Source organism: Anabaena sp. CA = ATCC 33047 (assembly GCF_963870205.1).
GTDB lineage: Bacteria > Cyanobacteriota > Cyanobacteriia > Cyanobacteriales > Nostocaceae > Trichormus.
In genome coordinates this window covers 1-85,086 of record NZ_CAWMSA010000068.1, presented here as the reverse complement: position 1 = coordinate 85,086, position 85,086 = coordinate 1, and the positions used below count along the sequence as shown (strand labels likewise).

At 41.9% G+C, this 85,086-nt stretch carries 73 protein-coding genes, 1 tRNA gene, 3 pseudogenes and 1 CRISPR repeat array; of the genes and pseudogenes, 41 read left to right on the top strand and 36 right to left on the bottom strand.

Annotated elements, in window-relative coordinates; all coding sequences use genetic code 11:
* Window positions 1-107: 107 nt before the first annotated feature.
* Window positions 108-845 carry a 16S rRNA (guanine(527)-N(7))-methyltransferase RsmG gene (gene rsmG / locus AACS98_RS20710; protein ID WP_066383486.1) on the top strand — a complete coding sequence of 246 codons (738 nt, stop codon included), beginning with the start codon at window positions 108-110 and terminating at the stop codon, window positions 843-845.
* Between the two features lie 82 nt (window positions 846-927).
* Here the strand turns inward: rsmG and AACS98_RS20705 are convergent, their stop codons facing one another.
* Complete coding sequence (locus AACS98_RS20705; protein ID WP_066383482.1) at window positions 928-1,503, bottom strand: Uma2 family endonuclease; 576 nt, start codon at window positions 1,501-1,503, stop codon at window positions 928-930.
* A gap of 334 nt (window positions 1,504-1,837) precedes the next feature.
* Here AACS98_RS20705 and AACS98_RS20700 point away from each other — a divergent pair, with 334 nt between their 5' ends.
* The 3 genes from AACS98_RS20700 to AACS98_RS20690 are packed head-to-tail and all read left to right on the top strand — an operon-like array spanning window position 1,838 to window position 4,874.
* Window positions 1,838-2,386 (top strand): COP23 domain-containing protein, encoded by a 549-nt coding sequence (locus AACS98_RS20700; protein ID WP_066383480.1) that lies wholly within the window; start codon window positions 1,838-1,840, stop codon window positions 2,384-2,386.
* A gap of 6 nt (window positions 2,387-2,392) precedes the next feature.
* Entirely contained in the window at window positions 2,393-3,223 is an 831-nt protein-coding gene (locus AACS98_RS20695) for a S1 family peptidase (protein WP_066383477.1), read from the top strand.
* Between the two features lie 4 nt (window positions 3,224-3,227).
* Window positions 3,228-4,874, top strand: a complete 1,647-nt coding sequence (locus AACS98_RS20690) for a serine protease (RefSeq protein WP_066383475.1) — start codon at window positions 3,228-3,230, stop codon at window positions 4,872-4,874.
* Window positions 4,875-5,113: 239 nt separating this feature from the next.
* Here the strand turns inward: AACS98_RS20690 and AACS98_RS20685 are convergent, their stop codons facing one another.
* Complete coding sequence (locus tag AACS98_RS20685; RefSeq protein ID WP_066383473.1) at window positions 5,114-6,472, bottom strand: serine/threonine-protein kinase; 1,359 nt, start codon at window positions 6,470-6,472, stop codon at window positions 5,114-5,116.
* A 339-nt stretch (window positions 6,473-6,811) separates the two neighbouring features.
* Here AACS98_RS20685 and AACS98_RS20680 point away from each other — a divergent pair, with 339 nt between their 5' ends.
* Entirely contained in the window at window positions 6,812-7,321 is a 510-nt protein-coding gene (locus AACS98_RS20680) for a DUF29 family protein (protein ID WP_066383471.1), read from the top strand.
* A 52-nt stretch (window positions 7,322-7,373) separates the two neighbouring features.
* Here the strand turns inward: AACS98_RS20680 and AACS98_RS20675 are convergent, their stop codons facing one another.
* Window positions 7,374-8,795 carry an NADP-dependent isocitrate dehydrogenase gene (locus tag AACS98_RS20675; RefSeq protein WP_066383469.1) on the bottom strand — a complete coding sequence of 474 codons (1,422 nt, stop codon included), beginning with the start codon at window positions 8,793-8,795 and terminating at the stop codon, window positions 7,374-7,376.
* A 418-nt stretch (window positions 8,796-9,213) separates the two neighbouring features.
* Between AACS98_RS20675 and AACS98_RS20670 the strand changes: the two genes are divergently transcribed.
* On the top strand, window positions 9,214-9,930 hold the full coding sequence (locus AACS98_RS20670) for a GUN4 domain-containing protein (protein WP_066383466.1): 717 nt from the start codon (window positions 9,214-9,216) through the stop codon (window positions 9,928-9,930).
* Between the two features lie 116 nt (window positions 9,931-10,046).
* Window positions 10,047-11,153: an ABC transporter ATP-binding protein gene (locus AACS98_RS20665; RefSeq protein ID WP_066383463.1), complete on the top strand. Its 1,107-nt coding sequence runs from the start codon at window positions 10,047-10,049 to the stop codon at window positions 11,151-11,153.
* 268 nt (window positions 11,154-11,421) lie between these two features.
* Here AACS98_RS20665 and AACS98_RS20660 read toward each other — a convergent pair whose 3' ends face one another.
* The 4 genes from AACS98_RS20660 to petN all read right to left on the bottom strand — a co-directional run bounded on the left by AACS98_RS20660 (window position 11,422) and on the right by petN (window position 14,319).
* The gene (locus tag AACS98_RS20660; RefSeq protein ID WP_066383456.1) at window positions 11,422-13,491 is read right to left on the bottom strand and encodes a GAF domain-containing sensor histidine kinase; all 2,070 of its coding nucleotides are present in this window, start codon (window positions 13,489-13,491) and stop codon (window positions 11,422-11,424) included.
* Between the two features lie 210 nt (window positions 13,492-13,701).
* Entirely contained in the window at window positions 13,702-13,854 is a 153-nt protein-coding gene (locus AACS98_RS20655) for a hypothetical protein (protein ID WP_156481669.1), read from the bottom strand.
* A 206-nt stretch (window positions 13,855-14,060) separates the two neighbouring features.
* Window positions 14,061-14,222, bottom strand: a complete 162-nt coding sequence (locus AACS98_RS20650; RefSeq protein WP_197480189.1) for a hypothetical protein — start codon at window positions 14,220-14,222, stop codon at window positions 14,061-14,063.
* Between the two features lie 7 nt (window positions 14,223-14,229).
* Window positions 14,230-14,319: a cytochrome b6-f complex subunit PetN gene (gene petN / locus AACS98_RS20645; protein WP_010998401.1), complete on the bottom strand. Its 90-nt coding sequence runs from the start codon at window positions 14,317-14,319 to the stop codon at window positions 14,230-14,232.
* A 161-nt stretch (window positions 14,320-14,480) separates the two neighbouring features.
* Between petN and AACS98_RS20640 the strand changes: the two genes are divergently transcribed.
* The 5 genes from AACS98_RS20640 to AACS98_RS20620 all read left to right on the top strand — a co-directional run bounded on the left by AACS98_RS20640 (window position 14,481) and on the right by AACS98_RS20620 (window position 18,133).
* Window positions 14,481-14,939, top strand: a complete 459-nt coding sequence (locus AACS98_RS20640) for a hypothetical protein (RefSeq protein ID WP_066383453.1) — start codon at window positions 14,481-14,483, stop codon at window positions 14,937-14,939.
* A 28-nt stretch (window positions 14,940-14,967) separates the two neighbouring features.
* Window positions 14,968-15,534, top strand: a complete 567-nt coding sequence (locus tag AACS98_RS20635; RefSeq protein ID WP_066383449.1) for a 3'-5' exonuclease — start codon at window positions 14,968-14,970, stop codon at window positions 15,532-15,534.
* A 95-nt stretch (window positions 15,535-15,629) separates the two neighbouring features.
* Complete coding sequence (locus AACS98_RS20630; protein WP_066383446.1) at window positions 15,630-15,968, top strand: carbon dioxide-concentrating mechanism protein CcmK; 339 nt, start codon at window positions 15,630-15,632, stop codon at window positions 15,966-15,968.
* Between the two features lie 118 nt (window positions 15,969-16,086).
* Complete coding sequence (locus AACS98_RS20625) at window positions 16,087-17,259, top strand: pyridoxal phosphate-dependent aminotransferase (RefSeq protein ID WP_066383439.1); 1,173 nt, start codon at window positions 16,087-16,089, stop codon at window positions 17,257-17,259.
* 196 nt (window positions 17,260-17,455) lie between these two features.
* The gene (locus AACS98_RS20620; RefSeq protein ID WP_066383438.1) at window positions 17,456-18,133 is read left to right on the top strand and encodes an SDR family oxidoreductase; all 678 of its coding nucleotides are present in this window, start codon (window positions 17,456-17,458) and stop codon (window positions 18,131-18,133) included.
* Between the two features lie 84 nt (window positions 18,134-18,217).
* Here the strand turns inward: AACS98_RS20620 and AACS98_RS20615 are convergent, their stop codons facing one another.
* From AACS98_RS20615 to AACS98_RS20600, 4 genes are all read right to left on the bottom strand, one after another.
* Complete coding sequence (locus tag AACS98_RS20615; RefSeq protein ID WP_066383428.1) at window positions 18,218-18,655, bottom strand: secondary thiamine-phosphate synthase enzyme YjbQ; 438 nt, start codon at window positions 18,653-18,655, stop codon at window positions 18,218-18,220.
* Between the two features lie 547 nt (window positions 18,656-19,202).
* Window positions 19,203-19,589, bottom strand: coding sequence for a helix-turn-helix domain-containing protein (locus AACS98_RS20610; protein WP_066383426.1), 387 nt, complete (start codon window positions 19,587-19,589; stop codon window positions 19,203-19,205).
* 151 nt (window positions 19,590-19,740) lie between these two features.
* The gene (locus AACS98_RS20605; RefSeq protein WP_066383424.1) at window positions 19,741-20,748 is read right to left on the bottom strand and encodes a sodium-dependent bicarbonate transport family permease; all 1,008 of its coding nucleotides are present in this window, start codon (window positions 20,746-20,748) and stop codon (window positions 19,741-19,743) included.
* Between the two features lie 803 nt (window positions 20,749-21,551).
* Window positions 21,552-21,794, bottom strand: coding sequence for a hypothetical protein (locus AACS98_RS20600; protein ID WP_066383421.1), 243 nt, complete (start codon window positions 21,792-21,794; stop codon window positions 21,552-21,554).
* A gap of 623 nt (window positions 21,795-22,417) precedes the next feature.
* Here AACS98_RS20600 and AACS98_RS20595 point away from each other — a divergent pair.
* A complete protein-coding gene (locus AACS98_RS20595) occupies window positions 22,418-22,732 on the top strand; it encodes a P-II family nitrogen regulator (protein ID WP_066383419.1) in 315 nt (104 codons plus the stop codon).
* Between the two features lie 547 nt (window positions 22,733-23,279).
* On the opposite strand, the pseudogene AACS98_RS20590 reads toward AACS98_RS20595, so the two are convergent.
* The 5 genes and pseudogenes from AACS98_RS20590 to sufB form a co-directional block, all read right to left on the bottom strand.
* Window positions 23,280-24,002: pseudogene (locus tag AACS98_RS20590) on the bottom strand (RNA-guided endonuclease InsQ/TnpB family protein); the annotation flags it as partial.
* Between the two features lie 188 nt (window positions 24,003-24,190).
* Entirely contained in the window at window positions 24,191-25,453 is a 1,263-nt protein-coding gene (locus AACS98_RS20585; RefSeq protein ID WP_066383417.1) for a cysteine desulfurase, read from the bottom strand.
* A gap of 130 nt (window positions 25,454-25,583) precedes the next feature.
* Window positions 25,584-26,942 (bottom strand): Fe-S cluster assembly protein SufD, encoded by a 1,359-nt coding sequence (gene sufD, locus AACS98_RS20580; RefSeq protein ID WP_066383402.1) that lies wholly within the window; start codon window positions 26,940-26,942, stop codon window positions 25,584-25,586.
* Window positions 26,942-27,730 (bottom strand): Fe-S cluster assembly ATPase SufC, encoded by a 789-nt coding sequence (gene sufC / locus AACS98_RS20575; RefSeq protein ID WP_066383399.1) that lies wholly within the window; start codon window positions 27,728-27,730, stop codon window positions 26,942-26,944. The genes sufD and sufC overlap by 1 nt, the downstream gene beginning before the upstream one ends.
* Before the next feature lie 96 nt (window positions 27,731-27,826).
* The gene (sufB, locus tag AACS98_RS20570) at window positions 27,827-29,266 is read right to left on the bottom strand and encodes a Fe-S cluster assembly protein SufB (protein ID WP_066383395.1); all 1,440 of its coding nucleotides are present in this window, start codon (window positions 29,264-29,266) and stop codon (window positions 27,827-27,829) included.
* Window positions 29,267-29,512: 246 nt separating this feature from the next.
* Between sufB and sufR the strand changes: the two genes are divergently transcribed.
* Complete coding sequence (sufR, locus tag AACS98_RS20565; protein ID WP_066383392.1) at window positions 29,513-30,178, top strand: iron-sulfur cluster biosynthesis transcriptional regulator SufR; 666 nt, start codon at window positions 29,513-29,515, stop codon at window positions 30,176-30,178.
* A gap of 297 nt (window positions 30,179-30,475) precedes the next feature.
* Window positions 30,476-30,736: a hypothetical protein gene (locus AACS98_RS20560; RefSeq protein ID WP_066383382.1), complete on the top strand. Its 261-nt coding sequence runs from the start codon at window positions 30,476-30,478 to the stop codon at window positions 30,734-30,736.
* 80 nt (window positions 30,737-30,816) lie between these two features.
* Here AACS98_RS20560 and AACS98_RS20555 read toward each other — a convergent pair whose 3' ends face one another.
* Together AACS98_RS20555 and AACS98_RS20550 are read right to left on the bottom strand one after the other, a co-directional pair.
* Window positions 30,817-31,455, bottom strand: a complete 639-nt coding sequence (locus AACS98_RS20555) for a hypothetical protein (protein ID WP_066383381.1) — start codon at window positions 31,453-31,455, stop codon at window positions 30,817-30,819.
* Window positions 31,456-31,861: 406 nt separating this feature from the next.
* Window positions 31,862-32,188, bottom strand: a complete 327-nt coding sequence (locus AACS98_RS20550) for a YbjQ family protein (RefSeq protein WP_066383380.1) — start codon at window positions 32,186-32,188, stop codon at window positions 31,862-31,864.
* Between the two features lie 626 nt (window positions 32,189-32,814).
* Here AACS98_RS20550 and AACS98_RS20545 point away from each other — a divergent pair.
* Complete coding sequence (locus AACS98_RS20545) at window positions 32,815-33,480, top strand: tetratricopeptide repeat protein (protein ID WP_369816001.1); 666 nt, start codon at window positions 32,815-32,817, stop codon at window positions 33,478-33,480.
* Window positions 33,481-33,483: 3 nt separating this feature from the next.
* Here AACS98_RS20545 and AACS98_RS20540 read toward each other — a convergent pair.
* From AACS98_RS20540 to AACS98_RS20515, 6 genes and pseudogenes are all read right to left on the bottom strand, one after another.
* Window positions 33,484-33,996, bottom strand: a pseudogene (locus AACS98_RS20540) (AAA family ATPase); the annotation flags it as partial.
* 454 nt (window positions 33,997-34,450) lie between these two features.
* Window positions 34,451-34,708 (bottom strand): annotated as a pseudogene (locus tag AACS98_RS20535) (ATP-binding cassette domain-containing protein); the annotation flags it as partial.
* A gap of 112 nt (window positions 34,709-34,820) precedes the next feature.
* Window positions 34,821-36,560, bottom strand: a complete 1,740-nt coding sequence (locus AACS98_RS20530) for an NAD+ synthase (RefSeq protein WP_066383377.1) — start codon at window positions 36,558-36,560, stop codon at window positions 34,821-34,823.
* Window positions 36,561-36,603: 43 nt separating this feature from the next.
* Window positions 36,604-37,350, bottom strand: a complete 747-nt coding sequence (locus AACS98_RS20525; protein WP_066383375.1) for an NUDIX hydrolase — start codon at window positions 37,348-37,350, stop codon at window positions 36,604-36,606.
* A complete protein-coding gene (locus tag AACS98_RS20520) occupies window positions 37,311-37,913 on the bottom strand; it encodes a nicotinate-nucleotide adenylyltransferase (RefSeq protein ID WP_066383576.1) in 603 nt (200 codons plus the stop codon). Before AACS98_RS20520 ends, AACS98_RS20525 begins: the two co-directional genes overlap by 40 nt.
* 57 nt (window positions 37,914-37,970) lie before the next feature.
* Window positions 37,971-39,341 carry a nicotinate phosphoribosyltransferase gene (locus tag AACS98_RS20515; RefSeq protein ID WP_066383373.1) on the bottom strand — a complete coding sequence of 457 codons (1,371 nt, stop codon included), beginning with the start codon at window positions 39,339-39,341 and terminating at the stop codon, window positions 37,971-37,973.
* 620 nt (window positions 39,342-39,961) lie between these two features.
* Between AACS98_RS20515 and AACS98_RS20510 the strand changes: the two genes are divergently transcribed.
* The 5 genes from AACS98_RS20510 to AACS98_RS20490 all read left to right on the top strand — a co-directional run bounded on the left by AACS98_RS20510 (window position 39,962) and on the right by AACS98_RS20490 (window position 46,599).
* A complete protein-coding gene (locus AACS98_RS20510) occupies window positions 39,962-42,847 on the top strand; it encodes a zinc-dependent metalloprotease (protein WP_066383371.1) in 2,886 nt (961 codons plus the stop codon).
* A gap of 432 nt (window positions 42,848-43,279) precedes the next feature.
* Complete coding sequence (locus tag AACS98_RS20505) at window positions 43,280-43,942, top strand: phosphoribosyltransferase (protein ID WP_066383369.1); 663 nt, start codon at window positions 43,280-43,282, stop codon at window positions 43,940-43,942.
* Window positions 43,943-43,957: 15 nt separating this feature from the next.
* The gene (locus tag AACS98_RS20500) at window positions 43,958-44,626 is read left to right on the top strand and encodes a dienelactone hydrolase family protein (protein ID WP_066383366.1); all 669 of its coding nucleotides are present in this window, start codon (window positions 43,958-43,960) and stop codon (window positions 44,624-44,626) included.
* A 332-nt stretch (window positions 44,627-44,958) separates the two neighbouring features.
* Window positions 44,959-45,813: a DUF72 domain-containing protein gene (locus AACS98_RS20495; protein WP_066383364.1), complete on the top strand. Its 855-nt coding sequence runs from the start codon at window positions 44,959-44,961 to the stop codon at window positions 45,811-45,813.
* Between the two features lie 345 nt (window positions 45,814-46,158).
* Window positions 46,159-46,599 (top strand): hypothetical protein, encoded by a 441-nt coding sequence (locus tag AACS98_RS20490; protein WP_066383362.1) that lies wholly within the window; start codon window positions 46,159-46,161, stop codon window positions 46,597-46,599.
* A gap of 69 nt (window positions 46,600-46,668) precedes the next feature.
* Here the strand turns inward: AACS98_RS20490 and mltA are convergent, their stop codons facing one another.
* From mltA to AACS98_RS20475, 3 genes are all read right to left on the bottom strand, one after another.
* A complete protein-coding gene (gene mltA, locus AACS98_RS20485; RefSeq protein ID WP_066383361.1) occupies window positions 46,669-47,886 on the bottom strand; it encodes a murein transglycosylase A in 1,218 nt (405 codons plus the stop codon).
* Window positions 47,887-48,345: 459 nt separating this feature from the next.
* Window positions 48,346-49,173, bottom strand: a complete 828-nt coding sequence (locus AACS98_RS20480; RefSeq protein WP_066383360.1) for an IS982 family transposase — start codon at window positions 49,171-49,173, stop codon at window positions 48,346-48,348.
* 153 nt (window positions 49,174-49,326) lie between these two features.
* A CRISPR array of direct repeats spans window positions 49,327-50,626; the repeat unit is 37 nt; unit sequence GTTTCAATCCCTAATAGGGATTAGTTAATGTTGCAAC.
* Window positions 50,627-50,870: 244 nt separating this feature from the next.
* The gene (locus AACS98_RS20475) at window positions 50,871-52,382 is read right to left on the bottom strand and encodes a hydroxysqualene dehydroxylase (RefSeq protein ID WP_066383357.1); all 1,512 of its coding nucleotides are present in this window, start codon (window positions 52,380-52,382) and stop codon (window positions 50,871-50,873) included.
* A 157-nt stretch (window positions 52,383-52,539) separates the two neighbouring features.
* Between AACS98_RS20475 and phnD the strand changes: the two genes are divergently transcribed.
* Both phnD and AACS98_RS20465 read left to right on the top strand, forming a co-directional pair.
* On the top strand, window positions 52,540-53,571 hold the full coding sequence (phnD, locus tag AACS98_RS20470) for a phosphate/phosphite/phosphonate ABC transporter substrate-binding protein (RefSeq protein WP_066383356.1): 1,032 nt from the start codon (window positions 52,540-52,542) through the stop codon (window positions 53,569-53,571).
* Window positions 53,568-55,322, top strand: a complete 1,755-nt coding sequence (locus AACS98_RS20465; protein ID WP_066383354.1) for a sensor histidine kinase — start codon at window positions 53,568-53,570, stop codon at window positions 55,320-55,322. Before phnD ends, AACS98_RS20465 begins: the two co-directional genes overlap by 4 nt.
* Before the next feature lie 28 nt (window positions 55,323-55,350).
* Here the strand turns inward: AACS98_RS20465 and AACS98_RS20460 are convergent, their stop codons facing one another.
* The 4 genes from AACS98_RS20460 to AACS98_RS20445 form a co-directional block, all read right to left on the bottom strand.
* Window positions 55,351-58,089, bottom strand: coding sequence for a cation-translocating P-type ATPase (locus AACS98_RS20460; protein WP_066383348.1), 2,739 nt, complete (start codon window positions 58,087-58,089; stop codon window positions 55,351-55,353).
* Window positions 58,090-58,185: 96 nt separating this feature from the next.
* The gene (locus AACS98_RS20455; protein WP_084386948.1) at window positions 58,186-60,339 is read right to left on the bottom strand and encodes an amylo-alpha-1,6-glucosidase; all 2,154 of its coding nucleotides are present in this window, start codon (window positions 60,337-60,339) and stop codon (window positions 58,186-58,188) included.
* A gap of 44 nt (window positions 60,340-60,383) precedes the next feature.
* The gene (locus AACS98_RS20450) at window positions 60,384-61,370 is read right to left on the bottom strand and encodes a TIGR03885 family FMN-dependent LLM class oxidoreductase (RefSeq protein ID WP_066383345.1); all 987 of its coding nucleotides are present in this window, start codon (window positions 61,368-61,370) and stop codon (window positions 60,384-60,386) included.
* Window positions 61,371-61,951: 581 nt separating this feature from the next.
* Window positions 61,952-62,024, bottom strand: a tRNA-His gene (locus AACS98_RS20445).
* A gap of 137 nt (window positions 62,025-62,161) precedes the next feature.
* Between AACS98_RS20445 and AACS98_RS20440 the strand changes: the two genes are divergently transcribed.
* The 5 genes from AACS98_RS20440 (at window position 62,162) to AACS98_RS20420 (ending at window position 66,273) form a co-directional block, all read left to right on the top strand.
* Window positions 62,162-62,545: a DUF4359 domain-containing protein gene (locus tag AACS98_RS20440; RefSeq protein WP_066383343.1), complete on the top strand. Its 384-nt coding sequence runs from the start codon at window positions 62,162-62,164 to the stop codon at window positions 62,543-62,545.
* A 31-nt stretch (window positions 62,546-62,576) separates the two neighbouring features.
* Window positions 62,577-63,950, top strand: a complete 1,374-nt coding sequence (locus AACS98_RS20435) for a serine/threonine-protein kinase (protein ID WP_339373730.1) — start codon at window positions 62,577-62,579, stop codon at window positions 63,948-63,950.
* Window positions 63,951-64,088: 138 nt separating this feature from the next.
* A complete protein-coding gene (locus tag AACS98_RS20430) occupies window positions 64,089-64,802 on the top strand; it encodes a sirohydrochlorin chelatase (RefSeq protein WP_066383342.1) in 714 nt (237 codons plus the stop codon).
* Window positions 64,799-65,578, top strand: a complete 780-nt coding sequence (gene cobA, locus AACS98_RS20425; RefSeq protein ID WP_066383341.1) for a uroporphyrinogen-III C-methyltransferase — start codon at window positions 64,799-64,801, stop codon at window positions 65,576-65,578. The genes AACS98_RS20430 and cobA overlap by 4 nt, the downstream gene beginning before the upstream one ends.
* 77 nt (window positions 65,579-65,655) lie before the next feature.
* Window positions 65,656-66,273, top strand: a complete 618-nt coding sequence (locus tag AACS98_RS20420; protein ID WP_066383573.1) for a class I SAM-dependent methyltransferase — start codon at window positions 65,656-65,658, stop codon at window positions 66,271-66,273.
* Between the two features lie 45 nt (window positions 66,274-66,318).
* Here the strand turns inward: AACS98_RS20420 and AACS98_RS20415 are convergent, their stop codons facing one another.
* Both AACS98_RS20415 and AACS98_RS20410 read right to left on the bottom strand, forming a co-directional pair.
* A complete protein-coding gene (locus tag AACS98_RS20415; protein ID WP_066383339.1) occupies window positions 66,319-66,723 on the bottom strand; it encodes a response regulator transcription factor in 405 nt (134 codons plus the stop codon).
* A 184-nt stretch (window positions 66,724-66,907) separates the two neighbouring features.
* Window positions 66,908-68,014, bottom strand: coding sequence for a response regulator (locus AACS98_RS20410; RefSeq protein ID WP_066383337.1), 1,107 nt, complete (start codon window positions 68,012-68,014; stop codon window positions 66,908-66,910).
* 598 nt (window positions 68,015-68,612) lie between these two features.
* On the opposite strand from AACS98_RS20410, the gene AACS98_RS20405 reads away from it, so the two are divergent.
* The 11 genes from AACS98_RS20405 (at window position 68,613) to AACS98_RS20355 (ending at window position 77,557) form a co-directional block, all read left to right on the top strand.
* Window positions 68,613-69,548: an RluA family pseudouridine synthase gene (locus AACS98_RS20405; protein WP_066383335.1), complete on the top strand. Its 936-nt coding sequence runs from the start codon at window positions 68,613-68,615 to the stop codon at window positions 69,546-69,548.
* 587 nt (window positions 69,549-70,135) lie between these two features.
* Window positions 70,136-70,657 carry a phycocyanin subunit beta gene (locus AACS98_RS20400; protein WP_066383333.1) on the top strand — a complete coding sequence of 174 codons (522 nt, stop codon included), beginning with the start codon at window positions 70,136-70,138 and terminating at the stop codon, window positions 70,655-70,657.
* An 86-nt stretch (window positions 70,658-70,743) separates the two neighbouring features.
* Complete coding sequence (gene cpcA / locus AACS98_RS20395; protein WP_066383327.1) at window positions 70,744-71,235, top strand: phycocyanin subunit alpha; 492 nt, start codon at window positions 70,744-70,746, stop codon at window positions 71,233-71,235.
* A 134-nt stretch (window positions 71,236-71,369) separates the two neighbouring features.
* Window positions 71,370-72,230: a phycobilisome linker polypeptide gene (locus AACS98_RS20390; RefSeq protein WP_066383326.1), complete on the top strand. Its 861-nt coding sequence runs from the start codon at window positions 71,370-71,372 to the stop codon at window positions 72,228-72,230.
* A 36-nt stretch (window positions 72,231-72,266) separates the two neighbouring features.
* Window positions 72,267-72,512 (top strand): phycobilisome linker polypeptide, encoded by a 246-nt coding sequence (locus tag AACS98_RS20385; RefSeq protein ID WP_066383323.1) that lies wholly within the window; start codon window positions 72,267-72,269, stop codon window positions 72,510-72,512.
* 10 nt (window positions 72,513-72,522) lie between these two features.
* On the top strand, window positions 72,523-73,353 hold the full coding sequence (locus AACS98_RS20380) for a HEAT repeat domain-containing protein (RefSeq protein ID WP_066383321.1): 831 nt from the start codon (window positions 72,523-72,525) through the stop codon (window positions 73,351-73,353).
* A 123-nt stretch (window positions 73,354-73,476) separates the two neighbouring features.
* A complete protein-coding gene (locus tag AACS98_RS20375) occupies window positions 73,477-74,079 on the top strand; it encodes a HEAT repeat domain-containing protein (RefSeq protein ID WP_066383318.1) in 603 nt (200 codons plus the stop codon).
* A gap of 123 nt (window positions 74,080-74,202) precedes the next feature.
* The gene (locus tag AACS98_RS20370; protein WP_066383317.1) at window positions 74,203-75,042 is read left to right on the top strand and encodes a phycobilisome rod-core linker polypeptide; all 840 of its coding nucleotides are present in this window, start codon (window positions 74,203-74,205) and stop codon (window positions 75,040-75,042) included.
* A gap of 139 nt (window positions 75,043-75,181) precedes the next feature.
* Window positions 75,182-75,925, top strand: coding sequence for a phycobilisome rod-core linker polypeptide (locus AACS98_RS20365; protein WP_066383316.1), 744 nt, complete (start codon window positions 75,182-75,184; stop codon window positions 75,923-75,925).
* A 35-nt stretch (window positions 75,926-75,960) separates the two neighbouring features.
* The gene (locus AACS98_RS20360) at window positions 75,961-76,677 is read left to right on the top strand and encodes a phycobilisome rod-core linker polypeptide (RefSeq protein WP_066383315.1); all 717 of its coding nucleotides are present in this window, start codon (window positions 75,961-75,963) and stop codon (window positions 76,675-76,677) included.
* A 118-nt stretch (window positions 76,678-76,795) separates the two neighbouring features.
* Window positions 76,796-77,557, top strand: coding sequence for a phycobilisome rod-core linker polypeptide (locus AACS98_RS20355; protein WP_066383313.1), 762 nt, complete (start codon window positions 76,796-76,798; stop codon window positions 77,555-77,557).
* A gap of 197 nt (window positions 77,558-77,754) precedes the next feature.
* Here the strand turns inward: AACS98_RS20355 and AACS98_RS20350 are convergent, their stop codons facing one another.
* Window positions 77,755-78,120 (bottom strand): hypothetical protein, encoded by a 366-nt coding sequence (locus AACS98_RS20350; protein ID WP_066383311.1) that lies wholly within the window; start codon window positions 78,118-78,120, stop codon window positions 77,755-77,757.
* A gap of 535 nt (window positions 78,121-78,655) precedes the next feature.
* Here AACS98_RS20350 and pruA point away from each other — a divergent pair.
* A complete protein-coding gene (gene pruA, locus AACS98_RS20345; protein WP_066383307.1) occupies window positions 78,656-81,733 on the top strand; it encodes an L-glutamate gamma-semialdehyde dehydrogenase in 3,078 nt (1,025 codons plus the stop codon).
* A gap of 307 nt (window positions 81,734-82,040) precedes the next feature.
* Window positions 82,041-83,441 carry a diguanylate cyclase domain-containing protein gene (locus AACS98_RS20340; RefSeq protein ID WP_066383302.1) on the top strand — a complete coding sequence of 467 codons (1,401 nt, stop codon included), beginning with the start codon at window positions 82,041-82,043 and terminating at the stop codon, window positions 83,439-83,441.
* Window positions 83,442-83,563: 122 nt separating this feature from the next.
* On the opposite strand, the gene AACS98_RS20335 is transcribed toward AACS98_RS20340, so the two are convergent.
* Window positions 83,564-84,451, bottom strand: coding sequence for a DNA-formamidopyrimidine glycosylase (locus tag AACS98_RS20335; protein WP_066383300.1), 888 nt, complete (start codon window positions 84,449-84,451; stop codon window positions 83,564-83,566).
* A 238-nt stretch (window positions 84,452-84,689) separates the two neighbouring features.
* Window positions 84,690-84,902 (bottom strand): photosystem I reaction center subunit IV, encoded by a 213-nt coding sequence (locus AACS98_RS20330; RefSeq protein ID WP_066383294.1) that lies wholly within the window; start codon window positions 84,900-84,902, stop codon window positions 84,690-84,692.
* Window positions 84,903-85,086: the final 184 nt, after the last annotated feature.

The following is an 85,086-nucleotide window of genomic DNA, read 5'->3' as shown; positions in this document are numbered from 1 at the left end:
GGGACTGGGGACTGGGGACTGGGGACTGGGGACTGGGGGGTAGAGGAGATTTTTACCCCACAATTCTTTAATTTTGAATTTTGAATTTTGAATTTTGAATTGATATAATGACTAACACATTGCCAGGAATGGCAGAAATTTGGCAAGAAACTCTTAATTGGCAACCTACCGAAGAACAGCAAGCGAAATTTCAACAGCTTTATGAATTAATTTTAGAAGGAAATCGCCAGTTAAACTTAACTCGTATCACTGAACCTCAAGAATTTTGGGAAAAACATCTATGGGATTCATTGCGGGGAATTGCACCACAGCAAAAACTTATTTCATCACTTGAAGAAGGTGCATCTGTAATTGATATTGGTACAGGTGCAGGTTTTCCTGGTGTACCCATTGCCATAGTTGCACCTAACTCTACAATTACCCTAGTAGATTCCACCCGCAAAAAGATTAACTTTATCGACACAATATTAGATAAACTTGCCCTAACTAACGCCAAAACTTTAGTTAGTAGAGCCGAAGAAATCGGACAACAAAACCAGCACCGCCAACAATATGATATAGCATTAATTCGCGCAGTTAGTAATGCGTCAGTTTGCGCCGAATACACACTACCATTACTCAAACAAGGTGGTTTAGCAATAATTTATCGTGGTACATGGACAGAAGAAGAAACTCAAACCTTGCAAAATGCAGTCATACAACTAGGTGGAGAAATAGAAGCAATTGAAAACTTCTCCACACCCCTCACCCATAGCATTCGCCACTGTCTTCACCTGCGAAAAATTGCCACCACACCAGCTAAATTTCCCCGCACTGTAGGAACACCCACCCAAAAACCCCTCTAATACATCATTCTCAAACAAACTCCGCGCTCCTTTGCGTTTACCTCCGCGCTCCTCCGCGTTTCAAAATCAACTCTTTCCAACCTCAATACAAAGGTATACTCAAACCAAATCCTGGTAATACATCTTCACCCGATAACGCTGTAGGCAAATTTCGCAATTCCACATCTTGTCCTAAACGATAAACTTCAACTTGCTGCTGTTGAGGATTTATCAACCATCCCAATTTTACCCCCGCATCCAGATATTCTTGCATTTTCTGACGCAGAGTTTCTAAATCATCTGTTGCTGACCTTAATTCAATGATAAAATCCGGCGCAATAGGGGGAAATTTACGTTTTTGTTCAGGAGTTAAAGCTTCCCAACGTTCTTTTTTAATCCAAGCTGCATCAGGAGAACGGTCAGCACCATTTGGTAATTTAAATATAGTAGAAGAACTAAAAGTATAACCGAGTCGAGTTTGACGATTCCAAATTCCTAAATCAATAATTAAATCTGCTTCTCGATTGCCACTTTCTCCACCCACAGGTGGCATAATAATTAATTCTCCGGTAGATGTGCGTTCAAATTGAAACTCCCGGTTATTTTGACATAACTGATAGAACTGTTCATCGGTGAGGTGAACGGTGTCTAATTTTAATGTCAAAGGACTGATAACCATACAAAGAGCCTGGTTAGTAATGGCGATAGATAGATAGTATCAATGACGGCGAACAACCGCCCATAAGAGTAAATTAAATTAATTGGAATTGCCCACCCTACGGTGATTGAGAATGGTGCAGGATATCCATTAACAATATCGCATCCCCTCAACCTTTGTTAATCAAGTCAGTCGCTTCTTGCTAACCCAGATACTCCAACATGATCATACAAAACAAAATCACCAAACCTGGGTTAATCTTGTCTAAGTATATATACGAATTACATAAATGCTTGTATATGTATAATTTAATAAGGGAAGAGTATTAAATTAATATTCCAAAATTACTTGATTCATGAAACAACCGTTATTTAGTCAAGTGTCTAGAGCTTTGACACAAACCGTCACCCTAGCTTCCCTGACAGTATTAGCCACAATTGCAACAACCAACCAACCAAGCTACGCTAGAGGTGCAACCTTTTACTGTAGTAAAAGTCAAGGTGTACCAGTCACCTTTGCCCGCACTCAAGATGGTAGAAAAGTCACAATAATTCGTTGGACTTCTAACGCTTACTTTCCACCACCTTGGACTGCTCAACGTCGCTGCGTAGAAGTATCTAAGAGATTTCAAAGAAGTAACGACAAAGGTACACTGAAAAATATTACTACCGGGATGCTGAGAGGTGAACCTGTAGTTTGTGCTGGTACTAGCCAAAATTCACGCTGTACAGATGACAATTTGTTATTTACTCTCAAACGTGGCATTAATCCCAATGCTACACTACGTAGACTCTTAGACCGTCGGGGTTTAGCTGCTGGTAATACACTTCATGAAAGTGCTAGCGACACAATTAATATTAACTTCGAGGATTACATAAATAATGCCACAGTTGAATCAGATTAAATTAAAATGGTTTGGCGCATATTAAAACTTGTCGCCTGTATTGGTGGTGTGTCACTTTTGCTATCAGCCTCCGCAGAAACTAGCCGCATTTATGCTGAAAAAACTAGCATTACACCACCGCCTACTCAATTCTCAATAGAACAGTTGCAGGAAAAAGCATCCGCAATTACTGTGAAGATATTATCAACAGAATTCTTGGGTTCAGGAATATTATTAAATACGCAAAATTCAGTTTATACAGTATTAACTAATGCCCACGTTCTGAGAGCAGATAATCCGCCCTATCACATTCAAACACCAGATGGTCACATTTATCAAGCAGACATACAAAAGAATGTGAATTTTCACGGTTATGATTTGGCAATACTGCAATTTACCAGTCTTAAAAAAGCCTATTCTGTAGCGGCGTTGGGTGCTTCGCCAAAAGTGGGGGAGGAAGTATTTGTTGCTGGGTTTCCTGTGGAGGAAAAACCGCAGGAAATTAAATTTTTGTTGACTAGAGGTAAAGTATCTCTAGTATTAGAAAAACCTTTAGAGGAAGGCTATCAAGTCGGATATACCAACCGTCTAGAAAAAGGAATGAGTGGAGGGGCTTTGTTGAATAAAAGGGGTGAAGTTGTTGGTGTGAACGGAATGCACGCTTATCCTGTATGGGATGTTCCCTCTGTATTTGTTGATGGTTCGCAAGCACAGGAAAATTTACATCAGCAAATTATTAGTTTGAGTTGGGCTGTACCAATAGATCAGGTGATGCAAATGATCGGAAAATTTCAGAAGTCTAAGATGTCTAATGTAGAGACGTTTCATGAGATGTCTCTACTGGAGATTGGAGGCTAAATTAATGAACTATCAATATACACTTCCAGCCGCAATCATAGGTTTATCAATAGCTTTTGTACAGCCGCAAGTCGCCACGGCAATCTGTAGTAATAAACAAGTAGATGAGATAGCCGAGAAAATCACGGTATTAATTGACAGTAAAGCACCTGGTTCTGGGGTAATTATTAAGCGACAAGGAAATATTTATACTGTTCTCACCGCTTATCATGTTGTGAATAAACCAAATTTTAAATATGAAATTGTCACACCAGATAATCAACGCTATAAACTCAATTATCAGACTGTGAAAAGGTTAGATAATAAGATAGATTTAGCCATTTTGCAGTTTACTAGCAACAAAGATTATCAAGTTGCTAAATTTGGTAATTCAGATAAGTTAGCCAGAAGAACAAAAGTTTATGTGGCTGGTTTTCCTCACAGGACATCAGGGGTGAAAGTATCTGTTTATGATTGCCGTAATGGACAAGTAATTGCCAATGCTACTCAAGCATCTATTGATAATGGCTATAATTTAATTTATGACAATCCTACACTTATAGGCATGAGTGGGGGAGCAGTCTTTAATGATCAGGGAGAAGTGATAGGTATTCATGGTAAAGGAGAAGAATCAAGTGATGTTGCTCTTGATAAGATAAATCCTGCAATTGCTATTGTAAAATCAGGTAGAAATGCAGGTATTCCTATTAATACTTTTATTAGGTTGTCGGCAAGGAATGGTATGGATGTGGGTGTGCGGTTGCCTGATGCACCGAAGAAGACAGGATTAAAGGCGGATGATTATTTGGCTTTGGCTGCGGATAAGTTTGGCAAAGGAGATTATAAAGGTGCGATAGTTGCTTATAACGAAGTTATTCGCCTTAATCCTAATAATACCGAGGCGTTTTTGTATCGGGGTTCCACCTACTATACTTTAGGAGATAAGCAGGGGGCGATCGCTGATTACAACCAAGCTCTCAAGATTAATCCTAACTATGTTCAACCCTACATCAACCGGGGAGTTGCCCGTTCTCAATTAGGAGATAACCAGGGGGCAATCGCTGATTTCAACCAAGCTCTTAAGATTAATCCTAACTTTGCCTTAGCCTACAACCACCGGGGAAATGCACGTTCTCAATTAGGAGATAACCAGGGGGCAATATCTGATTACAACCAAGCTCTCAAGATTAATCCTAACTATGCTGGAGCCTACATCAACCGGGGATATGCCCGTTCTGATTTAGGAGATAAGCAGGGGGCGATCGCTGATTTCAACCAAGCTCTTAAGATTAATCCTAACTTAGACTTAGCCTACATCGGGCGGGGATTTGTCCGTTATGAATTAGGAGATAAGCAGGGGGCAATAGCTGATTACAACCAAGTTCTCAAGATTAATCCTAACTCTGCCGATGCCTACATCATCCGGGGACTTGCCCGTTCTGAATTAGGAGATAAGCGGGGGGCAATAGCTGATTACAACCAAGCTCTCAAGATTAATCCTAACTATGCCAATGCTTATCACAATAGAGGAATTGCTTATGCTTCTTTAGGAAATAAATTTCAAGCAATATCTGACTTACAGCAAGCTGTGAAACTTTATCAGCAACAGGGGGGCAATGAAAAATTTTTAAGAAATGCCCAAGCCAAAATTAGAGAATTACAACAACGGTGAAATTTAACTAATTAATAATTATCTGGCGCAGAGACGCAGAGAATGAGGATGTCTGAATCAGTATTTATAAAATGAAAGTATGAACAGGATTTATGATTGAGATCGATTTTATCCGCGTTTATCGGCGTTCATCTGCGTTTAATTTTTTCCAATTTAATGCACTATTTTAGTCTAGACAGTCCACTATGGTGGGTTACGCTGTCGCTAACCCACCCTACAAATATACAAATAAATTTTGGCTAATTAATTTCTAAAGATTTAATCATCTTCTCTGCTGTTTTTACAAACTCATCATAATCATCTATTTTCGCTGTATAAGTAATTATATAAGTTTTGTCACCTTTGAAAGTCATAACCTGCATATTCTTTAAACTATCCTTGCCACTTTTACCAGTGAAGATTAATTGTCTAGCTTCTTTATTTGCCAGTGTTGTTTTACTTTGAGTAAGAATCTTACCTCCTGCCAAAGTATTGTTAATTTCTTTAATATTGGATGCTTGCAACTCATCTAATGTACCAGAAAACTTATCAACAGTAATTGTCACGTTTTCTTGAAACTTATCTACATCACGTTGTTTAGGAGATATAAAAGTAACCAATTCGCCAGTAATTGGGTTTTCTAAATCTTGTCTATCCCAGGTTTTTGGATATTTTATCTTGATTCCATATTGAGAATTTTCATATAAATTGAAATCGTCTTTGGGAATCAAGAAGCTGATTAAGCTGATAAATACAGCCATTCCTAAGCCTAGCAGTAACTTCCAGTTTATAGGCTTTGGTGATAAGCTTTTAACGGCTTGTAAAGCTTCCTTGGCTGTAGGGTAACGCTGATGAAAGTTATAACTCACCATTTTATCTAAAATTTTTGCCAGTTTTGGACTGACATTTACGTATCTACGCCAAATTATTTCTCCTGTTTTTGCATCTTCTTCTAATTCGTGAGGCAGTACACCTGTTAGTGCTTGAATAGCAACCATCCCCACTGCATAAACATCACTGCTGAGTTGTGGTTTACCTCTTTGTTGTTCAAGTGGCATATAGCCAGGAGTACCAATAATTAAAGTAGAAGTAATTTGTCCCTGACTATTAACTATCTGTGTGCTAATTTGTTTAACTGCACCGAAATCAATCAGAACAATTTTATTATCTGACTTATGACGACGAATATTGCTAGGTTTAATATCTCGATGAATAACTTGATGTTTATGTACAAATTCTAATACTTCTAAAATTTCTATGAGAAGTTTAATCACATCAGATTCACTCATTTGTTTACCTGATGGTAATTCATCGCTCAAATCATGACCTTCTATATGTTCCTGAACTATATAAAATTCCTGATTTTCGGCTATGTGGGCTAAAAGTTGGGGAATGTGTTGATGCTTTCCCAAAGTTTCTAGCATTACTGCTTCTTGGTCAAAAAACTCTTTAAGTTTTTTCAAAGTTATTGGGTCTTTACTGGGTGGTGTAAACTTCTTGACAACACAAATCGGGTTTCCTGGTCGTTTGGTGTCTTTCGCTAAAAATGTAGTCCCAAACCCACCTTGTCCGAGCTTGTTAATAATGAGGTAACGGTTGTCTATAATCTTGCCTCTCATACCAAAAGCCTCTCTGTATACTGGCAGTTATGCCCCCATTTTATGTTAATTATGGCACACATTTTGTTTTTGGGTACATAAGGTATGATTGATAAAATTAAAACCAGGACTCCAGTTTAATTACTTTAGCACTTCCCGTAGGCGTAGGCATCAATACTAAAGCCTCTCCCCTACAAATGTCGAGACTTTGCATCCAAGTCTCGACATTTGTAGGGGAGATTCACGGGGTTAGGTTTTTCAGATGTTAATGTTAGCAATAATACTTTTAAAACAATCTCTTAGCCCTTATCTATAAATACGTTATCATCAATCTAAAAATCATCCTAGAGGTTAAGTAAAATGACACAGGAATTAATCGACCTCAGAAATAGTATTTTACAAGGACGTTATGAGGATGCTTTGGCAATTGTTGATGAATTGGAAGGGATGAGTAAACAAGCCAATCTCAGACAAATTCAATCTTTTTTGAAAATTTTATTGATTCATTTAATCAAAAATCAAATAGAAAAGCGTCTAACAAATTCTTGGGCTGCTTCTATTCGTAATTCAGTGAGAGAAATTCAAAAAATCAATATTAAAGATAATAAAAAATCTTATTATGTCAATCAAGATGAATGGGAGAATCTGATTGAGGAAGAAGTAATTGAAGATGCGATCGCTGATGCTAGTCTAGAAGTAATGAACGGTGCATATAGCCAATTTCAACTAGCTGATTTAATCAATAGAAACGAACTAATGCAGAATGCTGTAAAATTTTTGCTACTCACTTATACTTATTCACCAAAAGAAGTACCCAGGATGGTTGTAGAAACATTGACGCAATTACCTGGGGGTGAAAACTGGGGATGAAAATTTTAGCTCCCCGACTTTTCAAAGAAGTCGGGGAACTGGTTAACTAAAATTAACCGAAATGTTTGATAATTGCGTCGGCAAATTCAGAGCATTTGAGGGGTTCAACGGGTGGTTCTAGCAATCTAGCTAAATCATAGGTGACTTGACCGTTAGCGATCGCATCCCCTAAACCTTTCTTAATCAAGTCAGCCGCTTCTTGCCAACCCATAAACTCTAACATCATCACACCAGACAAAATCACTGAACCAGGGTTAATCTTGTCTAAGCCGGCGTGTTTGGGTGCTGTGCCGTGGGTAGCTTCAAAAACGGCGCAGGAATCGCCAATATTTGCCCCTGGCCCCATCCCTAAGCCGCCAACAATCGCAGCAGCCGCATCAGACAAGTAATCGCCGTTTAAGTTCATTGTCGCCAGAATTGAATACTCATCTGGTCTGGTTTGGATTTGTTGAAAGATACTATCAGCAATCCGGTCATTTACCATGATTTTATCTTTCCACTTGCCGTTACCGTGAGTTTCCCAAATTGCATTAAGAACTGTTTCAACTTCCTTGACAATTTGAGCTTTCTTCTCTTGAGTCAGAGCATCAAAACCAGGATCAATCAACCGGGCGTTTTCTTCCAGAGAAATATGAGGATTTTTCTCTTTGTTGCTTAAAATCCAAGATTCCCTTTCTGTGACGCACTCTTGACGAAATTCCGTAGTTGCTAATTCATAACCCCAATCACGGAAAGCACCTTCAGTGTACTTCATGATGTTACCCTTATGCACCAGAGTTACTTGTTGCTTGTGTTTGGGTAATTGCAGGGCGTGTTTGATAGCGCGTCTGATTAAACGCTGAGAACCGGTTTTGCTGATGGGTTTAATCCCGATACCCGCATCCAGAGGAATTTGCTTTTTACCGTGTTCTGGGGTAGCGGGGATGAGTTCTTTGTTGAGGATGGAAATTAGGCGATCACCTATTTCACTGCCTTGCTTCCACTCAATCCCTAAATAAATATCCTCTGTATTTTCCCGATAGACAATCACATCTAGCTTTTCGGGGTTTTTGTGGGGTGATGGCGTACCAGCATAGTAACGACACGGACGCACACAGGCGTATAAGTCAAAAATTTGGCGTAATGCCACGTTTAAAGAGCGAATACCACCACCCACAGGAGTAGTCAAAGGCCCTTTAATAGCGACACCATACTCTTTAATAGCTGTCAACGTATCCTGCGGCAAATACTGATAAGTACCGTATAAATCACAAGCTTCATCACCAGCGTAAACCTTAAACCAGCTAATTTGACGCTTACCCTGATATGCTTTTGCTACCGCCGCATCTAGAACTTTTTGCGTAGCCGGCCAAATATCAATACCCGTTCCATCGCCCCGAATAAACGGGATAATGGGATTGTCTGGTACAACAGGCTCACCATTTTTGAAAGTAATTTTTTCTCCAGTCGTAGGGGGGTTAATCTTTTCGTACATACTTTACAAACTCCACAAAGATACGCAACCAGTTACAAGATGCTGTTTTTCCAGGCTGGCAAATTTTACTGTAGATATTGGGGATTGGGGACTGGGGACTGGGTACTGGGTACTGGGGACTGGGTACTAGGAAATAATTTCCCCCTCATCCCCCTCATCTCCTTCATCCCCCTCATCTCCCTCATCTCCCTCATCTCCCCTGCACCTTCCTCGCCTAAACGCCTCTAACCTCTGAATGTGCAGATTTTCCCCCTATTCCCCTTGTACAGCATTTGGGGATTTCAGTATAGGATTCAGTGAAACTGCCGCAATTTTGTACGATCAAAAATAGTAAACTACTTTTCGCTATCATTGCTTAATCTTAGATTGAGCCAGATAGCCAACTGCTTCTTCACTGACCGCTAACACGAGTAATGGCATGACAGACCCAATGATTCTATCAGGCAATGCTAAGGACATCGACTCCCTCCGAGAAAAGTTAATCGCTGGGTCTATGCAAGTTCAAACACAAATCATCCCACAATTAGCTGATTTGGGTAATCAGGGATTAGATGTGTTGATGGAATTTTTATTGCAACGTCGAGACACCCCAGCGACTTGGGTTGATGGCAAAGCCTACCAAGTTATCTACAACTCTGATGCACCTCAAGCCCAAGAGTTTCTGCAAACTCATTTTTCTGAAGGCATTGTACCTCTAAAATCAGACGCAGGGATTAATTATAAACCTTTGCAACAATTACTAGCTGCTCAAGATTTCCAAGCAGCCGATCGCGTGACAATTGAAAAAATGTGCGAGTTGGCAGGCCCGACAGCAGTCAAAAGAAAATGGTTGTATTTTACTGAGGTAGACAATTTCCCCACCGTAGATTTACATACGATTAATAATTTGTGGTTAGTTCACTCTGAAGGGAAATTTGGTTTTTCAGTCCAGCGAGAACTTTGGTTGAGTTTGGGTAAAAATTGGGACAATCTCTGGACGAAAATTGGCTGGAAAAATGGTAATAACTGGACAAGATATCCCAATGGCTTTACTTGGGATTTGACTGCGCCTAAAGGTCATTTACCTCTCTCAAATCAATTGCGGGGTGTGCGTGTGATTGCTTCTTTATTTGCTCATCCTGCTTGGTCTAAGTGAAGGGGGGAGTGGGTTCTAGGGAGTGGGTTCTGGGTACTGGGAAGGGAGATGAGGGATAATGACTAATGACTAATGACTAATGACTAATAACTAATAACTAAATCTCAAATTAAATCATGGCCAGAGTTCTTTTAGAAGATATCAAGCGTAGATTTAACAATGTCACCGCTATTGAGGATATTTCTTTTGAAATTCCTGATGGTGAGTTTTGGGTTTTAGTAGGCCCTTCCGGTTGTGGTAAGTCTACAATTTTACGGACAATTGCTGGTTTAGAAACTGCCAGTTCTGGCAAACTTTATATTGGTGATCAGTTGGTCAATAGTGTCCCAGCTAGACAGCGTGATGTGGCGATGGTGTTCCAAAATTACGCGCTGTATCCGCACATGACGGTGGCGGAAAATATCGCCTTTGGGTTAAAAATGCGGCGGGTTGACGCGAAAATTATTCAAGAACGAGTCGTAAATGTGGCGCGATCGCTGTCTTTGGAACACTTACTTGATCGTAAACCTAAACAGCTGTCTGGTGGTCAACAACAACGGGTAGCATTAGGACGAGCGATCGCCCGCGAACCTCAAGTATTTTTATTAGATGAACCTTTGTCTAATTTAGATGCTCAATTGCGAGATGATACTAGAGCCGAATTAAAACAATTACATCAAGAATTAGGCGTGACAACTATTTATGTCACCCATGATCAAGTCGAAGCTATGACTTTAGCCGATAAGATTGTGGTACTCAATCGGGGAAGAATTCAACAAATTGGCGACCCCCAAAGTATTTATGCTCGTCCTGCGAATCAAATGGTGGCTACTTTTTTAGGTAGTCCACCCATGAATATTTTACCCGCAATCTATAAAAATGATGGTTTTGATGTGGGTGGTCAGTTAATAGAAATTCCCGCATTTCTCAGAGAAAATTTACAACTACCTCTAGGTCAAAGTATTGATTTGGGTATTCGTCCCGAACATATTGCTATTAACAATGATTCAGAAGTTAACAATCCACAACCAGGAGTTTTATTAGTTGATGTCAAGGTAGTAGAACCTTTGGGAAGAGAAACTTTAATTCGTGTGGGTTTACCTGGCGCGATGACACTTTTGAATATTCAGGTGGGTGGTGATGTGCGTCCGCATCCAGGCGATCGCCTATCTTTAAAACTAGATTTAAATCAGTTGTTTATCTTTGATCCCAAAACAGGAGACAGAATTTTACCTCAAAATTAACTCTAGTTGTGTTGTCAGCTAATCATGCAAGTCGCTAGTTTGGGCGGACTTAATACAGTTGCGCCCATCTAAGTTAGCGGCATACAATGCTTGATCATTTTTAGCTAAAGCGTTCACCTGCTTTTATGTAATATCATGTCCGTTTGAATAGTTATCATATCTGTTGGGGTGGGGAACAGGGAACAGGGAACAAGAAAAGAGAAAAGAGAAAAGGGAAAAGTTCAGCATCGAAAACTTATCATAAGTAATTAGCCGGACATGATATAACTCAGCTACATGCCGTTAAAGGCTGTAACGGAATTTCTATGCACATCTCACAACCCTTGCCATTTTCAGAAATACACTTAATTTTGCCACCATGTTCTTTGACAACAATTTGATAGCTAACAGATAATCCCAAACCCGTACCTTTTCCTGGTTCTTTGGTAGTAAAGAAAGGTTCAAAAATGTGCGATCGCACATTTTCAGAAATGCCACAACCATTGTCAGCAATACTAATATTAATAGTATGCTGTTCTATAAGTTTTGTAGAAATCTTAATTTGAGGGGTGAAAATGATTTTACTCCTAGATATTTTATGTTCTAGAGCATCAATAGCATTATTGAGAATATTCATAAAGACCTGATTCATCTGGGCTGCATAGCATATAACTTCAGGCAAATTACCATATTCTTTAATAACTTCAATTACCGGATAATTAGGCTGGGATTGTAGCCGATGTTGTAATATTAATAAGGTACTGTCTAAACCTTCATGCAGGTGAACAGGTTTCATATCAGCTTCATCCAGTCGGGCAAAAGTACGTAATGACAAGACTAACTGAGAGATGCGCCCTGCACCCATCTTCATGGATGCCAGAATTTTGGGTAAATCATCAGCAATAAAATCTAAATCGAATTCTGATATTTGCTCTTGAACTGTAGCGGTTGGATGGGGATAGTTTTTTTGGTATATCTCCAGCAATTTAAATAAATCTTCTGTGTGTTCATTAACGTAGGGTATATTACCGTAAATGAAACTAATCGGATTATTAATTTCGTGTGCTATACCAGCGACTAATTGACCCAAGCTAGCCATCTTTTCACTATGAATTAATTGGCTTTGTGTTTCCTTTAACTCTTTGAGTGTTTGGGCAATTTCTTCCTTTTGACGCTGAGTTTGTGCGAGTAATTCGGCTTGCTGAATCGCTACTCCCAACTGTGTGCTGACTTGAGTCAGCAAATAAACCTCATCTTCTTGCCAATCGCGCATTCCAGTATTCTGGTAAGCTGCCAGCAAACCCCAAAGCTTTTGACCGTGATAAATGGCAATAATTACATAAGCTTTTGCCTGATAAGCTTCTAATACTTTCAGGTAGCAGTCGCTAAAACCTGCATTGTAAATATCATTACACACCCGATAAACTTCACCTTTAGTGAAGCGACCACCTTGGGTATCTTGTAAATAAGTATCTATGACTGGGGTTTTAGCTAAATCTTTGGCACTACATTCGCTGATGTTGTCTTGTAATTCCGGTCGTCTGAATTGTTCATCAATCAGGGAAATCCAACCCTCACCTACAGATTCATACACAAATTCCCCACTCCAATCAGGATTGAAGCGATAGATAGCGACGCGATCAGTATTGATCAGCTTTCTGATTTCTGCGGTGGAGGTGCGGAAAATGGTTTCTAAATCAAGAGACTGGCGGATTTTTTCAATAGCGATCGCTATGGTTTTTTGCCACTCTACCGCTTTGGCTTTGGCTTTGACTTGTGCTAGTTGTGTTGATTGTGCTTTGACTTGTTCTATGTAATCTGATTGCTGCAAAGCAATTCCTAAATATTCAGCAATGAGTTGCACAAACTCAATTTCTGATGTGTCCCATTGTCGATAACTACTACATTGATGTACACAGAATAATCCCCAGACATCTTTACCTTTGATCAAGGGAACAGCGATATTGGCACGTACTTGATATTTCTCTAGCATCTGAAGGTGACAATTACTAATTCTTTTGTCAGAAATATCAGTTAATGCTTTAATAAGACCTTGCTGATCAAATCGAGTAAAATCTTCAGAAAAAGAATGCTCCCCAAGTTGAACTGTGAGTAAAGAACTACATCCATCTGCCACATCTTCATAGATAAATTTTCCTTTGCATCCCAACTCAGGAGCAAAACGAAACACCACTACCCTGTCAGCTTTCAGAATCTGGCGCACTTCCTGTACCGTAAATTTAAATATGGTATCTGTGTCCAAAGACTCACGAATCCGAGTGATTACTCTAGACAATACTGTTTTCATCTCAGACTTATATTCCCCTTGCTGTAATTTTAGTAGTGGGATTTGTATCATGGAAAACTTACTCACTTTACGTGACAATTCCAAAATTCAGTAGTTTCTATATCAGGATTCCCTTTAGCAGAGTAAAGATAACTGTTTTTAACATTCATCTGTCTCATGGCGTAGTAAAGATAACCTTTCGTAATATTCATCTATCTCAAGATAGAATAAAGATAAACCTCGGTTGTGTTTATCAACGACAAGTTAATGGTTACTACGGAATTAGAAGCCGGGAAGCTCCAAGAGCATAGGGGAAGCTACACTTTTAGCAGTGCCGGTTTTTAGTGTCATATCTTGCACCATTCTCCAGAAGCTTAAGGTGGGCATTGCTAAACGTAAAACTAAAGCTTTGAGCAACTTCCAAGCAATGCCCACTCTACAAACTACTGTAGAGACGTTGCATGCAACGTCTCTACATTATTATTTGATGCAACTTCATAGAGAATTGGTATGACTACGAACTTGTTCTGAGTTCATAAGCTGTTTTGTACTGCCAAAATTTAGGGACACGGTGTTGATTCACCATGTCCCTACCAAACGAAATATGATTGAAAAAACTGCGCTGTGTTGACACTCGTGAATTATCGCCGCTTGGGGGTGCTGCGTCGGAGTTCACGTTTTTCGTTCTCACGAAGACGGCGATCGCGCCAGTCTGCCAAGGTTAAATAACCCACGCCACCAGTAACTAGCACCAGTAGCACCAAGGCAAATAAAGCCAAAATACTCAGGAATGGACTTTCCACAATTCCTCTACAGTCCGTTACGTCCCCATACTACCATTGCAATTGACCAAGTGAACACAACGAGGAGTGATACCCAACCTAATGTCAAAATCGCCATAGTCTTACTTTTGGAATTATTTACAAAACATCTCTAATATTTATCATACTGGGGACTGGGTACTGGGGATTGGGTATGGGGCAATTTTCTGATTTTTGTCCGCATTTGATTAAGACGTGATTTATCGCGTCTCTGCAAGGTAGTTTTGAATTATTCAAGATATGAACCAAATTTTCAATCAGCAACTCATGGCAGAACGGTTAGAATCCCTCAAAGCTGGAATTATTGGGGGTTTGTCTTTGGGTTTGGCTTTCTTAATTACGAGTCTGCTCAATACCCTAGTGTTGGCAAAGTATTTTACAATACTTGTAAGTCTACAAACAGATTTTAATTGGGATTGGTGGCTGAGTGGAGCGATCGCCGGTTTTTCTGGTTTCCTATTTGGTGTCACCTACCGCTATATCATCCGCAAAGATGATAACTCACATTTAAAATCTGGTGGTGTGCTGGCTTTTGGCTTGGTGCGAGGCTTAACCCAAGTAGAGTTAGGCTTAAATAGTAGCAGTACAGTGTTACCCTTTGTAGTCTTGGCTAGTGAAAGTATATTGTGGTTTGCTATTGCGGCGATCGCTCTTGATATCTCTATGCAATTCGCTTTTTTAAAACCTTTTAGTAATTAGTCATTAGTTATTAGTCATTAGTCATCAGATGAAAACAGCAAGTAATCATTATTTTTTGATAGTTGATTTAGAAGCTACCTGTTGTGATCAGGGGACTATTCCTAGTCAGGAAATGGAAATTATTGAAATTGGTGCGGTGATGCTCAACAGGAATACATGGGAAATTGATTCAGAATTTCAACAATTTATTCAACCTGTAAGACATCCTCAACTTACAGCTTTCTGCACTGAATTAACTACTATTCGTCAAGAAGATATAGAGCAAGCACCAGAATTTCCTGAAGCGATTACACTATTTAAATCCTGGCTGGATTTATTTCCTCATCATATATTTTGTTCTTGGGGAAATTACGATAAAAAACAATTTATTCAAGATTGTGAATTTCATCATGTTCCTTATCCCTTTAGTGCCGAACATATCAACATTAAAAAAGAATTTTCCGACTATTTAGGTGTTTCTAAAGGATTCGGCATGGCAAAAGCATTACAACATCTCGGACTAGAATTACAAGGTACACACCATAGAGGTATTGACGATGCGCGTAATATAGCAAGTATCTATAGACAGATAAAAACAAAAAAAGTCAATAAATAAAAGTTACTTGCTGCTGAAATGTTCCCCTAAATGATAGGATTTGGATTGTATTAACATCAACAGCAAATCCTATTCTTTTGAACTTTGAATTATATATGACTCTAGCACTAGGCATGATTGAAGTTTATGGCGTTCCCACAGCAGTAGAAGTGAGTGATGCCATGTGTAAAGCTGCCCGTGTTAGGTTAGTAGGATATGAAAATACTGATTTAGGAAGAATTACGGTGTTAATTCGCGGCGAGGTGGGTGAGGTAAACGTGGCTGTTAAAGCGGGATTAGAGGCGATAAAAAGAGTCAATGGCGGTGAGTGGCTAGCCGATCACATTATACCCCGTCCCCATGAAAACTTAGAATATGTTTTACCCATTCATCGCAGTGTGAATGTAGATAATTTCAGTGCAGATATCCGTTTCCCTCCTCCGTTGTCAGCGTAAGTAAGGACTGGGGACTGGGGACTAGGAAAAATTAGGGAGACAAGGGAGATTTTTTCCAATAATTCTTTAATTTTGAATTTTGAATTTTGAATTTTGAATTCCCCGAAGGGGTAGACTAATGACTAAATTAATCTCTCGTATGGAGGCGGTACAGTCGCCGATTATTCCTGTGGTTGGGGAATTAATTAAAAATTCTCCTGGTACAATTTCTTTAGGACAGGGTGTAGTGTCCTATAATCCGCCATCGGAAGCTATTGAACTGTTACCGCAATTTTTAGCTGAACCTGCGAATAATTTATATAAAGCTGTTGAAGGTATTCCGCCTTTATTGAGTGCGTTGGCTGATAAATTGTCAACCTTTAATAGCATTGAAATTAATACAGAAAATTGTATTGTGGTAACTGCGGGAAGCAACATGGCGTTTATGAATGCTATTTTGGCTATTACTTCCCCAGGTGATGAAATTATTTTAAATACGCCTTATTACTTCAACCATGAAATGGCGATAACTATGGCTGGTTGTCGTGTGGTGTTAGTAGAAACTGATGCAAATTATCAACTGATTCCAGAGGCGATCGCACAAGCTATTACACCGAAAACACGGGCAGTTGTCACAATTTCACCGAATAATCCTACAGGTGTGGTGTATCCTGAAAATGTGTTACGCCAAGTGAATCAAATTTGTGGCGATCGCGGAATTTATCACATTAGCGATGAAGCCTATGAATACTTTACCTATGATGGCGTAAAACACGTTTCCCCTGCGTCGTTTCCTCACAGTAATCAGCATACAATTTCCTTATTTAGCCTTTCCAAAGCTTACGGTTTTGCAAGTTGGCGTATTGGTTATATGGTGATACCTAAAAACCTGCTGGTTGCTGTTAAGAAAGTGCAGGATACAATATTGATTTGTCCGCCAGTTGTTTCTCAATATGCAGCCTTGGGAGCATTGGAAGCCAAACCAGAGTATTTACAGTCAAATATTGGTGCGATCGCTCAAGTCAGACAATTAGTTTTAGAATACCTCCAGCAGCTACAAGGCTTATGTAACATCACCCCTGCTGACGGTGCTTTTTATTTTTTCCTGAAAGTGCATACCCAAATTGATGCTTTTGAATTAGTCAAACGACTCATTCAAGAGCATAAAATAGCAGTCATTCCAGGTACAACCTTTGGAATGGAAAAAGGTTGCTATTTACGAGTAGCTTATGGTGCATTGCAAAAAGATACAGTTCAAGAAGGTATGGCAAGATTAGTACAAGGTTTAAAAACAATTTTAAGCAGTAAATAAACCTCAATTGACTTCTTGACATATCGATTATATTCACCTTATACTTTGCGTCTTTCCGCCTACCGCAAGCGGTTCCGCATTAGCGGTATGCGCGAGACAAAAAAATATAGAACATCGCTAGTTATGATATAAAAAAAGCTTTATTTGCTAAAATTATTAAAATATAAATCATAAATAATTGTTAGCAAAAATCAAAATGACAACAGCATCTAACATTTTTTTAGTAGGAGCTAGTCGCGGTGTTGGTAGAGAAATTGCCAACTACTTAACAGCACAAAAGTTAAATGTTAAATCACTTCTGAGAAAAGAAACTTCTCGTAGTGAACTTGAAGCAATGAATATTCAAGTTGTACAAGGGGATGCTTTAAATCTGGATGACGTAAAACGCGCCATGCTAACAGATGAACCCATTCACGCTGTTATTAGCACCTTGGGAGGATTACCCACAGACACAGAAAAACCAGATTACCCAGGTAATAAAAATCTCATTGATATTGCAGTTAAAGCTGGCGTACAGAAGTTTATTTTGGTGACATCTATTGGTACTGGTAATAGCGTCGGTGCTTTATCACCTCAAGCTTTAGCTGCATTGCAAACAGTTTTAATTGAAAAAGATAAAGCCGAACAACACTTAATAGCTAGCGGACTCACCTACACCATTATCCGCCCTGGTGGACTTAAATCAGAACCAGCCACAGGTAATGCTATTTTAACCGAAGACACGCGCATTTGTGGGAGTATCCACCGCGCAGATGTGGCGCAATTGGTTTGTCGCTGTTTAAATTCTGAGAATGCTAATAATAAAATTTTGTCAGCAGTAGACAAGAATATGCTGTTTACAAAAACCGAATTTGCAGAATTTAGTTTGAATTAATAATTATGTTTGTAGTAAGAGGCTCTAGCCCTTCTTTTAAGGACTAAATTCCTTACTACAAACCTTAAATAATTTACTTCCTAATTACTCGCCAGATATTTGTAAACACAAAGTTCTTTTACGCGCCCCATCTAACTCAAAGAATAATACTGATTGCCAAGTTCCCAAACCTAATTTACCATCTGTCACAGGGATAACTTCGCTATTATTTAGCATCATTGCCATCAAGTGAGAATGAGCATTCATCGGTTCATCTTCTGGCACAACTCTTAAATGCAAATCATTATGTAAATAACGGTCTGATGCCGGAGCTAGTTTTTCCAAAAATACTTTGATATCTTCTAATAGTCTAACTTCATCCTCATTAATTGCCAACGCAGTTGTGGTATGGCGAGAAAATACTAAAACTTGACCATTTTTAATGGTAGTAGACTCTAGAAAGTCTTTGATGTGAGGTGTGATGTTGTGAATATTAATCCCTGGTTCGGTGTCGATTTCAATTAATTTATTAAAAATGGGCATAAATCTGAAATACAAATTTTTAGAGTATAAAGTTTCGGATAAAAAATATTTTAAGTCAAATGTTGCACCATGCTCAATCAGAATAGGTGGGCATTGTCAACAACATAAAATTTAGTCTATTAAGTAAATAGGCAGGAAAATTTATCAGTATGTAACGAAAAATTAACCAGAGCGATGAGAGTTAAATTTGACACGTTGACTACTATAGTTTCCTCTTTCCCCTCTAGCTTGAATACCATCAATCACGGCATAAGCAAGGTCTAGCTCATCATCAAACATTCTGCCAGCTAGTTCGACTTGTTTAAGATGTTGCCACTCTAACTCAATGGGGTTGATTTCTGAACAATATTTAGGTAAGAATCAACACCTCATCATTATATGAGCTATACTCAGATATGCTCAACGTTGCTCAGGTATTTCGCTTTCAGAGCAAAACTCTTCCTTGTTCGTTTCCAAATCACGAGAGATCCAAGAAAAAAATGCCCAGCTGGCGCGTTCGCCCCCAGGGCGAACGCGCCAGAAATATAGTCGTTTAGCAATAATATCTTTAATAAGGCTGGGCATTTTTTTCTTGGCAAGTGCCCACCCCTTTTTTTTTGACTACCCGTCTTAATCTGTCGGGACTCAATTTAACTCTGCGTTCTCTCTCTAATTTTTGCGCTAATTGATAACTGTTGTATGTGCGTGGTTCTTGTTTGAGGGTTTCTTCCAAAAATACTATGTCTTCTTCTTTCCATCTTACTTTCCCCCCACGAACTGGTAATTCCCATAGACCTTTCAAACCCTGCTTTTGCCATCTGTGTAAAACCTGTCTTATTGTCTGTGGAGTCCAATGGACATACGCTGCTATTTTTTCCACATACCAGCCATGCGCGTTTGACCTGATTACTTCTGCTCGGTCTTTGACTTTCTGTGGTACGTCTGCTGTTTTCAAGTTTACAAGGGTTCGCTCCTACTCCTCCCCAAAATAATGATGATCATGTTTATTTTTACCTAAATTTTATTCGCAGCTTCAAAACTCCAAAGCCTTGTTTTACTAAGGTTTTGGGGTGCTTATCACCCCGTGAACCGCGACCCGTCTGGGATCAGCTGCCCATCAGTGCCTGGGCGAGCCCGATGTAGAGCGGTATTCCCAAGCCAATCGCAACCGGCGTGCCGACGGCTGTGGACGAGCCCACATAGGCGGAGGGATTAGCCGACGGGATACCGGCTCGTAAAGTGGGCGGTCCTGATATGTCTGAACTGGAGCAGGCGATGACGGCCAGGATCACAACGCCACCAAGGCTGAATCCCGTAGTGACGTGGGCAATCATGCCGAAACCGAAGGCTATGAGCCCATGCAGTAGCGGTGCCACTAAGGCATATACGGCGTACCACTGAGCCACCTTGCGCAGCTCGCCAAGCCTTGCCGTGGCCTCCATACCCATTACCAGCATCAGAATTGAAAGTAGGCCGCGGAAGAGGGGCTCAAAGAAGCTTTCAAAGACACTTTCCGGGCGGGTTAGCAGACCTAGAGCGATGCCGAGCAGCAGTGCCGATAGGGCAGATCCCTGGAGGCTTTCCTTCACGATGGGCCATATCCTGACTCGCTTGTCTGCGGTACCGCGCTGCTTGCTGAGATAAACGCTGGCCAAGACGATTGCAGTCACGAGCGCTGGGATGTCCATGAAGGGATAGAGTGCGGCGGCCCAGGCCTCGTATTCGATGCCTTGCCCTTCCAGTAGAGTCAGGGCGGCGGCGAGGGTAGAGCCACTCACGGCACCGAACAAGCCCGCGGTCGCAATGGCATCAACGGTTTTGACATTCGGCAGCATGGCCAACGTATAGCGCCCGATGAACACGATCAGTACCCCCATTGCTATGGCGAACACTGCGGGCAATAGCATCTCCACCAGATTGGCATTGCGGATCGCAATGCCGCCGCTCAGTCCGACTTTTATGAGCAGCATGAAGACAATGAACTTATAGATCGCATCTGGAATTTCCAGTCGGCTACTGAGGGCGGCAACGATCATACCACCAATCAGAAAGCCGAGTGTCGGGGACTGCAACTGCGCTAGGAAGCGCATCAAGAAATCGGAGAAGAAATCCACTAATACCTCCTTCAGCCTCCTCTAACGAGGAGCGATTATTGTGATAAGTGAGCTTGAAAAAGTAAGGGTGAAGTGCTTCACCCCTACAGCACAGGTTTTACGAGAGAACCTGTCAACAGGGTGTTCAGAAATGGCCGCTCTGCGAACGGAGACGGAAGGTGATAGCTGTCCTGCACCACCCTCTATGAATCCTGATCTATCAATACTTGAATCTCTATAGTGTTTGAGCGTATCATGAAATCCATAGATTTTTGCGTTCTCTAACATGGATTTGAAATGTAATGTCAAATTCAAATCATAAGTTTTTCTTTTGATTGGCGATCCCTACCTTTGGTTAATGTGAATTGCGATCGCTCAAAAACCTCGAACACTTCTTAGTCGACAGCGTTCAACAACTAAATTTCTGATATCTCACTTTGATCTGGGCTAGACCAGATCGAATATTTGGCGATCAGCTACAACCGTATTCGCGACCTAGAGCCGTTGACCCCGTTGAGCCAGCTACACAGCTGATTTATCCTCACCCCCTTACACACCCCGGTCGCAGAAACGACCGCCTTGGCTAGATTGGTCTAGCTGACCTGGTTGGATCTGCGGAGCACTGAGATCCGCGATCGCACCTGCCCTGTGTAACCAGAGAGCGTCTGTCTCTTTTTGCCGACCGATTCCATAGACCCATCCGAAACCCGTGCAGATATTGCCTTAGCTAACCCGTCTCTGTGATGAGGCGCACCATGTATGGTCGCCTTGAGGCCCAATTACGATGTCTCAAGGAGAATACCTCGCCCCTAGGATGGCTCATATCAATCCACTTGCAATACGGGTAACTCTGTTGGTGGGGTCGGCTCTAAGGGGGGACTGTAGCGAGCGGCGTTAATCCAAATTACTGAAAGCAGTAAACCAACACCGCAACCGATCAAGAAGATCCAACCGTGGGAGGGTTCTAAAACACACAGCAAGCGGCGATTACTGCCATACACTTGCACGACCCACCCCTCATCCGTATCCAACTTTGGCTGTGACTGCCTCCATTCAAACTTATTCATTGTTTTCGCTCCATGCTGATTGTGTGTATCGCTTACAGGCAGCTTGCCTGTATCTCACGGAACACCTGAAAATCTACCTGTGTGATGTGTGTAGCGGCTTCAGAACAGTGGTTGTGTCTTTGAGCTGCTTTCGCTGAATTTATAGATATAAGCCTATATTTCAAGCAAACACCATATTTTTCAGTTTATGTAATGCCTGGCTAACAAGCAACATTTTTGACAAAAAATTGCCTCAAACTTGCTGAATATTTTGATAACCGAAACTTATCATGTAGGACGATTTGCCCAAAACTCCCGTAATTTTATTCGGGAGATGTAGAGCGAACGGGTGTTAAAACAACCGTCAAAGAGGAATCGCCCTGAGTAACAACTGTTTGATAGTCCATTGCTGTGACCTGCTCAATAACGTGGCACTCACCTCTGATCATCAGTGCCTCACCTCTTGACTGATCGATGGTATGATGCTAATGTGCTCGCTATGGCAAGCGCGCTATTATACAATGTGTATACGAACGCGATGGTATCCCCTTCGTCGACTCGGATCAGCGCGATAGCGCGCGGTGCTGCCGTTTTCCTGAGTTTCTGTGTAGTTCAATGACTACACGCGTTAAGAGGTAACCCACATGACCCAGCAAGCCAGCAAGCTCGTCATCGTCACGGAAAAGTTGCTGCTGAAACAGATCGTCAAGATCATCGACGAAGCCGGGGCTACCGGTTATACGGTGGTGGCCGCTGGCGGTAAAGGCAGTCGCAACGTGCGCTCGTCTGGACAACCCAGCGTTTCCGACACCTACTCGAATATAAAGATCGAGGTGCTCACCGCCAATCGGGATATGGCCCTGAAGATTTCGGATGAGGTCGCAGCGAAGTTTTTCGACGATTATTCGGGCATCGCCTATCTTTGTGAGGCGGAGGTACTGCACGCGCACAAGTTCTGACTCAAAACCACTTAGTAGTGCAGAAAACTCTGTCGTCCACGGTCATCACCTTTGAGAACTCAATCCGAGAGTCTCATGCCTGCTGATAGTGCTTCAGGGCATAGACTTTCGGAGGAATTCGCTAGGGCAGTGGGGTGAAGGTGGGCAAGGGCAGTCGTTGATCACACCGCCGAGCAATCTCTCGAAGCCCCAGTTGCAGAAAACTCAGCCCCCGCTCACCGTGCCAGTCGAGTTGAGAACGGTTTCCGGCCTGAACCAACAGCATCCCCACGACGACCGCAATCAGGTGGGCCATGTCGAGGAGCATGATCAGTGACGTTAGCCGTTGGGGACTTCCAGAAAATAAATTATGCCCTTATCCAGAATGATAATCATTCTAAAGGAGGACGGAGGTGCTGCCGTCGGCAGCACCTCTGCCCCCCCTTTTGTAGTAATTTTAAAATGACTGTGTTTTTGAGTCTGGCAAGCAATATCTGTGTCAATAGTATTAACTGATTCCCTAATTCTTCAGCTAAAACTGAATTGACACTCCCCAGCCTAAAGGCGTGCTGAACTTTTTGGACTTTTTGCGGTTAGCTCGGTTTAACTGTTTTTCTGACTTACGGTAAAACTGGGGTGATGGTTCTACATTACCTTTATTATCGGCAATGAAATATTTTAATCCTAAGTCAAGTCCCACAACTTGATTCGTGGGTTGAGTTTCAAGTAGGGGCGAACGGCCGTTCGCCCCTACAATATCAATCGCAAATTGAGCGTAATACCCATCAGCACGACGTACTAAACGAACGCGCTTAATTTGCTTGATGTCGTAATAGTTAAGGTCGTAAGTCCCTTTTAGTTTTAAAGTTCCAATCCCCTTCTTGTCAGAAAACGTTATGGCTTTTCTAGTTTCTGAAAGCCTCCACCCAGTTGATTTATATTCAACCGAACGACAATTTTTCTTAAACTTCGGAAAGCCTTTTTACCCTTTATCTTTTTCTTGCAGTTATCGTAAAATCGAGCTATCGCTGACCATGAACGTACCCTACGGGAACGCTACGCGAACAGCAGCAGATTGTCTAGCCATTGAGTTAAGTTCATCAGCAAAAGGAAATTCAGCAGCCAATACCGCACAATATTTATTCAATGCGTACTTATCTACCTTTGAATCCTTGTTGTCCATCCAGTAGCGCAAGCACTTGTTTTGAATGAATTGGCTAGTACGAATTGCTTCGTCTATCGCTCTGTATTGCTTATCCTTTCCTTTGACCTTGAACTCGTAAACAATCATGGATTTCTCCTGACGGAGACGCTACGCGAACGACCACTTAACCACATACTTATGCTAACACAAAGAGTATAAACCCGTCCTAGAAGGACGGGGTTTTCAACCCAAATTTTCGATAAATTAGTGATGAGAAAAAATATCCCCGACTTTTTCAAGAAGTCAGGGAAATGTGGACAGCAATTAGCGGATTTTTAACCGAAGATACCAGCAAAAAAGTCAATGGTTTCCTTGAGTGCTTTGATGAAGACATCAATTTCCTCGCGGGTGTTGTAGAAAGATAGGCTAGCGCGTGCGGTGCCTGGTAAACCTAAGTGGCGGTGTAATGGTTGTGTGCAGTGGTGTCCAGAGCGAATAGCTACGCCTTCTTGATCTAATAATGTAGATAAGTCGTTGGCGTGGATACCTGCAACGGTAAATGCTGCTAAAGCGGCTCTACCTTCTCCTTTGGCATCGGGTTTAGGCCCGTAGATTCTGACTTGGGGAATTTGTGCTAATTGTTGGAACAAATAAGCGGTTAATTCTGCTTCGTAGGCGTGGATTTTATCCATACCTATATTAGTAAGATAATCTACTGCTGCACCGAGGGCGATCGCTTCCCCAATTGCAGGTGTACCAGCTTCAAATTTATGCGGCAATTCTGCATAGGTAGAATGGTCTAAATACACCTCCGCAATCATTTCACCACCGCCTAAAAATGGTGGCATTCCCTCTAGTAATTCCAACTTACCATACAAAAAGCCGATACCAGTCGGAGCGCACATTTTATGCCCAGATGCTACTAACCAGTCACAGCCAATTTGCTGGACATCTACAGGTGTATGGGGAACACTTTGACAAGCATCAACTAAGAATTTCGCGCCGTATCTGTGAGCAATTTTCGCAATCTCTGCCACTGGATTAATACAACCCAGTGTGTTAGAAACATGAACTATAGAGACTAATTTAGTTTTTTCGGAAATCAGTTGTTTAAACTGTTCCAAGTCAAAAGTTTCTTCTGGTGTCAATTCCACAAACTTGAGAACTGCACCTGTTTTTTGTGCCACAAATTGCCAAGGAACAATATTACTGTGGTGTTCCATCACCGACAAAATAATCTCATCCCCAGCTTTTAAATTGTTCATTCCCCAGCTATAAGCGACGAGGTTAATGGCTTCGCTAGCGTCGCGGGTAAAAACAATTTCTTGACGGGATGCAGCATTGATAAATTTAGCGACTTTATCCCGTGCGCCTTCATAAGCGTCGGTGGCTTTAGCACTGAGGGTATGCGCTCCCCGATGTACGTTAGCATTATATTGCTCGTAGTAATCGCGCAGAGCATTTAATACAAATAAGGGTTTTTGTGATGTCGCCGCATTATCTAAATAAACCAAGGGTTTATCATTGATTTCCTGATGCAATATCGGGAAGTCAGCACGGACTTTATCAGCAAGGGTTCTTGTAGGAGTGTAAGTCATTGGTAGTTAGTCATTAGTCATTAGTCATTAGTCATTAGTCATTAGTTGGGAATAGGGCATGGGGCATTGGGTAATAGATTTTACCTTGTCTACCTCATCCCCCTCATCTCCCTTATCTTCCTCATCTTCCTCATCCCTGTTTCCAGGTAGTGACGGTGTGGAGTAATTCTTCTCGCAAGGAAGCGACTGGGATGTGGTTGATGATTTCGGCGGCGAAGGCGTTAACTAATAACTTGCGTGCGTCGTTGGCATCAATACCTCGACTTTGCAGATAGAATATTTCATCGTCTTCTAACTGACTGACTGTTGCACCGTGGGCGCATTTGACGTTATCGGCGGTGATTTCTAGTTGGGGTTTGGTGTCAACTCTGGCTTTTGGTGAAAGCAGCAAGTTGCGGTTTAACTGGGCTGCGTCGGTTAACTGTGCTGGTTTGGGAACGAAAACCTTACCGTTGAAGACAGCGTGAGCGCGATCGCCTACAATACATTTATGTAATTGCTTACTTGTACCATAGGGATGATTGAGTGCGATCGCACTGTGAGTATCAGCCACCTGACTATCAGCAATCATTGTCAAACCGTTGAGGGTGGTTTCTGTTTGCTCACCAGTTTGCAAAATCTCTAAATTATGCCGTGATAACTTACCACCCAAAGTAATGGCGTGACAAGTATAACGACTGTAACGTGCTTGAGTCACAGCAGTTTTGCCAATGTGGAAAGCTTGTTTACTTTCCCTCTCTACTCTAGTGTGATTCACATGGGCATTATCAGCAATAACAATTTCCGTAACTGCATTGGTGAGGTAAACCCCCTCTGCGTCTGGAGTAGTCTGATAATCTTCAACTACACTTACCTGTGAACCAGTTTCCGCCACCACTAAACACCGGGGTTGGGAAATTGTCGCTGTTTCACCAGCCACAGTCATAAATAATAGATGTATAGGCGTTGCCACGATGACATTTTTCGCCACCAATACAACCGCCACATCAGATATCCCTGCCGTATTGAGTGCAGTAAATACCTCTAATGCACCCTCAGCTTGGGCTAAATGTTGCTGTACCCGTTCCTGTTCAGGTAGAGACAACGCCGATAAATTACCGACAACTACACCACTCGGTAAATTAGCAACTGCTGACAACTCCGGCGCATAAACACCATTGACAAACACCAAACGGTTATCGCCCGCGTTTTGTAGAGACGTTGCATGCAACGTCTCTACATTCAATTTATCTACAGCGCGACGAAATTCTACTTGGCGTAACTCAGACAAATCAGTAAACCGCCATTCCTCCTCACGGGTAGTAGGGATAGTAGAATGACGCACCCAATTTGCTGCGCGATCGCGTAATTCTTGTAACCACCCCTCACTTGCTGGTACAGTTACCTGATTTAACAACCCAACCAAATAAGCATCTCTATCTAACAGAGTAGATGTCACACTGACAGCATCCGAGTTAGGAATGGCACTAGGAGAAACTTGTATAGTCATTACACACCCACCCCAACAGCAGATTCTTCTAACAGCCAGTCATAACCACGAGATTCTAATTCCAGAGCCAATTCCTTACCACCACTGGTAATAATTTGACCCCGTGCCATCACGTGGACAAAATCAGGAACAATATAATCAAGTAAGCGTTGGTAGTGAGTAATCATAATCGTGGCATTTTCCGGGCTAGTCAATTGATTAACACCATGAGCCACAATTTTCAGCGCATCAATATCTAAACCAGAGTCAGTCTCATCCAAAATTGCCAACTTTGGTTCTAACAACGCCATTTGTAGAATTTCATTGCGCTTCTTCTCACCGCCAGAAAAACCTTCATTCACACTGCGACTGAGGAAAGCGGGATTCATCTTCACCACTTCCAACTTTTCCTCAATCAAATCATCAAAATCGAAAGCATCTAACTCTTCCAAACCTTGAGCCTTACGACGGGAATTATAAGCCACCCGCAAGAAATCCAAATTGCTCACGCCAGGAATTTCCAAAGGATATTGAAACGCCAAAAACACACCAGCCCTAGCCCGTTCTTCCGGCTCCATTTCCAGTAAATTCTGCCCCTGGAAAATCACCTCACCACCAGTCACAGTGTAAGCTGGATGTCCTGACAACACCTTAGAAAACGTACTCTTACCAGAACCATTCGGCCCCATGATGGCATGAATCTCACCATAACGCACCTCAAGATTCACACCCTTCAAAATCGGAGTACCATCAACCTCAGCCGTCAAATCCCGTACCGACAAAACAACTTCACTATTTTCAACAATCATGTTCTCTCTCTCTTCTCTCTTCTCTTCTCTCTCTTCTCTCTTCTCTCCGCGTACCTCCGCGTTTCCTCCGCGCACCTCCGCGTTTAAAAACAGGTACTAACCAACACTACCTTCCAACTTCAGACTCAACAACTTATCAGCCTCAACAGCAAACTCCATAGGTAGCTGATTAAACACATCCTTGCAGAAACCGCTAATCATCATAGAAATAGCATCTTCCGCAGAAATACCACGTTGAGCAAAGTAAAACAGTTGATCTTCCCCAATCTTAGAAGTAGAAGCCTCATGTTCCACCTTTCCCGTATGATTCTGTACCTGAATATAAGGGAAAGTATTCGCCTGAGCATTATCCCCAATTAACATCGAGTCACACTGAGAATAATTTCGCGCCCCTTCAGCCTTGGGATTAATCTTCACCAAACCCCGGTAACTATTACTAGAATTACCTGCGGAGATACCCTTAGAAATGATAGTGCTGCGGGTATTTTTCCCGACATGAATCATTTTCGTTCCGGTGTCGGCTTGCTGCATATTGTTAGTCAACGCCACCGAGTAGAATTCCCCGACAGAGTTATCACCGACTAACACACAACTGGGATACTTCCAAGTAATTGCCGAACCAGTTTCGACTTGTGTCCAAGAAATTTTAGAATTTACACCTTGACACAAACCGCGCTTGGTGACGAAGTTGTAAATACCACCTTTACCGTTAGCGTCGCCGGCGTACCAGTTTTGAACGGTGGAGTATTTAATTTCCGCATTGTCGAGGGCGACGAGTTCAACTACCGCCGCGTGCAGTTGGTTGCTGTCGTACATTGGTGCGGTGCAACCTTCCAAGTAGGAAACATAGCTACCTTCTTCTGCGACAATCAAAGTCCGTTCAAATTGTCCTGTATCGCCGGAGTTGATGCGGAAGTAGGTAGACAATTCCATTGGACATTTCACGCCTTTGGGAATGTAGACAAAGGAACCGTCACTAAATACCGCCGAGTTGAGGGCGGCGAAGTAGTTGTCAGCAATGGGGACAACGCTACCCAAATATTTCTGCACGAGTTCTGGGTGTTCCCGCAGTGCTTCGGAAATTGAGCAGAAAATAACGCCGTCTTTGGCAAGTGTTTCTTTGAAGGTGGTGGCGACGGAAACGCTATCAAAAATCGCGTCTACGGCGACGTTGGCGAGTCGTTTCTGCTCAGATAGGGGAATACCTAGTTTCTCGAAGGTTTCTAGCAGGGTAGGATCTACTTCTTCTAAGCTGTTGAGTTTTTCTTTTTTTTGCTTAGGTGCGGAGTAGTAGATGATATCCTGATAATTAATTGGTGGATATGTGACGCTCGGCCAGGTTGGCTCGGTCATTTTCAGCCACTGGCGGTAAGCTCTGAGACGGAACTCCAACATGAACTCCGGTTCATTCTTTTTGGCGGAGATTAAGCGGATAACGTCTTCGTTTAGTCCACGCGGAATCGTGTCGGTTTCGATATCCGTTATGAAACCGTACTTGTAGGGCTGGTTGACTAAGGTTTTGACAGTAGCACTCATCGCTAGTGGTCTCTTGTGTTCTGTGTGTGGTTCTCTTTAAAGATGGAAGACGGGGAGTATTGGGTTGCTTCCCATCTGATTTAGCCTAGTGGTTAAGCGGCTGTTACAATTAAAATATAGACTAAAACAACAAGCTTGTTGTTTAATATAATCTTATTGTACGCTAGATTAACAACAACAATGTTGTTTTAGTCAAATTTTCTGAAAAAATTTTTTTGGACGTTCGCGGAGCGTCTTGTAGAGAAGATGGCGACCACTCAACAGTCCTCAACCAAGCAAGAGATCCTAGAATATCTCCTAAAAAACTCCCAGGCGACGGCGTTCGACCTCGCAGAAGTTTTAGATGTTAGCCCGCAAGCAATTCGTCGTCATCTCAAAGATTTGGAGGCGGAGGAGTTAATTGTTTATTCCTCAATACAGGTGGGGATGGGGCGACCACAGCACGTTTATCAGTTGAGTCGTCAAGGGCGCGATCGCCTACACAAAGGAGTGAGCGATCGCCATGGTGATTTTGCCGTGTCGTTGCTGGATACCTTAGCCGCAACGGTAGGACAAGACCAATTTAAGACAATTTTACAAAAACAGTGGGAACGCAAAGCCCAAGAATATCGCGATCGCGTAGGTAACGGCGCATTGCGAGAACGGGTAGCGAAATTAGTAGAACTGCGAAAAGCTGAAGGTTTCATGGCGGAATATCACCCTGTAGATTCTCCTGACTCAACACAGGCAGAACAGTTTATTTTCATGGAACATAATTGTGCAATTTCTAATGTCGCTGAGTCATTTCCCACTGTTTGCGGACACGAATTAGAAATGTTTGCGGCGGTGCTGCCAGATTGTACAGTTGAGCGTACCCATTGGCTGATCAACGGTGAACATCGTTGTGGCTATCTCGTGCAAGCCCGCAAATAAGAATAAGATATGTAAATTGGTTGTTATTTTCAGTTTAAGTTATCAATCATCGTCAATTGGTCAAGGGTTTTACCAATTATCGGCTAATATAGCAATTCACAATCAAGTGAAGATCAGTCAGAATTAAACGCAGATGGACGCAGATATAGCTTGCTTCTCTTACGAGACGCTACCGCGCTCGCGCAGCGTATCCGTAGGATTCACCCGCAGGATACGCAGATAAATTGATACATCATGAGACTAGAAAACGCTATATTAGCGAAAGTTAACTTTTAACTTTTGAATTTTGAATTGTTTATGGATTTATCATCACAACAACCATCAACTCAATTTCTCACTTTAGAAGAATCAGCGAAAGTAGACGCGGCTTTGTTGTCTTCTCCTGAAAAGTTTTTAACAAGATTAACTATTTCTTCTCTCAAACTGTTAAAACATATTGCCCAAGAGTATGGTGTTGCTATGGAAGATTTAACAACACAGCAAGTAATAGCTTGGTTTGAAAAAGACGGCAAAATTAGGAGAGAGGAAGGAATAGAAGCGGCTTATTTAAAATGGTAATTAAATCAACATGACATAAATCCCCGACTTCTCAAAGAAGTCGGGGATTTGGGCAGGGCGGAATATGTAGAACTTCTGCACTAACTTTGATAACTGTGGGAGCGAGGACTGCGAACACCTACAGCCGCACCGATCAACGCTGCCACTAAACCTAATAAAGAACCGAAGACAAACCACCATAACGCCCTAGAAGTCGCCGCCGCAATATCGCGAGCTTGTTCGGGAGTGACGTTAGGTATATTCTGTGGTAAAACTACGCCTCCTGGTTGTTGTACTTGGTTGATTACTTCCCCAGCGTTATAAGCTGCAACACCAAAAGCTCCAGACACGCCACTTGCTAATAGCCAGGAGCTAAGTGCTAAAGTGGTAGCCCATAAAATCGCACCGTTGAGCAGTGCGGTATTGCGATTCATGGGGCCACAAGCACGGGTTGTAATCCAACCGCCAACGAATAGGGAAATTAATAGCGCAATGGTTGACCAAATCCCGACATTACCAGCAACGCCAGGTGCAATGCTACGAGGCGCACCGGAGCCGGCAATGCTTCCCGCGCCAATGGCGGCAAATGCCGAACTTAAAATCAATTGCGTAGCTAAAGCAACTAATACACCGGAAATTATCGGGCCCCAGCGCACACGATCATGATACTCGGCTACTCTGCCAGCGATCGCACTTTCCGGTTGTATAACATCGTCACCTACTCGATTTACGTATGACATAAGTCTATTTTCTCCATTGCTACTTTACTCAAGTAAAGTTTTTTTCAAGTTAGTTATATTTATGCTTACGTTTAAAATTAAATGGCGAATTATAGATTTTAATATCTATCAGCAGAAAGAGTTATTCACTCTATCAAGAGTCGTAAGAAATCAGTCTATTTAACTATTTTCAAATAATTGAATTTTGCCAAATTAGGCTATCTTATTTGGTATTATTCACTTTTTCTCAAAACTTACTCAATTCTGTTTTGTAAATTTTTCAATACTTTCAATAAGGAATCATAATTAGTTTTTCATAAATAATTTAAATTTTTGGTCATAGATGATGAGTGATACTGACCACAATATTACTCATCAAAAATTCTTCACAGCTATAACCAAAGATATATAAATACAGAGACAAAAACTAACGCAATTTCACAGCAGTACCTGTGGCAGTAATCAGTAACAAAACTCCTGATTGGTCAACATTAATCGTCCCCGTGTCAATTTCGATACCAATAACAGCGTTAGCACCTAAACGCAATGCACGTTGTTCTAATTCTTCGATGGCTTTTTTTTGTCCCTGCTCAAATAAACGCTCATAACTACCAGTGCGTCCACCAATCACATCCCGAATCCCAGCTAAAAAATCCCGCAGGAAATTGCTACCATAGACAACTTCTGCCGTGACAATGCCCAAATATGATTCGATGACTGCACCTTGAATCACATCAGTTGTGGTTAAAATCATAATTTATCCTCACAAATTGCGGATTAGCTCATGCTTATGTATAATTGCTGTCAGTGTTTTCTAGCGAATTGTGTGGTCAATCAAGTAAATTTTGGGAGTTTAGCTTGATTTTAACGAAAAAATAGACAAGAAAACATGAATATTTTTGGAGACATTGATAGAAAAATTCGCTATATATTTGAGCAAGGATGAATTTGTGTATTCCCAGAACATTAGTAAATCATCAAGTCCCTATATACATAGCATTTAAACTTTTTCTAGTAATAGTTAGCAGACAAAATACTGACCAAATAATCTCACTGAGTTACAAGGGATAATCGAACTGAGAAATGATGTTGAATTTGTACTATAGCGATTTTCATCTTCATGAGCTAAAGTTGCATTGATGGTGGACGGCGGTGAATGAATTATACTGATAGCTTGCCTAATTGCCCAATGCTGTAATAGTTGCTTGATTCCAAATGAAACCTAAAAGTTCCCTGTGAAACGAGGTGAAGGTATTTACGGATTATTAATATTTTATAAAGTCAGGCAAACTACAGGTTGCAAAAATTGATATTTTTGTTTTAATGTACAAGCAAAAAGTTGATTATAATTTCAGGAAATTTACTGTGTACAAACGCATAATGTTAATATTGGGTGTTTTGTTGTTAGGAAGCAGTGTTGCTAGCATCCCAACAGTGGCACAGGCTCAAACTATAGTAGCGCAAGCTAGTAAACCAGAATTGAAAGAACTTTTGGAGCAGGGTAAACAGCTAGTAGACGCGGGTGATTATAATGGGGCGATCGCTGTTTACCAACGAGCAGCAGCCCTAGATAATAGGAATGCGAGAATCCATTCGGGTATCGGCTACCTGTATGCACAACAAGGGAATTTTCAAGCGGCACTAGCAGCATACCGCCGGGCGATCGCACTCAACCCCAACAATAGTGATTTTTACTATGCTGTAGGTTTCATCAAAGGTAATATGGGTGATACGGCTGGAGCGAAAGAAGCTTACCGTCGTGCCATACAACTCAATAGAGGTAATATTAACGCCTATATAGGATTAGGTATCACCCAATCTCGCCTAGGAGACTACAAAGCAGCTAACTGGGCGTTTGAGGAAGCCATTAAACTGGATAGGAACAACGGTCAAACCTACGAATTTATGGCTGTAATGTATAAACAGCGTCGTCTACCCAAGCAAGCCACTAATTTATTACAGAAAGCCCGTGACTTATATCGCCGGCGCAATGACTCGGATGGTGTAGCCAGAGTAGAAGCGATGCTACAAGAATTAGGCGGCTAAAAATTAATTTAACTGCCGTCCAGTCAATTCTACAAAAATATCTTCTAAATTAGAAGGACGTACCATCATCCCAGTTTTATTAGTCTGTTGATTCAGATAATTGTTTGCTGCTTCCAAAGACGGGAAAAACAAATATTCCCATTGGCGCGCCCTATCACCTGCTGCGTTGGTAACATCCAATTGTTTCATGACCAAACCTTCACCATGTATAGAGCGTAATTGTTGTAGCGTGCCTAAAGAAATCAGTTTACCACCATCCATAATCCCGATGCGTCCTGGTTGAGTCGAGCCAAAAGCATCACAGAGAAATTCCACCTCATCCATATAATGAGTAGTTAATAGTATCGTCATTCCTTGGCGGTTCAAATCTCGAATAATTTCCCATAGTCGTCGCCGAGTCTGGGGATCTAATCCTACCGTTGGTTCATCTAAAAATAAAATTCGCGGTTGATGTAACAAAGCCCTAGCTATTTGTAACCGCCGTTTCATACCCCCAGACAAGGTTTTAACAAAATCGGCGTAAGTCCCCACCTATAAGAATGGAATGTGGGGATATAAGTCGGACGACGACGATAGCATCTTTGAGCAATTTTTCCGTAGGAAAGACTGTCAAAGATGTATGAGAAGTCGTCAAATCTACGGTAGAATACAGATGGTTGACAACCCACCCGACCGTATTGAACAGACAGGCTAACTTCAAAGTAGGTGTACGAACCTTGCCGCAGATAAATCGGTAGATCGGGGAATCTGAAAACCTAGCTGGTTGACCATTGTCGTAAATCCAAGGCGAGTAAGACGAAAAGCAATCAAACTGTCCCAGGAAGTGGGATGGCGGCGCGGGTTCTTCCTTGAGAAGATAAAGGTAGCAATACCAGAAACGCTGTGTAAGACCAATCTGTACTTGTACAAGGAGGCAATGGCGAATGAGACGCGAAGCCGCAACTATAGCGTCAGCTTAGTTGGGGTACTTCACTTCAACATACTCCAACCATTGATTAATTAATCGTTGTCGTTGTGAGTTAGCTATATGATGTAGTCTGCCGTGCAATTCCATGTTTTCCCAGACAGTCAGTGTCGTCAACATCCGAATTGTAGTGGATTTACCTGCGCCATTAGGGCCAAGCAGAGCAAATATTTCTCCAGCCTCGATGCTAAATGACAGGTCATTTACTACAGGCACTTGGTTATAAAACTTGTAGACGTTTTCTAGCAGAACAGCAGCAGACATGAAGACATTGATTACACAGTTTCATTACTATAGACTACCATTTTTGACTACAAACCCTCAGTAAAAAAACTCTGCGTTTCTCTGCGTCAACTTTGCGCCACTTTGCGTTTAATTATGCTTGTAATTCTTGATTCTCCCAACAAGAAACACTGGAACTAGAGGTTTCAGTGTGATATGTGTTTTTCAACGCACTCCAACTACTAGCAATTGGCATTCGCCAGCCTGTACCAAAGGCGCGGTCAGTAATTTTTAATCCTGGTGGTGCTTGTCGGCGTTTGAACTCAGCCCGTGCTAACATTTGGATAATTCTGTCTACAACTACAGAATCATGACCGGCGGCGACTATTTGCCCTACTGATTGATGTTGATTAATTAAGCGTTGCAAAATATCGTCTAAAATTTCGTAGGGTGGTAGAGAGTCTTGATCAACTTGACCGGGTTTGAGTTCCGCGCTTGGTGCTTTGGTGATCACGTTTTGAGGGATGACTGTTGAGTGTTGAGAGTTTAGCCAGTTACAGAGGGAATAAACGCGAGTTTTGGGAACATCAGCAATTACGGCTAACCCGCCATTCATGTCACCGTAGAGGGTACAGTAACCCACTGCCATTTCTGACTTGTTGCCGGTAGATAATAATACATAGCCAAATTTATTGGCGATCGCCATTAATAAGTTACCCCGAATTCGGGATTGAATATTTTCCTCAGCAATACCAAATTCTGTCCCTGCAAACAAATCAGCCAAGCTGTGATCAAAACCTTGCATTAATTCGCCTATGGGTATAACTTGTGTTTGTATCCCCAAATTTTTGGCTAATGCTAAAGCATCACTGATGGAATGTTCGGAACTGTAGGGGGAAGGCATCAGTACACCTAAGACATTTTCTTTACCAAGGGCGGCCGTGGCGATCGCCGCTACCAATGAGGAATCTATCCCACCACTCAAACCCAAGACGGCTTTAGAAAAACGGCACTTTTGGGCATAATCTCGCACCCCCAAAACTAAAGCGTGCCAAATTTCTTCATCTTCTGAGGTGTATTCTGGGACAACAGAACTTAATTTTAAATCCCGTTGCGCTGCGTCAAATTCTACCGTCACTAAATCGCTGGTAAAACCAGGCGCACGACAAATTACTTCACCTTGACGATTTAAAGCAAAACTAAAACCATCAAAAATTAAGTCGTCGTTACCGCCAACTTGGTTAGTATAAATGATCGGTTGTTGGAAACGCACAGCACTATGTTTGAGCATTGCTTCTCGACTGCGTTGCTTACCGACTGTGTAGGGTGAGGCTGATAAATTGACAATCAAATCCACACCTAAAATTGATAAGTCAGCGACGGGATTAGCTGCATAATGCCGTTTACCCCAAAATTCTTCATCGTTCCATAAATCTTCGCAAACTGTTACACCAATATCAATATTATCTAAGGTGAAATAGTTAGCTTCTAGTCCTGGTTCAAAGTAACGATTTTCGTCAAATACGTCATAAGTTGGTAAGAGTCGCTTATGGAAATATTGCTTAATTTGTCCATTTTCTAACAAAGCGATACTATTAAATAAAGTTTTTCCGCCTGTAACATGGGCTTTTAAATTTTGGGCGACAGTCCCAACTAACACAGCTAAATTAGCGGGTAAATCTCTCGCTAATTGCTGTAAAGTAACATTCATAGCTGCGACAAAACTGGGATTTAATAATAAATCCCTGGGGGGATAGCCACATAAAGAAAGTTCTGGAGTTAACAACAACCGCGCCCCTGTTGCCACAGCTTGCTGTGCTATTTCCAGAATTTTTTGAGCATTACCTGACAAGTCACCAATTATAGGATTAAGTTGAGCGATCGCAATTTTCATAGTTGAGTCATTACTTATTAGTTTTTCTCCTCTGCTCCCTGTGCTAAATAAACACTAAAGGCTTATCTTTAAATGGGGCAAAAGCGTCAGCATCAAATTTATATAAAGTGGCGGGACGACCAGCACCTCTTGATACTTTGATACCTGTATCAGATAAGAAGCCTAACTTCAAGAGACGGGCGCGAAAATTAGAATAATCAGCGAAATTATCCCCTAAAACTGTGGTGTATAATTGATATAAATCATTTAAAGTAAACATTTCCGGTAAGACTTCAAAAGCTACCGGACTGTATTCTAATTTATTGCGTAACCTTCTATGTCCATAAGCCAAAATTTCCTGATGATCAAAGGCTAATTTTGGCACTTGCTTGACTGGATACCAAGCAATACCTGTCACGCCATCAGCGATTAGTTCTGCTTCTTCAAATCTGACTAGGGCAAAATAACTAACTGATAGATAACGCACACCATAACTACCAGTGGCTTCTCTGGGGTCACGTTTTGGGCCGCCAAAGGTGTATAACTGTTCTAAATAAAGATTATTGACTCTAATTTTCTCTGCCATAATGCGATAAGCAGCATCTTCTAAAGACTCTCCTTGACGGACTAAAGTACCGGGCAGACTCCATTGATTTGAAAATGGTTCTTGCTGCCGCATGACTAACAGAACTAACAGACGATTCTGGACAGTATCTACAGAGAAAATTACATTATCAACACCTACTTTAAAATCAGCCAAAGGTTGTTGATTTAACAAATTTGAACTTTTTTTGTGATTGCGGGCGGGCATTTGTACAAACGCTGTTGATTGATATAAGCAGCTATAGGGGGAATTAGGGCTGCGGTGTTTCCATGTTCACGATACGCTGTAGAGGAGACATCTAAACCAGTTAAACTGGCGATCGCAATTTTGCCTCCCAGTGCTTTTACGGCTTCTAAGCTAGATTCATCTATCTCATATCCCGGTCGCGGTACAATCAACAATTGCACTTGCTGTAATAATTCTTCAATTCGATACCAGCGCGGTAGCTGATGCAATAAATCTGAACCAATTACTAAGGTGAATTCGGCATCATCACCCCAACGTGATTTAGCTTTATCTAAGGTTTCCAAGGTTCTAAAACTACTTAATTCCTGTTCTAAAGCTATATTCTTGTGGGGTGCTTCGATATCCGTAATCAACAAATGCAGCATTGCCGCCCGATGGGGTAATGGTGTCTGATGAGATTTAAATGGATTATCAGCCGCCCACACTGCTACCCAATCATAACGCTCAGACAACCACCGCAGAATTTTTTGATGTCCTGCTGTTGGTGGATCTGCGCTAGTACCAAATAAAGCAATTTTTTGCATCATAGTTATTAGTTATTAGTCATTAGTCATTAGTTATTAGTTATTAGTTTTTCTCCCTCATCTCCCCACTCCCCTGATTAACTCTGCCAGTGTGGGGGAAATCTCTACTGTTAAGGTCATAGGATGATTTAGTTGTCTGGTTTTTTCTGGTAAACTGGCTACGGAAGCGGTGGTACGTTGGCGAATTTCGGCTAGGGTTTCTAGTGGTTGCAGTCGTTGACCTTGTTTGACTACTAATTGCAATAGGGGTTGTTCTCCAGGTAGGGGAGTTTCGCTGATTAATCCTAGTCTGTCGGCTGTAATTTGATTGTCGGCAAATGTCCGAAAAATTTGCTTACGTCCGGGATAGGTGACTTTACCCGTGGACTTTTTCATTACCGGGATACCGTCAATTTCTACGAGTTTATACACTCCATTCACAGGTGAACCGGTAACTAATTTCGTTCCTAGTCCATAGCCATCAATTGCTGCACCTGCGGCTTGGAGTCTGGCAATTTCCCATTCGTCTAAGTCACCGCTAGCAAAAATTGTCACGTTGGGAAGGAGCGATCGCACCTGTTGAGATAAAGTGATTAAGTCTCCAGAGTCTAACCTGACTCCTGTTAACTCCATCTCTCCCGCGTTAACTTTTACGGCTAAATGTTCTGCCGCCGCGACAGTATCATAAGTATCAATTAACAATGGCGCACCAGGAAAATAACGATGGAATGCTGTAAAAGCTTGTTCTTCACTGCCTTCCATCGCGGATAACGCCATAACCAAGGCATGAGCCATCGTACCACTAGGCTGTTCACCCAGTTGTAGCGCGGCTAACACATTGGAGGTGGCATCTAAACCCCCGGCTAAAGCTGCCCTGGCTGCCCACAATGAGGCTTGGGGACTAAATGCCCGTCTCGTGCCGAATTCTAAAAGTCTAGCCTTCTCACCTGCGACATCCCGCAGACGTGCCGCCCTGGTTGCTATCAGGGTTTGGTAGTTGAGGGTATTTAATAGATAAGTTTCAACTAATTGCGCTTGCCATAAAGGTGCTTCTACACGCAATAATGGCTCATTGGCAAAGACTGCTGTTCCTTCTGGTACTGCCCACACATCCCCAGTAAACCGTCCTTCAGCCAACAATGACCAAAAGCGAGGGCTAGCTTGGGCAAAAATCCCTGTTGCTTGTAATGCGGCTATCTGTTCGGGACTAAAGCGCAGGTTTTCTAAATATTCCAACGCTTGCGCCAAACCCATTGCAATTAAATAGCCAAAACCCTCTGGCACACGCCTGACGAATAACTCAAAGCAAGCCCGTCGTTGTTCCACACCTTCACCAGTATAACAAGCTGCCATTGTTAACTGATAAAGGTCTGTGAGAAGGCTGTATTCTGCCGCAGAGATATCTAATTTTGGTTTCTGGTGGCTATCCCAGACCGGGAAAGGTGACATACCAGAGCTTCCTTACAAAAATGGTTGCTTGTATTATGGTAGAATTTACCATAACGTCTGTCAAGTATAAAAATTATAAACAGCAAAACCCTAACTATTCCCTGATCCTTCCTGTTCCCTCGACCGCAGCACATTAGTAGGGTGTGTCAGATGTTAAACATCTGTGTTTTTACCCAATTATCGCGGCTGACGCACCCTACACGACACTTAGCCCTCGTCGTCAGGATTGTTTTGTTAGGCTGCATCCGGCCTGGACTCGTAACTTTGTCGGCAATATGTCATCAAACCATTAATTAACTTTTTTTAATGGTTAATTTCATTAAAAAGAAAATAACCAAAATCACCCAGGATTGACGCAACTGACACATTAGTAGGGTGCGTCATCGGAAAATCTGCCAGATGAGAGATTGATATTTACGGAAATTAAATATTTAACATCAAAATACAAACTTATCAGCAAATTTAGTTAAGTTCTGATGTTTTCTTCTGTAATTTTACTAAATTAATGTAAAAATAATACGTATTGTTTAAGACAAACTATCAAAGGAAAAAATTACTACAGCAAAACCAGACTACAAATCATAATTAAACATTAACTAGCGTTATCAGGGATGAATGGGATGAATAGGCTGTCCTTTTATGTAATAGTGTTACAGGGTTTATTTTTAGGCATCACATCTGCAAATGCTCAATCATTACCTCATGGTGTAGTCCAGAAAATGGTTGATAACAACCAAAAAACAAATGTAGCAAAAAATACAAATAAACAACTGTGGGTAATTGAGCCAAATCAACAGGTACAAAATAAACCGTTTTTTTGGGTAGTTAAAGATACTAAAAAATCAGGGGAACAACCATTATTAAAAGTGGGTAAACCGACAGATAATCCGGTAAAGAAACCTGAGAGCGCAACTAAACCAGAGAAAAAAGATGATGGGGAAGAATTTGATACAGTAATTAAAGATACGGAGAAATCAGCAGGATTATTTACTATATATCATCATCAAGAAAAGAATAAAATTTATCTGGAAGTAAAACCAGAACAACTCAATAAAAATTATTTAGCGACTGCAACCTTGGAATCTGGGATTGGTGAAGAGGGAATTTATAGTGGATTGCCATTACAAGACTTTTTATTTTATTTCCAACGGGTAGATAAAAACTTATATTTTGTAGTGCGGAATGTGAATTTTCGCACACGGGAAGGTGATCCACAAGTGCGATCGCTCGCCCGTTCCTTTAGTGATTCGGTTCTCTATGCTTTGCCGATTAAAAGTATTCATCCCCAACGCCAAAGTTTACTGATTGATTTGGGTGACTTACTACTGACAGACTTATCAGGATTAGCTCTGAGTATAGGTATGAGTGCCAACACAGATCAATCCTATTTTGGTGATGCGAAAGTTTTTCCCCAAAACTTAGAGGTGGAAACAATTTTGACTTTCTCAGGTAGTAGTAATCAAGCAAATCCAATGCAGGGTTTTACAGCCCTGCCTGATAGCCGTGGCTTTACTTTGCGGGTTCACTACAGTCTCTCGCAATTACCAAACAACAATTATCGTCCCCGATTAGCTGACGAACGTGTGGGTTATTTTATCACTGCCTACCACGATTTATCTGAACATGAACGCGATGAACCGTTTATCCGTTATATTAATCGCTGGCATTTAGAAAAAGAAAATCCCAACGCACCGATATCTCCACCAAAAAAACCGATTGTCTTTTGGATTGACAACGCTGTGCCTTTAGAATATCGCGATGCGATTAAAGAAGGCATACTAATGTGGAACAAAGCCTTTTTGAAAGCGGGATTTAAAGATGCGATTGTAGCCAAGCAAATGCCAGATCATGTTACCTGGCATCCGGCAGACATCCGCTATAATACGATTCGCTGGATTAACACAGTGGATGGTTATTTTGCGATGGGGCCATCTCGCATTAATCCTTTAACTGGGGAAATTTTAGATGCAGATATCTTAGTAGATGCCGGCTTTATCCGCTATCTCAAGGGTAACTATCGTCAACTCATCCAACCAAGTCAAAGCAAAACTCGCACTTCTTTATCAGGATTAATCCGCGATCGCCAGCTTTGTAATTATGGTAGAACTACCAAAGACAACAGCACAACTGAGCCAAATAAATTTTTGCAACGGTTAGCCCAATTAAGCAGCAAGTATGATGTGTGCTACGGCATCGAAGCAGCTAATCAATTTGCTTTTGGTTCGATGGCGATGTCATTACTACAAGACAACGTACCCAGCCAAAAACAAATACAACAATACATCCATGAATATTTACGTTTAATTATCGCCCACGAAGTGGGTCATACTCTCGGTTTGCGTCACAACTTCCGGGGTAGCACTTTCCTACCACCAGAAGCGATGAATAATCAGGAGATTACCAGCACTAGAGGTATGACAACTTCGGTGATGGATTATATTCCTCCCAACATTGCACCCCCAGGCACAAAGCAGGGAGATTTTTTCCCCAGCATCGTCGGGGTTTATGATGAGTGGGCAATTCAGTATGGTTATACCCCAATTCTAGCCGCCAACCCCATAGCAGAAAAGCCGATGCTGCAAGCGATCGCTAACCAATCTGAGAAACCGGAGTTGAGTTATGCTACAGATGAAGATGTCTATGGTCTTGATCCAACTGCCGATGCCTGGGATTATAGCAGCAACGTCCTAGTTTATTCACAGTGGCAACTAGATAATTCGCGGTTGATGTGGGAACGTCTGAATAAACGTTTTCCGTTAGCGGGTGATAGTTATAGTGATGTCAGCGATCGCTTTAATACAATTTTGAATAACTATTTTCGCAACATCTTCTACACTACTAAATATATAGGTGGACAATCATTTTACCGACTGCATGGTAGGGAAAGAGTATCTACTAAACAGCGATTACCATTTGAATCAGTCCCCCTAGAAAAGCAACGACAAGCATTAAACACACTACAAAAATATGTATTTGATGAGAAGGCTCTAAATTTTCCCCCGGAATTGCTGAATAAATTAGCACCTTCACGGTGGCTACACTGGCGTAGTTTTCCGCAGATGGGGCGGTTAGATTATCCCATTCATGATTTAGTATTGCTCTTGCAGGGTGCTGTTTTGCGGGAATTGCTAGCAGGCGATCGCCTCTCCCAACTTAAGGATTTGGAACTGAAAAACCCACCAGAAAAATCACTGACGTTACCAGAACTGTTTGATACATTGCAAACCGGAATTTGGACAGAGGTACTACAACCAAAAGGCGGAAAACTCAAAATTACCAGTTTCCGCAGAGGATTGCAAAGAGAATATTTAGACATTTTAATTCGTATGGTATTACGGCAAGAATACGTACCAGAAGATGCACGCTCGCTAGCATGGTATAAACTTAGACAATTGCATAGCAAACTCCAGCAAGTAAACACCCGCGACGCATACACCAAAGCCCACATTTTGGAAACCCGCGATCGCATTGAGAAAGCTTTAAATGCACCGTTGCAGGGGAATTAATCACCCTTGAAGACAGATGTAATTTTGATGTAATTGCAACTCCTACGTGAGTAGTGCGATCGCCTTCCCACTGTCCTCACAATTTCCTCACATTTTTTGTCTAACCTTAAGATAGCGATTCTTGTGTAATCGCGTGTATTGCCTCCTGATAGTCAGTTGGGTTGCACAGAAACCTCCGTCAAGTCTCAAGTACAGAATTCACACAACTGGCATATTACTAGGGTGCGTCAGATACCAAAAATACGTTTATTGACAGCATTTAAACAGTCTGACGCACCCTACAAGATTCCTAAAGTATCGTTTTTGACTCATAAGATAATCTCACAGAAACCCGACTGGTAGTATTTACAAGGAGTTTTGATTACACACGGAATTACTCATCTTGTAAAACAGTCACAAAAAGAACTTTTTTCATAAACCAGGTGTAACAATATGCTGCAAAAATTTTCTCATCGGACAGAAGCCGGACAGCTATTAGCTGCTAAGTTGTCAGAATATGCCCATCGGGACGATGTTCTGGTTTTGGCACTTCCCCGTGGGGGTGTACCTGTAGCTTACGAAGTAGCTAAAAATCTGGATGCACCTTTAGATGTTTGCTTGGTGCGGAAACTCGGCGTACCAGGACATGAAGAATTAGCGATGGGTGCAATTTCTACAGGTGGGGTACGTGTGATTAATGAGAATGTTGTTGATTGGTTGCGAATTCCCCAAGAAATTATAGACGCTGTAGCAGCCAGAGAAACCCATGAATTACAACGCCGCAATCAACTTTATCGAGGCGATCGCCCCTTACCAAACATCACCAATCGCACCATCATTTTAATTGATGATGGCATTGCCACAGGTGCCACTATCCGGGCAGCGATCGCCACAATCAAACAACAACAACCCCGCGAATTAGTTTTAGCCGTTCCCGTAGTTGGCACATCCACCTATGAGGAACTAGCCCCAGCATTAGATAAACTTGTCTGTGTATTGATGCCAGAACATTTATCTGCCATTGGTATCTGGTACGAAGATTTTTCCCAAACAACTGATGCAGAAGTTTGTCACCTACTCGCCAGGCAAAAACAGTTGATTGCTAACGGCTCATAACAGGAGGTTGAGTTTATGAATCCGATATTGACACAACATCCCCACGAGTATATAGTATCAGTCTCAGCAGGTGAGGTCAACCTAGAAGGCAACTTATTCATCCCAGAAGGTGCCACAGGCATAGTTTTATTTGCTCATGGCAGTGGTAGCAGTCGCCATAGTCCCCGCAATCGCTATGTAGCCGGAGTTTTACAACAGGCGGGACTGGCTACTTTATTAATTGACTTGCTCACGGCTGAAGAAGAAGCCATTGACATCCACACCAGACATTTACGCTTTGATATTGGGTTATTAGCATCCCGGCTAGTAGGGGCAACAGATTGGCTGGCTCAACATCCAGAGACGCATAATTTAAACATTGGTTACTTTGGCGCAAGTACAGGCGCAGGTGCAGCTTTAGTAGCAGCCGCAGCCCGTCCAGATGTTGTCAAAGCTGTTGTTTCTCGTGGGGGACGGCCTGATTTAGCCACCTCTGCATTACCGCAAGTCAAAGCACCGACATTATTAATTGTCGGGGGTTATGATACGCCAGTAATTGCCATGAATGAGAGTGCTTTAGCACAGTTGCGCGCAGAAAAAAGCTTGAAGATTGTGCCTCAAGCTACTCACTTATTTGAAGAACCCGGCAAATTAGAAGCTGTGGCACAACTGGCGAGTGAGTGGTTCACAAGTTATCTCAAATGAAGTTGCATCCAATCAGTGATGGATGTAGAGCTGACTTTTCACGTTATGTGGAAAAGCTAACGTGAAACCTCACCCCCTAACCCCCTTCCCTACTAGGGAATGGGGAAAACTCAAAGCCTCTCTCCTGGCAGGGGAGAGGTTTGGAGAGGGGTTTTCCATATCCCGTGAAAAGTCAAATGTAGAGACGTTGCATGCAACATCTCTACAGTAGATAACAACAAATAAACTTCCAGATTCCAGATATTTCTGGAAGCTACCTATACAATTAAGTAAGAACACTCAGAGATTGATATCAGGATGAGTCGTTCTAGAAGTTATTTGTGTCATGGCTTGTGAACTTCTTAATTGGTTGTGCTGTTTGGGCATATAAAGGTTGGGTGGGGGAACTGTATCCCCCAGATACTCGTGCTACAGATTTTCTCTATCTCTACAGCCGTCGTTTTTCTGCTGTAGAAGGTAATACTACCTTTTATGCAGTTCCTAACCAAGAGACTATCAGCCGATGGGCGGCTGAAACACCTCCAGGCTTTGAATTTTGTTTAAAATTACCACGGGAAATTACCCATAAAGGCTTACTCACACCTTACATACCTGCTGCTTTAGAATTTTTAGCAGGGATGCAGCCTTTAGGTACACATCTCGGCCCCATATTTGCCCAGTTACCGCCCAGTTATAGCCCAGTATTAATTGATGATTTGGCTAAGTTTTTAGAAGCTTGGCCGCGTCAAGCATCACCATTAGCATTAGAAGTCAGACATCCTGACTGGTTTAAGGAACCTCACACCAGTAAATTGACACAGCTTTTAGAAAATTTAGGCGTGGGCAGGGTGTTACTAGATTCGCGTCCAATCTATACTGGCAAAGATGACCCCCAGTTTAAATCAGAACGACGCAAGCCTAAAGTACCCTTACAATTCAGCGTTACAGCACCTTTTAGTCTAATTCGGTTGATTTGTCATCCTCAGTTGTCAGTCAATCAGCCGTTTATGGAAGAGTGGGTTAAACAGATTCAACAATGGTTGCATTCTGGAGTCAAAATTTATTTCTTTATTCATTGTCCCTTAGAAGAGCGATCGCCTCACACCGCCCGTTATTTTCAACAGCTATTAGAACAGCATGGTGTAGCAGTTCCGCCCCTCCCCTGGAATCAACTAGACTCTCCACCTAATCAACTAAGCCTCTGGTAAAACTGGGAAATCGGAGGCAGCAGAGGCAGCAGGGGAGAACCACTAAGTAACTAATCACTAATAACTAATGACTATATAGTAATTTCTGTCTAATGGCTGAGAAATTATACAAACTAAACTCATGAATTTTTAACTTTTGTCTGATATTGGTTCAATACTAATATCAAAACACGCGATAATAGTTATCATAATACTTTGTTGATAAAAACTTATTCACTCGTATTTGTTTTAAAAAAAGGGGTGATGCCCCTCTTGCAAAAATTCATCCAACACGGTTCAACAAACCAGAAAAGTCATTTTGTTGAAGCGATAGTTGTTTAAGCTGTTATACCCAAGGAGGTTTAGATGAGTCGTCTTCTTTATGAAAGTGCAGTTTCATACAAAGGATATCTCATCATCCCATTTGTTTTTGGCAAAGCAGACCAATACGAAATTTATTCGTATAAACTCCTGTCAGAAATAGGTAGGAAAAGTCAATTTCATCAAGCAGATAATCCGGCGGAAATTTACGGTAATAGCATCAGCAATATTATAGAGATTGCCAAAGAACATATCGACCAAAATGCAGACTTTATCAGTCAAGGCGACAGCTTTCAATCTCGCTATGTTTACCGCCAAAATTTAATTATTCTCTTTGAAAGTCACGGTAAACATTTCTACGACCATTATCTCCCAGAGTTGTTAAATAACATTGCTGCGCCCAAATTATTTACATCTAAATATGACTGTCTCACATGGGTTCAACAAGGAGTTGATGAGCAATATCTACGCCAGAGGGTGATGTAGGAAGCAGAGGGCAGGGTGCAGAAGGCAGAGGGGGAAAATCCCATGCCCTGTGCATCAATGCCTAATCCCTCATTCCTTGAGCAGCAGGTAATATATAGAACCCGTGCTGACTGTAATACCAGCGCGATCGCCTGCTACATCTCCATAACCTAAGAAATAATCTACCCTGCCAGGCCCTTTGATGGCACTACCTGTATCTTGATCTAGCACAAAGCGGCTAACTCTCCGGTTGACTAATTGCCCACGGCGGTTAGGATAAGGAAACGTGCCATTTATTACAGCTAAAGCACCAGGAGGCAATAAAGCTTTATCTGTCGCTATGGAACGTTCTGGAACTAGCGGCACGCCTGTACTACCTGTAGCGGGTTCGCCGTTAGTTTCCTTAAAAAATATGAACCGTTCCCAGCGTGGTAAATAGTTATCCATCGATTGGGGATTTTTCTGGAAATAGCTAATAATCCCCGGCATATTTAGCTGTTCTTTCGAGAGTTTACCATCTTGAAACAGCAATCTACCAATACTTGTCCAGGGGTAATCAGTTCCACGCGCAAAACCTACACTCGTTTCAGTGCCATCAGTTAGCCGTAGCTTGGCTGAACCTTGGATATGAATCATGTATGCTTGAAAGCGATCGCGTAACCAAAACATCTCTAAACCCTTTAATCGGCTTTTATTCCCCAACAAGCCGTCTACCCCTTCTAATTCCTCCCGTTTGGGGTGGGGTTTCGTCCATTGGTCAAAGTCTGACGGTACGCGATAAATGGGATACTTATATTCTGCCGTCGGTGTGCGACTAGCTTGATAAATTGGTGCATAGTAAGCCGTAAACTTCACCCTACCCTTACCATCATCACCCACAGACTTATAAAAAGCAAATTCCCGCTTGACATTTGCTTGCAGTTGTGCAGGAGTCTTAGCCGTAGCTACCAATTGGCGGAAACGTTGTAAACTGCGGCGTACTCTATCGCGGGTAATTTCTTTGATAGGGTAATTGTTATAAGCGTTGATAGCCCTGTCTGAATTTAAATAACTGAGGCTATTGTCAATTGATTTTAATAGAGATTGGCGATCGCGTCCTAAACCACCATGTCCGAAAAATAACTGTTCATCCCAACCTAAACAAGCACTTCGGGGTGTACAAGTGCCAATATCAATCAGTTTTAAAGGTGCTGGTGCTGCGGTTGGTGTCGTGGGTGCCGTTGGCGACACCTGACTAACAGCTATCGGTAACGGCTGAAATAGGGTAATTCCCAAACCCAAGGAAAATAAAGCCAGTGTTTTTTTCATTTGTCACTCATCTCAGCTTCACATCTTCGAGATGTTTTTTAACACACACTAAGACTTTTCCTTCTAGCTTTAGTTTCCGTCTTTCATCACTGTAGTAGACTCACACAGCTAAAGTGATGCCAAAAAATTGTAGGTTGGGTTGACGGAGGAAACCCAACACCAATATCTGAGTTGGGTTGTGCTGCGCTTAGGGCTTTCCCAAAAATCAATTATCAATCTTGTGGGGGAGCCACTGCGTTGGGCGGCTGTGCCGACTTGTAGCAAGTGGTGTTGGGCATCCTGCCCGCCCCGAATATATCGCCAGTTTCAATCCCTAATAACCCAAGTTGCGGGTAATAGAAGATAAAAAAGAATATGGTTGGTGTAGGCACAGTAAATGAGGGGTTGTCAGAACTACAACCTTGATGAAAGTGCAATTAGGAATGTTCAGTGTAGTTGAAGAGCCAGTAAATTTGCAACTTAGTCAATAAAAGCTCGTTGCAGAGTGTAGGCAAAAATAAAAGCTTGCAACTTCAGTAAAAACCCTTCAAATGTCACCGCATGAATCGATTTGCGAAAACAACTGGTAATGCCGCTAAACACGGTTTCAATGTAATGACGAATAGACTGTTTAATGTAGTGAGTCCACGGCGCATCTTGGCGTTTAGAGTTACTTTTTCGCATGACTTGCATCGAGACTTGACTTGTTTTAATCAAGTCATCTTCCACAGTGTAATCAAGATAGGCACAATCAGCATATACTTGGCTTCCTGGCAGTAAATTCAAGGGTAAAGCACTTAATCCCCGTATATCCGTGGCACTAGCTGGCATGAACACAAATTCCACCGGAATACCTGTTTTGGTTGTTAACAACTGTACTCTCACTCCATAAAAATAACGTTTCTTCGATGCAATATAACCCCGATATTCTTCTGATTGAATCAATTTCGCATTAAAGATGCGAATGTTATCACATATCGGCACAGGAAATGAGTCTAAAAGATATTCCGTATTTTCACTAATTTCTTTGAGTACCATTCCTACTTGATGAAATAAATCGTTGATCAACATTGAGACTTTGTGTAATCGCCGATTAAATCGTGATTTTTCTAACATTTCTGGAATCAAATTATGCTCTTTCATATAGCTACAAGCCTGACTATGATTCCCACCAAAGAAGATTGCTGCAATCATTGCAGTTGTGATAATTTCTGCATCACTCATTTGGCAACGAATATCATCTTTATGTCCAATCGCCTTTAATAAGTCATCTATGACAGAATAGATCGTAACTATTTCATTTAACATTTGTCCCTCCTCTTGTCTTGTCTGGAGGGATTTTCTTGTTTCTCTACCTTTGTGTCATCTCTCTTTGGACTAACTAGCAACTTGGGTTAATAGGGATTAGTTAATGTTGCAACACGGTGTCGGCGATATCCTCCGCCCTAAAAGTTCCTTTTTGTTTCAATCCCTAATAGGGATTAGTTAATGTTGCAACGTCACCAGCTAGAGCCATACCCTCGGCGTGAGCGTTTCAATCCCTAATAGGGATTAGTTAATGTTGCAACAGCAGCAATGATATTTAAGATTCGGTCTGTCCCCGTTTCAATCCCTAATAGGGATTAGTTAATGTTGCAACTATCTAGGGATTATTGCTCTCATTAAATTCTACAGTTTCAATCCCTAATAGGGATTAGTTAATGTTGCAACTAGGGTTTCGCTGCGGCAATCCCAATAAAGAAGCAGTTTCAATCCCTAATAGGGATTAGTTAATGTTGCAACATGATCACTTTTGATGTATCTATCTAAAAGTTTGTGTTTCAATCCCTAATAGGGATTAGTTAATGTTGCAACTGCTCATTACCTACTCTACTCCTGCGTTAGCTATGTTTCAATCCCTAATAGGGATTAGTTAATGTTGCAACGACCCTCGATGCCATGAAGTAATTGTCAGGGTTACACCTGTTTCAATCCCTAATAGGGATTAGTTAATGTTGCAACCCGACACTGCGTACACCAACCAGCAGTTGTCTTAATTTTGTGGTTTCAATCCCTAATAGGGATTAGTTAATGTTGCAACTGCTGGGGGCTACATACGAGCCATATCAAAGTGATTTTTCAGTTGTTTCAATCCCTAATAGGGATTAGTTAATGTTGCAACGGTGCTAGTTGATCGTCTACTTAAAAAGTCTAAGTTTCAATCCCTAATAGGGATTAGTTAATGTTGCAACAGGGTTTGGGGCGATGAGTATTATTATTTATGTGCCGTTTCAATCCCTAATAGGGATTAGTTAATGTTGCAACGTTAGTAAACGAAGCTTACCAATATTTACAACAAGTATTACAGGTTTCAATCCCTAATAGGGATTAGTTAATGTTGCAACCTGAGGGTGATCTTTTTCCCGATACCCGCACCAAGGAGCGTTTCAATCCCTAATAGGGATTAGTTAATGTTGCAACCACCCAGTTTTCTTAGTTGCTCTAATCCGTTTCTGTTTCAATCCCTAATAGGGATTAGTTAATGTTGCAACCAATACCACCGGAACTACAGCTACTACAGCTACGAGTAGTTTCAATCCCTAATAGGGATTAGTTAATGTTGCAACTACAGGGTATTATCCCTCGCAGATATGGCATCGAATACAGAGTTTCAATCCCTAATAGGGATTAGTTAATGTTGCAACTTTGCCTACTGGTACAGTATATATACCTGTACTCACATTAGTTTCAATCCCTAATAGGGATTAGTTAATGTTGCAACTGCGGCAACCGGAAAGCTAATGTATATGAGGTTTTCAAGGTTCAGATTCGCGGATGGGTCTATCATAACACGAGGAAAATGTCAGTTGATTTATACAAATCGCTGAAACCCTTGCTGTATAAGGTGCGCGGATGGTTTTAAATAAATTTTTCTGCAAAAGCTTGTGACACAAGGAATACAGCCATTTTGCTTTAACACCAAATTTGTACACCTACCCATCCGCGCAATTGAATACTTTCCGCCCCTACGGCAACCAAAAATCAGGCAGAATAGATTTACCTAATTCTCGCACTGTTTGATTAACTTTTCTAGCCACTTGTATATGGGCTTCGTCTGGCTCAACGGGTAAAATCTCAGCAGGTGTACCGCTTGCCAAATTAGAAATGACTAAATTTGCCGCTTCTAAACCTGTAACATAAGCTTTCTCCTGTGACCAAGAACCATGTCTGTTAACTATCCAATCTCCACTCATGAATACATTAGCAAAACTGGTCTGAGCAGGTAACATATAACGATAACTACCCGGTGCAAAGTGAGTCACAGCCTGGGGTAAACGAATGATACTACTATCAATTACCTGCGCTTCTCTAAATCCAGGTACACAAGTAGTTAAATATCGCTGCACCGTCCCCACAATTTCCTCATCACTCCAAGTTAAAAACTGATTGGCGTGATAAAAATCAGCCTCAATTACAGTTCCTTCTTCTTGTTTATATTCATCATGTAAAGCATTTAAATCAAAGAATGTCCAGCCTGTAGTATCATCAAAACCAAAACAAGCATTAGAAGGACGTTTAATCTCAACTTTGCGGTCAAACCATAGCCGAGTCGCTAAGACATCTATCGCGCCTAAGTTCTGCAAATTGCGAAACTCTGGGCGACTTTGCAAACTGGGACTATTGGCGACAATTTTTTTCATCCCAGTCACACCCACGGCAAAAATCACAGCGTCCGCTTCAAATACTTCATCACCACAAACTACACCAGTAGCTTGATTATTACTATCAATAATTAAATCTGTAACCCGATGTTTAGGTAATACTTTCGCGCCAGCTTTTTCGATTTTTTCCACCCAGGGACGAAAGATTTTTTCGCCCACAGTTCCCCGACACCAAACTACATCAAAATCCGCTTGATGAGCTAAAATAAAAAAGTACAACATTCCTAAAGTTGCGGCGGCTGAACATTGTTCACCAGGAGCAAATAAACCTACTAATAACATCGGTTCAAATGCTTCTTTATACAGTCGCGCCGACACACCAAAATCTTTAAATAATTCCCGTGCGGTGACAAAATCATAACGCCGCCAAGCTGCATCAGAATTATCAAAGTCAACTACAGAGTAAAGTAATGGTAATGCACTGAGACGGTCGATTAATGGCAACCGTTGAAATTGGGTATAGATGAAAGTACCCAATGGTGTGGGTAGTCTGGGTAAGTCTTGAAAAATTGGTGATTCTACTTCCAAACCCGCCGGGGAATATTGGGCGGAACGAGTCCAGGTAGTGAAGGGATTAATTTCTAATTCGTTGATGAGGGAAAAAATGTTTCTGTAGGGATACCAAAAGCCGTGAATACCTGCTTCTACAGATTTACCGCCGGTTGTTTGCCAACCCGCTACCAGTCCACCGGGATAGGGGCCTGCTTCTAGAAGCGTTACATCATAACCTTGTTTTGCTAAATGGTAGGTTGCACCTAAACCAGCCCAACCTGCACCTACAACTACTACTTTCTTTGATTGTGCTTCCTGTATCATTTTACCATCCAATGGTTACACCCCATCAACTAATTTATCTGATGTTGGGTTCAATGTTCCCTCGCTCATCCAGGCTAAATTGAAGGCTGTTAACTTGACACTCATTTGGGGAAAAATATATCTGACTAATTTTAGGTAGATATTTGCAGCTTACCCTATGAAAACAGCCGTATCTTGGCTGATTGGCAAACGCAGTTTATTCCAAAGCCAGATTTTCATTTTAGTGGCGATCGCATCGCACCTGCTGATGGGCTGTACTACTCATCAGCCAATCGTCAATCCCAACCCCAATCCATCGCCAATCAACGGCAATAGAGTATCCAGAAGGGCAAGGGAAAGGCAGGGAACAATTTATAAAAGTTATACTGTCTCAGCTAGTCCCCTAGAAAATCTACCCCAATTGACCATAGGATTACAACCTATACCCAGTCAAACCGCACCCGAACTAATAGTCAAACCCTTAAAAGATTACTTGGAAAAATACCTAAGACGAAAAGTTGAGATCAAAATTGCCCAGGATGAACCAGAAATTATTGATTGGTTGATGCAAAACCGGATAGATATTGCTTATTTAGAGCCTTTCACCTATCTGGAAGCACTAGAAAAGCAAGCCCAAATTCAACCTTTAGTAACTGCAATAGACAAACATACAGCACAACCTTGGTCTCGGTCTGGTATAGTTGTCAAAGCCAACAGCACCATCAACAGTTTACAAGACCTCAAAGGTAAGCGCGTTGCTTTTGTGAAGAAACCATCTACTTTTGGCTATCTTGTACCATTAGCTCAACTGACAAAACAGGGAATTAATCCTGAGCGTGATTTTGCCCAAGTCATTTACACTGAGAATTATAGTCAGAGTCTGGCAGCACTAGAAGCTGGTATTGTTGATGCTGCCGCCACTCATATTTCCTTCTACCGTCAGCAGCAAAAAACTGGTAAACTCACACCGCAAAACTTCAAAATTATTTGGGAATCTACCCCCATCACCAATTTTCCCATAGTCGCATCCAACAAACTACCCCCTGAGTTAATACATCAACTCAAGCAAGCATTTGTGAGTAGTCTAGATACTCTAGAGAATCTGGGAGACAGGGAATCATCTGGATATACTCTTGTTGTTCCTGCCGACTATACTCCTATTCAAAAACTCCGCCAAGAATTAAAATTAATATCTCCCGCGCAATCATGAAAATTTATACCAAGTTACTCACAAGTGCTGCTGTATCTGTTGGACTGGTAATAGCTATCCTCATGGGCAATATGATAGTGGTTCAGCAAATTAAGCGCACTATCCTAGATAAAAGTTATGAAAGTACAAAAACCCTGAAAGCTGCTGTACAAGCAGACAATGCCTTAAAGTCAGAAATTTTGCTGCTCAAAAATGCTGTTTTGTTGCAGAATCAAGAGCAAGACATTAAAAATGCTCGCCATCAGTTTATAGAGTCTCTGAATCAATTAGAAAGCTTCATGCCCAATGCGCCAGAAATTGCTGTAATTCGTCGCCGCCATCAGTCTCTACACCTCATGGCAAATCAATTAATTCAACAAAATCCTCAAAACAATCAACTGGCAGATTCGCAACAATATTTTCGCGCCATCAATTCCTTTAATCGAGATATTGAGTTATTTCTTAACCCTTTAATTGAACGTGCGGAACAGCAAAGATTATTATTAGAACAAGATTTGGAAAACCTGCAACAAGTACAGCGAATTATTGCCTTTGTGGTTGTGGCGGTGATTTTGATTGTCTTTGCTGCTACATTGGTGCTGATTTGGCAGCCAACAATTAAGGCTTTGTACAGTTTACAATTAGGAACAGATGAGATTGCCAAAGGTAACTTCAATTATCGGTTGCAAATTCGCACAAATGATGAAATTACTGAATTGGCTGAAGCATTTAACCAAATGGCGGTTAAGTTGGCTAAATCGCGTGAAACATTGCTAAAAAATACAGAATTAACTGACATCAACCAACGTTTAGAGTTAGAAATTGCTGAACGCAAACAAGCTGAGTTAGAATTACAAAAAGCTTTAGAAGAATTACAAAGTACACAAGCCCAACTAATTCAAACCGAAAAAATGTCTAGTATCGGTCAGTTGGTAGCTGGAATAGCACATGAAATTAATAACCCGGTAAATTTTATTTATGGCAATGTAATTCATGCTAGTGAATATACTCAAAATCTCTTAGAGTTAGTCAATCTCTATCAAGAAGAGTTTCCCATGGCAGGGGAAAGCATTCAGTTCAAAGCTGAGGATATGGATTTGGAATTTATCCAAGAAGATTTACCGAAAATTCTCGATTCGATGAAAATGGGTTCTCAGCGCATTCAGCAAATTGTCTTGTCTTTACGCAATTTCTCCCGTCTGGATGAAGCTGAGATGAAAGAGGTGGATATTCACGAAGGTATTGATAGTACATTGTTGATTTTACAAAATTGCTTCAAAGCGAAACCAGACCAAGCCAAAATTGAGATTATTAAGGAGTACGGACAGTTACCTTTGGTAGAATGTCATGCCGGGCAGTTAAATCAGGTATTTTTGAATATTATTAATAATGCCATTGATGCGCTCAATAGTTATAATTCCCAACGTTCCCAGTCAGAGATTAAGGCGAATCCTAGTCAGATTAAAATTCGTACCGAACTGATGAATCATGACCGAGTAGTAGTGAGAATTAGCGACAATGGCCCAGGAATGTCCGAACAAGTGCGACAAAAGATATTTGACCCCTTTTTCACCACCAAACCTGTAGGTAAAGGTACGGGGTTAGGCTTGTCAATTAGTTACCAAATTATTGTAGAAAAGCACTCTGGGGTGTTGCGGTGTGAGTCAGCACCGGGTAAAGGATGTGAGTTTTGGATTGAAATTCCGTTACGTCAGCAAGCAAAATCAGTAGTAGTCAAAAAGACGCTGGGAACACAGCAAGCGATCGCCTAGTAACCCCAAAGGAAATTTTAGCAATTCATCAGTCCAAAGGATCAACACGATTCAGTAAAATCGCTAGTGGAATCATTGGTAAGCCTACGAGCAAACAAATTAACCATTGAGATAAATTTAGAGGAGCAGTATAAAATAAGATATTCATCAAGTTCCATTGACTGAATATAATCTGTAAAATTACTGCACAACCAATGCCAATTCCCATGACTGAGGCATCATTGAATGTTTGTCTGATTCCCCGCAATCGATTAATTATTGCCATTCCTAATTGACTAATACTTAATAGATAAAATAATCTCCCCGCTACTAACGCCTGAATTGCCATTGTGCGGGCTAAAGCAACATTGCCTGTGGTTTGTCGTATCCATTCAAATACACCAAAAATCAAAATCCAGTTAAAGATAGAAATTGTGAAAATACGCTTGATTAAACTGCGGGAAAGTAAGGGTTCGCGGGGACTGCGTGGCGGTTGTTGCATGACTCGCTCTGACTTAGGCTCAAAGGCTAAGGGTACTGTCATGGCGATGGAATTCACCATATTGAGCCACAGCACTTGTAAAGACAAAATCGGTAATACTCTAGCTAGTAGCACACTGATTAAAATTGTCATCGATTCACCGCCATTAACAGGTAAGATAAAGGCGATCGCTTTCAATAAATTACGATATACAGTCCGCCCTTCTTCTACCGCCGCTTCGATAGAGGCGAAGTTATCATCAGTCAAAATCATGTCTGCGGCTTCTTTTGCCACCTCCGTACCCGCGCCCCCCATTGCAATCCCAATTTCTGCTTGTTTTAAAGCTGGTGCATCGTTGACACCATCCCCAGTCATCGCCACAATTTCGCCTTGAGATTGCAGGGCTTCCACAATGCGAAGTTTTTGTTCTGGTGCCACACGGGCAAACACTGAACCATCTTCTATTGCTGTAGCCAGTTGGGATTTATCCATTTGGGCGAGTTGGCTACCAGTGAAAGCCAGAACTTCACCATGTTGATTAAAGCCCATACGTTCGGCGATCGCTCGTGCAGTTACCGCATGATCACCTGTAATCATTTTCACTTGGATGCCAGCATTTTGACAGGCAGCTACGGCGGCGATCGCTTCCTTCCTGGGAGGATCAATCATACCTTGCAATCCCAAGAAAACTAAATCTTCTTCAATATCTGCATGATCAACTGCATCTTGAGCAGGTGAAACAGATTTTTTCGCAAAAGCTAGCACCCGTAAACCCTGATGAGCCATAGCATCAACTTCTTGATGTATGGTTTCTGGAACTATAGCAGTTAGATTCCCCCCAGCGTCTAACATTTGCCGACAACGTTTGACAATCGCTTCTACCGAACCCTTAACATAGATAGTTCTCCCACCTGAAGCATTTTCCCCATTCCCATCTTCATGCAAAGTTGCCATGTATTGAAACTCAGACTCAAAGGGAATCACATCTAGTCTGGGCATTTCTTGTTCTACATGACGGCGATACAGTTCCACTTTATTAGCCACAACTATTAATGCTCCCTCTGTGGGATCACCGACAACCTGCCATTGCCCTTCCTTTTGTTCTAAATGAGAGTCATTACATAACAACCCTGCTTTGAGACATTCTGCCAACACCGGAGAATCATCCCAATTTATGGCTTGTTCATCTAATAAAATTTTGCCTTCGGGAGCATATCCCGTACCAGTTACCGTATACTTTTTACCCCCAGCATAAATTTCTTGTACAGTCATTTGGTTCTCGGTGAGTGTCCCAGTTTTATCAGAACAGATGACTGTCGCACCGCCAAGAGTTTCCACGGCTGGCAACTTTCGCACGATCGCATGACGGCGTGCCATCCGGGAAACACCTATTGCTAATGTCACCGTCACTACAGCAGGTAAACCTTCAGGAATCGCACTCACAGCAAAGGCAACCGCCGCTTCAAACATATCTGCCCAGGAATTGCCATATCCCAACCCGACAGCAAACGTCAGCGTGGCTATACCGAGAATGATGTATAGTAAAGTACGGCTAAATTTATCAAATTTCCGAGTCAGGGGAGTTTTCAGGCTCGTGCCTTGCTCCATCAGTTGAGAAATCCGCCCGGTTTCTGTGGCTTCACCAATCGCCACTACAATACCTTTACCAGTACCGAAAGTCACAAAACTACCAGCATAAGCCATATTGGTACGTTCTGCTAAGGGTGCATCTAAACTCAGGGGTGGGGTGTTTTTTTCCACCGCCACTGATTCCCCGGTGAGTGCTGATTCATTGACTTGCAGATTGCGAGATTGTACCAGACGCAAATCTGCGGGGACTTTATCACCAGAAGCGAGTAAGACAATATCCCCTGGTACTAACTCAGTTGAGGAAACTTGTACCTTTTGATGGTTGCGGATGATAGTTGCATTGGTTTGGACTGAAGAAGCTAAAGCGGCGATCGCACTTTCTGCTTTTGATTCTTGAATAAATCCAATAATGGCATTAATCAGGGTGACACCCCAAATTACCCAAGCATTTACCCACTGTCCAATAAAAGCCTTAATTGCACCTGCAATTAGCAAAATGTACAGCAACGGCTGGTTAAACTGCAACAAAAACCTCACTAATGGACTTTTTCCAGGTTTCGCCTTCAGTTCATTAGCACCAAAACGTGAGCGACGGTTTGTCACTTCCTCAGCAGTCAAACCGGTATCAAGATTTGTGTCTAACTCTTGAGCCACCCTAGATGTAGGCAAATTATGCCATTGCTGTGACTGCATAGCAATTTTATCTGTTGCTGTCATTTGATTAGCCTCATATTTCCCATAGGCAATATATGAAATTCGACACCACCAATTCAGGAATTGGTTCCCCCCTACTCCCCACTCCAGCCATTACGCTTATTGTGGAATACGCCAAGGTTGCCAAGCTTGCTGTTTCACTTGAATATTACCCTGAATCACAACAGCATCCCAACGCGTTGTTTCACCCTCACGCCAAAACTGTATATCTACTAGCGCATGATTAATTTCCAACTGACGCAGGGTGATGTGAGGCAACCATTCTGGTAAGTATGGATCAACGTAAAGCAGGCCATTGGGTGCATCTGCTTGTAAACCGAGCATCGCTTGTAGGAGATGAAAAACCGATGCAGCTGCCCATGCTTGGGGTACATTAGCTTCTAGATAGGGAACTGGAAATGTTCCTGGTTGTCGCTCAATACCAGCGTAGAGTTCTGGTAAACGGTAACTAGCAAAATACCTAGCAGCATCAAAAATACCTTCAGCCACCTGTGCTGCTTCTTGAGCAAAACCATAACGTTTAAATCCCATGGCAATCATACCGTTATCGTGAGGCCAAACTGAACCTAAGTGGTAAGAAAAGGGATTGTATGCAGGATTTTGACTGGATATTGTGCGAATACCCCAACCACTCCACATATCTGGTTGCATTAAGCGTTGCACTACACGCTTTGCGCGTTCAGCACTAATTATACCACTCCACAGGCAATGACCAGGATTGGAAGCCACAGTACGCACGGGTTGTTGATCAGGATCGAGGGTTAAGGCATAAAAGCCTAAATCTTCACACCAAAACTGTGCCTCAAATTTTGCTTGTAGTTTGGCTGCTTGATGACGTAATTCACTAGCGTAGTTACTTTCTCCCAACACAGTAAACACTTCTGCCATTCGCATATAGGCATCAAAAGCATAGCCTTGCAGTTCACACAAGGCTTTGGGAGCATCTACTTGACTACCATCAGGATAAGCGATCGCATCACCGGAATCTTTCCAACTTTGATTTTCTAGTCCATCTGAGGAACGCATTTGATATTCTTGCAAGCCATCCCCATCAAAGTCGCCATACCGCTCAATCCACTCTAAGCAACGTCGAGCTACATCCCGATAGTCTCGCAACAGCGACTCATCACCTAACCATCTCCAAGCCTCATGTAATGCAATCAAGAATAAAGAGGCAGTATCGGCAGCACCATAATAGGGAGAGTGTGGTATTTTATTAAAATACGCCAGTTCACCCATGCGTATTTCGTGCAGAATCTTTCCCGGTTGAGCATCTCGCCAATCATTATGAACCTGCGCCTGAAATTCTGCCAGTTTCTGCAATGTACCCCTGACAAAACCAGGATGCACCATCATATTTTGCAGACTAATAATTAAACTATCTCTACCAAATAAAGTCACAAACTTGGGGACACCAGCCGCAGGTATCCAAGTATCGCCACTAAATTTGTAGTCATACAAACGCAAAGCCCCCAAATCTTCTATAGATTGCTGGTAAATTCGATTAATATCTTCATCAGCAGAGCTAATATTAGTAACATTGTCTTGCCATTGTTGTTGCACTTTGTCTAACCCTGTTTCAATGGCTTGCTGATAAGACAAGTCTACTGGGCGACGAACATATTCGTTATCTGCCAAGGTGTAAACACAACAAGTATTCCAAGTTGCCCCAGGTTCTAAGGTAATCTCAAAAATCATCCGCCCATTGCCATAATGCGGCTGTACTGGACAGTTGGCTAAACGATAACTAAGACAACGGAAAAAATCATCATTGCTATAGGTTGTTACCAGTTCACTTTGTTCTTTATCCCATCGCGTTTCGATGCGACCGCGACGTACAATATTTTGTGACTCAACTTCAAAAATATCAGCAAAGTCTGAACGTAGGGCTATTTCTAAATTGAAATGCACCTTCTTCTGTCCATAATTGGTGATTTGCAACTCTTCCCTGATACCTTCGCTAGCAACCCGACTAATAATTAGTGATAGAGTTCCTTGAGCGTATAACCCATCATCGGTTGTAAATACTGGATTGATCAGATAAATACGAGCTGCATAATAAGAGGTGGTTGTAGAGGTCAGACGTATCCAGGTTTTACCGTTGATATAACAGGCATAGTAACTCAAAAACCGAGTATCATCTGAAAAAATTCCTTGTGAAGTTTCAGGGTGAATATTGCCCCATAAATCAGACACCATAAAGGTTCTACCATGATTGATGGTTAAATTGGGAGGCCCTACATTTATTCTCATCTGTTACTCCATAAATCCTTGCTTACCATCACATTTGGATAAAACTAAGCTTGCAAAGATATTTGTCTTTCACTCACCAATGCGGGCAGAATTTGTTCCCCAAAAACTTCAATAAATCGTTGCTGTTCTTTGTTGACATTGTGCAGGTAAATTTCCTCAAAACCTAGTTCTACGTCTTGTTGCAACCATTCGATATGTCTTTGGGATACAGATGAAATCCGCACATATTCATACATATCCTCTGGCTTGACAAATTTTGCCACCGCATCAAATTGCTGAGGATTATGGAGTTCTGTTAATACTGGGCTGCTAAAAATGTTTGTGCGCCATTGTTCGTAAGCACCTCTTAAAGCCGTTTCTTCATCTTCAGCGTAGGAAAGTTGTACTTTCAGGTACATCGGCTTATTTTTGCCGCCGCCTCTACGGAAAGCATCTACTACTTGTTTTAATTTCTCGTAAGGATGAGAAATGGTAATTAGTCCGTCTGCCCATCCCCCTAGCCACTCGGCGGTTTCTGGTGTAATCGCTGCCCCAATAATTAGAGGTGGAACTTCTGGACGTGTGTAAAGTTTTGCTTCTTGTACTTTTACTAAACCATGATAAGTTAAAGTTTCCCCTGTCCAAAGGGTGCGAATGATCTCAGCGCATTCCTTGAGGCGGACATTACGTTCAACTTTTCCAGGCCAGCGATCGCCTGTGATATTTTCATTCAAGGCTTGACCACTTCCCAAGGCTAACCAAAACCGATGGGGAAACATCTCCCCCAAAGTAGCTGCTGCTTGAGCAATAATAGCGGGATGATAACGTTGTCCAGGGGCGCAAACTACCCCAAAGTTAAGGGGTACTGCTTGCATAGCTGCACCTAGCCAAGACCAAGCAAAACCGCTTTCTCCTTGGCGCACACTCCACGGATGAAAGTGATCTGAGCAAGATACACGCTCAAAACCTGCATGGTAGGCAGTTTGTGCAAATTGCAATAGCTGACTCGGCTTAAATTGTTCATGGGAAGCATGATAACCAAACTTTGCCATAACTCTCCTCCTCTGGGATTGCGATCTGAGTCGTAGTTCAAGAGAGTAAAATCTTGAGAATCTTCTGGGGCGTGTTACACCTTCTGCGTTAGCGAAGCTCCTCCCTTTGGGAGGCTCGCCCAACAAGTACATCCAATTGATTGACTCATGCAATACTCCTTAGCTCAACTTTTCTACGTTATGAATGACCGAAGTACGTAATATTTTTGATAATCTACAGGGATTTTCTACAAAGCGATCGGCGGCATCAATCACCAAATCAGCAAGATAAATCCAGTAGAAAATCTCCTACAAATCCGTCAGGCTATCTCAATAGTCGATATAATAAGTGATATACAAAAGACCAAACGTGTACAGCAACTTCTCTTAGGTGGGAAAATTCAATCAACCGCAACCTTTCTGTCTAGAGGAATGTATTAAGATGATTTTTCCCTGATTTCAGTGTATCTGCATCCCTAATTAGAGATAAATTTTCGTTGCTGACCACATTACACTAATGGAATAAACCAATTTTTCGGTAATTAGTTGGGTTATCCAGTAGTAGTTCTGAAAAAAAGAATTTACTGCTAACTTTGCTACAGGGCGAACGATGGGACTCGAACCCACGAGTGGTGGAACCACAATCCACTGCCTTAACCACTTGGCTACGCTCGCCATTCACATTCCTGATTATAGCACTATTTTTTGGAATTGATCTAGAAATGAGCCAAAATTTTTTTTAGAGGAACGGACTTGATTAATTCCGTGTCTGGAGACTCTAATGAATATCTAGGGAAATTAAGCTAGGAAATATGAAATTCTGGAATATTTTGGTATATGCAGGCGCAATGGGATTAACAGCTGTGTTGGGGGTAGGGATGGCAAACACAAATCCTCAGCAACCTGAATATGAAGAGTATGCTGTGCAGCGATTGACATCATATCTAAAAAAAGATGTGTGTAATCAAACATCGAAGCTGATAGAACGGTTAATCAATACCAACTGTGACAAACTCATAGACTCTGCTAACCCCCAAATTCGCCAAATCCTCTCAGCGACTACTGAAAGACAAGATTTAATTTTTTTTAGTGTCTACCGGACAGAATTAAAAGTGAGTAACTGGATACCGTCTTACAGATTTGAAACCGTAGGCGTATTTAATAACTTTTATACTTACACCGCAGAACAACAATAGGGCATGGAGAATTGGGAATCATTAAGGATAAGTGCTAGAAAAACCTCTGGTGATGAAACTCTGTGCCAATACTAGCTGTTTATATGCCCAAAACCCGGATCATGCTCAGGTTTGTCTCAAATGCAGTGAAAAATTATTGCTCAATCAGCGTTATCACTTACTGCGTCTGATTGGTCATGGTGGCTTTGGGATAACATTCTTAGCAGTAGATGAGCATCTACCCTCTAAACCCAGGTGTGTGATCAAACAATTTAGCTTTCCCGTCCAATATGGTAGAAGCTACCATCAAGCCGTGAGATTGTTTCGTCAGGAAGCAGTACGTTTAAATGAGTTGCAACATCCCCAAATACCAAAACTGCTGGGATTTTTTGAACAGGAACATCGACTGTATTTAGTGGAAGAATGGATTTCAGGTCAGACACTCCAGGAGGAATTGCAACAAAATGGAGTCTTTAACGCCCAAAACATTGAGCAACTGCTGAAACAGTTACTACCAGTGTTGCAATTTATCCATGACAAGCAAATCATTCACCGAGACATCAAGCCAGCCAATATCATCCGCAGTTCCTCCACAGGCGATTTAGTTTTAATTGACTTTGGCGTTGCTAAACAAATCACCGCTACCGCTTTACTACACACAGGTACTACTATCGGTAGTCCAGAATATATGGCTCCTGAACAAACACGGGGAAAAGCACTACCAGCGAGTGACTTGTACAGTTTAGGTGTTACCTGTATTCATTTGTTAACTGAGATTTCCCCGTTTGATTTGTTCGATGTGACTAGCGATCGCTGGGTTTGGCGTGATTATCTATTACCAGGGAATACTATCAGCCCACAACTTGGCGATATCCTCGACAAACTCCTGCAAAATCCTATTTCTCAACGCTACAAATCGGCGACGGAAGTTTTACAAGCCCTCAATTCCTGTCCCCCAACGCTTCAACAACAACCAGTTAATACCCTATATTCTCAGGCAGGAGTTGACTACCATCAACTGCGCGATTTCCTCGCCGCTAAAAAATGGCAATTAGCAGATCAAGAAACCTGGGCGGTGATGTGTCAGGCTGTCTCTAAACCTGTTGGTAGTTATCTATTTATGAGTGATATTGCTCAGTTACCTTGTGAGGATTTACGGATAATTGATCAGTTGTGGCTGAAGTACAGTCAAGGGCGTTTCGGTTTTACTGTGCAGAAGCAAATCTACGAAAGTGTTGACTGTGATTATGTCAGGTTTTGTGCTGCTGTTGGTTGGAAATTATATAATTCTCATACTCCTCCCAATTGGCAGTTTTCTTTTTATCGCTCATCTCCTCAAGGACATTTGCCTTCGCGGGTGTGGGCTGGTGGTACTCAGTGGTGGCGACATATCAATGCTGTGATTGCAAGGTTGGGGAGTTGTTAAGAGGTGGAATTTTAAACGCAGAGGTACGCAAAGGTAAGCGCAAAGGTACGCGGAGAGTTTCTCAATCATCTGTAAGATAGTAGAGCGTCAACGAGAATTTCTTGTTTTTGAATTTTGAATTTTGAATTTTGAATTGATATGTCATCAGCCTACTTACTTGTATCTCATGGAAGTCGTGATCCTCGTCCAGAAATTGCTATGCAGCAATTAGCTGTTATGGTGGCTAAGAAGTTACAAGTACCAGAGAAACTGGTAGGTACTGCATGTTTAGAAGTGAGTTCGATTCCTTTACATGAGCAAATTCAACGGTTCGCTGAAGGTGCTGTGTTGTTGGGATGCGATCGCCTGAAAATTATGCCGATCTTTCTGCTAGCAGGTGTCCATGTGATGGCTGATATTCCTTCTGAGGTAGCACTGGCAAGTCAGGCTGTTGGTGAGGGTATGACAATTGAGTTACAACCATTTTTGGGAAGTCACCCCGGTTTACAGATATTTTTCCAAGAGCAAATAGCTAGCATTCAGGCAGAAGCAGGTATTTTGTTGTCTCATGGTAGCCGTCGCCCTGGTTCGCAACATTCAGTAGCATCTATGGCGGCGAATTTGGGATTGGTAACTGCTTATTGGTCTGTTTCTCCTACTCTAGAATCACGAGTACAGGAGTTAATTAGTTTTGGCAACCAGAAAATTGCAATTTTTCCATACTTTCTATTCTCTGGTGGCATAACTGATGCGATCGCCCATGCCGTTGACGAGTTAAAATTACAATTTCCTGGGGTGAGTTTTTCTTTGGCTCCACCTCTAGGTGCCAGTGAGGAGTTAGCTAATTTAATTGGGGATTTAATTCACAGATGAACCGCACAGACAATGCAGCAGCAAAATGTTTAGGTAAAGTTTATTTGGTCGGTGCGGGGCCAGGTGATCCAGGTTTAATGACTCTTAAAGGTAAGAGTGTTTTGGAATGTGCTGATGTGGTTATCTATGATGCTTTGGTAAGTCCGGCAATTTTAGCGATGATTAATCCTCAAGCTGAACAAATCAATGCTGGTAAGCGTCGCGGTAGACATTCGCTTTTACAAGACGAAACTACCCAATTACTCATAGAAAAAGCCCAAGATCATGCCATTGTAGTTAGACTTAAGGGTGGCGATCCCTTTATTTTTGGTCGCGGTGGCGAAGAAATGGCTGATTTGGTCGCCGCAGGTGTCCCTGTGGAAGTTGTGCCAGGTATTACTTCGGGGATTGCTGCCCCAGCCTATGCAGGTATCCCTTTAACTCATAGGCTTTATAGTTCGTCTGTGACTTTTGTCACTGGACATGAGGCGGCAGGTAAGTATAAGCCGAAGGTGGATTGGCAAGCGATCGCCCACGGTTCAGAAACGATTGTGATTTACATGGGGATTCACAATCTGTCTTACATTGTGGAAGAGTTAACGCAAGCTGGGTTGAGTTTAGAAACACCCATTGCTTTAGTGCGTTGGGGTACTCGTCCCGAACAGGAAGAGTTAATTGGTGAGTTGGGAACTATTGTGGAATTAGTGGAGAAAACTGGATTTGAAGCCCCAGCGATCGCAGTTATTGGTTCAGTCGTAAATATGCACAGTCTTTTATCTGGCTGTCGTCCTGTTTGACCATCATCACAAACCTTGGCAAAAGTCAACCTCTGATTTTGAGCAATCAGGTGCTGAAAAGTTTATCGGAGGACAAAATGGGATTTTATTCACAAAAAATCCTTCCTTATCTTTTAGATTGGTCGTTATCTAACCCCAATCTAGCAAAATACCGTCAAGAAATTTTAGCACAAGTCAAAGGAGAAGTTTTAGAAATTGGTTTTGGTACAGGTGTTAACCTTTCCTACTACCCTAAAGAACTTCAAAAACTCATCACAGTTGATATTAATCCGGGAGTAGCTAAATTAGCTGAAAAACGGATTCAAGCTTCATCTATTATTGTAGACTATCGAGTTTTAAATGGTGAAAGTCTCCCAATGAAAGATAATACATTTGATAGTGTGGTGAGTACCTTCACATTATGTAGTATTGCCCAGGTAGCAGCCGCCTTGAAAGAAATTTATCGGGTACTAAAACCAGGAGGCAAATTCTTTTTTATTGAACATGGATTAAGCAAAGACTCTCAAATTCAAGCTTGGCAAAATCGCTTAACACCCATACAAAAAGTCATAGGTGATGGCTGTCATTTAAATCGCAATATTAGACAATTAGTTGAGCAACAGTTTGATCATGTCATCATAGAAGAAATGTACGCTGACAGCTTGCCGAAGATTGTAGGTTATTTATATAAAGGTGTGGCGACAAAAGCAACCTAGTCACCTACCATGATTATGCAATGCTTTACTCTTGGCTAACTCAGTCTACAACTTCATCTTGACTTTGAACTGTGGGAGTGTCAAAGATTGAATAACACTGAGTAAATCATCCAGATTTAAGGGTGTAGTAAAGTAAGCGTCCGCGCCTTGCTTTCTAGCCCATATCCGGTGCATTTCTTGACGTTTTTCACTGCAAACCACAATTGAGATATTGTGATTAAGCAGGTGATTTTTTAGGAAGCGACACACCTCAAAACCACTTCTTCCTGGCATAACCACATCAGTAATAATTGTATCTGGTTTCACCTCTAAAGCTATCTCTAGAGCCTCTTGTGCAGTGTTAGCCTTAATAATTTCATATCCCTGATTTTCTAGATAACTGCTGATTAAGTCTAATTCGCTCAGACCATTTTTAATAATCAGAATTGTCCCCACCCAAGTAATACTCAATTCTGAATCTCCAGGGTAAATTGTTAATGTTTAATTCAGGGCTGACTCACCTAGCGTATCAGTAGGATACGTCAGATAGCAAACAACCATTTATTGATAGCATGTAATCAGTCTGACGCACCCTAAAAGACATATTTCATTTGACAATTGCGTAAGTTCCATAATTGTTAATTCTGAAATGTGATTACACAATATGTTGAAAAATTAATTTAAGTAAATCTCCTTGAGTAAAAGGTTTAATTAAATGACCTGATGCTCTGACTATCTTAGCCCTAGCTCTATCAATTAGCCCAGCTTTTGCTGTTACCATAATTATGGGTGTATTTTTAAAATATGTATGTTTACGCAACAGAGAACATAATTCATAGCCGTCTAAATCAGGCAGATCAACATCTAATAAAATGATGTCTGGTTTGGTTCGCAAAATTTCCATTAAAGCTTTGCAGGAATCTGTGACTCCAATTACAGAAAATATTTGCTCATCTAAAAAACTTCTGATAGTATTTAATACTTTTGGGTTGTCATCAATACAAAAGATTTTATAAACTTTTCTATCAGCAGATGTGGCTGACATTTGCTGATAGCTATAATTCCCAGTGCTAGATCGAGGTGGGTAGCGTTTAGTATCTATCTTTGGTAATCTTGGTTCGGTTCTTGGTTTACTCTGGGTATAATGGATTGGTCTGCTATTAACTATTGACTGGGTGTGTTCTTTGTATGGTGATGTTTCTGGAACACCTGTTTCTGTTTTAAAACCATAGTCAACATTTCCACGTTGTTGGCACTGTTCCACCAATAATCGCAAATTCAAATAACAAAACTTAGGCAAATCATCTAAAAAGCTTTCGGGAATAAACTCATAGCTGCCTTCTTCTAAAACTAGAAATGTCTGTAAAACTTCTAAAGCTAACTGTTCTATCAAGATGGCTGCTTGTGAAGCACTAAGATATTTTTGATTAACTAACCAACAAATAGCTAGATAATCTGGGTTGGGAATAGATTGATTTTCCATTCCCGTCTCAAATATTGCCCGTAGTTGGTCGTTAATTTCTCTGGGTATGGTATTAATTTCTTGACTAAAACTCTGCAAATGTCGATAAAGCGGCTCAAACATTCTTTCTGAATAGCAAGCATAAATTAGCCTACCTTCCTCTACATACATTGACCAAGCACCCGATGTACTAAACACTTGCAAACATCCAGTTACAGTCTTGCCAGTGATTTTCTTTAACAGTGTTACTGGTTGTATTTTCTGGAAAAATCTGTATCGACTAATAGGCAGTGTTTTCATGGGTGAAACTCAGTGTTCAATTTTATATATCAACGGCTGACAAAAATGTGGTATATTTTTATGGCTAAATTGCACAATCAAATTTGATTCAGTACATTAATTTTTGCTGGTGACTTGACCCTAAGTAATCAAAATAAATAGCTGAGAATTTACAGTTAAATACATATCATCATCACGCTAAACAGGAGACAATGCCACTGATAACCAGGAGAAATTTTTCCATAAATCAGCTTAATTTTTTGTATATTTCATTAATCTATCTAATCTCACAGTACAGCAATTAGTTGAATTAGATATATTGGCTCAAACCCATCAGTAGCAAATTTTACAAACATTTTATGATTACTCAACTCAAATTTACCTGAATATCAGGTTTTCATCGCTTGAGATGTACAATATATGTATGAATTATTACTCTTAACAATTAAGTATTTTAAATTTAATTTAGGCGAGAGTGTTGATTAGATATTTGTGATGATCAATATTCAGGCTGAAAAATTTTTGGTGATAAATTCCAGGATTTAAAGCAGTTTAAATCTGATAAAACTGATGATTTCGGCAAAATTTAAAATTTATAGTCGTTATTTACTCACGCTCAATGGTTAACGAATTCTGTTTACAAGTTGAAGAAAATAGTACACGCCTAGACCGTTACTTGGCTCAAGAGTTACCAGACTTATCCCGTTCTCGGATTCAGCAGTTAATTGAACAGGGTCAAGTTCAACTGAATGGCCAAGTCTGTACCTCTAAAAAAATCAATCTCAAAGCCGGCGATCGCATCACCCTAGCAATTCCCGCAGTTCAACCCCTGGAACTCAAGGCAGAAAATATACCTTTAGACATACTCTATGAGGATGAGCAATTACTCATTCTCAATAAGCCCGCAGGTTTAGTAGTTCATCCCGCACCGGGTCATGCTGATGGCACACTGGTAAATGCTTTGTTGGCACATTGTCCGCATCTCCCAGGTATTGGCGGTGTGCAGCGTCCAGGGATTGTGCATCGTCTGGATAAAGATACAACTGGCGCGATCGCGATCGCTAAAACAGACATCGCCTACCAACATCTACAAGCCCAACTCCAAGCCAAAACCGCCCGTCGGGAATATCTCGGCGTGGTTTACGGTGCGCCCAAAACTGACAGTGGAACGATAGATTTACCTATCGGTCGTCATCCCCAAGACCGCAAAAAAATGGCTATCGTCCCTGTAGAACAAGGTGGAAGAACAGCTGTTACCCATTGGCGTATCCAAGAACGATTAGGAAATTACACACTCATCCATTTTCAACTGGAAACCGGACGTACCCATCAAATTCGTGTGCATAGCGCGAAAATCGGTCATCCGATTGTTGGCGACCCCGTTTATAGTTCTGGGCGTTCAGTCGGTGTGAATTTGACTGGTCAAGCATTACACGCTTGGCGATTGCGGTTACAGCATCCTGTTTCCCAAGAGTTGATTGAAGTCACAGCTTCCCCACCTCAAAGCTTCACTACTTTGCTAGAGGTGTTGCGCCGTAGAGTCGCAATTTCTTAGCAAAACTTAAACTTTCGCGCCTTTTTTCCCCAGTTTTCCCGCAACAATCTGCCAATTTGGCAATGTGAAGAAAAATCAAGTACATATTTGTTTATAAAAAAGGCGATCGCTCAAGTTGCATCATAATTCTGTAAAAGACTGCCTGTTATAGCTTTCCGTAAATATAAAAAAAATATTAAAACTATAATTTATCTTTATGAAACGCAAAATCATGAAGTAACGTTACGAAAAACAACCAAATTTCTCAGGTAAATCCCTTGTATGTAAAGGATTTGAGGTGGTTCTTATTGGTGTAACTTATTTATTCATAATTTGTAACAAAATAAGCATCTATAGCATTGTATAAACATAAGCTGGAGGGGTTAGTTAACAGACGAAAGTTAAACAAGGCAATCAATTCATAAAGTTTGCCAGCTTCTCATAAAGTCAACCCACTTTCTCATTTTTCTCGTTCACTCAGGAGCCAAGAAAATTGAGATGACCAAGAGAAGAAGTTTGATCCCTAGTCTGTGGTTAACCGTTACCGATAAAACATAGCCAGTTTAATTTAGACATCTCTCAAACAAAAAATTAGGAGATTAAAGTCCATGACATTAGACGTATTTACCAAGGTGGTTTCTCAAGCTGACTCCAGAGGCGAGTTCCTGAGCAACGAGCAACTAGATGCTTTGGCAAACGTTGTGAAAGAAGGCAACAAGCGTTTAGATGTTGTTAACCGCATCACCAGCAACGCTTCTTCCATCGTTACCAACGCTGCTCGTGCATTGTTTGAAGAGCAACCCCAATTAATCGCTCCTGGTGGTAACGCTTATACAAACCGTCGCATGGCTGCTTGTCTGCGCGACATGGAAATCATCTTGCGTTACGTCACCTACGCTATTTTAGCTGGCGATGCTAGCGTTTTAGATGACCGTTGCTTGAACGGCTTGCGCGAAACCTACATAGCATTAGGTACTCCTGGTTCTTCCGTAGCTGTTGGCGTTCAAAAAATGAAAGATGCTGCTGTTGCGATCGCTAACGATCCCAACGGTATCACCAAAGGTGATTGCAGTGCATTAATGTCTGAAGTAGCTAGCTACTTTGATCGTGCAGCTGCTGCTGTTGCTTAATAGCAATAAAACAGCCCAGCATCCAAACCTACATGGTTAGGTAACAAGGCCAAAAATTACGAAAATACCAAGGAGAATAGTACATCATGGTTAAAACCCCTATCACCGAAGCTATTGCAGCTGCTGATACCCAAGGCCGTTTCTTAGGCAACACCGAATTACAATCTGCTCGTGGTCGTTATGAGCGTGCTGCCGCTAGCTTAGAAGCTGCTCGTGGTTTAACCTCTAATGCTCAACGCTTAATCGACGGTGCAACCCAAGCTGTTTACCAAAAATTCCCTTACACCACCCAAACCCCTGGCCCTCAGTTCGCTGCTGACAGCCGTGGTAAATCCAAGTGCGCTCGTGACGTTGGTCACTACCTGCGGATCATCACCTACAGCTTGGTAGCTGGTGGTACTGGCCCCTTGGATGAATACCTAATTGCTGGTTTGGCTGAAATCAACAGCACCTTCGACTTGTCTCCTAGCTGGTATGTTGAAGCTTTGAAATACATCAAAGCTAATCATGGCTTGGGCGGTCAAGCTGCTAACGAAGCTAACACCTACATTGACTACGCTATCAACGCTCTCAGCTAGATAGCCTCATGCCCGGAAAGGGGTACAAGTGCTGGATGTAGTAGTCACCTAGCAGTTGAATCTCGTTCCGGGCATCGTTTTATGTAGGCAAAAATAAAAGCTTTATTCAGCCAGCAACAAAAGGGGAAATTCAAATGGCGATTACAGCAGCAGCATCAAGGCTGGGAACCGAGCCTTTTAGCGACGCACCAAAAATAGAACTGCGCCCCAAAGCTAGCAGAGAAGAAGTAGAATTAGTGATTCGTGCTGTATATCGGCACGTTTTGGGCAATGACTACATACTGGCATCAGAACGCCTGGTAAGTGCAGAATCTCTGTTGAGAGATGGGAATCTGACAGTGCGGGAATTTGTACGTAGCGTTGCCAAATCAGAACTCTACAAACAGAAATTTTTCTACAACAACTTCCAAACTCGGCTAATTGAACTCAACTATAAACATTTGTTGGGTCGCGCTCCCTACGATGAGTCAGAAGTTATTTACCATCTAGACCTGTATCAAAGTAAAGGTTACGACGCTGAAATTGACTCCTATATTGATTCTTGGGAGTATCAGAATAATTTTGGCGATAACATCGTACCTTACTATCGTGGGTTTGAAACTCAGACTGGTCAGAAAATCTCTGGATTCAACCGGATGTTCCGCTTGTATCGTGGTTATGCTAACAGCGATCGCGCCCAAGTAGAAGGTAGTAAGTCTCGGTTAGCGCGAGAGTTGGCAAGTAACGGTGCCTCTACAATTATTGGCCCATCTGGAACTAATGATAATTGGGGTTTCCGGGCTTCAGCAGATGTTGCTCCTAAGAAGAACTTAGGGAATGCAGTAGGCGAAGGGGATCGCGTTTACCGCATTGAAGTCACCGGAATTCGTAACCCTGGCTACCCAAGTGTGCGCCGGAGTAGCACGGTATTTATAGTACCTTACGAGCGGTTATCTGACAAGATACAGCAAATTCACAAGCAAGGTGGCAAAATCGTCAGCGTCACCTCAGCGTAAGGCGCAGTAAAAAACAAAACCAACAGGAGATAGAGAATGTTCGGTCAAACCACTCTTGGGACTGGTAGCGTTTCTTCATCTGCTAGTCGAGTATTTCGTTACGAAGTCGTAGGCTTGCGTCAGAGCGCAGAAACCGACAAAAATAAATACAACATTCGTCGTAGTGGTAGTGTATTCCTTACCGTACCCTACAGCCGGATGAACGAAGAATACCAACGGATTACCCGCTTGGGTGGCAAAATCGTCAAGATTGAGCCATTGACAGCCGCAGAAGCAGAGTAGCACCCTGGCAATGATCGAACCGAGTGCGGAAGAGTTTTCTACCGAGAACGGGCCACAGTTAACGCCAGAAGTAGCAATAGCTAACCTGCAATCATCAGATTTAAGTCTCCGCTATTATGCTGCGTGGTGGTTGGGGAAGTATCGCGTTAAGGAAACAGCTGCTGTAGATGGGCTGATTGCGGCCTTAGAGGATGAAGCCGACAGAACCGAACTAGGTGGATATCCTCTCAGACGTAACGCCGCCAGAGCTTTGGGAAAATTAGGCGATCGCAAAGCTGTACCAGGTTTAATAAAATGCTTGGAATGCTCCGACTTTTATGTTCGGGAAGCCGCCGCCCAATCCCTAGAAATGCTACGAGATGCCACAGCAGCCACAGCACTGATGCGATTACTAGATGGGGGTGTAGCCCAGGCCGTGCAAGTACCAGGCCGCCCACATCTCACCCAACCCTACGAAGCAGTCTTAGAGGCTTTGGGGGCTATTGGTGTGACTGAAGCGATTCCCCTGATTGAGCCATTTCTAGAGCATCCATTCCCACGGGTACAATGTGCCGCAGCTAGAGCCATGTACCAACTCACACAGCAACCAAGATATGGAGAGCTATTGGTGAAAGTGTTAGAAGGTAACGACCTCAACCTGCGCCGTGTGGCGTTAGGTGACTTGGGTGCAATTGGATATTTGGCCGCAGCAGAGGCGATCGCCAACGCCAAAGCCGAAAATAGCTTTAAACTCATAGCCCTCAAAGGCTTGCTAGAGCATCAACTGCCACAACAGTCAGATACCCTCTCAATATCTGATGATGCCATCCGCGTCATGAACCTCATGGATTCATTGTTGTAGTCAACCATCCATAGTCAATAGTCCATAGTCAAAAATCATTGACTGTTGACTGTTGACTATTGACTATTGTACAGACACGATTGCTCGCGTCTCTACTGACTATTGACTAATAACTAATGACTAATGACTAATGAACTAATTCATGCCGTTGCTGTGGCAGATACACCGGCAAAACTGGTGACAGCAGTACAGAACTTGGCAACAGCCAAAGATGTCGCTGCAATTCCTACCTTAATAGCCGTCTTTGGCTATAACAACCCAACCGCAGCAGCGATCGCATCTGCCGCCCTGGTAGAGTTGGGAGAAGTGGCAGTCCCAGAGTTGCTTACCCAAATAGATGATTACAACTATGGCGCACGGGCTTATTCGATCCGCACCTTAGCAGCGATCGCAGATCCCCGTGCTTTAGATGTATTAATCTCCGTAGCAGCTACCGATTTTGCCCCCAGTGTACGCCGTGCTGCCGCCCAAGGCTTAGGACGCTTACATTGGCACAAACTAGATCAACCTGCCAGCCAAACAGCACAGCAACAAGCTTTAGAAACCTTGCTGTTTGTCTCCCAAGATCCAGAATGGTCGATTCGCTATGCTGCCATAGTTGGTTTACAAGGTTTAGCAAAAATACCTGATTTACAACAACCAATCCAAACTAGACTCAAAGAAATACTAGCCACAGACACCGAAAAAGCAGTCTGTGCGCGTGTGTTATTAGCTTTGAGTCAATAGATAAAAGGGAACAAAAAACCGACAAAAAAATTCTTAATTTTGAATTTTGAATTTTGAATTTTGAATTTTGAATTGATTTGTCCCCAGTCCCTTCCAATCCCATAAAAAAAGGTCAAAGTAAAAATGTCAATACCACTTTTGGAATACTCACCAACTACACAAAACCAACGGGTAGAGGGTTATGAAGTTCCTAACGAAGATACCCCAGTAATTTATCGCCTGTCTGCTGCTATCGACGATGCCGATATTGATGGCATTATTTGGGCAGCATATCGGCAAATTTTCAGCGAACATTTAATTATTAAAAGCAACCGCCAAACCTTCCTCGAATCACAATTACGGCACCGGGCAATTAGCGTCCGTGATTTTATCCGGGGCTTAGGTAAGTCAGAAGTTTATCGCACCCAAGTAGCAAATACCAACTCTAACTACCGCTTAGTTGACATTACCTTAAAGCGGTTTTTAGGACGCGCAGCTTATAACAAAGACGAAGAAATTGCTTGGTCAATTGTCATTGCTACCAAAGGATTGCACGGCTTCATTGATGCCCTATTGGATAGCGATGAGTACATCCAAAACTTTGGCGATGATATTGTTCCCTATCAACGCCGTAGGTATCAAGATAGACCATTTAACCTAGTAAATCCCCGATATAACGCTTACTGGCGCGATCGCCAAACCCTGATTTACCTCGGTGGACGTTCCTTCTACAACGCCCGCACCACAGGCACATTAACCAAAGAAGACATTCGTCGCGCCATCCCCGCCAACTTCATGGCACTAGCAGGGAAAATGATCACACCGGAACGGAACTATCAGCGCACCATTGCCTCCGTTACCTCCCAAATCAAAGATATGGAAATTCCCGACACCAGTCGGGAAGTCACCACCCCCGAAGTCACAGTTAAACCCGTAGCTGTCGCCCTGCCCTATCGTTATCTACCCGGCATCAAGACCACTTAGTACAGGTGTAGGGGAGACAAGGAAGACAAGGGAGACAAGGGAGAATTTATTCTTAATACCCAGTCCCCAGTCCCCAATACCCAGTCCCCAGTCCCCAATACCCAGTCCCCAAATCAACAATTGATAACAAAACTAAATTATGGCCATTCCTTTACTTACATACAAACCGAGTTCTCAAAATCAGCGTGTTCCTGGGTACGAAGTTCCTAACGAAGATACCCCCAAAATTTACCGCATAGAAGACTGTGCGGATGATGGCGACATTCAAGACTTAATCTGGGCAGCCTATCGCCAAACTTTCAGCGAACACGTCATCCTGAAATTCTACCGCCAGAGTAATTTAGAATCCCAACTCAAGAACAAAGCCATCAGTGTCCGCGACTTCATCCGAGGTATAGCCAAATCAGAGGCATTCAAGAGTTTAGTCATTAAAAGTAACTCGAACTACCGCCTTGTAGAATTGGCACTGAAACGCCTTTTGGGTCGCGCACCTTATAATAAGGATGAAGAAATTGCTTGGTCAATCAAAATAGCCACCTTGGGCTGGGATGGTTTTGTTGATGCTCTATTAGATTCAGAGGAGTATCAAAGCAACTTTGGCGAGAACATCGTCCCCTACCAACGGCGACGCTATAAAGATAGACCCTTCAATCTAGTCACACCACGCTACAGCGACTATTGGCGCGACAAACTAGAAGAAGAACGTTACAAACCAGGTGCGGTCAAGAATTTCTTGGAATTAGCTCAATCACTAAATATTAAGACTGTTTCCTACACACCAGTCAGCACAGCTAACATCGAAATTCCTGACACAACACGCAGCTCTACACCCGAAGGAATCCCATACTCTGTAAATCCTAGTGCCAATTTCCCTGTGCGGTAAATTTTCCAATTTATCTACAAACGGAGACCTCCATAATGGCATTACCATTACTGGCATACAAACCCACAACTCAAAATCAAAGAGTTCAAAGCTTTGGAACGGCAGATGTCAATGATGATACTCCTTACATTTACCGTTTAGAAAATGCCAATTCTGTAAGCGAAGTTGAAGCAATGATTTGGGCAGCTTATCGCCAAATCTTCAACGAGCAAGAGGTTCTCAAATTTAATCGCCAAATTGGTTTAGAAACCCAACTTAAAAATCGGTCAATCACCGTTAAAGATTTTATTCGGGGTTTGGCTAAATCAGAGCGATTTTATGAGCTAGTTGTAGCACCCAATAACAACTATCGATTAGTAGAAATTTGCTTCAAGCGTTTATTGGGACGCGCTCCCTACAACCAAGAAGAAAAAATTGCTTGGTCGATTGTCATTGGGACTAAAGGTTGGGGTGGATTTATCGACGCTCTCATCGATAGCACAGAGTACGACCAGAACTTTGGTGATTTCACCGTACCCTATCAGCGTAAACGCATGACCACAGACAGACCATTCAGCTTTACAACGCGCTATGGTGCTGATTATCGCGATCGCGCTGGTATCGTCAGAAAGGGATTGTATAGCACCGAATGGTATTCTACTCTTAACTACCGATTTGATAAAGGAGCAGTAAAAGCTGTATTAGTGGTAATAACCATATCCATCGCCTTACTGCTCATACTAAATTGGTTTGGAATTAACTCTGGCTATTAACCTTATGCGGGAAAATAAGTAAAGCATAAGTCAAGTATGAATGAGGATTTTGAGTCATCAAACCTCTTTCACTTGCCAGAGCTAACTGTTTAATTTGTTAATAAGGGGAAGACTCTGCATGGCACTGCCATTACTTTCATACAAACCAACCACTCAAAACCACAGAGTAGCCAGCTTTGGTGTAGCTGACCAAAACGAAGATACACCATACATCTATCGCGTTGAAGATGTCAGCTCATACACTGATATGCAAAATATCATTTGGGCTGCTTACCGCCAAGTGTTCAGCGAGCATGAGATTCTGAAGTTCAACCGCCAAAAAACTCTAGAATCTCAACTGTCTTATGGCGCAATCTCTGTAAAAGACTTCATTCGCGGTCTAGCTAAGTCTGAAGCCTTCTATCGTTTAGTGGTTTCTGTTAACAACAACTACCGTCTAGTTGACATTACCCTCAAACGTCTGTTAGGTCGTTCCTCTTACAACAAAGACGAGCAAATTGCTTGGTCAATTGTCATTGCTACTAAAGGTTTTGGTGGCTTTGTAGATGCACTCATCGACAGCGAAGAGTACGCCCAAAACTTTGGCGACAATACAGTACCTTACCAACGCAAGCGTTTAGAAGGTCGTCCCCACAACTTGGTAACTCCTCGCTACGGCGAAGACTTCCAAGAAAAAGCCGGTACAGTGGAAACCGACTGGCGTTTTACCTTGGAGAAATTCTACACCCGCAAATTCCAGGAGAAAAGACTGGCAGAAGGAGATCCACGCAAATACGCTGATATGGCAGCCGCCATTGATGCTAGTGGCAACTATGCTCAAAAACTGTCTGCATTTGATATCGATTACCTCAATGCAGTACCATACCGTGGCAAACGCTAAGATTTAATATCTGATTGCCGAAAATTTTATACTGGGTCTAGTTTTTGCGTTGATGTGACGAAAAGTTAGCAGTTTTTCTGTTAGCTAGCTGTGACATTGAGTGGAAGCTAGACCCAGTTGTTTATGGCGTTTGATGTTGAGTACGTTGTCCGCCACCAGTTTTAGAATACTCCCGTGACAGCACAGCTTAATCAATACTAATTGTTTTGCAGGTCGTTAGCACTTCTCTTAGCTGTGTCTGTGTACACAGAACCCCATTGTTTGACAGCTTCACCAGATTCTTTAGCAATTCTTTTAGCTCTTTCCCCAGGAGCATCTTCTGTTTGACGAGCTTCCTTGTTCCATTCTCCTGTAGTTTTGGGTCTATCAGCATCATCCTGTTGTACAACTTTGTCCAGTCTTCTGGTAACAGAGTCGCTGCTACGTCCAGATTCAATCTTAGAATCTAAGCTTGTTGCTAGCACTAAAAAACCAACTAAGGTCATAGCCAGAAAACGCTTAAATTCCAACTTTTGAGATATAGATTTAATAGTATTGATTGCTTTGGTAAATAAATTTGCCATTTTTTTACTCCCTTAATTCAATGTGAATAACTGGAAAATTAGCAGAACTTTATTGGTTAGCCAATAATTTTAATTAGCAATAATTCGGTCAAAGCAGATTAGTTTTATCAGCAAGCTACCTGCTAACAGCACAGTTCAATATTAAAAATAATAGGCTAGTTATTCATCTAACAAAAGTTATAAAATATTTATGGAATCAGGCAGTTTTTTAATATTACTTCATCAGTATAAACAATATCTTGTAAAGAATTAATTTATACATATATGATTTTTGTCACATAAACAGCAACATGACTCAGCGCACACATAACTAGGCGCGGCTGTTTTCTGCGTTGATAATTTCTTTTAACGGAGAGGTTGCACTAACTGCGGGTATCCTGATAATTTGTGACAAATTAAATGATTTTTTAAGAATCAGAAACTAATTTTTGACTTTTAAATTTCTTATACATGGTGACAAAAAAAATCACGAGCCACAATAGTAAGCACAGGCTTTATATAGCAAGTCTGATGTTTACTCAGGAGTTCTCTATCTGTGGTATTAAAAATACAAACCAGCACCTACGAAGCGAAAACTCAAGAAATTGCTAAACAACTTTTAGCAGCAACTAAAGAAAATCGCTCATTTTTAGCTTCCTTGCGTGACCAGATGCGTTGGGATGATAAATTACTAGCTTGGGCGATGAGTAACCCCGGTTTACGGGTGCAATTATTTCGGTTTATCGATACTTTGCCAGCACTGCGGAGTAAATCAGAAATTGCTGCCCATCTGCAAGAATATTTAGGTGATGAATCTGTTGAACTTCCAGCCGCTTTGAAGGGTATGCTCAACTTCGCTAACCCTGATTCTATGCCGGGACAAGTGGCTGCAACTACTGTCTCTACAGCAGTTGAGACTTTAGCTTATAAATATATTTCTGGGGAAAATATTCAACAAGTCATCAAAACAGTTGAACGGTTAAGAAAAGAAAAAATGGCTTTCACCATTGACTTACTTGGTGAGGCGGTAATTACAGAAACAGAGGCGCAATCTTATCTAGAAAGATATCAAGAATTAATCTCACAATTAACAGCAGCATCTAAAAATTGGGCAAAGATTCCGGCTATTGATGAAGCAGATGGTGAAACGCTACCAAAAGTCCAGGTTTCTGTGAAATTAACGGCGTTTTATTCCCAATTTGACCCATTAGATGCTAAAGGTAGTGAGGAAAAAGTCAGTGATCGCATTCGGATTCTTTTACGTCATGCTCAAGAGTTAGGTGCAGCTATCCATTTTGATATGGAACAGTATGCTTATAAAGACTTGACTCTGAATATTTTGCAAAAAATCTTATTAGAAGATGAGTTCCGTCAACGTACAGATATTGGCATCACTATCCAAGCTTATCTTCGTGATAGTGAACAAGATGCCAAAAATGTGATTGCTTGGTTAAAACAGCGTGGCTATCCTTTAACTGTTCGTTTGGTAAAAGGTGCATATTGGGATCAGGAAACTATCAAAGCAGCGCAAAAACACTGGCCACAACCTGTTTTTAATGATAAAGCGGCGACAGATGCCAATTTTGAGGCGATAACTCAGTTATTGCTGGAAAATCATCAGTATGTTTATTCTGCTATTGGTAGTCATAATGTGCGATCGCAAGCACGGGCAATTGCTATAGCTGAAAGTCTTAATGTCCCCCGTCGGCGGTTTGAAATGCAGGTGCTTTATGGTATGGGGGATAAGTTGGCTAAGGCTTTAGTAGATAGGGGTTATCGGGTAAGGGTTTATTGTCCCTATGGTGAATTATTGCCGGGGATGGCTTACCTGATTCGCAGATTGTTGGAAAATACGGCTAATAGTTCTTTCTTGCGGCAAAATTTGGAGAATAAGCCGATTGAGGAGCTTCTTGCACCACCAAAGATGGATTTGGCTCACGCAGAGGAGGACACTTGCGTGGGCGGCTCTGCCGACTTGAGCAAAGTGTCCGTCGCGCAGAGGCAAGCCAGTGCGTTGGGCGGCTCTGCCGACTTGAAGCAACTGGCGTGCAGAGAGAAACAAGAAGGGTTTTTGGGTGTGGCGGATACGGATTATGCTTTGGAGGAGGAAAGGAAGGAGGTGGCGCGGGCTTTTGCGGCTGTGCGTCGGGAATTTGGTAGGAGTTATTTACCTTTGATTAATGGGGAGTATGTTAATACTGCTGAGGTGATTGATTCTGTTAATCCTTCTAATTTTAGTGAGGTGCTTGGGAAGGTTGGGTTAATTAGTGTGGAACAGGCGGAACAGGCGATGCTGGCGGCTAAGGCGGCTTTCCCTGGTTGGAAGAAAACTCCTGTACAGGAACGGGCGGGAATTTTGCGGAAGGCGGCTGATTTGATGGAACAGCGTCGTGCGGAACTTTCGGCTTGGATTGTTTTGGAGGTGGGTAAACCAGTTCGGGAAGCAGACGCGGAGGTGTCGGAGGCGATAGATTTCTGTCGCTACTACGCCGATGAGATGGAACGACTGGAGCAAGGTATAAATTATGATGTTGCCGGTGAAACGAATCGTTATATTTATCAACCACGGGGAATTGCTGTGGTCATTTCGCCTTGGAATTTTCCCTTGGCGATCGCTTGCGGTATGACTGTGGCTGCTTTAGTTTCAGGCAATTGTACCTTGCTCAAACCTGCGGAAACTTCTTCTGTCATTACTGCCAAACTGACAGAGATTTTAGTAGAGGCTGGCATCCCTAAAGGTGTATTTCAATACGTTCCTGGTAGGGGTTCGCAAGTCGGTGCTTATTTGGTAAGTCATCCCGATACCCATCTGATTGCTTTTACTGGTTCTCAAGAAGTCGGTTGTCGCATTTATGCGGAAGCTGCTACCCTCAAACCTCGACAAAAGCATCTCAAGCGGGTAATCGCGGAAATGGGCGGCAAGAATGCCATCATTGTTGATGAAAGTGCTGATTTAGACCAAGCTGTGGTAGGTGTGGTACAGTCAGCCTTTGGTTACAGTGGACAAAAATGTTCTGCTTGTTCGCGGGTAGTAGTGGTAGAAGCAATTTATGATGCCTTTGTGCGTCGGTTGGTGGAAGCTACCAAGTCCCTGAACATTGGTGAAGCCGAGTTACCAAGTACCCAAGTCGGCCCCGTGATTGATGCTAATGCCCGCGATCGCATCCGCGAGTATATTCACAAGGGTAAAGCAGAATCACAAGTAGCGTTAGAATTACCCGCACCTGAACAGGGTTATTTTATCGGGCCAGTAATTTTTAGTGAAGTTCCACCCAATGGGATAATTGCCCAGCAAGAGATTTTTGGCCCTGTCTTAGCAGTCATTAAAGTCAAAGATTTTGACACAGCTTTAGCAGTTGCTAACGATACCAACTACGCCTTGACGGGTGGACTGTATTCCCGCACACCTTCCCACATTCAAAAAGCACAGCAAGAGTTTGAAGTCGGGAATTTGTATATTAACCGTACCATTACAGGAGCGATCGTTGCTCGGCAACCCTTCGGAGGCTTCAAACTTTCCGGTGTAGGTTCCAAAGCCGGAGGCCCTGATTATCTCCTACAATTCCTAGAACCGCGCACAATCACCGAAAACATTCAACGCCAAGGTTTTGCACCCATAGAAGGCGCAGATTGACTTAAATAAAAATAGGTGGGGTAATGCCTACCTATTTTCACCAACACCAAAGTATCTTGACACTCGCCGCATTAAAACCAGGGGATTTACGCATCACGTTTCATCAACGCACCTTAGAAGGTATTTAAAAAGTGATGATAGGAGATATTTGATTACAAACGCCTTCTCCCTATTCCTGTAATAACACCATTTCCAAACTGAAAACATTCATGTATAAAATTTTAAGATAGGCATGACTTCGCAGCTTTGTGCGGTCGAGGTTTTTCTGATTTTAAGATTGAGATATCAAAAAATTTGATATAAATAAATGTTTGATGATTTACCTGTTGATGTAACCAGTAAAAGTAGCCTATCGGGTGACTCTTCACAATTAACAGCAGAAGGGATGCTACTTCAGCTTGCTGATGGAACTACGGTTGCTTGTAACTCCAGTGCTGAACGCATTTTAGGATATACTGCCTCACAAATACAACAATGGAGTAATACCGATTTCCCTTGGCAAATGATTCATGAAGATGGATCTTCTGTTTCTTATCAGACGCACCCAGCAATAGTTGCATTACAAACAGGTAAACCATGCTTAAACGTAGTTATGGGATTTTATCAGCCTAGTGGTAAGTTGGTGTGGTTACGGCTTAATTCCCAGCCTTTGTTTCAAGCTAATCGAAGTTCTCCCTACGCTGTTGTCACTAGCTTTTATGATATTACTCAGCAGAAACTTCAGCAATCTGGGAAGCATTCTCTTGTTGAAGTAACATCTGAAAACTTACTGCAACATCAAGCGTTGTTAAATACAGCCAGGGAAGCATTACGACACAGTGAAGAGTTGTTTCGCCTAGCTATTAATCATATCCCTGATGTGTTTGTCATTTATGATGCTCAACGGCGTTTTCAATTCGTGAATCAAGCTGGACTTACTTTGAGTGGAAAACAGCCACAAGATTTACTAGGACGCACAGATGATCAGGTTTTCCCACCGGAAGTTACCGCCTCTTACTTGCCTATTCTACAGCGTGCAATAGAAACTAAAACTGAGCAAACTGGTGAATGTACCATTACTTTACCCGATACGGAACCTTACACCATTGTTGTTCAGTATGTCCCAATGTTAAATATACAGGGTGAAATTCAGCAGATTTTGGGCATTACTTATGATATTACCGAGCGCAAACAGAAAGAGTTAAAATTACAGCAAAATGCGCTTTACGATTCTTTAACAGGTTTACCAAACCGAGTTTTGCTTACAGAGAACATCAAATATTCGCTACAACAAGCTCAACAAAAAAATGATTATTTATTTGCTGTACTCTTTCTAGATATAGATGGGTTTAAAGAGATTAATGACAGCCTGGGACACTTACAAGGTGATCAACTTCTCGTTGCTATTGCTAGTAGGTTATCTAATTGTATACGCTCAGTAGATATAGCAGCAAGACTGGGAGGAGACGAATTCGTCATCCTGCTTGTGGGAATTAAGAATCTCTCAGATGCCATCCAGATTGCTGAACGAATTCAACAAGAATTGGCTCATCCCTGTAAGCTGGATGGACAAGAAGTATTTATCAGTGCAAGTATTGGTATTGCTTTAAGTTCGACACTAGACTATGACCTACCAGAAGATTTACTTAGGGATGCTGATATGGCAATGTACCGAGCTAAAACACAGGGTAAGGCGCGTTATGAGCTATTTACAACAGATTTGGAATAAATGAGGTACAAATTTTAGGAACAAAGCCTGATGCTAAGAGACTTTCAAACTTGTTCCCTAATCTTTCCTGTTCCCTGTTCCCTGTTCCCTGCTGTAACTTTTAACCCTAGTGTGCCACCAGCCTAATGTTGACACTGGGGACAAAAATGACTGGATCTTCCCGCTAACTTAATCCTCTGAATCACCTCACCACAAACCCGACAGGGTTCTCCAGCACGATTGTAAACCCAGGCAACACCACCATAGTTACCATTGACACCCTGAACATTGAGGAAATTACTAAAAGTTGTGCCACCAGCCGCAATACTGTTTTCTAAAACTTGAATAATCGCAGTTCTTAAAGGCTCTATTTGCTCTAACTGCAAATCTGTACACAGAGTTTCAGGTAAGATTCCACTCTTAAACAAAGCTTCATCAGCATAAATGTTACCTAATCCCGCTACAACTGATTGATCTAATAGTGCAGTTTTAATAGGACGACGGCGATTATGCAGCTTATCGGCTAAATACTCCACAGTGAATTCAGGCGAGAAGGGATCAACAGCTAGTTTACCTAAACCAGTAATCACACTTTCTACAGGTACACTTGGCGGAACCCACCACATTTGTCCGAAAGTACGCTGATCAACAAATCGCAATTCCTGTTGATCCCCAAAGAAGATTCTTACCCGCGTGTGCTTGTGCAACGGTTCATCTGGCTTTAACCATAGTAGCTGACCAGTCATCCGCAGATGCACCCCCAGCCAACCGCCGGAGGGTGCAGGGGTGCTGGGGGGATTTTTTCCCAAGGAGTCTTGAATTTTGAATTCAGAAAGTTCTGCTAGGAGATACTTACCGCGACGTTGCCAGTTAATTATGGCTTTGCCTGCGATCGCATTCACAAACTCATCTACAGAAAAAGGGTAGGCGATGGTGCGATTAAGCAACACATCTCCACCCGTAATTTGCCAATTGAGGGTCAATTGATTTAGACCCCGACGGACTGTTTCTACTTCAGGCAGTTCAGGCATTTAAGCTGATTAGCAAGCGATTGTATTTACTTATAAGAATCAGAAATTGAATTGAAAATATAGATACCACCATCTACCAAGCTACAAAAAATCATCCGTAAATACCCGCAGGTTAGTGCTGACTTAGTAGGGTAGTCTGGTGTGAAGCCTGAAAAAATTATCATTTCCAGACTTCCGTATCCATATTTGACCCTTCACTTCATCATCCCATGAAATAAATCCCTGAAGTCTTGGCTAATTATTTTTTGGCTTTAGGCTTGGGTGCTTCTACCTCGATGAGTTCATCAAGAGCGAAGTTGTTGGTGTTAATGCCAGCGTAATTTACCTTATCAAAGCGGACAATTACGGGGTATTTGATGCCACTTTGGTCTACGGAAGCTACAGTTCCAACATCTTGGAACCAGTAGGATTCGGGGCGAAGAATACGTACTTTAGAACCACGTTGAACCATGATTATCTTCCCTTTTATTTATCAATCGCCATTATGAGGGCTAATTGATTTCACTCTACAACTTGAAGGTCGTTACTAGCGTCTTTGTTAAGTTATTTATCTGATTAGTCATCAGTCATTAGTCATTAGTCATTGGTCATTGGTCATTAGTTTTTCTCTCCCTGCCTCCCCTGCCTCCCCTGCC

Bases quoted from the DNA above. Each gene is read 5' to 3' on its own strand.
- AACS98_RS20430 (WP_066383342.1), top strand. From the start codon at position 64,089: ATGTCATCAGCCTACTTACTTGTATCTCATGGAAGTCGTGATCCTCGT.
- AACS98_RS20690 (WP_066383475.1), top strand. From the start codon at position 3,228: ATGAACTATCAATATACACTTCCAGCCGCAATCATAGGTTTATCAATA.
- AACS98_RS20350 (WP_066383311.1), bottom strand. From the start codon at position 78,120: ATGGCAAATTTATTTACCAAAGCAATCAATACTATTAAATCTATATCT.
- sufD (WP_066383402.1), bottom strand. From the start codon at position 26,942: ATGACTATACAAGTTTCTCCTAGTGCCATTCCTAACTCGGATGCTGTC.
- petN (WP_010998401.1), bottom strand. From the start codon at position 14,319: ATGGCGATTTTGACATTAGGTTGGGTATCACTCCTCGTTGTGTTCACT.
- sufR (WP_066383392.1), top strand. From the start codon at position 29,513: ATGGCGACCACTCAACAGTCCTCAACCAAGCAAGAGATCCTAGAATAT.
- AACS98_RS20405 (WP_066383335.1), top strand. From the start codon at position 68,613: ATGGTTAACGAATTCTGTTTACAAGTTGAAGAAAATAGTACACGCCTA.
- AACS98_RS20595 (WP_066383419.1), top strand. From the start codon at position 22,418: ATGACCCAGCAAGCCAGCAAGCTCGTCATCGTCACGGAAAAGTTGCTG.
- AACS98_RS20550 (WP_066383380.1), bottom strand. From the start codon at position 32,188: ATGATTTTAACCACAACTGATGTGATTCAAGGTGCAGTCATCGAATCA.
- AACS98_RS20490 (WP_066383362.1), top strand. From the start codon at position 46,159: ATGAGTCGTCTTCTTTATGAAAGTGCAGTTTCATACAAAGGATATCTC.
- AACS98_RS20375 (WP_066383318.1), top strand. From the start codon at position 73,477: ATGACTAATGAACTAATTCATGCCGTTGCTGTGGCAGATACACCGGCA.
- cpcA (WP_066383327.1), top strand. From the start codon at position 70,744: ATGGTTAAAACCCCTATCACCGAAGCTATTGCAGCTGCTGATACCCAA.
- AACS98_RS20355 (WP_066383313.1), top strand. From the start codon at position 76,796: ATGGCACTGCCATTACTTTCATACAAACCAACCACTCAAAACCACAGA.
- AACS98_RS20410 (WP_066383337.1), bottom strand. From the start codon at position 68,014: ATGAAAACACTGCCTATTAGTCGATACAGATTTTTCCAGAAAATACAA.
- AACS98_RS20680 (WP_066383471.1), top strand. From the start codon at position 6,812: ATGACACAGGAATTAATCGACCTCAGAAATAGTATTTTACAAGGACGT.
- AACS98_RS20335 (WP_066383300.1), bottom strand. From the start codon at position 84,451: ATGCCTGAACTGCCTGAAGTAGAAACAGTCCGTCGGGGTCTAAATCAA.
- AACS98_RS20670 (WP_066383466.1), top strand. From the start codon at position 9,214: ATGACAGACCCAATGATTCTATCAGGCAATGCTAAGGACATCGACTCC.
- cobA (WP_066383341.1), top strand. From the start codon at position 64,799: ATGAACCGCACAGACAATGCAGCAGCAAAATGTTTAGGTAAAGTTTAT.
- AACS98_RS20450 (WP_066383345.1), bottom strand. From the start codon at position 61,370: ATGGCAAAGTTTGGTTATCATGCTTCCCATGAACAATTTAAGCCGAGT.
- AACS98_RS20390 (WP_066383326.1), top strand. From the start codon at position 71,370: ATGGCGATTACAGCAGCAGCATCAAGGCTGGGAACCGAGCCTTTTAGC.
- AACS98_RS20520 (WP_066383576.1), bottom strand. From the start codon at position 37,913: ATGCAAAAAATTGCTTTATTTGGTACTAGCGCAGATCCACCAACAGCA.
- AACS98_RS20705 (WP_066383482.1), bottom strand. From the start codon at position 1,503: ATGGTTATCAGTCCTTTGACATTAAAATTAGACACCGTTCACCTCACC.
- AACS98_RS20340 (WP_066383302.1), top strand. From the start codon at position 82,041: ATGTTTGATGATTTACCTGTTGATGTAACCAGTAAAAGTAGCCTATCG.
- AACS98_RS20455 (WP_084386948.1), bottom strand. From the start codon at position 60,339: ATGAGAATAAATGTAGGGCCTCCCAATTTAACCATCAATCATGGTAGA.
- AACS98_RS20620 (WP_066383438.1), top strand. From the start codon at position 17,456: ATGACAACAGCATCTAACATTTTTTTAGTAGGAGCTAGTCGCGGTGTT.
- AACS98_RS20700 (WP_066383480.1), top strand. From the start codon at position 1,838: ATGAAACAACCGTTATTTAGTCAAGTGTCTAGAGCTTTGACACAAACC.
- AACS98_RS20365 (WP_066383316.1), top strand. From the start codon at position 75,182: ATGGCCATTCCTTTACTTACATACAAACCGAGTTCTCAAAATCAGCGT.
- AACS98_RS20400 (WP_066383333.1), top strand. From the start codon at position 70,136: ATGACATTAGACGTATTTACCAAGGTGGTTTCTCAAGCTGACTCCAGA.
- AACS98_RS20665 (WP_066383463.1), top strand. From the start codon at position 10,047: ATGGCCAGAGTTCTTTTAGAAGATATCAAGCGTAGATTTAACAATGTC.
- AACS98_RS20510 (WP_066383371.1), top strand. From the start codon at position 39,962: ATGAATAGGCTGTCCTTTTATGTAATAGTGTTACAGGGTTTATTTTTA.
- AACS98_RS20600 (WP_066383421.1), bottom strand. From the start codon at position 21,794: ATGAATAAGTTTGAATGGAGGCAGTCACAGCCAAAGTTGGATACGGAT.
- AACS98_RS20500 (WP_066383366.1), top strand. From the start codon at position 43,958: ATGAATCCGATATTGACACAACATCCCCACGAGTATATAGTATCAGTC.
- AACS98_RS20380 (WP_066383321.1), top strand. From the start codon at position 72,523: ATGATCGAACCGAGTGCGGAAGAGTTTTCTACCGAGAACGGGCCACAG.
- sufC (WP_066383399.1), bottom strand. From the start codon at position 27,730: ATGATTGTTGAAAATAGTGAAGTTGTTTTGTCGGTACGGGATTTGACG.
- AACS98_RS20330 (WP_066383294.1), bottom strand. From the start codon at position 84,902: ATGGTTCAACGTGGTTCTAAAGTACGTATTCTTCGCCCCGAATCCTAC.
- AACS98_RS20420 (WP_066383573.1), top strand. From the start codon at position 65,656: ATGGGATTTTATTCACAAAAAATCCTTCCTTATCTTTTAGATTGGTCG.
- AACS98_RS20555 (WP_066383381.1), bottom strand. From the start codon at position 31,455: ATGTCATACGTAAATCGAGTAGGTGACGATGTTATACAACCGGAAAGT.
- AACS98_RS20360 (WP_066383315.1), top strand. From the start codon at position 75,961: ATGGCATTACCATTACTGGCATACAAACCCACAACTCAAAATCAAAGA.
- AACS98_RS20660 (WP_066383456.1), bottom strand. From the start codon at position 13,491: ATGATACAAATCCCACTACTAAAATTACAGCAAGGGGAATATAAGTCT.
- AACS98_RS20625 (WP_066383439.1), top strand. From the start codon at position 16,087: ATGACTAAATTAATCTCTCGTATGGAGGCGGTACAGTCGCCGATTATT.
- AACS98_RS20560 (WP_066383382.1), top strand. From the start codon at position 30,476: ATGGATTTATCATCACAACAACCATCAACTCAATTTCTCACTTTAGAA.
- AACS98_RS20440 (WP_066383343.1), top strand. From the start codon at position 62,162: ATGAAATTCTGGAATATTTTGGTATATGCAGGCGCAATGGGATTAACA.
- phnD (WP_066383356.1), top strand. From the start codon at position 52,540: ATGAAAACAGCCGTATCTTGGCTGATTGGCAAACGCAGTTTATTCCAA.
- AACS98_RS20505 (WP_066383369.1), top strand. From the start codon at position 43,280: ATGCTGCAAAAATTTTCTCATCGGACAGAAGCCGGACAGCTATTAGCT.
- AACS98_RS20465 (WP_066383354.1), top strand. From the start codon at position 53,568: ATGAAAATTTATACCAAGTTACTCACAAGTGCTGCTGTATCTGTTGGA.
- mltA (WP_066383361.1), bottom strand. From the start codon at position 47,886: ATGAAAAAAACACTGGCTTTATTTTCCTTGGGTTTGGGAATTACCCTA.
- AACS98_RS20460 (WP_066383348.1), bottom strand. From the start codon at position 58,089: ATGACAGCAACAGATAAAATTGCTATGCAGTCACAGCAATGGCATAAT.
- AACS98_RS20475 (WP_066383357.1), bottom strand. From the start codon at position 52,382: ATGATACAGGAAGCACAATCAAAGAAAGTAGTAGTTGTAGGTGCAGGT.
- AACS98_RS20685 (WP_066383473.1), bottom strand. From the start codon at position 6,472: ATGAGAGGCAAGATTATAGACAACCGTTACCTCATTATTAACAAGCTC.
- sufB (WP_066383395.1), bottom strand. From the start codon at position 29,266: ATGAGTGCTACTGTCAAAACCTTAGTCAACCAGCCCTACAAGTACGGT.
- AACS98_RS20640 (WP_066383453.1), top strand. From the start codon at position 14,481: ATGAACCAAATTTTCAATCAGCAACTCATGGCAGAACGGTTAGAATCC.
- AACS98_RS20370 (WP_066383317.1), top strand. From the start codon at position 74,203: ATGTCAATACCACTTTTGGAATACTCACCAACTACACAAAACCAACGG.
- rsmG (WP_066383486.1), top strand. From the start codon at position 108: ATGACTAACACATTGCCAGGAATGGCAGAAATTTGGCAAGAAACTCTT.
- AACS98_RS20675 (WP_066383469.1), bottom strand. From the start codon at position 8,795: ATGTACGAAAAGATTAACCCCCCTACGACTGGAGAAAAAATTACTTTC.
- AACS98_RS20695 (WP_066383477.1), top strand. From the start codon at position 2,393: ATGGTTTGGCGCATATTAAAACTTGTCGCCTGTATTGGTGGTGTGTCA.
- AACS98_RS20515 (WP_066383373.1), bottom strand. From the start codon at position 39,341: ATGTCACCTTTCCCGGTCTGGGATAGCCACCAGAAACCAAAATTAGAT.
- AACS98_RS20530 (WP_066383377.1), bottom strand. From the start codon at position 36,560: ATGAAAATTGCGATCGCTCAACTTAATCCTATAATTGGTGACTTGTCA.
- AACS98_RS20480 (WP_066383360.1), bottom strand. From the start codon at position 49,173: ATGTTAAATGAAATAGTTACGATCTATTCTGTCATAGATGACTTATTA.
- AACS98_RS20635 (WP_066383449.1), top strand. From the start codon at position 14,968: ATGAAAACAGCAAGTAATCATTATTTTTTGATAGTTGATTTAGAAGCT.
- AACS98_RS20585 (WP_066383417.1), bottom strand. From the start codon at position 25,453: ATGACTTACACTCCTACAAGAACCCTTGCTGATAAAGTCCGTGCTGAC.
- AACS98_RS20545 (WP_369816001.1), top strand. From the start codon at position 32,815: ATGTTAATATTGGGTGTTTTGTTGTTAGGAAGCAGTGTTGCTAGCATC.
- AACS98_RS20630 (WP_066383446.1), top strand. From the start codon at position 15,630: ATGACTCTAGCACTAGGCATGATTGAAGTTTATGGCGTTCCCACAGCA.
- AACS98_RS20525 (WP_066383375.1), bottom strand. From the start codon at position 37,350: ATGCCCGCCCGCAATCACAAAAAAAGTTCAAATTTGTTAAATCAACAA.
- AACS98_RS20385 (WP_066383323.1), top strand. From the start codon at position 72,267: ATGTTCGGTCAAACCACTCTTGGGACTGGTAGCGTTTCTTCATCTGCT.
- AACS98_RS20615 (WP_066383428.1), bottom strand. From the start codon at position 18,655: ATGCCCATTTTTAATAAATTAATTGAAATCGACACCGAACCAGGGATT.